This is a genomic window from Arsenicibacter sp. R0_47 (genome assembly GCF_057652235.1).
Window position 1 is genome coordinate 57,672 of the sequence record NZ_JBYFCJ010000007.1, and the last position, 114,878, is coordinate 172,549.

109 protein-coding genes and 2 pseudogenes (1 of these 111 only partly in view) are annotated in these 114,878 nt (G+C 50.7%); 74 read left to right on the forward strand and 37 right to left on the reverse strand.

Features of this window, described 5'->3' with window-relative positions; all coding sequences use genetic code 11:
- Both AC23NW_RS14650 and AC23NW_RS14655 read left to right on the forward strand, forming a co-directional pair.
- Positions 1 to 1,335, forward strand: partial view of an O-antigen ligase family protein gene (locus tag AC23NW_RS14650; protein WP_487450406.1) — the 3' portion only. The gene continues 675 nt to the left of window position 1, outside the view; the window shows 1,335 of its 2,010 coding nt (coding positions 676–2,010); the start codon falls outside the window, past its left edge; it ends in the stop codon at positions 1,333 to 1,335.
- A gap of 75 nt (positions 1,336 to 1,410) precedes the next feature.
- On the forward strand, positions 1,411 to 1,950 hold the full coding sequence (locus AC23NW_RS14655) for a hypothetical protein (protein ID WP_487450407.1): 540 nt from the start codon (positions 1,411 to 1,413) through the stop codon (positions 1,948 to 1,950).
- Positions 1,951 to 2,083: 133 nt separating this feature from the next.
- Here the strand turns inward: AC23NW_RS14655 and AC23NW_RS14660 are convergent, their stop codons facing one another.
- The gene (locus tag AC23NW_RS14660; protein WP_487450408.1) at positions 2,084 to 5,872 is read right to left on the reverse strand and encodes a DEAD/DEAH box helicase; all 3,789 of its coding nucleotides are present in this window, start codon (positions 5,870 to 5,872) and stop codon (positions 2,084 to 2,086) included.
- A gap of 93 nt (positions 5,873 to 5,965) precedes the next feature.
- Here AC23NW_RS14660 and AC23NW_RS14665 point away from each other — a divergent pair, with 93 nt between their 5' ends.
- Together AC23NW_RS14665 and AC23NW_RS14670 are read left to right on the forward strand one after the other, a co-directional pair.
- Complete coding sequence (locus AC23NW_RS14665) at positions 5,966 to 6,787, forward strand: glycoside hydrolase family 16 protein (protein WP_487450409.1); 822 nt, start codon at positions 5,966 to 5,968, stop codon at positions 6,785 to 6,787.
- Positions 6,788 to 6,862: 75 nt separating this feature from the next.
- Positions 6,863 to 8,581: an alpha/beta hydrolase gene (locus tag AC23NW_RS14670; RefSeq protein WP_487450410.1), complete on the forward strand. Its 1,719-nt coding sequence runs from the start codon at positions 6,863 to 6,865 to the stop codon at positions 8,579 to 8,581.
- 37 nt (positions 8,582 to 8,618) lie between these two features.
- Here AC23NW_RS14670 and AC23NW_RS14675 read toward each other — a convergent pair whose 3' ends face one another.
- Positions 8,619 to 9,638, reverse strand: coding sequence for an acyl-CoA reductase (locus AC23NW_RS14675; RefSeq protein WP_293840178.1), 1,020 nt, complete (start codon positions 9,636 to 9,638; stop codon positions 8,619 to 8,621).
- A gap of 122 nt (positions 9,639 to 9,760) precedes the next feature.
- Between AC23NW_RS14675 and AC23NW_RS14680 the strand changes: the two genes are divergently transcribed.
- From AC23NW_RS14680 to AC23NW_RS14690, 3 genes are all read left to right on the forward strand, one after another.
- A complete protein-coding gene (locus AC23NW_RS14680) occupies positions 9,761 to 10,111 on the forward strand; it encodes a 4Fe-4S dicluster domain-containing protein (RefSeq protein WP_293840176.1) in 351 nt (116 codons plus the stop codon).
- A gap of 340 nt (positions 10,112 to 10,451) precedes the next feature.
- Positions 10,452 to 11,606: a porin gene (locus AC23NW_RS14685; RefSeq protein ID WP_487450411.1), complete on the forward strand. Its 1,155-nt coding sequence runs from the start codon at positions 10,452 to 10,454 to the stop codon at positions 11,604 to 11,606.
- Between the two features lie 75 nt (positions 11,607 to 11,681).
- A complete protein-coding gene (locus AC23NW_RS14690; protein ID WP_293840172.1) occupies positions 11,682 to 13,004 on the forward strand; it encodes an ammonium transporter in 1,323 nt (440 codons plus the stop codon).
- A 160-nt stretch (positions 13,005 to 13,164) separates the two neighbouring features.
- Here AC23NW_RS14690 and AC23NW_RS14695 read toward each other — a convergent pair whose 3' ends face one another.
- Positions 13,165 to 14,028 carry a universal stress protein gene (locus AC23NW_RS14695; protein WP_487450412.1) on the reverse strand — a complete coding sequence of 288 codons (864 nt, stop codon included), beginning with the start codon at positions 14,026 to 14,028 and terminating at the stop codon, positions 13,165 to 13,167.
- Positions 14,029 to 14,446: 418 nt separating this feature from the next.
- Here AC23NW_RS14695 and AC23NW_RS14700 point away from each other — a divergent pair, with 418 nt between their 5' ends.
- The 6 genes from AC23NW_RS14700 to AC23NW_RS14725 all read left to right on the forward strand — a co-directional run bounded on the left by AC23NW_RS14700 (position 14,447) and on the right by AC23NW_RS14725 (position 19,592).
- Positions 14,447 to 15,007, forward strand: coding sequence for a hypothetical protein (locus AC23NW_RS14700; protein ID WP_293840167.1), 561 nt, complete (start codon positions 14,447 to 14,449; stop codon positions 15,005 to 15,007).
- Between the two features lie 79 nt (positions 15,008 to 15,086).
- Entirely contained in the window at positions 15,087 to 15,935 is an 849-nt protein-coding gene (locus AC23NW_RS14705) for an AAA family ATPase (RefSeq protein WP_487450413.1), read from the forward strand.
- An 11-nt stretch (positions 15,936 to 15,946) separates the two neighbouring features.
- Complete coding sequence (locus AC23NW_RS14710) at positions 15,947 to 17,161, forward strand: vWA domain-containing protein (protein WP_487450414.1); 1,215 nt, start codon at positions 15,947 to 15,949, stop codon at positions 17,159 to 17,161.
- Positions 17,162 to 17,229: 68 nt separating this feature from the next.
- The gene (locus tag AC23NW_RS14715; protein ID WP_293840161.1) at positions 17,230 to 17,931 is read left to right on the forward strand and encodes a 16S rRNA (uracil(1498)-N(3))-methyltransferase; all 702 of its coding nucleotides are present in this window, start codon (positions 17,230 to 17,232) and stop codon (positions 17,929 to 17,931) included.
- A gap of 90 nt (positions 17,932 to 18,021) precedes the next feature.
- Positions 18,022 to 18,687 (forward strand): DUF4159 domain-containing protein, encoded by a 666-nt coding sequence (locus tag AC23NW_RS14720; protein WP_487450415.1) that lies wholly within the window; start codon positions 18,022 to 18,024, stop codon positions 18,685 to 18,687.
- Between the two features lie 107 nt (positions 18,688 to 18,794).
- A complete protein-coding gene (locus AC23NW_RS14725; RefSeq protein ID WP_487450416.1) occupies positions 18,795 to 19,592 on the forward strand; it encodes an acyl-CoA desaturase in 798 nt (265 codons plus the stop codon).
- A 65-nt stretch (positions 19,593 to 19,657) separates the two neighbouring features.
- On the opposite strand, the gene AC23NW_RS14730 is transcribed toward AC23NW_RS14725, so the two are convergent.
- Genes AC23NW_RS14730 through AC23NW_RS14740 form a run of 3 tightly spaced genes read right to left on the reverse strand, consistent with a single transcriptional unit; the run spans position 19,658 to position 22,857 of the window.
- Positions 19,658 to 20,188: a 5' nucleotidase, NT5C type gene (locus AC23NW_RS14730; RefSeq protein WP_487450417.1), complete on the reverse strand. Its 531-nt coding sequence runs from the start codon at positions 20,186 to 20,188 to the stop codon at positions 19,658 to 19,660.
- Between the two features lie 42 nt (positions 20,189 to 20,230).
- Positions 20,231 to 21,580 (reverse strand): dihydrolipoamide acetyltransferase family protein, encoded by a 1,350-nt coding sequence (locus AC23NW_RS14735; RefSeq protein ID WP_487450418.1) that lies wholly within the window; start codon positions 21,578 to 21,580, stop codon positions 20,231 to 20,233.
- A 23-nt stretch (positions 21,581 to 21,603) separates the two neighbouring features.
- Complete coding sequence (locus AC23NW_RS14740; RefSeq protein WP_487450419.1) at positions 21,604 to 22,857, reverse strand: competence/damage-inducible protein A; 1,254 nt, start codon at positions 22,855 to 22,857, stop codon at positions 21,604 to 21,606.
- Between the two features lie 161 nt (positions 22,858 to 23,018).
- Between AC23NW_RS14740 and AC23NW_RS14745 the strand changes: the two genes are divergently transcribed.
- The 3 genes from AC23NW_RS14745 (at position 23,019) to AC23NW_RS14755 (ending at position 25,415) form a co-directional block, all read left to right on the forward strand.
- Positions 23,019 to 23,777 (forward strand): DUF4197 domain-containing protein, encoded by a 759-nt coding sequence (locus tag AC23NW_RS14745; RefSeq protein ID WP_487450420.1) that lies wholly within the window; start codon positions 23,019 to 23,021, stop codon positions 23,775 to 23,777.
- Positions 23,778 to 23,846: 69 nt separating this feature from the next.
- Positions 23,847 to 24,188 (forward strand): gliding motility protein GldC, encoded by a 342-nt coding sequence (gene gldC / locus AC23NW_RS14750; protein WP_293842844.1) that lies wholly within the window; start codon positions 23,847 to 23,849, stop codon positions 24,186 to 24,188.
- A 36-nt stretch (positions 24,189 to 24,224) separates the two neighbouring features.
- Complete coding sequence (locus AC23NW_RS14755) at positions 24,225 to 25,415, forward strand: thioredoxin family protein (protein WP_487450421.1); 1,191 nt, start codon at positions 24,225 to 24,227, stop codon at positions 25,413 to 25,415.
- 63 nt (positions 25,416 to 25,478) lie between these two features.
- On the opposite strand, the gene AC23NW_RS14760 is transcribed toward AC23NW_RS14755, so the two are convergent.
- From AC23NW_RS14760 to AC23NW_RS14790, 7 genes are all read right to left on the reverse strand, one after another.
- Positions 25,479 to 26,030, reverse strand: coding sequence for a tetratricopeptide repeat protein (locus tag AC23NW_RS14760; RefSeq protein ID WP_293842848.1), 552 nt, complete (start codon positions 26,028 to 26,030; stop codon positions 25,479 to 25,481).
- Between the two features lie 69 nt (positions 26,031 to 26,099).
- Positions 26,100 to 26,465 carry an MmcQ/YjbR family DNA-binding protein gene (locus tag AC23NW_RS14765; RefSeq protein WP_487450422.1) on the reverse strand — a complete coding sequence of 122 codons (366 nt, stop codon included), beginning with the start codon at positions 26,463 to 26,465 and terminating at the stop codon, positions 26,100 to 26,102.
- A complete protein-coding gene (locus tag AC23NW_RS14770) occupies positions 26,462 to 26,650 on the reverse strand; it encodes a DUF6728 family protein (protein WP_487450423.1) in 189 nt (62 codons plus the stop codon). Before AC23NW_RS14770 ends, AC23NW_RS14765 begins: the two co-directional genes overlap by 4 nt.
- A gap of 207 nt (positions 26,651 to 26,857) precedes the next feature.
- Positions 26,858 to 28,861, reverse strand: coding sequence for a (E)-4-hydroxy-3-methylbut-2-enyl-diphosphate synthase (gene ispG / locus AC23NW_RS14775; RefSeq protein WP_487450424.1), 2,004 nt, complete (start codon positions 28,859 to 28,861; stop codon positions 26,858 to 26,860).
- Between the two features lie 170 nt (positions 28,862 to 29,031).
- Positions 29,032 to 30,246 (reverse strand): sugar MFS transporter, encoded by a 1,215-nt coding sequence (locus AC23NW_RS14780; protein WP_293842856.1) that lies wholly within the window; start codon positions 30,244 to 30,246, stop codon positions 29,032 to 29,034.
- An 80-nt stretch (positions 30,247 to 30,326) separates the two neighbouring features.
- A complete protein-coding gene (locus AC23NW_RS14785) occupies positions 30,327 to 31,004 on the reverse strand; it encodes a class I SAM-dependent methyltransferase (RefSeq protein WP_487450425.1) in 678 nt (225 codons plus the stop codon).
- A 15-nt stretch (positions 31,005 to 31,019) separates the two neighbouring features.
- Positions 31,020 to 31,907, reverse strand: coding sequence for a 3-keto-disaccharide hydrolase (locus AC23NW_RS14790; protein ID WP_487450426.1), 888 nt, complete (start codon positions 31,905 to 31,907; stop codon positions 31,020 to 31,022).
- A 135-nt stretch (positions 31,908 to 32,042) separates the two neighbouring features.
- On the opposite strand from AC23NW_RS14790, the gene AC23NW_RS14795 reads away from it, so the two are divergent.
- From AC23NW_RS14795 to AC23NW_RS14825, 7 genes are all read left to right on the forward strand, one after another.
- Positions 32,043 to 32,678 carry a gluconate 2-dehydrogenase subunit 3 family protein gene (locus AC23NW_RS14795; RefSeq protein ID WP_487450427.1) on the forward strand — a complete coding sequence of 212 codons (636 nt, stop codon included), beginning with the start codon at positions 32,043 to 32,045 and terminating at the stop codon, positions 32,676 to 32,678.
- 65 nt (positions 32,679 to 32,743) lie between these two features.
- A complete protein-coding gene (locus tag AC23NW_RS14800) occupies positions 32,744 to 34,462 on the forward strand; it encodes a GMC oxidoreductase (protein WP_487450428.1) in 1,719 nt (572 codons plus the stop codon).
- 439 nt (positions 34,463 to 34,901) lie between these two features.
- On the forward strand, positions 34,902 to 37,982 hold the full coding sequence (locus tag AC23NW_RS14805) for a SusC/RagA family TonB-linked outer membrane protein (RefSeq protein ID WP_487450429.1): 3,081 nt from the start codon (positions 34,902 to 34,904) through the stop codon (positions 37,980 to 37,982).
- A gap of 41 nt (positions 37,983 to 38,023) precedes the next feature.
- Complete coding sequence (locus AC23NW_RS14810; RefSeq protein ID WP_487450430.1) at positions 38,024 to 39,586, forward strand: RagB/SusD family nutrient uptake outer membrane protein; 1,563 nt, start codon at positions 38,024 to 38,026, stop codon at positions 39,584 to 39,586.
- Between the two features lie 309 nt (positions 39,587 to 39,895).
- Positions 39,896 to 40,396 (forward strand): 6-pyruvoyl trahydropterin synthase family protein, encoded by a 501-nt coding sequence (locus AC23NW_RS14815; RefSeq protein ID WP_293844512.1) that lies wholly within the window; start codon positions 39,896 to 39,898, stop codon positions 40,394 to 40,396.
- The gene (gene folE, locus AC23NW_RS14820; protein ID WP_487450431.1) at positions 40,356 to 41,105 is read left to right on the forward strand and encodes a GTP cyclohydrolase I FolE; all 750 of its coding nucleotides are present in this window, start codon (positions 40,356 to 40,358) and stop codon (positions 41,103 to 41,105) included. Before AC23NW_RS14815 ends, folE begins: the two co-directional genes overlap by 41 nt.
- Before the next feature lie 76 nt (positions 41,106 to 41,181).
- Positions 41,182 to 41,880: an SDR family NAD(P)-dependent oxidoreductase gene (locus AC23NW_RS14825; protein ID WP_293844521.1), complete on the forward strand. Its 699-nt coding sequence runs from the start codon at positions 41,182 to 41,184 to the stop codon at positions 41,878 to 41,880.
- 48 nt (positions 41,881 to 41,928) lie between these two features.
- Here AC23NW_RS14825 and AC23NW_RS14830 read toward each other — a convergent pair whose 3' ends face one another.
- On the reverse strand, positions 41,929 to 42,837 hold the full coding sequence (locus tag AC23NW_RS14830; RefSeq protein ID WP_487450432.1) for a sugar phosphate isomerase/epimerase family protein: 909 nt from the start codon (positions 42,835 to 42,837) through the stop codon (positions 41,929 to 41,931).
- A gap of 354 nt (positions 42,838 to 43,191) precedes the next feature.
- A complete protein-coding gene (locus AC23NW_RS14835; RefSeq protein ID WP_487450433.1) occupies positions 43,192 to 44,205 on the reverse strand; it encodes a cation diffusion facilitator family transporter in 1,014 nt (337 codons plus the stop codon).
- A 118-nt stretch (positions 44,206 to 44,323) separates the two neighbouring features.
- Between AC23NW_RS14835 and AC23NW_RS14840 the strand changes: the two genes are divergently transcribed.
- Both AC23NW_RS14840 and AC23NW_RS14845 read left to right on the forward strand, forming a co-directional pair.
- Positions 44,324 to 44,872: an NUDIX domain-containing protein gene (locus AC23NW_RS14840; protein ID WP_293837534.1), complete on the forward strand. Its 549-nt coding sequence runs from the start codon at positions 44,324 to 44,326 to the stop codon at positions 44,870 to 44,872.
- 1 nt (position 44,873) lies between these two features.
- Positions 44,874 to 45,512, forward strand: coding sequence for a LysE family translocator (locus AC23NW_RS14845; RefSeq protein ID WP_487450434.1), 639 nt, complete (start codon positions 44,874 to 44,876; stop codon positions 45,510 to 45,512).
- Between the two features lie 73 nt (positions 45,513 to 45,585).
- Here AC23NW_RS14845 and AC23NW_RS14850 read toward each other — a convergent pair whose 3' ends face one another.
- The 3 genes from AC23NW_RS14850 to trhO form a co-directional block, all read right to left on the reverse strand.
- Complete coding sequence (locus AC23NW_RS14850) at positions 45,586 to 47,136, reverse strand: GH3 auxin-responsive promoter family protein (protein ID WP_293837536.1); 1,551 nt, start codon at positions 47,134 to 47,136, stop codon at positions 45,586 to 45,588.
- Between the two features lie 62 nt (positions 47,137 to 47,198).
- On the reverse strand, positions 47,199 to 47,975 hold the full coding sequence (gene surE / locus AC23NW_RS14855; RefSeq protein ID WP_487450435.1) for a 5'/3'-nucleotidase SurE: 777 nt from the start codon (positions 47,973 to 47,975) through the stop codon (positions 47,199 to 47,201).
- Between the two features lie 178 nt (positions 47,976 to 48,153).
- Positions 48,154 to 49,110, reverse strand: coding sequence for an oxygen-dependent tRNA uridine(34) hydroxylase TrhO (gene trhO, locus AC23NW_RS14860; protein ID WP_293837538.1), 957 nt, complete (start codon positions 49,108 to 49,110; stop codon positions 48,154 to 48,156).
- A gap of 229 nt (positions 49,111 to 49,339) precedes the next feature.
- Between trhO and AC23NW_RS14865 the strand changes: the two genes are divergently transcribed.
- Positions 49,340 to 49,975 (forward strand): deoxynucleoside kinase, encoded by a 636-nt coding sequence (locus AC23NW_RS14865; RefSeq protein WP_293837541.1) that lies wholly within the window; start codon positions 49,340 to 49,342, stop codon positions 49,973 to 49,975.
- On the opposite strand, the gene AC23NW_RS14870 is transcribed toward AC23NW_RS14865, so the two are convergent.
- From AC23NW_RS14870 to uvsE, 3 genes are all read right to left on the reverse strand, one after another.
- The gene (locus AC23NW_RS14870; protein ID WP_487450436.1) at positions 49,972 to 50,259 is read right to left on the reverse strand and encodes a hypothetical protein; all 288 of its coding nucleotides are present in this window, start codon (positions 50,257 to 50,259) and stop codon (positions 49,972 to 49,974) included. The two genes, AC23NW_RS14865 and AC23NW_RS14870, sit on opposite strands and share 4 nt — an antisense overlap.
- 91 nt (positions 50,260 to 50,350) lie before the next feature.
- The gene (locus tag AC23NW_RS14875) at positions 50,351 to 51,430 is read right to left on the reverse strand and encodes a glutaminyl-peptide cyclotransferase (protein WP_487450437.1); all 1,080 of its coding nucleotides are present in this window, start codon (positions 51,428 to 51,430) and stop codon (positions 50,351 to 50,353) included.
- A 79-nt stretch (positions 51,431 to 51,509) separates the two neighbouring features.
- Complete coding sequence (gene uvsE, locus AC23NW_RS14880) at positions 51,510 to 52,439, reverse strand: UV DNA damage repair endonuclease UvsE (RefSeq protein ID WP_487450438.1); 930 nt, start codon at positions 52,437 to 52,439, stop codon at positions 51,510 to 51,512.
- A gap of 107 nt (positions 52,440 to 52,546) precedes the next feature.
- On the opposite strand from uvsE, the gene AC23NW_RS14885 reads away from it, so the two are divergent.
- The 7 genes from AC23NW_RS14885 to AC23NW_RS14915 are packed head-to-tail and all read left to right on the forward strand — an operon-like array spanning position 52,547 to position 59,390.
- Positions 52,547 to 53,167: a TetR/AcrR family transcriptional regulator gene (locus AC23NW_RS14885; protein WP_487450439.1), complete on the forward strand. Its 621-nt coding sequence runs from the start codon at positions 52,547 to 52,549 to the stop codon at positions 53,165 to 53,167.
- A 52-nt stretch (positions 53,168 to 53,219) separates the two neighbouring features.
- Entirely contained in the window at positions 53,220 to 54,476 is a 1,257-nt protein-coding gene (locus AC23NW_RS14890) for a TolC family protein (protein ID WP_487450440.1), read from the forward strand.
- Positions 54,477 to 54,515: 39 nt separating this feature from the next.
- Positions 54,516 to 55,457, forward strand: a complete 942-nt coding sequence (locus tag AC23NW_RS14895; protein WP_487450441.1) for an HlyD family secretion protein — start codon at positions 54,516 to 54,518, stop codon at positions 55,455 to 55,457.
- Positions 55,458 to 55,469: 12 nt separating this feature from the next.
- Entirely contained in the window at positions 55,470 to 56,399 is a 930-nt protein-coding gene (locus AC23NW_RS14900; RefSeq protein ID WP_487450442.1) for an ABC transporter ATP-binding protein, read from the forward strand.
- Positions 56,374 to 57,108, forward strand: coding sequence for an ABC transporter ATP-binding protein (locus AC23NW_RS14905; RefSeq protein ID WP_293844717.1), 735 nt, complete (start codon positions 56,374 to 56,376; stop codon positions 57,106 to 57,108). The genes AC23NW_RS14900 and AC23NW_RS14905 overlap by 26 nt, the downstream gene beginning before the upstream one ends.
- 21 nt (positions 57,109 to 57,129) lie before the next feature.
- Positions 57,130 to 58,239 carry an ABC transporter permease gene (locus AC23NW_RS14910; RefSeq protein ID WP_293844720.1) on the forward strand — a complete coding sequence of 370 codons (1,110 nt, stop codon included), beginning with the start codon at positions 57,130 to 57,132 and terminating at the stop codon, positions 58,237 to 58,239.
- A 35-nt stretch (positions 58,240 to 58,274) separates the two neighbouring features.
- Complete coding sequence (locus AC23NW_RS14915) at positions 58,275 to 59,390, forward strand: ABC transporter permease (RefSeq protein ID WP_487450443.1); 1,116 nt, start codon at positions 58,275 to 58,277, stop codon at positions 59,388 to 59,390.
- 12 nt (positions 59,391 to 59,402) lie between these two features.
- On the opposite strand, the gene AC23NW_RS14920 is transcribed toward AC23NW_RS14915, so the two are convergent.
- Entirely contained in the window at positions 59,403 to 59,747 is a 345-nt protein-coding gene (locus tag AC23NW_RS14920; protein ID WP_487450444.1) for a hypothetical protein, read from the reverse strand.
- Between the two features lie 166 nt (positions 59,748 to 59,913).
- Between AC23NW_RS14920 and AC23NW_RS14925 the strand changes: the two genes are divergently transcribed.
- Positions 59,914 to 61,254, forward strand: coding sequence for a hypothetical protein (locus tag AC23NW_RS14925; protein ID WP_487450445.1), 1,341 nt, complete (start codon positions 59,914 to 59,916; stop codon positions 61,252 to 61,254).
- Between the two features lie 597 nt (positions 61,255 to 61,851).
- On the opposite strand, the pseudogene AC23NW_RS14930 reads toward AC23NW_RS14925, so the two are convergent.
- A pseudogene (locus AC23NW_RS14930) lies at positions 61,852 to 62,061 on the reverse strand (NAD(P)-binding protein); the annotation flags it as partial.
- 72 nt (positions 62,062 to 62,133) lie between these two features.
- Positions 62,134 to 62,421: pseudogene (locus AC23NW_RS14935) on the reverse strand (DUF6597 domain-containing transcriptional factor); the annotation flags it as partial.
- 100 nt (positions 62,422 to 62,521) lie between these two features.
- Here AC23NW_RS14935 and aac(6') point away from each other — a divergent pair.
- Positions 62,522 to 62,965, forward strand: coding sequence for an aminoglycoside 6'-N-acetyltransferase (gene aac(6') / locus AC23NW_RS14940; RefSeq protein ID WP_293843830.1), 444 nt, complete (start codon positions 62,522 to 62,524; stop codon positions 62,963 to 62,965).
- 79 nt (positions 62,966 to 63,044) lie between these two features.
- On the opposite strand, the gene AC23NW_RS14945 is transcribed toward aac(6'), so the two are convergent.
- From AC23NW_RS14945 to AC23NW_RS14955, 3 genes are all read right to left on the reverse strand, one after another.
- Positions 63,045 to 64,787, reverse strand: a complete 1,743-nt coding sequence (locus tag AC23NW_RS14945) for a RagB/SusD family nutrient uptake outer membrane protein (protein ID WP_487450446.1) — start codon at positions 64,785 to 64,787, stop codon at positions 63,045 to 63,047.
- A gap of 20 nt (positions 64,788 to 64,807) precedes the next feature.
- Positions 64,808 to 68,452, reverse strand: a complete 3,645-nt coding sequence (locus tag AC23NW_RS14950; RefSeq protein WP_487450447.1) for a TonB-dependent receptor — start codon at positions 68,450 to 68,452, stop codon at positions 64,808 to 64,810.
- 198 nt (positions 68,453 to 68,650) lie between these two features.
- On the reverse strand, positions 68,651 to 69,775 hold the full coding sequence (locus tag AC23NW_RS14955) for a FecR family protein (RefSeq protein ID WP_487450448.1): 1,125 nt from the start codon (positions 69,773 to 69,775) through the stop codon (positions 68,651 to 68,653).
- A 317-nt stretch (positions 69,776 to 70,092) separates the two neighbouring features.
- Between AC23NW_RS14955 and AC23NW_RS14960 the strand changes: the two genes are divergently transcribed.
- On the forward strand, positions 70,093 to 70,230 hold the full coding sequence (locus AC23NW_RS14960) for a hypothetical protein (protein ID WP_487450449.1): 138 nt from the start codon (positions 70,093 to 70,095) through the stop codon (positions 70,228 to 70,230).
- Positions 70,231 to 70,343: 113 nt separating this feature from the next.
- Here AC23NW_RS14960 and AC23NW_RS14965 read toward each other — a convergent pair whose 3' ends face one another.
- Positions 70,344 to 70,937, reverse strand: coding sequence for an RNA polymerase sigma factor (locus AC23NW_RS14965; protein WP_487450450.1), 594 nt, complete (start codon positions 70,935 to 70,937; stop codon positions 70,344 to 70,346).
- A 404-nt stretch (positions 70,938 to 71,341) separates the two neighbouring features.
- On the opposite strand from AC23NW_RS14965, the gene AC23NW_RS14970 reads away from it, so the two are divergent.
- On the forward strand, positions 71,342 to 72,373 hold the full coding sequence (locus AC23NW_RS14970; protein WP_487450451.1) for a LacI family DNA-binding transcriptional regulator: 1,032 nt from the start codon (positions 71,342 to 71,344) through the stop codon (positions 72,371 to 72,373).
- A 2-nt stretch (positions 72,374 to 72,375) separates the two neighbouring features.
- Here AC23NW_RS14970 and AC23NW_RS14975 read toward each other — a convergent pair whose 3' ends face one another.
- From AC23NW_RS14975 to AC23NW_RS15010, 8 genes are all read right to left on the reverse strand, one after another.
- Positions 72,376 to 73,584, reverse strand: coding sequence for a glycoside hydrolase family 88 protein (locus AC23NW_RS14975; RefSeq protein WP_487450452.1), 1,209 nt, complete (start codon positions 73,582 to 73,584; stop codon positions 72,376 to 72,378).
- Positions 73,585 to 73,588: 4 nt separating this feature from the next.
- The gene (locus tag AC23NW_RS14980; protein WP_487450453.1) at positions 73,589 to 75,526 is read right to left on the reverse strand and encodes a glycoside hydrolase family 97 protein; all 1,938 of its coding nucleotides are present in this window, start codon (positions 75,524 to 75,526) and stop codon (positions 73,589 to 73,591) included.
- Between the two features lie 4 nt (positions 75,527 to 75,530).
- Positions 75,531 to 77,918: a heparinase II/III domain-containing protein gene (locus AC23NW_RS14985; RefSeq protein WP_487450454.1), complete on the reverse strand. Its 2,388-nt coding sequence runs from the start codon at positions 77,916 to 77,918 to the stop codon at positions 75,531 to 75,533.
- 19 nt (positions 77,919 to 77,937) lie between these two features.
- Entirely contained in the window at positions 77,938 to 79,566 is a 1,629-nt protein-coding gene (locus AC23NW_RS14990) for a hypothetical protein (RefSeq protein WP_487450455.1), read from the reverse strand.
- A gap of 508 nt (positions 79,567 to 80,074) precedes the next feature.
- Positions 80,075 to 80,857, reverse strand: a complete 783-nt coding sequence (locus AC23NW_RS14995; RefSeq protein WP_487450456.1) for an acyl-CoA desaturase — start codon at positions 80,855 to 80,857, stop codon at positions 80,075 to 80,077.
- 202 nt (positions 80,858 to 81,059) lie between these two features.
- A complete protein-coding gene (locus tag AC23NW_RS15000; protein WP_293839010.1) occupies positions 81,060 to 81,806 on the reverse strand; it encodes a LytR/AlgR family response regulator transcription factor in 747 nt (248 codons plus the stop codon).
- Positions 81,787 to 82,830: a sensor histidine kinase gene (locus AC23NW_RS15005; RefSeq protein WP_293839007.1), complete on the reverse strand. Its 1,044-nt coding sequence runs from the start codon at positions 82,828 to 82,830 to the stop codon at positions 81,787 to 81,789. Before AC23NW_RS15005 ends, AC23NW_RS15000 begins: the two co-directional genes overlap by 20 nt.
- Positions 82,831 to 83,203: 373 nt before the next feature.
- The gene (locus tag AC23NW_RS15010) at positions 83,204 to 83,590 is read right to left on the reverse strand and encodes a helix-turn-helix domain-containing protein (protein WP_487450457.1); all 387 of its coding nucleotides are present in this window, start codon (positions 83,588 to 83,590) and stop codon (positions 83,204 to 83,206) included.
- Positions 83,591 to 84,014: 424 nt separating this feature from the next.
- Here AC23NW_RS15010 and AC23NW_RS15015 point away from each other — a divergent pair, with 424 nt between their 5' ends.
- The 37 genes from AC23NW_RS15015 (at position 84,015) to AC23NW_RS15195 (ending at position 112,477) form a co-directional block, all read left to right on the forward strand.
- Positions 84,015 to 84,320 carry a hypothetical protein gene (locus AC23NW_RS15015; RefSeq protein WP_487450458.1) on the forward strand — a complete coding sequence of 102 codons (306 nt, stop codon included), beginning with the start codon at positions 84,015 to 84,017 and terminating at the stop codon, positions 84,318 to 84,320.
- A gap of 127 nt (positions 84,321 to 84,447) precedes the next feature.
- Entirely contained in the window at positions 84,448 to 87,369 is a 2,922-nt protein-coding gene (locus AC23NW_RS15020) for a hypothetical protein (protein WP_487450459.1), read from the forward strand.
- A gap of 26 nt (positions 87,370 to 87,395) precedes the next feature.
- The gene (locus AC23NW_RS15025) at positions 87,396 to 87,713 is read left to right on the forward strand and encodes a hypothetical protein (protein WP_487450460.1); all 318 of its coding nucleotides are present in this window, start codon (positions 87,396 to 87,398) and stop codon (positions 87,711 to 87,713) included.
- Positions 87,700 to 87,975, forward strand: coding sequence for a C2H2-type zinc finger protein (locus tag AC23NW_RS15030; RefSeq protein ID WP_083421769.1), 276 nt, complete (start codon positions 87,700 to 87,702; stop codon positions 87,973 to 87,975). Before AC23NW_RS15025 ends, AC23NW_RS15030 begins: the two co-directional genes overlap by 14 nt.
- A 47-nt stretch (positions 87,976 to 88,022) precedes the next feature.
- A complete protein-coding gene (locus AC23NW_RS15035; RefSeq protein WP_487450461.1) occupies positions 88,023 to 88,157 on the forward strand; it encodes a hypothetical protein in 135 nt (44 codons plus the stop codon).
- Positions 88,158 to 88,209: 52 nt separating this feature from the next.
- Positions 88,210 to 88,386: a hypothetical protein gene (locus tag AC23NW_RS15040; RefSeq protein WP_487450462.1), complete on the forward strand. Its 177-nt coding sequence runs from the start codon at positions 88,210 to 88,212 to the stop codon at positions 88,384 to 88,386.
- The gene (locus AC23NW_RS15045) at positions 88,370 to 88,606 is read left to right on the forward strand and encodes a hypothetical protein (protein ID WP_487450463.1); all 237 of its coding nucleotides are present in this window, start codon (positions 88,370 to 88,372) and stop codon (positions 88,604 to 88,606) included. Before AC23NW_RS15040 ends, AC23NW_RS15045 begins: the two co-directional genes overlap by 17 nt.
- Positions 88,607 to 89,170: 564 nt before the next feature.
- A complete protein-coding gene (locus AC23NW_RS15050; protein ID WP_487450464.1) occupies positions 89,171 to 89,389 on the forward strand; it encodes a hypothetical protein in 219 nt (72 codons plus the stop codon).
- 15 nt (positions 89,390 to 89,404) lie between these two features.
- Positions 89,405 to 89,878, forward strand: a complete 474-nt coding sequence (locus AC23NW_RS15055) for a hypothetical protein (RefSeq protein WP_071501694.1) — start codon at positions 89,405 to 89,407, stop codon at positions 89,876 to 89,878.
- A gap of 185 nt (positions 89,879 to 90,063) precedes the next feature.
- Positions 90,064 to 90,909, forward strand: a complete 846-nt coding sequence (locus tag AC23NW_RS15060; RefSeq protein WP_487450465.1) for a hypothetical protein — start codon at positions 90,064 to 90,066, stop codon at positions 90,907 to 90,909.
- Complete coding sequence (locus AC23NW_RS15065) at positions 90,906 to 93,299, forward strand: hypothetical protein (RefSeq protein ID WP_487450466.1); 2,394 nt, start codon at positions 90,906 to 90,908, stop codon at positions 93,297 to 93,299. The genes AC23NW_RS15060 and AC23NW_RS15065 overlap by 4 nt, the downstream gene beginning before the upstream one ends.
- A gap of 3 nt (positions 93,300 to 93,302) precedes the next feature.
- On the forward strand, positions 93,303 to 93,722 hold the full coding sequence (locus tag AC23NW_RS15070) for a hypothetical protein (RefSeq protein ID WP_487450467.1): 420 nt from the start codon (positions 93,303 to 93,305) through the stop codon (positions 93,720 to 93,722).
- A gap of 19 nt (positions 93,723 to 93,741) precedes the next feature.
- Entirely contained in the window at positions 93,742 to 94,197 is a 456-nt protein-coding gene (locus AC23NW_RS15075; RefSeq protein ID WP_487450468.1) for a hypothetical protein, read from the forward strand.
- Positions 94,198 to 94,199: 2 nt separating this feature from the next.
- A complete protein-coding gene (locus AC23NW_RS15080; protein ID WP_487450469.1) occupies positions 94,200 to 94,562 on the forward strand; it encodes a DUF1353 domain-containing protein in 363 nt (120 codons plus the stop codon).
- 53 nt (positions 94,563 to 94,615) lie between these two features.
- On the forward strand, positions 94,616 to 95,473 hold the full coding sequence (locus AC23NW_RS15085) for a S49 family peptidase (protein WP_487450470.1): 858 nt from the start codon (positions 94,616 to 94,618) through the stop codon (positions 95,471 to 95,473).
- 3 nt (positions 95,474 to 95,476) lie between these two features.
- Positions 95,477 to 95,971, forward strand: coding sequence for a hypothetical protein (locus AC23NW_RS15090; protein WP_487450471.1), 495 nt, complete (start codon positions 95,477 to 95,479; stop codon positions 95,969 to 95,971).
- Positions 95,972 to 96,062: 91 nt separating this feature from the next.
- Positions 96,063 to 97,061, forward strand: a complete 999-nt coding sequence (locus AC23NW_RS15095) for a hypothetical protein (protein WP_071501686.1) — start codon at positions 96,063 to 96,065, stop codon at positions 97,059 to 97,061.
- 83 nt (positions 97,062 to 97,144) lie between these two features.
- A complete protein-coding gene (locus AC23NW_RS15100; protein ID WP_487450472.1) occupies positions 97,145 to 97,840 on the forward strand; it encodes a hypothetical protein in 696 nt (231 codons plus the stop codon).
- Positions 97,841 to 97,846: 6 nt separating this feature from the next.
- The gene (locus AC23NW_RS15105; RefSeq protein WP_487450473.1) at positions 97,847 to 98,218 is read left to right on the forward strand and encodes a hypothetical protein; all 372 of its coding nucleotides are present in this window, start codon (positions 97,847 to 97,849) and stop codon (positions 98,216 to 98,218) included.
- A 561-nt stretch (positions 98,219 to 98,779) separates the two neighbouring features.
- Entirely contained in the window at positions 98,780 to 99,415 is a 636-nt protein-coding gene (locus AC23NW_RS15110; protein ID WP_487450474.1) for a hypothetical protein, read from the forward strand.
- A gap of 129 nt (positions 99,416 to 99,544) precedes the next feature.
- Entirely contained in the window at positions 99,545 to 100,165 is a 621-nt protein-coding gene (locus AC23NW_RS15115; RefSeq protein WP_487450475.1) for a ParB N-terminal domain-containing protein, read from the forward strand.
- Positions 100,144 to 100,887, forward strand: coding sequence for a GREB1-related protein (locus AC23NW_RS15120; RefSeq protein ID WP_487450476.1), 744 nt, complete (start codon positions 100,144 to 100,146; stop codon positions 100,885 to 100,887). The genes AC23NW_RS15115 and AC23NW_RS15120 overlap by 22 nt, the downstream gene beginning before the upstream one ends.
- Before the next feature lies 1 nt (position 100,888).
- A complete protein-coding gene (locus tag AC23NW_RS15125) occupies positions 100,889 to 101,602 on the forward strand; it encodes a hypothetical protein (protein ID WP_487450477.1) in 714 nt (237 codons plus the stop codon).
- Positions 101,603 to 101,790: 188 nt separating this feature from the next.
- Entirely contained in the window at positions 101,791 to 102,471 is a 681-nt protein-coding gene (locus AC23NW_RS15130) for a hypothetical protein (RefSeq protein ID WP_487450478.1), read from the forward strand.
- Between the two features lie 44 nt (positions 102,472 to 102,515).
- On the forward strand, positions 102,516 to 103,301 hold the full coding sequence (locus tag AC23NW_RS15135) for an N-6 DNA methylase (RefSeq protein ID WP_487450479.1): 786 nt from the start codon (positions 102,516 to 102,518) through the stop codon (positions 103,299 to 103,301).
- A 167-nt stretch (positions 103,302 to 103,468) separates the two neighbouring features.
- Entirely contained in the window at positions 103,469 to 103,636 is a 168-nt protein-coding gene (locus AC23NW_RS15140) for a hypothetical protein (RefSeq protein WP_487450480.1), read from the forward strand.
- 47 nt (positions 103,637 to 103,683) lie between these two features.
- Positions 103,684 to 104,298 (forward strand): AAA family ATPase, encoded by a 615-nt coding sequence (locus AC23NW_RS15145; RefSeq protein WP_487450481.1) that lies wholly within the window; start codon positions 103,684 to 103,686, stop codon positions 104,296 to 104,298.
- 63 nt (positions 104,299 to 104,361) lie between these two features.
- Positions 104,362 to 104,928, forward strand: a complete 567-nt coding sequence (locus tag AC23NW_RS15150; RefSeq protein WP_487450482.1) for a hypothetical protein — start codon at positions 104,362 to 104,364, stop codon at positions 104,926 to 104,928.
- The gene (locus AC23NW_RS15155) at positions 104,921 to 106,510 is read left to right on the forward strand and encodes a terminase large subunit domain-containing protein (protein ID WP_487450605.1); all 1,590 of its coding nucleotides are present in this window, start codon (positions 104,921 to 104,923) and stop codon (positions 106,508 to 106,510) included. The genes AC23NW_RS15150 and AC23NW_RS15155 overlap by 8 nt, the downstream gene beginning before the upstream one ends.
- A 273-nt stretch (positions 106,511 to 106,783) precedes the next feature.
- Positions 106,784 to 107,068: a hypothetical protein gene (locus AC23NW_RS15160; RefSeq protein WP_487450483.1), complete on the forward strand. Its 285-nt coding sequence runs from the start codon at positions 106,784 to 106,786 to the stop codon at positions 107,066 to 107,068.
- A gap of 2 nt (positions 107,069 to 107,070) precedes the next feature.
- Positions 107,071 to 108,390: a hypothetical protein gene (locus tag AC23NW_RS15165; protein ID WP_487450484.1), complete on the forward strand. Its 1,320-nt coding sequence runs from the start codon at positions 107,071 to 107,073 to the stop codon at positions 108,388 to 108,390.
- Positions 108,380 to 109,381, forward strand: coding sequence for a DUF6712 family protein (locus AC23NW_RS15170; RefSeq protein WP_487450485.1), 1,002 nt, complete (start codon positions 108,380 to 108,382; stop codon positions 109,379 to 109,381). The genes AC23NW_RS15165 and AC23NW_RS15170 overlap by 11 nt, the downstream gene beginning before the upstream one ends.
- A 2-nt stretch (positions 109,382 to 109,383) precedes the next feature.
- On the forward strand, positions 109,384 to 110,154 hold the full coding sequence (locus tag AC23NW_RS15175) for a hypothetical protein (RefSeq protein ID WP_487450486.1): 771 nt from the start codon (positions 109,384 to 109,386) through the stop codon (positions 110,152 to 110,154).
- A gap of 98 nt (positions 110,155 to 110,252) precedes the next feature.
- On the forward strand, positions 110,253 to 110,639 hold the full coding sequence (locus tag AC23NW_RS15180; protein ID WP_487450487.1) for a hypothetical protein: 387 nt from the start codon (positions 110,253 to 110,255) through the stop codon (positions 110,637 to 110,639).
- Between the two features lie 27 nt (positions 110,640 to 110,666).
- A complete protein-coding gene (locus AC23NW_RS15185; protein ID WP_487450488.1) occupies positions 110,667 to 110,951 on the forward strand; it encodes a hypothetical protein in 285 nt (94 codons plus the stop codon).
- 291 nt (positions 110,952 to 111,242) lie between these two features.
- On the forward strand, positions 111,243 to 111,662 hold the full coding sequence (locus AC23NW_RS15190; RefSeq protein WP_487450489.1) for a hypothetical protein: 420 nt from the start codon (positions 111,243 to 111,245) through the stop codon (positions 111,660 to 111,662).
- Positions 111,659 to 112,477, forward strand: coding sequence for a hypothetical protein (locus AC23NW_RS15195; protein WP_487450490.1), 819 nt, complete (start codon positions 111,659 to 111,661; stop codon positions 112,475 to 112,477). The genes AC23NW_RS15190 and AC23NW_RS15195 overlap by 4 nt, the downstream gene beginning before the upstream one ends.
- Before the next feature lie 20 nt (positions 112,478 to 112,497).
- Here the strand turns inward: AC23NW_RS15195 and AC23NW_RS15200 are convergent, their stop codons facing one another.
- Positions 112,498 to 114,792 carry an nSTAND3 domain-containing NTPase gene (locus AC23NW_RS15200; protein WP_071501668.1) on the reverse strand — a complete coding sequence of 765 codons (2,295 nt, stop codon included), beginning with the start codon at positions 114,790 to 114,792 and terminating at the stop codon, positions 112,498 to 112,500.
- Positions 114,793 to 114,878 lie beyond the last annotated feature (86 nt).

Genomic DNA, 114,878 nt, shown 5'->3' on the forward strand with positions numbered 1-114,878 from the left:
AAGAGTTTCCTTGAACATCCGCTAACGGGTTGGGGACAGGAAAATTACAGTTATGCGTTTCCGAAAAATTACGATGCGGCTCTGGTTGCCGGAGATGGCACAGAATGGTACGACCGAATCCATTGCGTGCCGTTAGAGTGGGCTTTTTCTACCGGTATTATCGGGCTGATCACATGGTTTGCAATATGGGTATTGTTCGTACTGAAAATACGTAGGTTTTCTGCACCCGAAGCAGGAATATTGGGTGCATTAGGAGGAGCATATTTTATTTTTGGCTTATTAAACCCGGATAATTTACTGGCAGCTCAATTCTTTTTTCTGCTAACGGGGTATGTAGGGAAAGAAACGGATGAAAAAGCAAGTGCGGTTTTTCATCCGTTGACGGTCTACCGGATGGTTGTTAAGATTGTACTTGCCGTGATCATTACCTGTCTTGGTTATTTCACTATCAATGCTGCCCTGACCCTGAAAAAGCTGAATAGCCAGGTGACGGAGACAAATGGCTTTGAGCGGATGAATAAGCTGAAAGCGACCTATGATCAGAGTCTTACCGGTCGTTATGAGGTGGCGGATCTGATCGTAGATTTTGCAATGAGCGTCTTGCAGGAGCCCAATGCACCAATCGAGGCAAAAAAATATTGCTATAATGAGGCACTTGCTGTCATGGAAAGCCAACGGCTTGACCAACCACATTACGGCCGTTTATTGTTACGTATATCGTCTTTACACAGTGCAGCAGGAGCGTTTGATCAGGCGGTTAAAGCCATTCAGCAAGCCATAGCTATTGATGGCCCGAAACGGCCTGCTACCTGGATGCTGCTGGGAGATACATATCTGTCGCAGGGAAACGTTGACAATGCTTTACGAGCCTACCAAAAAGCAGGCAGCCTGCAACCTGTCTGGCAGCTTCCGTTGATGATGCAGGCGCGGGCAGCAGCGCTGAAAAAAGACAAGGAAGCCGTCTATTCGTTGACAAATCGGTTGACAACCCGTGGTTTAATAGAGAACCTTGGATCAGTGAAGCAAGCTTATCAGCAGATTGGTGATTTGCCCGGATTTGTGTCGCGGATCAGCGCAGTGCCGGAAGGTGAGCGGTTTATGTTTAACCGGCAGATTTATCTGGAATGGGCAATGACGGCCTTTGATCTGCGGTTAATACCACAAACCGTAGCCGCACTGAACGATTTTGACCGGCATTTTATGGCGTATCATACCCGCTTCAGCCGTACTGAGATTGATCAACTGATTGCTGGCAGTAAACAAGGCATACGTCCTGATAAATTGATGGAGATTAGTGCCAGGCTGCCGGTGAGTGACGGTGTGCCGGAATGGTGAACGTATACCACTCACAAAGAATCCGCACGACAATCGGCATAAACCCCGTACTTTGCCCAAAAGTCGGTTGTGCCCATGAAGTTTGTCTCTTGCTTTCTCCTTTTTCTGACGATATACCAAACTGCCACCGCCCAGCGTCGCCGCGACGAAGACCGCCGGGCGGTGGCGCTGTATGGTGAAGCCGGTGGCGGCGGGTTTCTCTATTCTTCAAACCTCGACATCCGGATTCTGAACTGGAACTCAGGGATTGGCCTGCGCATAGGGGCGGAGGTGTTCGATATGTCGCTGGTGAAACAACTGGGCACGGGGCCGCAAAACTACATCTCCGGAACCGGTCAGGTAGTGGCTTTTCCGATCGGGATCAATACCATCATGGATGACCGGCGGGTGGCATTTGAACTTGGCGTGGGCTATGTGCCGGTACGGGGTAAATTCAGTATTCCGTCGGCTGAGTTTGAGGTTGACGGCAACAGCCATTATTCCTACGGCCACATTGGTTTCCGGCTCCGGCCGCTGAAAGGGGGCGGTTTTCTAATGCGGGCCAATTATACCCCGCTCATTATCAACGGCTATCTCAAAAACTGGGCAGGACTCTCAGCAGGGTTTGTTTTTTGATGCTGGCTGGTTCCAGATTCTGGATTCAGGGTGGTTTTGACAGGATTACATGATTAACAAGGTAAATTGATTGTTAAATCCTGTTAATCATGTAATCCTGTCAGAAAAACATTTTGAAATCCTGTCGGAAAAATTAGCTGAACAGACCGACGATATCGTCCTGACTGAGTTTTTTGATAAACCCTGCTTCGGTCGAAATAAGATCAGCCGCGAGGTCACGTTTCCGGTCCTGAAGCTGCATAATTTTTTCCTCTACGGTGTCCTTGCAAATCATCCGGTAAGCGAACACGGCGCGTGTTTGTCCAATCCGGTGCGCCCGGTCGATAGCCTGTTGCTCAACGGCCGGATTCCACCACGGATCCACCAGATACACATAGTCAGCTTCGGTCAGGTTGAGGCCGACACCACCCGCTTTCAGGCTCATCAGAAACACGCGGCAATCCTGATCGGTCTGGAACCGGTTCACGCGCGAGGCACGGTCGGTCGTCTGTCCGTCCAGGTATTCGTACGTGATCTTATGTTTTTCAAGATGATGTTTTACCAGATCAAGCATCTTCAGAAACTGGCTGAAAATGATAATCTTATGGTTTGACGCGTTCTCTTCAATCTCGCGGACCAGCTCATCCAGTTTGGCCGATTCCTGTCCGTAGTCTGCGCCGTCGGAGAGCAGGGCGGGGGAGTCACAGATCTGACGGAGTTTCAGCAAGCCTTCCAGAATCAGAAATGCTGCTTTTTCCCTGCCTACGGCGGCCATTTCCGTGGTAATCCGCTGCCGGTAATGCTCGCGCATGGTTTCGTAGACCTTCCGCTGCTTTTTGCCCATTTCGCAGAACAGGACCGTTTCTGTTTTTTCGGGCAGGTCTTTGGCCACTTCCTCTTTCGTGCGCTTGAGCATAAACGGGCGGATCAGCTGCCGCAAATCAGCCGCCCGGTCTGCATCCTGATGCTTATCAATGGGCGTGGCATATTCGGTGCGGAAAAACTCCTGGGTACCCAGCAAGCCCGGATTCAGAAAGTCCATCTGGCTGTATAAATCAAAGGTATTGTTCTCAACAGGCGTCCCGGTCATCACGAGCCGGTTGCTGGCTTGCAGCAGCTTAACCGCTTTGGTGACCTGAGCCGTCGGATTCTTAATCGCCTGTGATTCATCAAGAATGACGTAGTCGAACCGGAAATTCCGTAGCCACTCAATGTCAGAGCGTACCGTTCCGTAGCTACACAGAATGATGTCATAGGCTGCAAATGTATCAGCAGATGTTGCCCGGCCGAGGCCGCGCTGCACCAAAACCCGCAGCTCTGGACAGAACTTATCAACCTCGGCCTGCCAGTTGAAAATCAGTGAAGTGGGTACTACTACCAGGACGGTAGCATCCGGTGTCCGGTTCTTGATCATCCGGATGAAGGCCAGTATTTGCAGGGTTTTGCCCAGCCCCATGTCGTCGGCCAGAATACCACCCCAGCCAAATTCGTCCAGAAAGTTAAGCCATTTATAGCCTTCTACCTGATAATCGCGGAGGGTGGCGTTCAGGTTCGGAGGCATCTGTACATCCTTGATCTGCTTAAAATTAAGCAGTTTATGCTTTTTTTCGGCGATTTCGGCCAATACAGCGGCATTGTCGATCTGTTCCGACAGGGCATCGATGATCGCAAAATGGAGCTTCGAGAGCCTGATGTCGTCCCCGTTTACCTGCCCGACTTTCAGCACCTGCCCGTATTTATTCAGCCAATCTTCCGGCAGGAGCCCCAGGGTACCATCCGACAGCTGCACATAATTCTGACGGTTGACAATCGCTTTCCGGATGTCGGATAGGGACGCAAACTGATCACCGAACTGCATGGTCATGCTCAGGTCGAACCAGTCGATGCCGGAACCCGCCCGGATTTGTACCACGGCGCGGTTTGGATTGTATCGGAATTTTTTAAGATCATTGACGCCAAGAACCGGAATGTCAGCCTGTTTCATGGCCTCAAAGAAGTTGAGAAAACAGTTGTTTTCCAGGAGTTTACTAAACGGAAGTGCCAGCTGAGACTGGTGTTTCTGTGTGGTAAAATCAGCGTGCTGGTCAATAAAGAGGTTTAACCGGTTGGCTTCTGCGGCAGGATCACGGTGAAGGACCTGTATGTGGTTGTCGTGGTAGGTCAGCCGGGTTTGACGGCCGTCGTTAGAAAAATACAGGTTTTCCGGTTGCTCATTTGCAGTTGTGTGGCCGGCATCAGGCAGCTGATACGTAAATTCGGGGACGAACAGAATGTGCTCCTCATCTTCTTTCAGAAAAATCCGCATGTCCTGAAAGAAAAGCGGGAGATCAGTCATGGGGCGTTCGAGCTTGATCTCTATATCAAACTGTTCGGTAAGCGGCACAATGAAGTCTCTGAAAAAGGCATCTACATATGCTGACCGGACCCGCATACTGCCATTCGCCGCCAGCTGATCGACCAGGATAACATCCGACGCCCGGGCAATCCGGTAAAGCGTCGATTGCCGCCGGATGAACCACGGACCGGCTGGCCGGTTTTGTTTATCGGGTATAATCTTCTGACCATCAAGGATAAAGTGTACCTCCAGAACGGTCATGCCGTCTTTCTCCCGCAAGGTGAGGTGCGGATGAACAGGTTCCGGTGCGAGCTGAACCGGCTCGAGATTGCTGGCACTCAGGTAATGGCTTTCCTTTGCCAGAAACAGGCGGGAAACGGCCAGTAACGGATGCATTACCTGCATAAAACCAGCCTCCCATTGCCGGGCATATTCGGTGGCTTCCGCCGTCATCATGACGTGTCCGGACGTGTAATAATAGCCGGAAAGCAGGTTTTTTTTGCTGAGTTCACTGTTGAGAGTGCTGCTGTTAAATTTACCACTCAGGGTGATCAGCTCCGACTGGGCTTCGGTGATAGCCGGCATCCGGTCAAACCCACCGTACCGCACTTCTTTGACGGAGGTTAATTTCAGTGTTTTCGGCGATTCGTTGGCAAAGGCCGGTGTAATCTCCAGACCAGGGATAGAGCCTGCCGGACTGGGCCTAAGCGCATACAGCAAAATTGGTTGTGTGCGGCTATCCGGCTGGCTTACAGGTAGCTTATGGCCAGTTTCGGGCAGTTTGAACCGCTTGCCCAGCAGCTCCCAGTTCTGATTAACTTTCTGAATCGACGGGTCAAGAATGACCAGACTCAGTTCATCGCTGGTATCAACCTTAAAATCAAACTTCCCTTTCAGGTTATCATTCATCGAAAAGCCGTACTCCGCCAGCAACTTATTTTTATCGCTGGTCCAGTCACGGTTAATGGCTATTAGCGGGCGTTTACCATACGTGTTCCGGAGAAATTGTAAGGCCACCAGTTTATGGGCACAAAGCGGCTGATATTGTTCCACATTACAGGTGCAGGAAGTATGGATGGTATCGGCGTTGACCTGCGACAGCCGTACGGTAAAGCTCTCTTTCTTGTAGCTGACAGTCAATTCAGCCGATTGTCCTTCTGAACCCTTCAGGGTGATGAGTTTGATTGAATTCCGGAGTTTCCAGTCGGCCTCGGTTACCAGTAACTGCAGGTGCATATCGTCAACGACAGGTAGTTTTACCGTTGAATCGAGCATGGAAAGCAGCTTCGGCGGCTCGGTAATCATCGGTGCCAGCGCCAGCCAGGCCGCTACCTGATGTTTACAGGCAGGCCCCCAGTTATAGGGACAGCTACAGGCCCCGGCCGGAATATGACCGGACATAAAGTTCCGCAACATGACAAGGTACTTTGAGGTGCTGTCGTCACTTTGCACGCGGAATTCTGCCAGGCCGGAGTCAGCAGTGTCAAGCCTGATTAACCTGTACCGCCCCTGATTAAAAATGCGTTTCCCCCGCATGATAACAGTAGAGTCTGCACTCAGTGTCAGGTATGCGTTTATGACTTCATTGTCGGTTAGTTGCCTTGCCATGCCGTAAAATTAAGACAAAGACCGTGAAACAAGCCAGAAATCGTATCTTCGCCGGAGATTAACCTATTGATGTATTCTGATACTACCATGGCTATGTTTGGCTTGCTTTTGATGACTATGCTGGCTTGTTCGGGTGATAAAACACCGGTGCAGAGCCCTGCGCCGCAAGCACCGGTCAGTACGACCGGTTTGACAAAACGTACGCTCATCTGGGCGGATGAGTTTGATGTAGCGGGTTTGCCCGATACAGCCAAATGGAATTACGACACAGGTGGTCACGGCTTCGGAAATAACGAACTACAGTATTATCTGGCAAGCCGGCCGGAAAATGCCCGTATCGAAAACGGCGTGCTGATTATTGAGGCGCGGAAGGAGACTTACAAGAACCGTGACTATACCTCGGCGAAACTCTGGACAAAGGGTAAAGTTGAGTGGAAAGGCGGTCATTTCGAAATCCGGGCGAAACTGCCGAAAGGGCGCGGTACGTGGCCGGCCATCTGGATGCTGGCAGCCAAGGAACCCATGAGCTGGCCGCGCGACGGGGAAATCGACATCATGGAGCATGTCGGCTACGACGAAGGGACCGTTCACGGAACCATTCATACCGAAGCCTATAATCACGTCAGAAAAACGCAGAAGTCGAAAACCATTCCGGTACCGGACGCGACAACGACTTTTCATGTGTATGGCATCGACTGGAATAAAGACCGGATCGAGTTTTATGTCGACGAGAAGCTGTATTATACCATCACTAAAGAAGAGACGGGGACGTTGTATGAGCAGTGGCCGTTTGATCAGCCGTTTTACCTGATCCTGAACCTGGCGGTCGGTGGTAACTGGGGCGGACAGAAAGGGGTAGATGAAACCGCGTTTCCGGCCCGGATGGAGGTTGATTACGTACGGGTTTATCAGTAAAAGAATCGTGTAGCGGTATGGCAGGTTTCAGGTTTCGGATGCATATTTACGTCCTGACTTGAAACCTGAACAACTATGCGAAATTACGTTACCTGCCTGTTTGTCTGTCTGTTGCTGATATACTCCGGCGCATCCGGACAAACGTTCTCCGTTACCTTTCCGGATTCTGTCGGCAAAGAGCCTGTCGATGGCCGGCTGCTGCTGATTGTTGCCTCCAATGATAAAAGCGAGCCCCGCTTTCAGGTTAACGATGAGGTGAAAACGGCCCAGATTTTCGGGCGCGATGTTGACGGAATGCGGCCGGGCCAGCAAATGCTGATCGACTCAAGGGCATTGGGCTATCCGGTACACGATGTGGCGAGCCTGCCGCCGGGCGAATATTACGTGCAGGCAGTTCTCCACAAATACGAAACGTTCAAACGGAAATATGGCCCGCCCGTTAAGCTCCCAATGGATCGGGGGGAAGGGCAAAACTGGCGCACGGCTCCCGGTAATCTCTACAGTGTGCCGCAAAAAATCAGGATCACCGCCGGTTCAAAGCAATGGTACCGGCTGTCGCTCAACCGCATTAACCCGTCTATAACGGAACCCAAAGACACGAAATACATTAAGCATATCCGGATTCAGAGTAAGCTGCTCACCGAATTCTGGGGCCGGCCGATGTACATCGGCGCGCACGTGTTGCTGCCCCACGGGTTTGATCAGCATCCGGAAGCCCGTTATCCGCTGTGTGTCTTTCACGGGCATTTTCCGGACGATTTCGGTGGTTTCAGCGAGACGCCGCCACCTGCCAACATGGATACGACCGACTACATCGACCGGTTTAAAATTTACGGTTATAAAAAGCGGGTGGCACAGGAGGCTTATGATTTTTATAAACAATGGACCGGCAAGGACTTTCCGCGCATGCTGATCGTAGAAATCCAGCATGCCAACCCTTTCTATGATGACTCCTACGCCGTTAATTCTGAAAACATCGGTCCATACGGCGATGCCATTACCTATGAACTGATTCCGGAAATCGAACGCCGGTTCCGGGGGATTGGCCAGGGATGGGCCCGTTTTCTGTATGGCGGCTCAACCGGTGGCTGGGAGTCGCTGGCCGCACAGGTGTTTTATCCGGAGGAGTATAACGGCTGTTTTGCTGCCTGTCCGGACCCGATTTCGTTCAATGCCTACACGGTTGTTGATATCTACAAAGACAAAAATGCCTATTACATGGACGGACCTTTCCGCAAAATGCTGCGTCCGGGTCAGCGGAATTACCTCGGCCATGTCAAATGTACCGTGCAGGACATGAATCACCGTGAGCTGGCACTTGGGTCAAACTCCCGATCCGGCGATCAGTGGGACATCTGGCAGGCGGTATACTCGCCAATGGGTCAGGACGGATACCCGAAACCGATCTGGGATAAACTGACCGGCGATATTGACAGCAGCGTAGCCGCTTACTGGCGGGAGCATTACGACCTCTTACATATCCTGAAGCGCGACTGGGCGAAGCTGGGCCCTAAACTGACCGGCAAAATTCATATCTACTGCGGTGATATGGACAATTATTACCTCAATAATGCGGTCTATCTGATGGAGGATTTCCTGAAACAGACAAAAGCGCCGCATTATTACGGAGAAGTCGATTACGGCGACCGGGCCGAACACTGCTGGAACGGCGATCATACCCAGCCAAATTACATCAGTCGGTTGCGGTATAATACACTGTACCTGTCAAAAATCCTGAAGCGGATTGAAACCAGTGCCCCCAAAGGCGCTGACCTGACTAGCTGGCGCTATTAAAAAGAAAAGGAGCACGGTTCAGCGCCGTGCTCCTTTTTTACAGACTTGTTAAAAAGGCCATGGTATCAACCCCGTCAGCATAATCGTTGAGGCCGGGCGACTGCGTTTTCCCGAAGGGCACGCTGCCCGGATACCAACCATCCGCAGCAGCAACCACCTGAATTTTCGCGGCATTCTGCTCCAGAAAAGCGGTAAGTCCGGCCTGTGTCGCGTAGGTTTGGTAATACAAGACAGAAATCGGTGATACCAGCCGGTCATCCTCGGTCATCAGCAGCAGGCAGTTATCCAGATGCGGTACGCCGTTTACCAGATAAATCGATTTATTGTAATCGTAGTTGTTGACGTACTTATGGTTGCTGGTATATTCCGGAATCAGCGCCTCGGTAACACGCAGAAAGCGCTGCAATATCTCCGCGTCCGGAATCAGTACCGTCGACACATTCCGGCACCCTAATCCGAAATAACTGAGTACATCTTCCGACAGCGCCAGCAGTTGCTCATCGGACTCTACGCCGGTCAGCACCCCGACCGATGTACGGTTGCGGCGGATGATGTGCGGCCGCTGCCCGAAGTAATAATCAAAGTAGCGGGCCGTATTATCGCTGCCGGTTGCGATAAAGGCATCGGCGGCATTCAACCGTTCGGCAATGGTAATGTACTCGCCGAATGCCGGATTTATTTCTGTTATTTTTTTTATTAAATAATTGATTAGTACAATATCCTGACTGCTAAGCTTCGCCAGGATACGATGTCCGCTGACCAATACACACAGTAAGTCGTGAAAGCCGACGGCCGGAATATTGCCGGCCATAACAACGCCGATGCTTTTTGGCGTCTGCGGTTCAGACGGGTATTGAGCTGCCCATGCCGTAAGCGCATCAGCCGTCAGCATGTGGTCACTGATTGCATGGAAAGCCCGTTTCACATTGGCAGGCGTAAACCAGTTATTCTGCCCGTTGGCCCGCCAGGCCATATCGTCAATTTCGGTTTGCCCCTGTTCAGACCGTAAAAAGTCTCCGAGAGCGATAAAAGTCTGGATGCGTTCGTTTTGCGTCATTCGTGTCAGGCAATCGCTGATTTTACCACAAAAATAACTAATAGTTTGCCCTAACCCTTTAAATAGTTATATTTGTTGTCCAAAAGTCGAACCTATTTTTCTGCACATAACCTAGTACGCTCATGGCTATCATGATCACTGACGAGTGCATCAACTGCGGTGCCTGCGAACCCGAATGTCCGAATACTGCTATCTACGAAGGTGGCGTTGAGTGGACATGGGGCGGAGGGACAAGCCTTGATGAAGTTGATTTTGGTGACGGAACCATTGTAAGTGGTAAAGCGCCGCAAGCACCCGTTTCCGACGAGTTCTATTACATTGTTTCCGATAAATGCACGGAATGCGTAGGCTTCCACGAAGAGCCGCAGTGTGCTGCCGTTTGCCCGGTTGACTGCTGTGTGCCGGATCCTGAGCATGAAGAAGAAGACGATACGCTGTTAGCCAAGAAAGCCTGGCTGCACGCTGAAGAATAAGCGGAACATACGTTTACCGATTGCCAAACCCGACCAACTACCTGGTCGGGTTTTTTGTTTGGTGAAAATTTGCTTCTGCCAAATCAAATTGGATAATCACGGGGAAACACAGAACTTACCTATAACTATAGCGAGGTATGAATTCTTAGAAAATTTCAAAAAAATGTTAAGTTTTCTTGGATTTTAGGTTTAAAAAGTAAGATGTTTTAAACAAAATTAGTGGAAAATGACCAGAAATAGGTTTAAAGGTTGAATCACCTGTTGCATCAATTAAATTTTGTAATAAACTTTGTGCCGTTCAATAAAAGTTTACAAAACCACTGTTTAGCCAAAGTAAATTATGAAAAAGATCTTTTTACTAGCTGCCTGTTTCATGGGTGCCTTGTCTGGGAAAGCACAGGATTCTACCGGAACCGATTCTGGGAAATTTACCTTTTCCGGATACATGGATACCTACTATTTCGGGAACTTCAATAACCCGAAAAGTCAGTCGAATATGGGGTTGAATGCATTGGGTAGCTCAAATGCCCGGGCGTTTGACCAGAAGTCAGGTCAGTTCGGAATTGGTTTGATTCAGGCAAAAGCGGCCTACAGTTCAGATAAGGTAGATGCTGTAATGGATATGGCATTCGGTCCTTTCGCGGATCTGGGCAACTACGGCAACAATGTTGCTTTCCTGGGTGCAGGCTCAACGTCTTTAGCCATTAAGCAGGCTTACGTAACCCTGAAAGCAACCAGTAAACTGAGCTTTACAGCCGGTCAGTTCGGTACGCACATTGGCTATGAGGTCATTGATGCTCCGGTGAACTTTAACTACTCGCTGTCTAACCTGTTTAACAACGGTCCTTTCTATCACATCGGTCTGAAAGGCCAGTACTCGTTCAGCGACAAGGCATATTTAATGCTCGGTGTTGTGAACAACATTGATAACATTTTTGATAACAACAAGAAAAAAGGCCTGATCGGTCAGTTCTTCTTCTCGCCGGTTTCGGGCTGGAACGTTTATCTGAACGCCATCGCCTCAAACGAAGCATCTCAGGATGTGAACGGTGTGAAAGCGGACGATGCTTCTTACGCGCTGTTTGACCTGACAACAACTTATCAGATTACCTCTAAATTCTACGTAGGCCTGAATGCCGCAACCGGTTCACAGAAAGGTGACTATCAGAATGGCGGCGGTCCGTCTGAGAAAAAGACATGGGGTGGTTTCGCGCTCTATACCAACTACGCATTCTCGGATAAGTTTGCTTTGGGCGCACGCTACGAATCATTCGATAACAAGAGCGGTGTTCGTGCGCTGACAGACGCAGCCGGTAACGGTGCAAGCGTTAACTCAATCACATTCACCGGTAATATCACAACGGGTGGTGGTCACGTACTGCTGAAGCCGGAGCTGCGTATCGACAGCTACTCGGCTAATAAGTTTGAGAAAAATGATGGCTCATTCTCAAAGTCGCAGACGACGCTGGGTATGGCTGCCATCTTCAAGTTCTGATTTTCTTAACATAAACATATGCAGTTAACCCTTACCAATCGCTAATCTATTGTACAACAAAAACCCAGTAAGTCTATGTCACGTTACATCCCTCTCGCTCTGCTGCTGATTGTCAGCGTAATGGGTATTCTGATGCCCTCTGTTCCAACGCAAATCGTTACCGAAGGTATCGATACCGGTGATACCGCGTGGATGTTGGTTTCTTCTGCATTGGTATTGTTGATGACTCCCGGCCTGGCATATTTCTACGGCGGTATGGTTAACAACAAAAACGTTATCTCAACGATGTTGCAAAGCTTCATCGCGATGGGTGTAATCAGCATCATGTGGGTGGTTGTCGGCTTCAGCCTTGCGTTTGGTGATGATATCGGTGGTTTCATCGGTGATCCGACTACGTTCTTTATGTTCAAAGGCGTACTTGACGGCAAGCCTTGGTCACTGGCTGCTACTATTCCACTGGTTGTGTTCGCTTTCTTCCAGCTGAAGTTTGCGGTTATCACGCCGGCGCTGGTAACAGGCTCAATGGCTGAGCGGATCAACTTCCGGTCATACGTCCTGTTCATGATTCTGTTCTGCCTTTTTGTGTACACGCCGCTGGCACACTGGACATGGCACCCGGATGGTTTCCTGTTCAAAATGGGTGTTCTTGACTTCGCTGGTGGTACTGTTGTACACATGTCTGCCGGTTGGGCTGCCTTAGCCGGTGCAATCTACCTGAAGCGCCGTAAATCACACATGGAAGCCAACTACTTCCCGCCTGCCAACATCCCGTTCGTACTGTTAGGTACCGGTCTGCTGTGGTTCGGCTGGTTTGGTTTCAACGCCGGTTCTGCGGTTGGTGCATCTGCCCTGGCAGCTTCAGCGTTCGCAACAACAAACACAGCTGCGGCGGCTGCCGGTCTGTCATGGGTACTGTTCGATGCGGCTAAAGGTAAGAAAGTATCTGCTCTGGGTTTTGCCATCGGTGCGGTTGTAGGTCTGGTTGCCATCACGCCTGCGGCTGGTTTTGTAACGATCCCATCGTCAATCTTCATTGGATCGATTGCCGGTATGATCAGTAACTTCGTTGCTCACCTGCGTACGAAATCAACGCTTGACGATACGCTTGACGTATTCCCTTGCCATGGTGTAGGTGGTATCGTAGGTATGCTGATGACAGGTATCTTCGCCTCAAAAGGGGTTAACTCAGCTGTAACGGTAGAAGGTCTGGCATTCGGCGAAACCGGCCTGTTTATCGAGCACGTTAAGGCGCTGTTCATCGTGTCAGCGTTCGCTTTCGGTGGTTCATTACTGCTGCTGAAAGTTACTGACCTGATCCTGCCGCTGCGTGTATCTGAAGACGACGAAAAAGTTGGTCTGGACGTAAGTCAGCACGACGAATTCCTGATCGAGGCATAATATAAACTGATACAGGTTGTTCACTGACGACTCAGCGGACAACCTGTATCAACAAACCTGAAAACTGACAGATCCACAGGCCGGCCTTGTTGGCACTTAACCCTGTGGTTTTGTTGTACTCCGGGAAGCCGTTCGCCTTTGGCGTGCGGTTTCTTCGTTTTTAAGGGGTTTCAACTTTCGGTGAATGGTAGACCAGCACCGGAATATGGGCCCGCAATACCATACGTTTCGTCAGGCTCGGGTTCAGCAGGCCATCCAGAAAACCCCGTTCTCGGGTGGTCATCACCAGCAGATCCGCCTGGTGTTTATCCAGATAGTCCGAAACGCCGCCGGTAACGGTACGGGCATGGATCAGATTAACCCGCAGCGGATCGTTACCTAATGTACGCTGAAGCTGTGCTTTAAACTGTTCGTCGTCAAAAACATCCGGCTGGTTATCGGCATTGACTTTCAGAAAATGCAGGCGCCCGCCGAAATCAGCGGTAAGCTGAGAGACCTGCTGTAAGACCGACCGCTCGTCGAATTCAAGCTGTGTGGCAAAAATTACTTCGCTCAGAGCCACCGGCTTAGCGGTTTCGTGCTCATCAGGGGCCGGCACAACCAGGACCGGGCAGGAGGCATCGAGGGCAACATCCGTGGCCGCACTTCCCGCCAGCCAGTCAAAAAATGTGCTCATAGTATGACGGCCGGTAATGATGAGGTCAACATTACGGTCACGGGCGGTGCTCAGAATTTCATCCTCAATACCACCCATCCGCCATTCCGTATCAACAGTTAATCCGGCGGCCCGCAGCTGGGCGGCCAGATGATCGAGCTGTTCGTGTCCGATTTTTTCCAGATCATACGCCGCCGCCACACCAACACCTAAATCACCGACAGTCGGTAAGGTAGTATCGGGCAAAGGCGGCTGGTGAACATGCAGCAGAATCAGGGTTGCCTGATACTTTCCGGCTAATGTTTTGGCCCATTGCAGCGCCAGCGACGCAGAGGAGGTGAAGTCGGTAGGAAAGAGAATCGTTTTCATATGAGGAATTTTAATGTACTACGATTAACAAATAAAACTACATACAACAAAGAAAAGTGTGTGAAATCTATGTTAATGGTAACGTAGAGACGCAACATTTTGCGTCTCAGCAACAGCAGGTAGTAATGGTAGAGACGCAAGATGTTGCGTCTCAGCAGCGGCAGGGAATAATGGTATAGCCGCAACATCTTGCGTCTCAGCAGCGGCAGGGAATAATGGTAGAGATGCAACATCTTGCGTCTCAGCAGCAGCAGGTAGTCAAATGAAAGGTAATTGAGACGCAAGATCTTGCGTCTCTACATGGGTGCACAGAATTCCCGGGAATCTGGTAACTTTGACGGGGATTAGTAAAATAGTATAAAACAGAGACCTAACATATTGCGTCTCTACCGTATTTTGCGAACAAACCAGAGAACTGATGGATATTAAAAATAATCCGGGTTTCGACCCACAGGAAATTGCCGAACTCAAGGAAGAGTGTCAGGCTGAAGGCATGTCATTCGTTTACGTAGAAGACGAAGAAGTTGAAATGCTCGAAACAGGTGAGTGTGAGCATGTTCAGTTTGTCGGTACGTACCAGGGTAAGGAAGTTATCTACGATGCCCTGATTTATACACTCCGTCTGCACCATAGCAGCCTGGTGTATGAAATGGCCATTGAAGAACTCAAAAAGTCATATCCGAATTATGTTCCGGTGGAGGAACGGAACGCCAATTACAAAATTACGGCAGAAGAAGAGGAAGATGCCGAAACCGCATTGACCGAAATTATCGAAGAACTCGAAGAAACCGAAGCCGTTAAGGTGCAGGAATACGTCGAGGTAGATACCGATTTCGAGTATGGAATCAGTCTGGATGTTTGTCTGAACGTGGAAGAAATTGATGAAGATGTAATCGGAAACTTCATCAAAAACTTCAACAGCAACACGCTGACACTGGATCAGACCATGTACTCGTTCTCCGATAACGGGCAGGAATAGTCTTTTATACAAAAAGGGAAGTATGAGGTAAGACTGCCGGTACGCAGTCTCCTTTACTTCCCTTTTCTCTTTTCTGGTCATGAAACAACACTTTTCCGGAACGAATCAATACGTTGCCACCCACGAACTGAGCATTGCCGTCAATGCGGCGATCACCCTGCAGAAACCCTTGCTGATTAAGGGGGAACCCGGCACGGGAAAAACGCTTCTGGCCTACGAAATTGCCGGTGCCCTGCAAAAGCCGCTGTTTACCTGGCATGTTAAGTCAACGACCACGGCGCAGCAGGGTTTGTATGAATACGACGCCGTTTCGCGCCTGCGGGATTCTCAGCTCGGCAATGCCCGGATCGGGGACCTTGAGGCCTATATCAAAAAAGGAAAACTGTGGGAGGCGTTTGAATCCGGTGAGCAGGCCGTTTTGCTGATCGACGAAATCGACAAGGCCGATATTGAGTTCCCGAACGACCTCTTGCAGGAACTGGACCGGATGGAGTTTTATTGCTACGAACTCCGGCGGACCATTTCTGCACGCCACCGGCCGATTGTGATCATTACCTCCAACAACGAAAAGGAGCTGCCGGATGCCTTTCTGCGTCGGTGCTTTTTTCACTACATCCGGTTTCCGGAAAAGGAGACAATGGAACAGATCGTACGGGTCCATTTTCCGGTTTTATCACAGGAATTAATGACCAAAGCCCTGTCGGTCTTTTTCAGCATCCGCGATGTGAAGGCGCTGAAGAAAAAGCCCTCCACCAGTGAGCTCATTGACTGGATCCGGCTGTTGCTGGTTTCGGGGGTTACGGAAGACGATCTGACCGATCTGGAAGCCTTGAACGAACTGCCGCCTTATGTCGGATCGCTCCTGAAAAACGAGCAGGATACGGTCTTGTTAACGGCCTTGAAGCAAAAAGGGAAGCGTCCGTATTAAACGCACAGGCTATGTTTCTTGAGTTCTTTTTGCGGCTGCGCCAGCATAATCTGCCCGTGACGTTGCCTGAGTATCTGACACTACTGGCCGTGTTACGATCGGAGGCCGGAATCTCGTCGGTCAGTGATTTCTATGCCCTCAGTAAAACCACGCTGGTCAAACACGAACAACACCTTGATTTGTTCGACCGTGTGTTTGGCAAGTGGTATAACGGGATGCAGCAGACACTGCGTGAAGAACTGCCGGACATACCACCCGACTGGCTGAAAGACGCGCTGCACCAGCAGTTTACGGAAGACGAACAGGCGGCTCTCGCCGGTATGGGCGGTCTTGATCAGCTCTGGCAACGGCTGCGCGACCTGCTGCAGGAGCAGGATGAACGGCATGAAGGCGGCACCAAATGGATCGGGACCGGCGGCACCTCACCCTTTGGTACGCAGGGACAGGCGCCGGAAGGATTCCGGATGGATAAGACGGAAACCGGCAATCGTAATGCGCTGAAAATATGGGAGCAGCGTGCCTATAAAAATTACGCCGACGATGTAGAACTGAATACGCGCAACATGAAGATGGCGCTCCGTCAGTTGCGTATTCTGACGCGCGAAGGCATTGAAAATGAGCTGGATATTGACCGGACGATTTCCGAAACCAGCCGGCAGGGCGGTTTGCTGGACATTCAGCTGCGGCCGTCGCGTAAGAACCAGGTAAAAGTGCTGATGCTGTTTGATGTCGGCGGTTCGATGGATGGCCACGTCGATTTGTGTAACCAGCTATTCTCGGCGGCCCGCTATCAGTTCAAACATCTGGAGTTTCTGTATTTTCATAACTGTGTGTACGAAAGCCTGTGGCGGAGCAACCAGCGTGAGCATGGCGACGGCCGTCGTGACCGCGTGTCGACACAGGAGATCCTGAATACCTATAATAAGGAATACAAGATTATTTTTGTAGGCGATGCCTCCATGGCCAGTTATGAAATTACACACGCCCGGGGCAGTGTTGAGCATTATAATGAGGAGGCGGGCATTGTCTGGCTCGACCGGTTTAAAGCCCGGTATCCGCACATTGTCTGGCTGAATCCGGAAGTGGCGGGCTACTGGAAATACACCCACAGCATTCAGTTGGTGCGGGAATGGTGCGGCAACCGGATGTTTCCGCTGACCCTGAGCGGTATCGGGCAGGCCATGCGCTGCCTGAAAAATCCTAAAATTACATTTGACGGGCATTAACCGGCCAAAATTACCGCTTTGAGCGGTTAAAGGCAGCTGACATTGTAAAACCGCCTATTTTTGCGCTCATGCATCTTTTTTATCAACCTGACGCCCCGGCCATTTCAGCCTTAACGGAAGACGATTCACGCCATGCCGTGAAGACGCTCCGGCTGGGTACGGGCGAGGAAATTCTGGTTACCAACGGGCAGGGAAAGCAGTTTACGTGCGTGATCACGAAAGCCGATCACCGGCAATGTGCATTCCGGATTACCGGTGAAAAAACAACGCCTGCCCGTCCGTTCTCCATCCGTATCTGTGTTGCACCCACCAAAAACCTGGACCGTATCGAGTGGTTTGTCGAAAAGGCCGTTGAACTCGGCATTGAGCAGATCAGCTTTTTTTTCAGCCAGCATTCCGAACGGCGGGTACTGAAAACCGAACGGATTGAAAAAATCGCCGTTTCGGCCATGAAACAATCCCTGCAGAGCTGGATGCCGCAGATTGATGAGGCCATTCCGTTTAGCCAGCTGCTGGCTGCGATACCCGCCGAAGGGCAGCGGTTTATTGCCCATCTGCCTGACGATGAAGTACCGGAACATTTATTCAGAGCCGCCCGAACAAATGAAGTATACACGGTGTTAATCGGGCCGGAAGGGGACTTTTCAGAGCCGGAAATTCAGCAGGCTGTTCAGGCGGGATTCCGGATGGCGGTGCTGGGCCCGAGCCGGCTCCGGACGGAAACCGCCGCACTGGCCGCCTGTCAGATTCTGAATCTGCTGAATCAGTAAAATACCGGTCAGGCAATGTCTGCGAAGCGGCAATCGTTGTATATTTGTTAGTCATCATTATCCTAAAGGTAGTAAAAGCAGCTAAGCCTCATGAAAAGAATAGTGTGTTTGCTCATCGGATTACAGCTCATGGTAATCGGTTCGGTGCTGGCTCAGGCGTCCTATAAAATTGCCAAGCTGAAATACAGCGGGGGCGGCGACTGGTATGCCAATAAAACGTCCATGCCGAACCTGATCCGGTTTGCCAACCAGAACCTGCGCATGAACATTTTCCCCGAAGAGGACATTGTTGAGCCGGGTAGCCCGGATATCTATTCGTACCCCTTTATACACATGACCGGTCACGGCAATGTGGTGTTTTCAGATGCCGAAGCGCAGAACATCCGTCGTTATCTGGTGTCAGGGGGCTTTCTGCATGTTGATGATAATTACGGTCTGGATAAATACATCCGCCGCGAGATGAAAAAGGTATTTCCGGAACTGAATTTTGTGGAACTGCCCTACAATCATCCCGTATATAACCAGAAATTTAAATTCCCGAACGGACTACCGAAAGTACACGAACACGATGGCAAGGCGCCTCAGGGCTTCGGATTAATCTATCAGGGCCGGCTGGTTTGTTTTTACTCCTACGAGTGTGATCTGGGTAATGGCTGGGAGGACCAGAGCGTGTATAATGACCCTGAAAACCTGCGGCAGCTGGCCCTACGGATGGGTGCCAACCTGTTGCAGTATGCTACAACCGTAGTGGAATAGTTGGATTTAACCATCTTTTTTAGCCATAACCAGGCAAAACATTTGGATAATTCCTTATTTTTGTAGAGATTAGTTAGTTGGATTGTTAAACTTAAATATATTTCACTGTGATTGTTGTATTGGTAGTATTAGCCGGGCATTGGTATCTGTCCCTGTTTTGCCAAACATTTTTCTTACATCGCTACGGTGCCCACAAAATGTTCACGATGAACAAATTCTGGGAGCGTTTCTTTTACTGCCTGACGTATCTGTCACAAGGTTCGTCGTACCTGAGCCCACGCGCCTATGCCGTGTTGCACCGCATGCACCACGCCTACAGCGATACTCCTAAAGACCCTCACTCTCCGCATAACTCAACGAACGTGTTTCAGATGATGTGGAAGACCAAAGATATTTATAATGCCGTTTTACACCGCCGTGCTCCCGTTGCCAGACAGTTTGATCGCAATTACCCGCACTGGACCCTGATCGAGAAAATCGGTGATTCATGGGTTTCACGGGTTGCCTGGGGCACGCTGTATTCCCTGTTCTACATTTTTGCGTACCTGTATCTGGATATGCACTGGGCATTCTTCTTCCTGCTGCCGATTCACTTCCTGATGGGCCCTATCCACGGTGCTATCGTTAACTGGAGCGGTCACAAGTACGGTTACCAGAATTTCGATAACCACGACAAGTCACGTAACTCGCTGATTTTTGACTTGCTGATGCTGGGAGAGCTGTTCCAGAACAACCACCACAAGCGTCCGAACGATGCGAACTTCGGTGCCCGGTGGTGGGAGTTTGATCCGACATATCCGGTAATCCGCGTGCTGGACAAACTGCAGATCATCCGCATTGCGCCTGAAAAAGGAAAAGAACATGAGCGCGAAGTTGGTCACGAGCGCGTTGTTGATGCCCAATAAGCTAACGACAGAATATACTAACAAAAAAAGGCGGATCCATGATCCGCCTTTTTTGTTATCAGCCACTAACGTAAGTACGCCTCAATCTCCGGCCACGTATTAAACCGGCGGAAGTCCTGACTGGTCCGGTTGTGGACCGCCGAGAACAGCAGACCTTCTCCCTGGAAAGTAACCAGGTTACGGGGCAGATCATCAATCAGATAGTCCGTGTTCAGGACGCTTTTATCACCCATAAAAATGATATTACGCCAATGAATTGACGGGAAGTGTTCTGCCAGCCAGTCGTATTTATCGCGGAACGAATTCGGAAACTCCATGGCCGCCGTAGCAACAAAAATGTCGTACCGCTCCGATAACTGCTCTATGGCCGCCTGAGCGCCGGGCATCACCCGGATGTCGCGGAAGAAGCCCGGTTCATACACATGCTGTAGCAGGGCATTGAATTCGTGCTCATCCAGCAGTTCGTGGAACGATTGGGTTTTCAGCTCATCCAGTGTGTAGCGGGGCGCGTCTCCTGCCAGATAAATATCGATGAATTTGCCGTTGGTGTCGGCCAATACATCGTCCATGTCAATAGCAATCCGTTTTCTTTTCATAAACAGTGATCAGACGTCTGGGTCTTGTGTGCTGCAAAATGATTAAAACTGCCGGTTAATGTCAAACTGCTCCAGATAATCGGCGACGCGGCGTACAAACCGACCTCCGAGCGAACCGTCTACAACGCGGTGGTCGTAGGAGTGGCTCAGGAACATCATCTGGCGGATACCAATCAGATCGCCCTGCGGGGTTTCGATTACGGCCGGTTTTTTAACGATGGCGCCAAAAGCCATAATCGCTACCTGCGGCTGCATAATGATTGGCGTCCCCATCAGGTTACCAAACGTGCCGATGTTGGATACCGTGTAGGTGCCGTTCGACAGGTCGTCGGCGGTTAATTTGTTTTCGCGCGCGCGGTTCGAAAGTTCATTTACTTTCTTCGCCAGCCCGACGAGGTTGTACTGATCGGCATTGTGAATGACGGGTACAATCAGGTTACCGCTTGGCAAAGCAACCGCCATCCCGACATTTATCGACTTTTTGACGATGATGTTGTCGCCATCGACCGAAATGTTGATCATCGGGAAGTCCTTGATGGCTTTTACGATGGCTTCGATCAGGATCGGGGTGTAAGTGAGGCCTTCACCGGTTTGTTTCCGGAACACGTCTTTCACCTTATTGCGCCACTGCACGACGGGTGTCATATCGGCTTCAACAAAGGACGATACGTGGGGTGAAATCTGCTTCGACTCAACCATCCGCTGCGCAATCATTTTCCGCATCCGGTCCATCTGGATAATATCCGACTGACCGCTCAGTGAGGTTGTGTGTACTTTAGGCGGCTGAACAGGAGCCGGAACAGGCGCGGGGGCCGGTGCTGCAACAGGCGTAGCCGGGGCCTGTACCGGTTGCCGGTTCTGCACATAATCCAGCATGTCCTGTTTTGTTACCCGGCCTTCGGCACCGGTACCCGGCACACGGTCAAGCTCTTCGCGGCTGATGCCTTCCTGCCTGGCAATGTTTTGCACCAGCGGGGAATAAAACCGGTTGGCAAAGACCGGACTATCGGCAAGGGGAGTCGCAGGGGCGGGGCGGGTGCTCATAGCCAGAATGCTCGCTTCAAGGTCCTGCGCGGCCGCTTCTGCCGATGGCTCCGCTTCGGGTTGAGCCGGCGCGGGCTGGTTCGCCGGTACATCGGAGACCTCCTCAGCGCTGGTTTCGATGCGGGCAATGGTAGCCCCGATAGCGATGACATCACCATCGGTAAACAGTACTTCCTTCAGAATGCCGGAAAAGGCGGCGGGCACTTCAGTATCTACTTTATCGGTAGCAACTTCCAGAATTGATTCGTCGGCTTCAACACGGTCGCCTGGTTTTTTAAGCCAGGTAATGACCGTACACTCCATAATGCTTTCGCCCATTTGGGGCATCACCATGTCAACGAGGGCCATAGGTTATTGGTTTGTTCGTTTGTTTATAAGCTTAACAGTTCTTCGCGCAGCAGGTTCAGGACATACATCGTGGTCAGCTGAATATTCTGTTCGCGGTAAGGTCCCAGTTTCAGGAGCCGGGTAACGGTCCGCTGACCGGTGGCGCAGGCGATCCAGATGGTGCCGACCGGTTTTTCGTCGGTGCCACCCCCCGGACCGGCGATACCGCTCGTGGCCAGCCCGACGTCTGTACCCAATGCACGGCGGACGCCTTCGGCCATTTCAATGATAGTCTGCTCGCTGACGGCCCCGAAATTGTCCAGGGTTGCCTGACTGACGCCCAGCTGATTTACCTTGATCAGATTGCTGTAGCTGACGATACTGCCCCAGAAACAGGCAGAAACGCCCGGCACTTTGGTAATTGTCGCCGATACATGGCCGCCGGTGCAGCTTTCGGCAATGCCCAGGCTCAGGTTATGCTCCTGTAGCATCCGGCCGACGACGGCTTCGATTTCGTCGTCACCATAGCCATAGACATGCTTTTCGATCAGCGGTAATACGTTGGCCGTCTGCGCTTCCAGTTGCTGGTCAAGCAGGGCTTCATCGGTGCCGGTTGCCGTCAGACGCAGTTTCACACCACCGAAAGAGGGGAGGTAAGCCAGCCGGATATGGGCAGGAAGCGCATCCTCCCAGGCCTCAATTCGTTCGGCGAGAAACGATTCACCGATCCCGACCGTCCGGATAATTTTGTGTTTGATTACCGGCGGATTAAAGTGTTCCTTTAACCGGGGCAGAATCGCATGCGACATGAGATTTTTCATCTCAAACGGAACGCCCGGTAAGGATACGTAAACCCGCCCTTCGTGCTCGATCCACATACCAGGGGCGGTTCCCCAGTTGTTTTCGATATAGGTAGCATTGGCCGGCAGAAAAGCCTGCGTACGGTTGATGTCGGTCAGGGCACGGCCGCGGCGTTCAAAGAACGCCGTTACGAAGGCAAGTGCCCGCTCGTTCAGGACCAGTTCCGTGTTAAAATACCGGCAAAGGGTTTGTTTGGTAATATCGTCTTTGGTAGGCCCCAGACCACCGGTCAGAATGATGATGTCTGCCCGTTGATGGGCTTCGGCCAGAATGGCCAGAATGGCCTCTGCCTGATCCCCGACCGACGCCTTGCGGGTGACCCGGACGCCAATGTTTGTGAGCTCGGTTCCGATCCATTGGGTGTTTGTATCCGTGATCTGACCGAATAAAATTTCGTCGCCTATCGTTATAACTTCGGCGCGTATGCTAGCCGCCATGTGTAATTAACAGAAAAAGTGATACTGAAAAAGGATGATAGAAGCCCGAAAGGGTGGGTTAAACCATATTTTTTTCAGTATTTCACGGATAAAAGCTAAGTTTTCGTTAAACCTTTACGGGCTTTTGCCCGTCTCAAAGGTAGTAAAAATCATTCGGTGCGATGAAAAAGATTATTTGGTTTGTTGCCTTTGGTAGCCTGATTGGTATCCACGAGGTAAGTGCTCAGGACTCAACGAAAAAAGAAAGTGGTCTGAACAAGTTCGGTAAGTTCCTTGAAAAGGCTTCGCAGGCCGTTTCATCGGGCTCCGGCTCGCTCACCAGCAACGAGATCGGGCAAGGCTTGAAAGAGGCCCTGAAAATCGGGGTAAGCAAAGGCTCTGATCAGGCGTCGGCAGTTGACGGGTTCTTTAAAAATCAGCTGATAAAGCTGGCGTTCCCGCCGGAAGCCCAGAAAGTAGAGGCCCGTCTGCGGCAGATCGGGTTGGGGCCACAGGTCGATCAGTTTATCCTGTCGATGAACCGCGCTGCCGAGGATGCGGCCAAGGAGGCAAAACCGGTCTTTCTGAATGCCGTTACCAAAATGACCATTCCGGATGCGGTGCAGATTCTGAAAGGGCAGGACGATGCCGCTACGCAATACCTGCGTAAGACCAGCGGCAGCGAACTGGTGACCCGTTTTACCCCCATTATCGACGGGGCACTCAAAAAAAATAATGCCACAAAATATTACGCAGATTTGGTAAACGCCTACAACAAGTTGCCGTTAGTGAAAAAGGAAAACCCGAATCTGACGGAATATGCAACGAATAAGGCGGTTGACGGTCTTTTCCTGCTGGTTGCGCAGGAGGAAAAACAGATCCGGGAAAATCCGCAGGCGCGGATTACGGACCTCCTGAAAAAGGTATTCGGCGCGCAATAAGTCCGGAAACCGGATGAGTAATGGCAAACGCGGGCAGGAATGTCCGCGTTCCTTTTTACTTTTGTGTTTATGAAAAAGTCAGAAATCAATTTTACAATCGAGTTAGATAATGAAAGCGTCCCTGAAAAAATCTACTGGGATGCTACCGAGAACCCAAATGACGGTCTGAGCGACTCGCGCGCCGTGGCCATCGGTGTATGGGATCATTATCACAACAGTACGCTACAGATCGCACTCTGGACAAAAGATATGGAAGTGTTTGATATGAAGCGGTTTGCCATCGAAATGATGGACGGACTGGCCACCAATATCGCCAATGCAACCGGTGATCAGGCAATGGCCGATGACATCTTAAGCCTGTGTAAGGTATTGAGCCGTCGGGTACAGGACGAGATCCGTCGTCAGAAATAAAATCCTAAGCCGTAGACCCGTCTGAGAACGCTTTTCATGAATAGATTAAACTGGTTTTTTGTCGTACTGCTTTCTGTCACGACGGTATTTGCCCAGAAAGGAATTGATTTCCGGTCCGAATCAATTGATCAGGTTTTCCAGAATGCCCGCCGCACGGGGAAACCGGTTTTTGTCGAGATTTATTCGCCCGACTGCCACGTTTGCCAAAGCTTTATGCCGACGCTGGCAGACCCGCGGGTGGGTAAGTTTTACAACGAAAAGTTTGTCAGTAAAAAGCTCGAACTGATGAATCAGTCGACACAGGACTGGCTGAAAGCACACCGGTTGTATGTGCCGTCGCTGCCGCTCTTCCTGTATTTCGACGGACAGCAGACCCTGATTCATTACGCGATGAGCAATAACTCGGCCGACGAAGTAATTCGGCACGGCACCGTTGCTACTGATCCGAAAAAGCGGGCGCAGACTTTCCGTCAGCGTTTTGAGAAAGGGGAGCGCGAAGCTAACTTCCTGATCGATTACGGAATGTATGCCAAAGTGACGACGGATACTGTTGGTAATCTGAAAGCAATGGAGGCCTATGCTAAACAGCAGCCGGCCAGTACCTACGCGAACCAGACGAACTGGCTGGTGCTGCAAAAACTGATTATGGATTCCGATAACCCGCTCGCGGTGTATTTTATCAATAATCAGGGAGCCTATAAGCAGTACGGTCCGCAACCGGTGCATGATGTGGCCGAAAACATCATTATGTCGTCGCTGTATTGCAGCCGTGCCGGCCGCTATGAGCCGTCGCGCATTCTGCGGATCAGGGATCAGCTGGTGAAAATTGGTGTTCCGCCGCAAGTTGCCGCTAACCGGACTCTGCTGCCGGAGGTAGGTGCCTACTTCCGCGCAAAACAAACGGAAAAGGCCACTGCCCGGATGGATAAGCAGGCCAACACGGCTCCGCTGACCGTACCGGAATTTATTTATATCTGCCGGTATTTTAACAAGAACAGTCCTGATCCGGCCGATGTGCCAACGGTTATCAAATGGAGCAATAAGGCGCTGGGTATGAAGCCAACGACGAACGATCAGGCTGATCTGTATTATGAACAGGCAGAAGCGTACCGCCGGGCCGGTAAAAAAGCAGACGGGCTGAAGGCGGCTCAGAAGTCTCTGGAAATGGCAAAAGCTGCTAAAATGGATACGAAGCGGAATACTACGCAGCTGAGTAAGCTGAAGTAAAGGGAAAAGTGTATACATGACAGAGGGCCGGTCTGCTTTTCAGCGAACCGGCCCTCTGTTTGTTTACTGATTAACCACACCGCGCACAAACGGCGGTTGTTGAAGCATATAGGCTGAGTTTTCGTCGCCGAGCATAACGGCGCGGTTCAGGTCGCTTTCTGCCTGGGTATGCTGGCTGAGCTGGAGCCGGGCAATGGCACGCCACCGGTAGGCGTCCGGTTGTTCGCCGCGGAAGTGCCAGACCGCTTTGTCGAACTCCCGGAAGGCATCCTGATATTGTTCGACGGAATAATACGCAATTCCGCGATCCAGATAGCTGTCGGCCAGTGTATTATCACGGTTCAGAGCCTGTGTCAGGTCGTAAATCGCTGAATAGTAGTTCTGATTAGCCAGCTGACATTTTCCCCGGAACGCGTAGGCCAGAGCCGATTTCGGGTTTTGTTTGACAGCCTGATTAAAATATTCGTATCCCTGTTCAAACTCACGTTGTTGAAGCAATAAAATGCCTTTTTCGAAACGGATCCGGTCCTTGTCGGCAGGGGTATCGTGATCCATTGTGAAATACCGTATGACCAGGTAAAAGAAATAAAGCAAAAAAATAAGCGAGATTTCCATAAGCTCGGTTGTCCAGGCGCGTCTACGAAAATACAATTTCCGGAGCAATTATCCGTCAGATGTCAGGCTTTATGCTGCGGGGCCGGTATCCAGACTGTCGCGAACCGCTTTGGGTAAGCTTTTCCGGACAAGCTCATACGAGTGGTCAATCCATTCCCGTACATGGCTGTCGCGGATACCGCCGTCAACGATGACTGTGTTCCAGTGTTTTTTGTTCATGTGATACCCCGGCTTTACCGCATCAAACTCCTCCCGAAGCTGCACGGCCAGTTCCGGATCACACTTCAGGTTAACCTGTACGGGCCGGGATTCGATATCGGTCAGGGCAAAAATTTTGCCGCCCACTTTAAAGACCAGTGTCGTCTCACCAAACGGGAACGATTCCGTGGCAGCCGGCCGGCTCAGGCAATAATCACGCAGCGATTCAATGTTCATCGGGTGCAGGCTCTGACAATCATCACCACCAGACAAAACAGGAACATGACAATCGAAATCCGGTTGATGCCGTGCATCATGCGCAGGTTCTGACTTGTCGGCGCGTTCGGATCCGGTTTCCGGAATACCCGGATAAAATAGCTGAATACCGGCCCTATTTTAAAGTAATCAACAAACTTGTTCATGGTCAACAAATTGAATTACGCAGGTTAATAAAACCTTGATTTAACCACTGACTTTTTTCTTCACCACATAGCCACATAAAGCACATAAGATTTAATAAGCTATGTTTTCTATGTGGCTATGTGGTAAACGGGAATATAGTTTTACGACAGCAGTATAGATTATACAGTTCTGTCGTGAAGACTAGCGATCGGTTCCTGTATTATGAACTAGATTTCGGCGGCAACGGGTTCCAGCCAGCGGCCATCTTCCCGGATCAGCTCAATCAGATCATCAACAGCGCGGTCGGCTGGTACGGATTTTTTGATTACCTGCTGCCCGCGGTACAACGCAATTTTATCGCGGCCAATGCCCACATAGCCGTAATCGGCATCGGCCATTTCGCCCGGACCGTTCACGATGCACCCCATGATCCCGATTTTGACGCCTTTCAGGTGGTCGGTCCGCTGCCGGATTTTTGCCGTGGTTTCCTGAAGATCGAACAGCGTACGGCCACACGACGGGCAGGAAATGTATTCGGTTTTGGTAATCCGTGTCCGGGCAGCCTGTAAAATACCGAAATCAACGCTGTTGTATCGTTTCCGGTCGTCGGCCGTTGCGTCGGCGGTGCTTGTCAGCATGACGCCATCGCCGAAGCCATCGACCAACAAACCACCAAAGTCGGTGGCCGCATAGAGCGTCAGGTCATCATCAGAAGCATGCGCAAAACCACGAACCAGCACTACCGGTACTGTGATTCCCTGATTGACCAGTTCAATAAACAACCGGCGCAGGGCAGGCATGGCGTGTGTGTTCGCTGTTTGCGCCATTAAGACCACCTGTTGATCCTGCTTTAACGCATCCAGTAACGGCTGCAAAACCGTTTCCGGTGAAATGCGGACAAACGTAAGCCGTGGATGCAGGGCCTCTTTTCCGGCGTTCAGGTATTCCTCTTCCGTTAATAACGGAAAGCAGTTCTGCTGATCGGCAGATTGCTGCCAGACGGCGTAATCCTGAATTTCTTTCAGACCGTTGGGGAGCATAAAGGCCGCCGGCGTTGCACCGGTATAGATGTAATCGGCGCCCAGGTCGTTCATCCGCCACTTGTCGGGAACCGGCAGGTAAAAATGCCCGATTGATTTGAGATCGTCGTGTTCCGTTACCGGATGATGACTGAAATCGGCTATCACACGAGGCACATTACTGCCCCCGAAATTTGCTACCTCCTGCGTGGTGCGGCGGCTGTACTGAAACGGATTGTGTGGCAGCGCCGATGTCAGCGGCTCGATCGGCTGAGCGGTTGCAGACCGGTGTGTGTAGCGGTCAATGAGCGTTTTGCAGACCGGCACCTCAAACTCGGGTTCTTCCGTCAGCGAAACGCGGACCGTGTCGCCCAGCCCGTCTTCGAGCAGCGTTCCGATGCCGACTGCCGACTTAATGCGGCCGTCTTCAGCTTCACCTGCTTCAGTGACACCGAGGTGCAGCGGATACGGCTTCATGCCCTCTTCGGCAAGCCGTTGCACCAGCAACCGATAGGCCTGAACCATCACCTGCGGATTCGACGACTTCATCGACAGTACGATATTGTAGTAGTTCTCGTCTTCGCAGATGCGCAGGAATTCGAGCGCGGATTCAACCATACCAACCGGCGTATCACCGTAGCGGCTCAGAATGCGGTCAGACAGCGAACCGTGGTTGGTCCCGATCCGCATGGCAGTACCGTATTCTTTACAGATCCGGACCAGTGGCAGGAATTTTTCACGGATACGCCCCAGCTCGGCGGCATAGGACGCATCGGTATAGTCGATGTGCTCAAACCGCTTCCGGTCGGCATAGTTTCCGGGGTTGATCCGTACTTTTTCGACAATGCGGGCGGCCAGTTCGGCGGCATTAGGCGTAAAGTGAATATCGGCTACGAGCGGGGTATTGTACCCGCGCAGACGCAGTTCTTTCCGGATATTTTCAAGGTTTTGAGCTTCCTTTACGCTGGGCGCCGTAATCCGGACGTACTCGCAACCGGCGTCGATCATCCGGATACACTGCTCAACAGAGCCAAGGGTATCCATGGTATCAACAGTAGTCATCGACTGTACCCGGATCGGGTAATCGGAACCAAGCGGTACGTCGCCAACGGAAACCGTGACCGTTTTCCGGCGACTATATTCGGTAAGTGAGGGGGCGTAAAGAGCGGGAATGAGTGCCTCGGCGGGCGATGTCAACAATGTGTCGGGCATACCTAACAGAACCAGGTTCGTTATCCGGCAAAGGTACGGAAAAAGCCGAAGCTAAGCGGTATTCTGGTCTAGATGTAAAACCCAGATCGGTTGAGAATTGTTCGGGAGCGGGGGGGAGAACTTCGCGGAAATGACGGACTGAAGCCCGCCGTTTCCGCGAAGGAGACAAATTACCAGCGGGTCTTTTTATAACCGGCCAGCGAGTAATATAGAATGATGCCGAACAGCGGCAGCAGCAAGGCGTAGGCGTTTTTAAATGCTGTAACATCGGTCAGGTAGCCATGTACCAGCGGCAGAATAGCGCCCCCCGAAATACCCATAATCAGCAGGGCTGAACCAATTTTGGTAAAGGGCCCGAGGCGGTTCAGGGCTAACGGCCACACGGCCGGCCAGATCGGAGCGATGGCAAAACCCATCAGGGCAATGCACAGAATGGAATAAAAGCCGGATGTCAGCAGCGCGCCGACCGTGAGGATAATGGCCAGCACCGAACCAAAGCGCAGCGCCGTTGTTTGCGAGATGTATTTCGGAATCAGGACAATACCCAGGAGGTAACCGGCCAGCAAGCCCGCCAGCGTGTACGAGGTAAAGTGTTTGGCTTCATCGTTGGAGAAGCCGATGGCTGTACCGTAGTTGATAATGGTATCACCGGCAATTACTTCGGCGCCCACGTAGCAGAACAGGGCCAGTACGCCTAAAACCAGATTCGGGAACTGCCATACGCTGGTATAGGTCGTTTTTTCGCTCGCGGTATCGTCGTCCTCCTGTTCTTCGGAAACTTCCGGCAGGGTCGAGAAGCGGATTAACAGCGCCAGTACAACCAGTACGCCGGTCAGGATCAGGTAAGGAGTTACTACCTTGTCAAGGTTGGCCGAGCCGCTGCTTAACAGGATACCGCCGAATACCAGCTGGCTACAGATACCGGCCAGTTTATTGGCAACCCCCATGAAACTGATCCGTTGGGCAGCACTTTCGCGTGGACCCAGAATGGTGACGTAAGGGTTCGAAGCCGTCTGGAGCACTGTCAGGCCGATGCCAATCAGGAACAGACCTACGAGGAACAGCGGGTAGGAAACCACTTTGGCCGCCGGTACGAAAATCAGTGTACCAATGGCCATTGTCAGCAAACCGATTGACATCCCGTTTTTGAAACCGGTCTTTTTCAGAACCGCCGACGACGGAATGGCCATCAGCGTGTAGGAAATAAAGAAGGCAAACGCCACCAGATTAGACTGCAGGTTGTTCAGACTGAACGCCTGTTTAAAGAACGTGATCAGTACACTGTTTACCCACGTGACAAAGCCGAAGATAAAAAACAGGGCACCGATAATCAGCAACGGCCCGATGTAGCTGTTGCTGGTTTGAGGTTTTGGAGATGAAACCATTTCAGATTAAGTAATTGAGTACGTCGATTTAAAAATACGTCGAAATGAAACCATGAAAATAGAGGATTTCGACGGTATTATCACTGCAACGCCCCGATAATCGTTGGCCGCCGGGCTTTTAACAGAATAGTTACCATGTTAAATACCTCGCCCGCAATACCATGTGCCGGTTCTTCTTCCTTGATAACGGACTCAATGACAAAACCCTGCGCACTAAGCAGGTCAGTCAGCTCGGCCGAATCGTACAAATGAAAGCCGTACTGCGTAAAGGGGAGCAGCTGCATGCTGGATTTAGTACGGATGCCGATAAAAAAAAGGCCATCGGGTTTCAATACCCGCAGGATTTCGCGCAGCTCATCAGCCGGGTTTTCCCAGAAATAGATGGTGTTGATGGTAATAATTTTGTCGAACGATTCACCGGCAAAGGGCAGCCGGTCGGCCGTAGCTTGGTGAAACCGTACCCGACCGGCATCGACGAGGGGCTGATTCAGCGCTGTTGCTTCGGTGATCATGGTTTCCGAGAAATCGCAGCCGTCGTAGGTCGCCGTCGGTTGGCTGGCTAATAGGTCGCCGGTAAAGTACCCGTTTCCCATACCGATTTCCAGTAAGTGCTCACCGGGTTGCAGGTCGAGGTGATTCATCGTCAGCGCATACATAAATGCGTTGCTCCGGTTCATTTTCTGGCCGACATCGCGGCCCATCTCACCTTCGGGTTGCCGTAACTGCTGAGCAACTTGCTGGAAATCAATATGACTCATGGTATTTGTGGTTGTTTACCTCCGGAATTTACAGGCCGAAGGATCGTGTTTGACATAATATGATTTATAATTGACCGCCTTCGGGTTCATACAGCCTTTCAGGTTCAGGAGCTCAATGCCACGGAAATCAATGGCATGGCTTTCGGCCTGAAGAGCGATATAGCCTTCTTTCAGCTGGCTATTCAGCTTCGGCGCCCAGGCATCGGCATTGGTGATATTCATCATCTTCCGGAAATCGCCGTCGAGCGTACCGCCAATGCGGATATTCTGATAGGCCAGTACCGTATCGCCATCAATGAGGTGATAGACCACTGAGTCGCCCAGAACGATCGCTTCTGCTTTAACCCATTGATCCCCGTCATAGGTTTTAGAATCTGAGTCGATGCAATGCGCATTGGCGAATTTACCGTTCATATCCACGATGGTACCTGGTGAGCAGAGGTTGCCGGTATGGCGGGTGCCTTTACCAAGCCCGCCCAGTAACTGCATTTCGAGCGATACCGGAAAGTGCTGTTCAAAGGTCAGGCTCGCCGCTGACTGCGAATGAAACATAATCCCGCTGTTGCGTACGTTCCAGGTAGCCCCGCCCGGCACCTGATCACCCTGAAAGCGGTATTCGAACCGGATGCGGTAGTGGGAATAAGGGGTTTTGTAGTAGATGTGGCCGTATTTATCGTTGAACTTGTCGTATTCTTTATAACTGACGCGCAGCATACCGTCTTCGACCAGAAACGTATTTTTATAATTGTCGTTGAGGGGTTGGTTGGCGATTTTAATGTCCCAGCCGCTCAGGTCTTTGCCGTTGAAGAGTGACTGCCAGTCTTCTTTTTTTGCACCGGACTGAGCAAAAAGTGCAGACAGGCTAAGGCAGGACAGAATAAGTGACAAAAATGATTTTTTCATAGAATAAAATGGAGTAATTTGGTAGGTCAAACGAACTCAGGTTTGCCCGAAGGTGAGACAATAAAGTAAGTAAAACGCTGAAAAAATTGTCTTATAAGCGTATAAGAGTCGATCACAATTTAAATCTACTTTACCTTGAACAGAAGAGATGCCTTACAACGGGTCGCGTTGTTGATGGGCAGTACCCTGTCGGCCCCAACCATGGCGGCTATCCTGCGCGAGCCGGGTAAAGCCGCCCCCTCTACCTTTTCGCTGACGGCAGATCAGCAGACAATGCTGGCTGATATTGCGGAAACCATTATTCCGACGACCACAACCCCCGGAGCGAAAGCCGCCGGTGTCGGGCCGTTTATCGAACTGATGGTGAAAGACTGTTACAGTCCTGAACAGCAGGATCATTTCCGGAAAGGACTGGTCGCGGTAGATGAAGCCAGTCAGAAAACCTACAGCAAGCCGTTTGTGGCCTTGTCGAACGAGCAGAAACATGCTGTTCTGACGCAGTTTGAAACCGCTGCCGAAGAAGAGGCGAAAGCAGGCCGTCAGGCGGCGAAAGCAAAGGATGTTGATGCCGAAACCGGTCAGATCAAAGAAGAGAAAAAGAAAAAGTCTGATCCGCCGGTGCCGTTCTTTTCGCTGACTAAAGAGCTGACCCTGCTCGGGTACTTCTCGTCGGAGATCGGGGCGACCAAAGCCCTGCGGTATATCGCGATTCCGGGCCGGTATGAAGGTTGCGTGAAATACGAAAAAGGCCAGAAAGCCTGGGCCACCTAGCCTGACCGGGGTTTGGATTACCCCGTTAACCGTATGTTCAGACAACCCCCTTTAACTACAGAAACATGTACCTTAATATAGATGCCAAAAAAGCTGCGACCTACGATGCCATTGTGGTAGGGTCGGGCATTTCCGGCGGCTGGGCTGCCAAAGAATTAACCGAAAAAGGCCTGCGGGTGCTGATGCTGGAGCGCGGCCGTGACCTGAAACACGTATCGGGCTACGAAACGGCCATGAAAGATCCGTGGGAGTTTCTGCACCGCAGCCGCGTCGATAATATCGCACGGGAAGAGTACTGGGCCAGCGTCCGGACGGGCTATACCGCCAACGAACCAACCCGCTACCTGTTCGAAAACGATAAGGAAAACCCATACCTCGAAAAACGTCCGTTCGACTGGATCCGGGGGTATCACCTCGGTGGCCGCTCCCTGATGTGGGGACGTCAGAGTTACCGGCTCAATGAACGCGACTTTACCGCAAACCTCGAAGACGGGCACGGTGCCGACTGGCCGATCCGGTATAAGGATATTGCGCCCTGGTATTCATACGTAGAGCGGTTTGTGGGTGTGTCCGGCCAGAAAGAGGGTCTGGACGTGTTGCCGGACGGTGAGTTCCTGAAGCCGATGGAGATGAACTGCGCTGAGAAGAAAGTAAAATCAGCGATTGAAACCCATTTCCCCGGCCGCCACATGACCATCGGTCGTCCGGCGATCCTGACGTCACCGACTAAAATTCATACGGATCTGGGCCGCGCCCAATGCCAGTCGCGGAACCTGTGTAGCCGGGGTTGTCCGTTCGGGGCTTACTTCAGTACCCAGTCAGCCACCTTGCCGGCGGCGGCCAAAACCGGTCGTCTGACCATCGTTACAGATAAGATTGCGTACGAGGTTATTTTCGACGATAAGCTGAATAAGGCAGTTGGCGTCCGTGTGATCGATCAGAACACGAAACAACACCACGAATATTACGCAAAGATTCTGTTCCTGAATGCATCGGCGATCAATACAGCCTGGATCATGATGCAGTCGACGTCGAAGCGCTTCCCGAACGGGTTGGGCAACGACTCCGATCAGCTGGGCCGCAACATCATGGACCACCACCTGAACGCCGGTGCGTCGGGTGAGTTCGAGGGCATGGAAGACAGCTACTATTATGGCCGTCGCGGAAACGGTATCTATATTCCGCGGTTTGCCAACTGGGGGAGCGATAACAAACGTGATTTTGTACGCGGCTTCGGGTATCAGGGCGGCGGCAGCCGTCAGGGCTGGGAACGTGGAGCCGGTATGAAAGGATTCGGCGCCGACTTTAAAGAAGCGCTGACCGAGCCGGGCAAGTGGACCTTCAACATCGGTGGTTTCGGGGAAACACTTCCTGATTCGAATAACCGGATGCGGTTGTCGGGCCAGAAAGATAAGTGGGGCCTGCCGGTCATTGAGTTCGACTCAGGCTGGGGCGAAAACGCGCAGCGTATGCGGATTGCGATGATGAACGAAGCGGCGAATATGCTGGAGGCTGCCGGCGCCAAAAACATTAAAACCCGTAATGACCTGACGAAAAACCCTGGCATTGGTATCCACGAAATGGGAACGGCCCGTATGGGTCGCGATCCGAAAACCTCGGTACTGAACGGAAATAATCAGGTTTGGGGAGCCAAAAACGTGTTTGTAACAGATGGTGCAGCGATGGCTTCATCGTCTTGTGTAAACCCGTCACTTACCTATATGGCACTAACGGCGAGAGCCGCAGATTTTGCAGTGAGAGAACTGAAAAAACAGAATTTGTAATATTATTTAATCATTTTTTAAAAAAGGGATGCAATTTTTGCATCCCTTTTTTAATGTCTTACTGTATAGTTTAGTTTACTGTTTTTCAGTTATTTATGTTGTTTTTTGTGTATTATGACACTGTTAAGCATATGTGCAGTCTTTACAGAATATGCAGATTTTTTGACAAACATTAAAAAGTGATGAGTAGGTAAAGCAGGGCGGTTGGTTTATTAATAAATAATCTTCTTATCGCTCAATTGTTAACAAACCTAAACTGCCGGTTAGCCGGCAACCCAAGCTTATGGTAAAACCATTACGATCACGTTCTCTGCCACGCAGGATTGTGAGCTTGTCCACAACCCCACTGTTACTCGCACTATGCTGTACGGGTTTCTCCTACGCAGAAGGAACAGAATTCAAAGAATTAGCCATTAAAGCCACTACAGTTTCTGTCAACATGGTCGACAGAACAGTTACCGGTAAAGTGACAGACGAAAGTAATGCGCCGTTGCCGGGTGTAAGTGTTGTCATTAAAGGTACTACCAGAGGAGCTGTGACGGATCCGAACGGTCAGTACCGGTTAGATGTTCCGGACGGTAACGTAACACTCGTATTCTCCTTTGTAGGCTACAAGGCGCAGGAAGTACCGGTCGGTAATCAATCGGCCATTAACCTGTCGCTGCAGGCCGATAACAAAATGCTCGACGAGATCGTCGTAATTGGTTACGGTACGCAGAAGAAGTCCGATCTGACGGGTGCGGTAGCGGGTGTAAAACAGGCACAGCTTCAGGAACGCCCTGCTGCTTCGCTGAACCAGGCGCTGGCAGGCCGTATGCCGGGTGTACAGGTGAACAATAACTCGGGTCGTCCCGGCGGCCGTACTACAGTACGTATCCGTGGTTTCAGCTCGATTAACTCCTCGAACAACCCATTGTATGTGGTCGACGGTGTGATGTTGCCGCAAGGTAACCAGGCGCAGTTCAGCTCGGCGATTGACTACATTAACCCGAATGACATCGTATCCATTGAGGTACTGAAAGATGCGTCGTCGACAGCGATCTACGGTGCCCGCGGTGCCAACGGTGTTATCCTGGTAACTACGAAGAAAGGGAAAGCCGGCGAAGGTACGGTTACCTACAACGCCGATTTCAGCGTAAATACAATCGGACCAAACCGGCCGCGCGTATTGAATGCGAAAGAGTATCTGGCTACGGAAGATCTGGCTTACGCAAACATTAAGAAATATGACCCGGCTGGCTGGGCTGCGGGTAAGTATACAAGCTTAGATCCGATTGCTCGGAGAAAAGCGTACAGCGCTGCTTACCCTGGTGTATTCGATGCGAACCTGAACCCGCTGTACGATACAGACTGGTTTAAGGAAACAACACAGAACAAGCTGTCTCAGAACCATCAGTTAGGTTTCAGCGGTGGTAACGAACGGACACAATACTCGTTATCCTTGGGCTTCCGCGACGATCAGGGTCTGATCAAAACATCGTATATGAAACGCTATTCAGGCCGTTTTACAATCGATGATCAGATCAAGAAATGGCTGAAAGTCGGTGGTACACTGAGCTACAACAATCAGACTGAGAACTTAGTCGACATCAATGACGCCGTTGCCCGTCAGATTGTGGAAGACTTCCCGTTCCTGCCGGTTAAATATGCAGATGGCCGCTATGCCAGCAACCGTGATTATCCAAGTGCAGAAGGAACATTCAGTTCTATGCACCGCCTGATGGATCGCCGGTATATCCTGAATACGCAGACAACGTTAGGTAGCCTGTATAGCAACATCAATATTGCGAAAGGGCTTGAAATGCGTACAGTGCTGGGTGTTAACATTTTAACGCAGGAAAACAACGAATCACAAACCCGTACACTGAACCCCGGGCAGTTAGGTAACGCCGCAACGCGGAACCGTAAGGAAAGCTTCTGGTCACTGGAAAATTACCTGACCTATAACAAGCAGATTCGTGATAACCAGCACTTAACAGCTTTATTAGGTTTGTCGTGGCAGGAAACCAACTTCTTCAGTATGGGGGCTACTGTGCAGAACTTTGCGACGGACTACTTCGGGTTCAATAACCTGGGTGCAGGGGCTACGAACCCGCAGGTTTCGTCAAACGCATCGCGTTTTGCCTTTAACTCATACTTTGGCCGGGTTAACTACAGCCTGATGGAGAAGTATTTGTTTACGGTAACCGGTCGTATGGACGGATCGTCGAAATTCGGTGCTAACCACAAGTATGCCTTCTTCCCGTCGGCAGCGTTTGCATGGCGTGTATCTGAAGAGAGCTTCCTGAAAAACAACAGCCTCATTTCGAACCTGAAATTACGGACAAGCTATGGTCTGACGGGTAACTCGGAAATTCCGCCGTATTCGTCACTGGCCCTGTTAAGCTCTAACTATTCAACAATTTATAACGATACCCGCGTAGGTGGTACTGGTATTGACCGTCTGGCCAACCCGGATCTGCGGTGGGAAAAAACAGCTCAGGCTGACATCGGTGTTGAAGTTGGTATCCTGAAAGGCCGTGTAACACTGGAAGCTGACTATTACTATCGTAAGACAACGGACATGCTTCTTGATGCACCGGTTCCTCGTACGAGCGGTTACGGTACAATCCGCCGGAACGTAGGCTCAATGCAGAACCAGGGCTTTGAATTTGGTCTGAACACAGTGAACATTGACCGTGGCGGTTTCAGCTGGAACACATCGTTCAACCTGTCGCTGAACCGGAACAAAGTGCTTTCACTGGCAACGCCGTCTGATATCTTCAACGTAGGTGGTCCTAACTTTACCAACCCGACAAACGTGATCCGCGTGGGTGAGCCGGTAGGTTCATTCTGGGGTCTGACCCGTCTGGGCGTATGGAGCGAAGCCGAGCGTGAAGAAGCCGCTAAGTTTGCCAGCTACCGGAACAACCTGACTATGCTGCCGGGCGATATCAAATATCTTGATGTTAACGGCGATAAGGCAATCACTGACGCTGACCGCAGCATCATCGGTAACGGTAGCCCTAAAGGCTGGGGTGCTATGACAAACTCATTCCGGTACAAGGGCTTTGATGCTACACTGGAATTGCAGTTCATGTATGGTAACGACGTTATGCTGATGAACCTGCACCCAAGTGAAGACCGTCAGGCGCTGGCTAACAGCTACTCATCGGTACTGAACGCATGGACACCGCAGAATCAGAATACGATGATTGCTGAAATCCGTGAAACACGTGCCGGTTATGTAACAAACGTGGACAGCCACTGGATTAAAAATGGTTCGTTCCTGCGTGGCCGTAACCTGCTGGTTGGCTACACATTCCCAAGCGAGCTGACAAGCCGCCTGAAAATGAGTAAACTGCGGGTGTATGCCAGCGCACAGAACTTCTTCCTGTTAGTGGAAGATCCGATTGTTGGTGATCCGGAAGTAACACCGACCAACCAGGGTGACGGCAACAGCGCGTTCTCTCAGGGTATGATCTGGCACAACTATCCGAAGCCTACAACCTACATGTTAGGTTTACAGGTTGCTTTCTAATCGATCACGAAACTCATTAACGTTCAAAAGAGATTCTCAACATGAAGTTAAATATCATTAAACGAGCAGGTACTGCTGCCCTTTTCGGCGCTGTTTTGCTTGGACCTGTTGGCTGTACGGACTTTTTAGATGAACGCGCTCCATCTAACCTGACAACCTCAAGTTTCTATACCATCCCTGACCACGCAGAAGCCGGACTGGCCTCAGTTTATGCAAGCATGCGTTTTATCGGCGATGGTGCCAATATCTTCTCGTCGAACTGGCAGCTTCTCGAAGCGATGACCGGAACGTCGACAACAGAGACAGCCCAGAACTCTGACCTTAACAACCTGTACAGTATGTCGCACGATGGCAATACGATCCACGTGGTAAACTACTGGAACGGTCTGTACCGGGTAATTGCACAGGCTAACCTGGTGCTGGACAGAGTACCGCCAATTACGCCGATGCCGGAAGCGCAGAAAACGAAAATTCTGGGAGAGGCACGCTTCCTGCGCGCATGGGCTTACTTTACGGCCGTTCGTCTGTGGGGAGATGTCCCGCTGGTGACTAAGCCACAAACAGCAACGTCGGAAGATTTCCGCCCGGCCCGGGCTTCACAGGAAGAGATTTACAAACTGATTGTAGAAGACCTGTTGGCTGCTGAAAGTGCAGGCTTGTCATGGATGGATTTAAGCGGTCGTGCGAACCTGGCTGCGGTAAAAACACAATTGTCAAAAGTATACCTGACAATGGCTGGCTTCCCGCTGAGTAAAGGAGCGTCACACTACAAACTGGCTGCTGATAAAGCACTGGAAGTAATTACGTACGCCAATGCTAACCCGGGCACTATCAACCTGTTCACAACCTATGAAGATGTACATAGCGAGCGGACAGAAAACCGGATTGAGCATTTGTTCCAGTTGCAGTATAACGCTACCGTGGCAAGTAATCCGATGGATAACTTCTACGGTAACTTTAAGCCGATTAACTACAACGGTCCAACAGGAACAGGTAGCTCGGTGCCTACGTCGTCATTCTACAACTCGTATGAGAAAGGTGACCTCCGGACAAAAGATCAGGATGGCTACTTCTATACCACGTACTTTACGAATGGTACCGGTGCACGGTTTGAGCTGGGCGCTCCGTATGTGTTCAAACACTTCAACCGGATTGCGAACGGTACCTCTGGCGTTGCCGGTACACGTCTGAATAACCTGAACGTGCCGATGATTCGTTACGCAGAAACACTGTTGCTGTATGCTGAAGCACAAAACGAAGTAGGTGGCCCTAACCAGGCAGCATACGACGCGTTGAAAAAAATCCGTGACCGTGCCCAGCTGGCAACACCTGCCTTAGGTACATTCAATCAGGCGAGCTTCCGTGAAGCTGTATGGCGCGAGCGGTGGTATGAGCTTTGCTACGAGCAGCTTACCTGGTTTGATATGGTTCGTTTACGCAAAGTATTCAATGAGAAGACAAAAGGCTTTGACAACTTTGTGGGTCACATTAACCTGAGCACCAACAAAGCACTGGAAGAGAAACACTTATTGCTTCCACTGCCTCGTCAGGAAATGCTGAATAACCCGAATCTGAAACCTCAGAACCCTGGTTATCCAAACTAATTTCTAATCTGATAAGAAGGTTATTTACCCGGCAGCTGATTCAGTTGCCGGGTTTTTTATTGATATTATGTCTCCGCGCGTTACGTAAATCAGGGAACGAAACCGGGTGATTTCATCGTTATGAGATAGATACGGATGTGTTTGTTTAATCTTTTTGAAAAATGATTAAACAAAAAAGCCGACCCTTATGTTAGTAGGGTAGCAATCGCATTCCCTGGGGCGGAAATGGCCACCCGCCCGGCGGCTTGCATGTGTTGTACACAACCTTTGTAACGACATGCGAACTGAAAGTCAGTTCTGAACGAAAACATGAGTGAATCAAATCAGGTGGATACCAGCGGTAACCCACAACCTCTGGCACATGCCCCGGAAAAAGCAGTTTCTGTACCGGATACGCGCCATAGGGTTGCTGTCTACCGGAAAGAACATTTTAATGCGGCACATCGGCTGAACAACCCGAACTGGTCAGACGAAAAAAACGAACGCGTCTACGGTAAATGCAATAACTACAATTACCATGGGCATAACTATGACCTGATACTTCAGGTTACAGGGCCGGTTGATCCGGAAACGGGCTATGTCATTGATATGAAAGTACTTAGTGATATAACGAAAACGTTTGTACTCGACCGGTTTGATCACAAAAATCTTAATCTGGATACCGAAGAGTTTAAAGACTTAAACCCGTCGGCCGAAAACATTGCCATCGTTATCTATCAAATTTTACGTGAGCAGCTGGATCCCTCGCTGGATCTCAAAATCAGACTTTATGAAACCGAACGGAATTTTGTTGAATACCCGGCCGCTTAACGGTAATGGCAAGAATGGCAAACATGCCGGTACTGACTTTGCCGATGACCTGCATGCCGAGGAAATTGGCGAGTCACATGCTGCTACGTCGATTGAAACGCCCATGCGTCCGGATGCATTTGCGATGGACGATGATCATAAAATTGAACTCATTACTGAACACTTCAGGGAGATTATGAACATTCTGGGCCTTGACCTGACCGACGACAGCCTGAACGGGTCGCCGCGGCGTGTCGCCAAGATGTATGTAAAAGAAGCGTTCAGCGGGCTGAATCCGGCTAATAAGCCAAAACCAACCCTGTTTGATAACAAGTTCAAATACAACGAAATGCTGGTTGAGAAGGACATTCTGGTGCAATCGTACTGCGAACACCACTTTGTTCCGATAATCGGTAAGGCACACGTTGCCTATATATCGAGCGGCAAGGTAATCGGCCTCTCAAAACTAAACCGGATTGTACAGTATTATGCCAAACGTCCGCAGGTGCAGGAGCGTCTGACCGTTCAGATCGCCAATGAGCTGAAAGACGTGCTGGAAACGGAAAACGTGGCCGTTATCATTGATGCCAAACACCTGTGTGTATCAACAAGGGGCGTTCGTGACGTACATAGTTCAACCGTTACGGCAGCTTACCACGGTAAGTTTGAAGAGGAAGCGACCCGGCAGGAATTTCTGCGGTATATTTCGGGTATGAACGCAACCTTGTAGGGAGATATTAGTTATTGTGATGAAGAAGGCTGCTCAATCTGGCAGCCTTCTTTTTTTCATGAAAACCATCTCCGTAATGCAAGGAAAAACCATTTTTATTATCGGAGCCAGCTCCGGCATCGGGCATGCCCTGGCCGTTACACTACAGGCACAGGGAGCAACCCTGATTACGGCCGGTCGCCGCCAGCCGGAAGGCATTCAGTCTACGCACCTGAACTGGGACGTTACCCAGCCGCCAGGTGATTTAGCAAAGCAACTGCCGGACACCCTGCACGGACTGGTTTACTGTCCGGGAACCATAAATTTAAAACCCTTTCAGCGCTTGTCAGTGACTGACTTTCAGAACGATTTGCAGGTGAATGTACTGGGTGCTATTGCGGCGGTTCAGGCTGCGTTTCCGGCGTTGAAAAAGGCTAAGGGAGCCAGTATTGTTCTGTTCAGTACGGTAGCGGCGAAAGTAGGTATGAGCCTGCACTCATCGGTAGGGGTAGCCAAATCGGCGGTTGAGGGGCTGGCAAAATCACTGGCAGCCGAGTTTGCACCCTCGCAGATCCGGGTCAACGCCGTGGCGCCGTCTCTGACTGATACGCCGCTGGCGCAGTTTCTGTTAGGGGATGATACGAAACGGGAGGCAGCCAATAAGCGCCATCCGCTGGGCCGGTACGGCGCGTCGGCTGATATTGCCAACATGGCGGCCTTTCTGCTCTCGGATCAGGCGGCCTGGATAACCGGCCAGATTGTCGGGGTCGACGGTGGTATGGGTAGTGTGAAATAACCGGAAAAGAAACGTGGAAGCCGGCCAGCCGGCTTCCACACAGCAGGATCACTTAAAGCGCTCAAGCAGCGCTTTTGTCTTTTTAATGCCGTCGTATTCGTCCAGCTTGTCGCCTTCGTATTCAATCCCGACATAGCCTTTAAAGCCGCTGTCTTTTACGATTTTCATCATGCGGCTATAATCGGTTTCGATGCAGTTGCCGCTTTCGTCGAAGTTGTACGTTTTCGCCGAAACGCCCTTGGCAAATGCCATCAGCTCTTCAACCCCCTGATAGCGGTCGTACTCGCTTTCGCAGCCGTCTTTTCCGCGACGCAGACAGAAGTTACCGAAATCCGGCAGTGTACCGACATTTGGTTTATTTACATCTTTCATGACATCGGTTAGCCACGCCCCGTTTGACGAGTAGCCACCGTGGTTTTCAACAATCACATTGATACCCAGCGGCTGCGCAAATTCGCCCAGTTTACCGAGTCCTTCAACGGCTGCACGGGCAACCTCTGTTCCGGAGCTGGTGCCATAGGCATTTACGCGGATGGTCTGACAGCCAAGGTATTTCGCGCACTCAACCCATTTTTTGTGGTTATCGACAGCCTGATTTCGTTTGGCTGCATCGGTTTCGCCCAGACCACCCTCGCCGTCAATCATGATCAGGTGGTTCTTAATGCCGTTGTCTTTGCAGCGCTTCAGTAACTCGTTGAGGTACGCTGTATCGTTAGCTTTGTCCTTAAAGAACTGGTTAACATATTCAACCGTCCGGATACCAAATTCCTTACGGGCAATAACGGGAAAGTCGAGGTTCGTAATTTTTTTGGCAAACAATGCTTTATGCAGCGACCATTCGGCCAGTGAGATCTCAAAAAAGCGTTTTTTTGCCGGTTCGGCAAAAGCCGTCAGGGATGGCGCAGCCGCCAGTATCAGCCCCGCCTGCTTAATAAAGGAGCGACGATCGGTAGTCATGTTGCTAAGGGAGTTAAAGGGCGAAATCTACGAAATTCAGGGAATATTCAAACGTATTTCCTGCGCCCGGCTGTATAGAGGCTTAATATTTGCGGAAAACGGTTTTATGCGGGCGAGTTGCCGGAAAAGGACAATTATCAGGACTAGCAGGTGTTTTAGTAATGTTCTAGTATAAAAGAAAAAAGCCCTCAAATTCGCTGGGAATGAGGGCTTTTTTGCCAGTATTGAATACAACCTGAATTATCCGAATATTTAAAAAATTATAAGTATATAAGATTTTTTTTAAATATTTCGATAAATGTACTGTGCGTAAATGAAAAAGGCAAGAAAAGAGTAAAATTTTAATGAAAAATGTTACGATTCCCGCACCGGTAACTCAAGAGAGACAAAATGCTTCTGGTTCAGCGGCAGGTTGTCTGCACTCCAGATCATATCGTGCAGAAACGGAAATGACCGTACCGGACAATCGGCTACGCGACAGTAATGGCAGCAATCGGGCAGGCAGGGATCGGCATGGACGAAAATCTCAACCTCACTCGTAAAACCTCCTTTCAACGTATTTTCAAAGTGGTTGACGGTTTGATGTACACCTGTAAGCTCCCAGTAGCGGGGCAGTGTCAGGTGGCAGTCGATGTGCAGGTCCGCGCCGTATTTCTGTACCCGCAGGTTATGGACATCAATCCAGCTGGTATTCCGGTTTTCCCGCAGCAGCGTAACGACACGGTCGAGGGTAGGGGTGTCGGTTTCGTCGAGGAGACGCGCCGTAGCATGCCGGACCAGATGAAATCCGTTGTAGAAAATCACAAAGGACAGAATAAGCGATAAAACGCTGTCAAGCCATACCCGCCCGGTCAACAAAACCAGACCGATCCCGGCCAGAACAATGACACTGCTCAGGCTATCGGTCAGCAGATGCCGGCCGTCTGCAATCAGTGCCATTGAGTCGGTACGCTGGCCGGTCCGGACCAGCATCCAGCCTGTAGCAGCATTGGCAATTGTCGATAACGCAACCAGCAACAGGCCCCAGTCCAGATTTTCGAGCGTGTGCGGCCGCAGAAAACTCATGACTGCCGCATAAACGGTAAAGAAACCGGCTGAGATAATCAGAGCACCTTCAAAGCCGGAAGAGAGAAATTCAACTTTACCGTGACCGTAAGGATGGTTAAAATCGCGGGGCTGACCGGCGAGGTAAATACTGTACAATGCAAAGGCACTGGCCAGTACGTTGACAATCGATTCAAGGGCATCGGTAAGGATTGCTGCTGAACCGGTTAAGTACCAGGCGGTCATTTTCAGTAATAGCAGTGTGATGCTCAGTCCGAGAGAGACGGTCATCCACCGGAATTTAGTCTGTTGAAGTGTACTCATGGGTAACCTGCGCAAGGAGGAAGGGGGTACAGGGACTGCTTCTAACCCTTACGCAGCGGGCATTTGTTCTGATGCAAAGTTACGCGGTAAGACGGGAAAAGTTTGTACATTCGTGGATATGAATAAAACGGATAATCCCTGGCAGACCCTTTCTTCCACGACTGCCTATGATAATAATTGGTTGACAATCAGACATGAAGAGGTTGTTACCCCTGCCGGAACACCTGGTATTTATGGCGTAGTAAGTTTTAAAAACAAAGCTGTCGGCGTACTCCCGATTGATGAGGAGGGCTATACATATCTGGTCGGGCAGTATCGCTATCCGCTAAATGAATATTCGTGGGAAATTCCGGAAGGAGGCAGTCCGGTCGGCACCGATATTCTGGAGTCGGCAAAACGGGAGCTGAAAGAAGAAACCGGCCTCATGGCAGAACGCTGGACAAAAATGGCCCGGATACATACCTCGAATTCTGCTACCGATGAAGAAGGGTTTATCTACATTGCCGAAGGGTTGAGCCAGGGCGAGCATGCGCCTGAGGAAACAGAAGAACTGATGGTACGAAAGGTGCACCTGTCAGAGGCAGTACGAATGGTTATGGCCAGTGAAATTACAGACTCTATAAGTATGTGCGCCATTCTGATGGTTGCCCGTCTAAAAGGTATTTAATATGATTGAAGCGCTGTTTTACGGCCTGATTGCCGGTATTCTACTGTGCTGGACCTTCGGCACGGTTTTTTTTTCGCTCTTACAGAATAGTGTTGATAATGGCTACAAGGCAGGGATGAAAATCGCCTTCGGGGTGGTTGTCTGCGACTCCCTGTTTATCGCCTCGGCTTTATTCGGAACCTCCTTCTTACCGAAAATCGACGGGTTCGAACTGGGCATTTCGATAATTGGCGTGGTCTTTTTGAGTGTTATGGGAATTGCTAACCTGGTAAAAGGAGCGCCCCGGCTGGCCTATCCGACCACCCGCTTCGGCAATTTTCTGTATTACTTCTGGATTGGTTTTCTGCTCAACGGTCTGAATCCGGTCAATTTCCTGACTTGGGTGGGGCTGACAGCCTATTTACGGAAATCGCTGCACTACGATTTTGACGAGCAGGTCGGCTTTCTGTCCATGAGCGTGCTGGCGATCTTTCTGACGCAGACCGCTATTGCTGTTTCTGCCCACAAACTGAAGCGGTTATTCACGCCGCGGGTAATCCTGATTTTCAACCGCGTAACCGGGGTGATTTTTCTGGCGGTGGCTATCCAGCTGGCTTACCTGCGTGTATACGTACCGTTAATGGCGATGATGGATAAGTAGAGATACTTGATAACTGGAAAAATTAACTTCCAGGAAGTTTTAAACTTCCTGGAAGTTAGAAGTTAATAGACGGCTAAACCTTCTGTTTTTCAAGGAAATTCTGCCAGTCGGCAATGAGGTCTTTTTTCAGCACCCGCGGGAATTTATGCTGCCCGCCCAGTTTTCCCTTCGACTCCATCCATTTGTAGAATGTCGACGCGGGTACTACCGTTACCGTAATATCCTTCAGGGCATGACGCCGTTCGACAGCATAATCGTCATTCAGCTCTTTTAGTTTAGCATCAATACGGTCGCGGAGGTCGTTGGCATCAGCTTTGTCGTCCGTACCAATGTACCAGTTGTGGGCAAAGAGGGTATCTTTCGTAACACCGGCCACGGTAAATTCGCGGATATCGATGTTCAGGTCGCTGGATACGAGCTCGATGGCCTTGTTCATGTTATCGACCGACAGGTGCTCCCCGCAGAGGCTGAGGAAATGTTTGGTCCGGCCGGTAATGACAATTTCTGCCCGTTTTTTGGAAATGAACTTGATGGTATCGCCGATCAGATAGCGCCACGCTCCGGAACAGGTCGACATCAGCAAGGCATATTCCTTCCCTTCTTCCACCTCATCGATCATCAGGGTCTCGGCATTCGGAAGTACCTGTCCGTCGGCCGTAAAGTTGCGTTCGTTGAACGGAATAAACTCAAAGAATATGCCGTTGTTGAGCACCAGCTGCATGCCCGCAGCGTTCGGGTGCGTCTGGTAGGCGATAAACCCTTCCGACGCCAGATAGGTCTCAATATAGGTAATCGGCCGGCCAAGGAGCTTTTCAAAGCCTTTCTTGTACGGTTCGAACGATACACCGCCGTGGCAGAAAACGCTCAGGTTCGGCCAGATGTCATGGATGGTATTGACCTTGTAATAGGCAATGATCTTTTCCATGAGAAGTTGTAGCCAGGCCGGTACCCCCACGATAAAGCCGATGTCCCACTGCGAGGCCTGAGCCGTGATTTCATCCAGCTTCAGGGCCCAGTCGCGTTCACTGGCAATGTCACGGCCCGGCTTATAGAACTGCTGGAACCAGAACGGAATCTGACTGGCGGTAATACCACTCAGATCGCCTTCGAAATGGTTATCGCGGTAGCTGAGCGTCGTACTGCCGCCAAGCATCAGAAACCCTTTTTCGTAAATCGCTGCCGGAAGCTGCTGATAGCGTCCGAGGGTCAGAATCTGCCGGATACTGGTTTTCTGAATCGCCTTCGACATTGTCTTCGTCACCGGAATATACTTCGACGCGGCCTCTGACGTCCCCGAACTCAGGGCAAAGTATTTCACACGGCCCGGCCAGCAGACATTCTTTTCGCCGGCCAGCGTGCGGTGCCACCATTCCTGATAAATGGTGTTGTAATCGTAAATCGGTACATGCTGTTTGTACAACTCGTAAAATTCACGCTCGTAACCGAACAGCGATGCACTTTGTATGACTTCGAAGTGGTATTTTTCGCCGAACTTGGTGTAGCGGGCTTTCGAAACCAGTTTCGAAAATGTTTTCTTCTGTAACTTAAATGGGTTAATCTTCTTGCGCTGAACGACATTTGTTAACTTAATGCCGCTCTTGAGCACGTTTCCTAGCAGAGACATAATCTTTTTCTGTTAAGCGTGTTATCAAAAAGAGCGCGCTTCGCGCCCGCTTCAAACCACGGTTAAAGGTTCCAATCCTGCATTTCCTGTATGGTGTCGTATGCCGTCAGGTCGTACTTGCAGGGTACTACCGACGTATAGTTGTGAGCCAGTGCATACTCATCGGTATCTTCGGCCTGCGGGTCGAAGTTAACGAATTCGCCGGCCAGCCAGAAATACCGGCGTCCGTGCGGGTCCCGCCGTTCATCAAAAACTTCCTGCCATTTGGCATCAGCCTGGCGGCAGATTTTTATGCCCTTCAGCGGTTCGGGCTGTTTCGCCGGAAAGTTTACATTCAGGGCAACGCCCTTTGCCATTCCGTGCGTCAGCACATTGCGGGCAATGGCCAGTATGTGTTCTTCCGTATGCGAAAAATCGGCCTGGCGGCTGAAATCATTCAGGGAAAAGCCAATGGCCGGAATGCCTTCAATCGCTGCTTCGATCGCCGCCGACATGGTCCCTGAATACAGTACGCTGATCGAGGTATTGCTGCCGTGGTTTATACCACTAACGACCAGATCGGGTTTACGGTCTTTCAGAATATGATTTTTGGCCAGCTTTACACAGTCTGCGGGCGTACCCGAGCACTCATAAGCCGGAAAATCGGGAAAAATATCCGTTGGATACAGCCGCAGCGGGTGCGCAATAGTGATCGCATGACCCATACCGGACTGAGGACTGTTCGGGGCAACGACCACAACATTGCCCAGCTGCTTCATCAGATTGGCAAGCGTTCTGATGCCGTGGGAAGTAATGCCATCGTCGTTTGTTACTAGTATTAGCGGTTTATGTTCTGACATAACTCATATTGACATTTTCGACCCTTCCGGTTGTTCCTGTGGAGCAGGGAACGTCATACATTCGGGGCCAGAGCCGTCAAAGTTACAAAAAAGGGCCTACTTTTCAGGGAAACGCCATAACAAAGCCCCGCTATCAAACGATGGCGGGGCCCGGTAATTAAATATCGTTCGCCGCAGGCTACTTAACCAGACTGCCTGCCAGACTCTTATAGCCTTGTAACGGGGTGTATCCGTCTGAATTTTTGGCATAATAACCGGTACCGTCGTATGTCCGGAGCAGCGGATCCTGCTTACAGGCATCCGAGCAGGTTCCCTGGTGATCCCAACCGCAGGCCTCGCACAAGGTTACATGGTTGTTGCAGACCGGACTCGCACAGTTGATCATGCGGTCAGTCGTTGTACCGCAACGGAAACAGGTTGAAATTACTTCAGGGTTAACCTGATTGACATCAACAGCGACGCGGTTATCAAACACATAACATTTACCGTCGAAATCTTCACCACCAGCCTCAAGGCCATATTTAATGATACCGCCATGTAGCTGGTACACATTCTCAAAACCGCGGGACAGCAGGTAAGCACTGGCTTTTTCGCACTTGATGCCACCGGTGCAGTACGTAATTATTTTTTTGTCTTTCAGATGCTCAATTTCGTGTACATGATCCGGCAGTTCGCGCAGGTTCTCCATGTCAAACGTGATCGCGCCCTTGAACTTACCGACCGAGTGCTCGTAGTTCGACCGCATATCGACTAGGACAACATCCGGATCGTCTTTCAGTTTCAGAAACTCGTCCGGTTCGAGGTGTTTTCCGGTCTGTTCCAGCGGATTAACGGGTAGGTCGGAGTTGACAATTTCTTCTTTCAGCCGGACGTGCAGTTTTTTGAACGCGTGGTCTTCGTGTTCTTCCACTTTAAACTCCAAAGCCTCAAACCGCGGATCAGCCTTTACCGTCTGCATGTACGTTTCACAATCTTCCGGAAGCCCCGAAACAGTGCCGTTCAGCCCTTCGGGGGCCACAATGATCCGGCCCAGCAGGTTCAGATCGAGGCAAAGCCGGTGATGCTCGTCCCGGAACTCTTCCGGGTTTTCGATAGGGGTGTAGCAGTAATATAGTAAGACGCGATACGGTTTCATAAACTCTAAATCTCAGATGCTGTCACTTCAGCCGGCAAAGTTACAAAATTTGCCCGCAAGAGGCTTTAATTCGCTTACCGGCTTTTGGTGTTTTGCCAAATGCGTGCTTTCTTGTGTATTCGTTTGCAGAATGTAACACGTTGAGCCGCAAAAGAATTCGCTTTTAGGCCACGGGAAAGAGAATATATACGTAACTTTTACAGATTTTACGCCGTTGATACAGAGTGATATGCACGTGGCCATTACCGGAAATATTGGCGCAGGGAAAACAACGCTGGCCCAGATGCTGGCGAATCATTACGGATGGGACGTTTTGTTTGAAGCCGTAGAGGGGAATCCCTATCTGGCCGATTTTTACGGCGATATGGAACGCTGGGCCTTCAACCTGCAGATTTACTTTCTGAACAGCCGCTTCGAGCAGGTAAAAACCATCCGCGATTCGGGCCGGAGCGTCATTCAGGACCGGACGATTTATGAGGATGCCTTTATTTTTGCCAAAAACCTCTACGAAACCGGCCAGATGACTCCGCGTGATTACGAAACCTATCGGGGTTTGTTTGAAAACATGCTGAGTCTGGTGCGCCCGCCCGACCTGATGATCTACCTGCGCGCCGACTTGCCGAAACTGGTTCGTCAGATTCAGAAACGCGGCCGCTCGTATGAGCTGTCGATCAGTGAAGACTATCTGGCAAGCCTGAATGCCCTATATGAACAATTTGCGGTTGATTATAAAGTTGGTGAGCTGCTGATTATTGATGTGAACGAATTGAATTATGCCGACCGGCCGGACGATTTCCGGTTTGTAACGCAACAGATCGATGAGCATCTGGCGGCCCGGGTAAACGCCGGTACAACACTGGTTTAAAGGCGTTCGCCGGTCAGGCAGGTATAGATTTCTGCTGTATAAGTCCTCGATGCCGAGGGCTTATTTTTTTGAATAGCCTGCCAGTCGTCCCGGATTTTTTTTTCGTCGTCCGGACCGGTAAATCCTTTCATCAGATAACAATAGGCCCGACCGATGGCTATGGCTTCATCCAGATCATTACCGTTCAGCGCAATCCGGTAGTCTCTCCGCAACTGATCGAGCCGGCGGAGTTTACTTTTTCGCCTGATGAGTATTATAATGAATCCAATAGCAACAAAAGTCAAAAACGTGTAAACAAGAAACATAAAGCGACTAAGTTCTTAGCCCGAATATGATAAAAAGTCGCCGGAATATCAAATAGTTGTACGGTATACGTTACAAACCGGCCACAGTTGACGACTTAGCAGAAGGGGATACCCGCACCTTAAACAGGGTCGGCCAGTTTTTACCGGTAATGTAAAAGAGCCGTTCCTGCGGCTGGTAGGCTATTCCGTTCAACACATCTTCAGTAGCGTTAATAGTTGGCGGTATGATTTTGGTAATATCCAGATAACCAGTGACTTTTCCGGTAGCCGGGTCGATCTGCGCGATGCGGTTGGTCTGCCAGATATTGGCATATACGTAGCCGTTTGCGTACTCCAGCTCATTCAGATTAACAACCGGCCCTTTGTCATCATAAACTGCGATTTCGGCGGTCTTCTGAAAGGTTGGTGTCAGGAAATAAAGTTTGTTTGAGCCATCGCTCATGATCAGCGTCGTGTCCCGGTGCGTAAGTCCCCAGCCCTGGGTATGGTAGTTAAAGGTGGTTACCGGCGTAAAGTCCATAGTATACTGAAAGCAGACACCTGATGTCCAGGTCAGCTGGTAGATTTTGTCGTTGACAATGGTGATGCCTTCGCCGAAATATTGCGCATCAATTGGCCGGCTTTGAATCGGCTTGCCCGTTTTCAGGTCTACTTTCATCAGCTTTGACTGGCCGTTTTGCCCGGTACCTTCATACAGGTCGCCTTTGTAGAATTCCAGCCCCTGGGTAAAGCTGCTTTTTTCGTGCGGGTAGGTCTGGAGCACGGTAAAACCGACGCTGGCCGGGGTAATGTCTGAATATAACTCAAAGGCAAGCGTGTCGGCAAAGGCGGTTTTCTGCGCGTTAAGACCGCTGACGATCAGCTGGTGCCAGCCTGTTTTGGGTGCATTTGCCTTAATCCGGAGCGTATCTTTCTGCTGCCGGAAACCCGTACTTGCCGTACCGTCGATACTGATTTTCAGGTCACTGACGGCTTCTGAGAGGTGTACCGCAAGGCTATCGCCGATCTTGCCGGCTAATTTTGTCAGACTGGCAATGGGGAGCTTTTCCGGGGTTTCCGTAGCAGTATTGGTTGTTGATTCTTTTTTATCCTGCTTGCAGGCTGACAAGAAGAAAACCAAAAGAACAGTCAGAAGTGCGTAACGTATCATGAAAAAGGATTAGCAAAATGTCGGCGCAAAACTAGGAAGAATTAGGCATATAAAGTCCTGTAATTACGACGGCACATCATCAACCGGCTGCCTGGCCGGAAAAGGATGCCGGTAAGCCGGTCAGTCCGCCACGGATTTTGAGTATAGCCAGCTCTTTCATTTTTGACTCAAACATTATGTCAACCGCTTTGCCGTAGGTATTAACCGGCGAATAAATCCAGTCGGCGTGGGCTTCGCGGCGGGCACCCGGATCTTCGCGGTCTTTGCGGGAATCCGAAAAATGGAACACCGGCCGCACATCCCACGTGGAATAGGCCGTCAGAAACGCTTCTTCCTCTGTCTGTTGCCCCGGATTGAGCGAGTGATGGAAGTAATCGAACACAATCGGAACGCCCGATAATTCATAGATCGTCATCAGATCTGCAACGGTATACAGGCCGGGACGGTCATCGTTCTCGACGGTCAGCCGGGCGCGCAGATTTTCGGACAACCTGCCTACGTTTTCGGCAAACCGGACCAGTGAGGCTTGTTTGTCGCCATAGGTACCACCAACGTGGATATTGATTTTGTTCCAGTGCGAAGGCGTCAACCCCATGAGGTCAAAGATTTCGGACTGGTATTCGAGGTCCTTAATGGTATTGTCGAGAACGGTACCTTCGCCGGCCAGTTTGTTGAACGGTCCCGGGTGGGTCGTCAGCCGGATCGGGCGGGCACCGATTTCTTCGAGCGTTGCCCGGATATCGGTAAAATCGGGCAGCTGGTTCAGTGAGTATTCAGAAGCCCAGGGAAAAATATCCGAGGAAATGCGGAAAATCCGGAACCCGTTGGCCAGATTCCAGTCGACAATCGTCAATAAATCCTGTACGTTTTTCAGCGCCAGTTCCGAGGCATAGGTGATACCCCGCTGCATAAAGGTTTTTTTTATCATGCCACGGTTCGTAAAAACCTTGTCGGCCTGTAATGTCAGATTGATGCAGGCATAGCCTGCATTGACCGGTGAATTTTCCATAACAACGTAAAACCGGTGGCCTGACACAAAGTTTTAACCGGACATGAAAAATAAATTTAATTAAACAGTTGTTTAAAATTGGACTTGCTCCTTACCTTTGCTGCGAGATGAACAGTATGGGAGAGGCAGAACTGGATACCGAGCAGAAAATTAAGGAAGCCGCCAAGCGTGTGTTTCTGGAGTATGGTTTTGAAGGCGCAAAAATCCGGCAGATTGCGGAAGCCGCTGATGTTAACATTGCCCTGGTGAATTATTATTTCCGGAGTAAGGAGCAGCTTTTCAACAGCATTTACCGCGAAACGTTTGCTGAGTTTGTGGGAAAGATGATGGTATTGCTGAACGAGAAGACACCGCTGGAAGTAAAAATATGGAAAATTGTTGACCGGTATACCGATTTTATCCTTGATAATCAGATGATGCCGGCGTTTATCCTGACACAGCAACGGAAAGAAGGAGCCGCGTTTTTTAAGGATCTGGATGTCCGGAGCGTTATTCAGGGGTCGTATTTCTGGAAGCAATTGCAGGAGGCATCGGCCAAAGGTGAGATCCGGGCTATTGACCCGCTGCAGGTTGTCATTTCGGTGATGGGCAGCATCATTTTCCCGATTATGGCGGGCGGTGTTTTATCGTACGTGGGAACGTTCGACGAGAAGGCATTCCGTGAGTTTATTGAGGCACGGAAAAAGATCATTCCGGAAATGATCATGACCTATTTACGGGCTGGGTGATTTTTTTTGCCCGTCAATTAAACAAGTGTTTAAAACAACTTTTTATGTTATCATGAAAGCGCTTTTTACCGGACTTGGGTTACTCTTGTGGGGGCAGCTACAGGCCCAGCCCGTCACGTTGGCTATGTGTTACGAAGCCGCCCGGACGAATTACCCCCTGTTGAAACAGAAGGGGATTATTCAGCAGACCGCCGATCTGGCCGTTGCCAGTTTGCAGACAAACCGGCAGCTTCCGCAACTGGCGGTTAATGGTCAGGCAACCTGGCAGTCGGAGGTAACGAAACTACCGATAGAGCTTCCCAATTTTCAGGTGCCCAGCATCAGCAAGGACCAGTATAAACTAACGCTGGATGCCAGTTATACGCTGTACGACGGGAATCTGACCCAACGGCAGGTGGCGGTGCAGCAGGCTGCATCGGCCTCGGCGCAGCAACAGGTTGAGGTTGAGCTGAATCGCCTCAAAGATCAGGTCAACGGCTTGTTTATGAATGCGTTGCTGACAGAAGAGAACATCCGGATCAATCAGGCAGCGATGACCGACCTCCGGAACCGGATCGGGAAACTGACGGCAAATGTGACTTTCGGGACGGCGGCACAAATGAACGTCGATGCGCTACAGGCGGAGTACCTGCGTGCTGATCAGCGGATGGCCGACCTGACAGTCTCACGACGTGGTATCCGGGAGACCCTGGGCCTGCTGACGAGTCTGGCGATTACTGACAGCACACGGCTGACCGTCAGCCCCGTACCGCAGGCCGGAGCCTTACCCGTTGCCCGTCCGGAATTACAACTCTTTAAAAACCAGCGGCTGGTATACGATGCGCAGGAGAGTCTGCTGGAGAACCGGCTGAAGCCACGACTGAGTCTGTTTGCCCAGGGTGGTGCCGGCCGGCCCGCGCTGAATTTCCTGAACAACGACTTCCGCGGCTTTTTCATCGGCGGGCTGCGGCTGAACTGGACCATCTCACAAGCGTATACCTTGCGCAATGACCGGCAGACGCTGGCCCTGAACCGGCAGACAGTTGATGTTCAGCAGGCGGTGTTTGAAAAAAATCTGTCGGTACAATTAAGACAGCAACAAACCGAAATTGACCGGCTGGAAGCACAGATCGCTAGAGATGCCGAACTGGTGGCCTTGCGGGCAAAGGTCCGGCAGGCCGCATCCGTGCAGCTGGACAACGGGGTGATTGCGGCCCGCGACTACACCACCGAACTGAATAACGAACTACAGGCGCAGCTGAACCAGAAACTTCATGAGCTTCAGTTGCTGATGGCACGGATCACATACCGAACGCTGACCGGAAATTAAGGGAATCGAGTTGACAGATATTCAAACGTAACGATAGTCATGAAATTATGCTATAACCTATTGATTTGTAGTGTTCTGATAGTGCCGGTGGCCTGTCAGCAAACGGAAGAAAAGGCGGACGCCTACGGAAATTTTGAGGCGGTCGAAACCATTGTATCGGCCGAGGCAACGGGTGCGTTGCAGCAGTTTACGGTGGAAGAAGGGCAGAGCCTGACCGCCGGACAAGGGGTGGGGCGCATCGACACCGAGCAGCTGATGTTGCGTAAGGCCCAGCTACTGGCCTCGGAGCAGGCCGTTCGCAGTCGTACACCGGACGTTGCCGCGCAGTTATCGGCCTATGATCAGCAGATTGCCGTGCAGCAGCAACAGCTGAAAACCCTGCAACGGGAAAAGGAACGCGCACAGAATCTGCTGGATGCGGGCGCTGCACCGGCCAAACAACTGGACGATATTGTGGCGCAGATGGACTTGGTTCAGCGGCAGATTGCCCTGATCAGACAGCAGCGTGTGGCCCAGGCGTCGGCTCTCGGTACGCAGCGCAGCGGTACGTCGGCGGAGCAGGCTCCATTAGCCGAACAGGTCAAACAAATCGACGATCAGATCAGTAAGGCAGCGGTCATCAATCCGGCGGCCGGTGTGGTGACGGTCAAATACGTTGAACCGGGCGAAGTCGTTTCGTTTGGCAAGGCGCTGTATAAAATCGCTGCTCTGGATAACATTACGCTGCGGGCATACGTGAGCGGCGACCAGTTGATTAATGTCAAAACCGGTCAGCAGGTGAAGGTCTTTGTCGATGCGCCTGATGATCAGCTGAAGCCATACGACGGTACCGTGACCTGGATCTCTGCCAAAGCCGAGTTTACGCCCAAGATCATTCAGACAAAAGACGAACGGGTGAATCTGGTGTATGCCCTGAAAATCCGGGTGAAAAACGACGGCAGTCTGAAAATCGGAATGCCGGGTGAAGTGAAATTCCGGTAAACGAACGCATCTATGGACGCCATACAGATTGACCGGGTGTCGAAAGCTTTTGCCGGTGCGCAGGCCGTTAATGACGTGTCGCTGACGGTAAAAAAAGGAGAGCTCTTCGGACTGATCGGGCCGGACGGAGCCGGCAAAACAACCTTGTTTAAAATACTGGTCACATTACTGCGCCCCGATCAGGGAAAGGCGCAGGTTAACGGCATGGATGTCGTGGGCGACTTCCGGAAACTGCGGCCGCTGATCGGCTATATGCCGGGCCGATTTTCGCTCTATCCCGACCTGAGTGTTGAAGAAAACCTGTCGTTTTTTGCCACCGTTTTCGGAACAACAATTGCCGCCAACTATGAACTGATCCGTGACATTTATGTGCAGCTGGAACCGTTTAAAAACCGGCGGGCGGGGGCTTTGTCGGGTGGTATGAAGCAAAAGCTGGCCCTGTGCTGTGCGCTGATTCACAAACCGGATGTGCTCTTTCTGGATGAACCGACAACGGGCGTAGATGCGGTGTCGCGCAAGGAATTCTGGGATATGCTGCACCGGCTCAACGAACGTGGTCTGACGATTCTGGTATCGACGCCGTACATGGACGAAGCCGGTCAGTGCGACCGGATTGCGCTCATGCAGACCGGACAGATTCTGGCGGTGGATACACCTGCCGGTGTGGAGAACCTGTTTCAGAAACCGCTGTTTGCCGTTAAGGCGCGGGAGACCTACCGGCTTATTCAGGATTTGCGGGCGGCACCGTTTACCGAAACCTGCTATGCATTCGGGGAGTACCTGCACCTGACCACCCTGCCATCAGTCACAGAAGAAATTATCCGTGACTATCTGATTCAAAAACATCACGAAGCTGTTGAGATCAAGCCCATCAAGGCCGGTATTGAAGACAGTTTCATGGCCCTTATGCAACATCATGGAGAAGGCAGTCAGCACGGATAAACTCACCAAACGCTTCGGCGATTTTGTGGCGACCAACGAAATTACGTTCGACGTTGCGCAGGGCGAAATCTTTGGTTTCCTGGGCGCTAACGGAGCCGGTAAGACAACCGCCATCCGGATGCTGTGCGGGCTGCTGAGGCCCTCGTCGGGTTCGGCAACCATTGCCGGTTTTGATGTCTACCGGCAGACCGAGCAAATCAAACAAGTGATTGGCTACATGAGCCAGCGGTTTTCGCTCTACGAGGACCTGACGGTGCGGGAGAACATCCGGTTTTACGGTGGTATTTACGGCCTGCCCAAGGCTGAACTGCGCCGGAAATCCGATGAAATTATTCAGCAGCTCGATCTGGGCGGGGTGGCCGATAAACTGGTGGCTTCGTTGCCGCTGGGCTGGAAACAACGGCTGGCCTTTTCGGTCGCGCTGGTGCATGACCCGCGGATTGTTTTTCTCGACGAGCCCACCGGCGGGGTTGATCCGATCACGCGGCGGCAGTTCTGGGACATGATTTATGAAGCCGCCAGCCGGGGCACGACCATTTTCGTGACGACCCACTACATGGACGAAGCCGAATACTGTAACCGTGTGTCGATCATGGTCGACGGGCGGATTAAGGCACTGGATACACCGGCGGCCATGAAACAGTCGTTCGGGGTCGATTCGATGGACGGCGTATTTCAGATTCTGGCGCGGGGCACCTCAACGAAGTAGGTACATTGACCATCAGCGAACATGAAACGTTTTTTCGCATTTGTTAAAAAGGAGTTTTTCCATATTCTGCGCGACCGGCGAACCCTGCTGATCCTGTTCGGCCTGCCGTTTGTACAGGTACTGCTGTTCGGCTTTGCCCTCACGAACGAGATCAAAAACGCGCGGATTGCGATCCTGGACCTCGATCACAGCCAGCACAGCCGCCAGATAACCAGCCGGTTATTGTCTTCGGGCTATTTTAAACTGGAACAGCAACTGGATAGCTACAAAGGAATCGAACCGGCGTTCCGTAAGGGTAAGGTAAAGATGGTCATCGTGTTTCCGGCGCGGTTTACGGCTGAACTGGCGCATGATCAGGCGGCGCAGATTCAGGTTCTGGCCGATGCTTCGGAGCAGAATACGGCCATCAGCCTGACCAACTATGCAACCAACATAATCCAGAGTTATAGTGCCGAACTGAATCCGGTCGGGATGAATCCGCCGATGCAACTCGACGTGCAGTCGCGGATGGTCTTCAATCCGGAGCTGAAAGGCGCTTTTGTCTTTGTGCCCGGGGTAATGGCCATGGTACTGCTGCTCGTGTCGGCGCTGATGACGTCCGTGACGATTGCCCGCGAAAAGGAAACCGGTACGATGGAGGTGCTGATGGTGTCGCCGCTGACCCAGATGCAGATTCTGTTCGGTAAGGTGCTGCCGTACCTCTTGTTATCGTTTCTGAACGGCTGCATGATCATTGTGCTGGGCATTAATCTGCTGGGCATTCCGCTGAACGGCAGCCTGGGCCTGTTGCTGGCCGAAACACTGCTGTTTATCTTTCTGGCGCTGTCGATCGGCATTCTGATTTCGACCATTGCCGAAACGCAGCTGGTCGCCATGTTTGCGTCGCTGCTCATTATGCTGATGCCGACGATTTTCCTGTCGGGGTTCATTTTTCCAATCGAAAGTATGCCGAAGCCCCTGCAAATCCTGTCGAACATTATACCGGCCAAATACTTTATCAGCATCGTTAAAGGCATCATGATCAAGGGAGTAGGGCTGCAATACCTGTGGAAGGAGACGCTGGTGCTTTTCGGGATGGCAACCGTCATTAATGCCGTTAGTCTGCGGAATTTGAAAACGCGACTGGGGTAATCTGAGTATCCGGAAATGAGTTAGACATACAAGCCATGTATCGCATACGGTTTATCATAGAAAAAGAATTTAAGCAAATTTTCCGGAACAAAGTGCTGTTACGGATGATGCTGGCGGCGCCGATGATGCAGCTGATTCTGTTATCCCTGGCCGCTAATTTTGAGGTAAAAAGCCTGAACATTGCCGTGGTCGATCAGGACCATACGACCTATGCTCAGCGCATGACCGGTAAGTTCCGGTTTATCGACAACTTCCGGTTTGTCGGGTACCTGCCCGCCTATAAGGAAGCGTATCGCGAACTACAGGCCGGAACAGTTGACCTGGTCATGGTGGTGCCGGCGCATTTTGAACGGGACCTGACCCGCGACAACAAAGCGCAGGTGCAGCTGATGGTCAACGCTATCGACGGGTCGAAGGCCGGCATTGCGCTGGGATATGCCCAGACCATTCTGCGGGATTTCAACGAGGCGATCCGTGCCGAAACCATGGGCATCACCCCGGCCGGCCGTGTGCAGATCGACGTGGAGAATCAGTATTGGTACAACCCGCAGCTTGACTATAAAACCTTTATGGTGCCGGGCATTCTGTTCGAGTTGCTGCTGATTGTCGGAGGCATGATTTCGGCCCTGAACATTGTCCGGGAAAAAGAAATCGGTACGCAGGAGCAGCTGAACGTGACCCCTATCCGCAAGCATGAGTTCATTCTGGGAAAACTAACCCCGTTTGTGGTAATCGGGCTGGTGCAGTTTACGATGGGCCTGATCCTGGGCAAACTCGCCTTTAACATACCGGTAGTGGGCAGTCCGCTGCTGATTTACGGCTTTGCCTTGCTGTTTCTGATTCTGTGTGTCGGCATCGGCCTGCTGATTTCGACTATATCCGAAACGCAGCAACAGGCCATGTTTGCCGTTTTTTTCATGATGGTCCTGTTCATCCTGCTGAGCGGCCTCTTTTCATCGACCGAAAATATGCCGCAGTGGGCGCAGTACCTCAACATCATAAACCCGCTCCGGTATATCATTGAAGCGGGCCGGAATGTGATGCTGAAAGGCAGTACGCTGCAAGACATGCAGGCCCAGTTTCTGACCTTATCAGGAATGGTTATCGGCGTACTGGCACTGGCCTCCTTCCGGTACCGGAAAACGGTGTAGCGGACTTCGGGTCTATTTCCAGAGAACCGAAACGGCAATGATTGCCAGGGCCAGCAGCAATTGCACCATTACTTTGAGCGTAAATGGCTGGCCATAGTGGATGGGGTAGAGGATACTGCCCGCAATCACACCCGTGACAAAAAACAGAAAGCGGTTCGACCACATGGACCCGTTGAAACCCGCTACGCCATAGTCAGAGGCCTTGATCCAAAGCCAGGTGCAGCCCAGTGCCAGCAGGTAGGGTATCGGTGATTTTATCCAGTTCGGAGCCTTAAACTGCCAGTACATGATGTACCAGTGACCGAAGGAGCCTACTAAAAACAAGAGTGTCGATGTGAGAATTTTGGTAATGTTCATTTGGCAGCGGCATTGATCGGAATCGCTGCAAGATAGCAGGATCCTTACAATTAGTCGGTTGATATGGAGCGTTAAGGTATCGTTTGGCGCAATTCAGTAAGGTGTTGATGGGAGGAGTTGAAGCAGACCCCCAATTTTGGGCTACTGAACAGACACAACGACGATCATGAACCTTATCCCTGAATGGAAACAGCTGGGCACGCTGTCGGCTTTTTTACTGCTGATTGCCTGCCAGCCAACGCTTTCGCCCGAAACACCGCCGTCAACCGGCAATGAACCGGCCCAGGTAACCGAAGCTGGCAAACCCGTTGGTACGCCGGTGCAACAGACCATCGGTACCGGTGGCGGCAGCATCACAACCCCCCTTTCGGCAACCTCAACCGAAACGTTAACCGTCAACTTCCCTGCCGGAGCGTTGTCAGCGCCGGCGACTATTAAGATTCAGCTGGTAGAAAACAAAGCACCGGGTGCCATCGGTCCGGCCATTGAGATTTCGCCGAAAGATGTAACGCTGCAAAAACCGGTAACCATTACCTGGCAATACGGCGAGACGGGGCTGAACGGAACGGGACCGGCAGCAGTGGGTATCGCCTATCAGAAAGAAAACGGAACCTGGGCGGGTACCGGTAACCTGACACCCAATGACGCTGTTAAAACACTGACCGCCACCCGCCCGACATTCGATCTGAAATATCCCGTCGCGTTTTATCAGAACTTTTACCTGAAGTACCATAAGGACAATCTGGTGCCGAATGAGTCGGTGGAATTGTACGTTGCTTTCCAGCCCAACCACAGTGATGCTGACGAGTCGAAGTACCGGGAAGAATTACTGGCTCCGCTGAATGCCTGGAAACCGGTCGGAGCCGAAAACCTGGACAACTGGCGGCTGAACGGTGAAAAACCAACATCGGCAAATGCATCATGGGGGACGTTAAATGTCCATAACAGTGGTGAAAAAGCACTGTTTGTTGCCCCGAATCGTGTTCCGCAATGGAATCCGGCAGCCATCAGTGTAGACCTGAAAACCGGTGGCCGCAGCCGTGTGATGCTGGTGGCCAACCTGACGATGCATTCCCCGAATAAATTTACGGCCGCTGGCAAAACCTACGAGAATGCGGAAGTGGCGGTATCGGTCGCTGAGCCGGACTATGTGTTTCTGTCGTTGACGGAGCCAAATCCGAAAGACCCGACCTATCCGGCAACGGCTCATTTCCAGATCCGGAATTTTAAAGGCCCCGGAACGTATACAATTGATCCGACCTGGACAAGCCCTAAGGTGTCCATTGGGGGTAAGGAAAGCGGGAAGGACGGGCTGAATTACTCATATGGTTACCAAACCGGTGTTGAAAATAAATTTTCTGACGGGTCGGTAACTATTAAGGAGTATACCGGTAAAAATGGCAAAATCACCGGAAACTTTACGGCTACACTGTACAACTATAATAAATCGAAGAGTGTGCTTAAAACCAGCTCATTCAGCGGAAGTTTTCAGGCAAGCATCAACTAACCACTACCCAGCGTAAACCAATGAAAACGATACTTAATAGCTTAGTAAGCGTAACCGGTAACGGCACTGTTTGAAGACAGCGACTTTGCGGGCTCAATGCTGTTTGAGATGATTCTGGTTATAGCACCGCTGAAGTAAGCCGGCAAACATCTGACAGAGGAGAATGTAAAAGAGGCTCAACGGTTTACGGTTGAGCCTCTCGATTTATAGGAAACGGACAAGTAAAAAAATGATTGCCCAAAACACAGCCGTACCAATGATCAGCGTTAACAAGCCAATCAGCGGGCCGTAATTCCTTTTCATTTGTGATTCATTAACTACCATGGTGTAAATATAAATCAAAAAAAAAATAAAAATGTACAAACCAATTTGTCAACTGCAAAAAAAGTAGCAGATACAATTTTTCGCAGATATATTTTTTGTCCGGTGTAGATTGCTGATTATCAGATTACTGTTGTCAGAAAGTCACTTCTGGTTTAGAGCTGGTTAAACAAATTGAGTAAATGGTCTAATGAGGCCTCCTGATGTAACTTAAATGTTTGCTCTAGTGTCATTTGGGTCGTGTCTGCTGCGTATTTCCGCATAGCTTGTTCATAGGCCGTAATAGCTGTTAAGGTATCCGGGAAAGCGCCGGTCAGGCACCTTGCGAGTTGGAGCGCGTTCGTACACAGAAACGCTGATTCCTTTTTGTTGCAGTAGCCGGGCCAGGGTTAGTCCGCCGGGGCCGCCGCCGATAATGGCTATGTGAAGGCGGCAATCCTTATAGAACCGCCTGACTAACTGTTCCGTAAACCGCTCAACAAACATGTCGAAACCGGAGATGCTGTCTGTCCGGAAATCGAAATCGGCTAGTGGGATCTGATAGAACGTGTTCGTCAGGAGCGTTGTGTGCTTACCAAACATGTACTCAATCGCCAGCGGCCGGAAGCTGACGGCCATCATGCATTCATGCCCCCGGATAAGGCCTTTGCCGGGCTGACTTTCCAGGCCGAGCAGGGAGAAGTGGGTTGGCTGGCGGGAGGAGAAGGATAAATCAATCCGGCCGTCGGGCAAAATGATAACCGGCTTGTCATCGGCGGACCGGTTGGTCAGCATCCAGAAGCTTTCGACAACGTCAGCCAGAGCCGGTGTCGGTGTACGGGTCAGAAAGTCGGGGTCCTGCGTCATGGGCCGGTTGCAGCATGATTTCAGGAGAAACCGGTTTTTTGCCTTTTTTTGTTCATTTGGAAGAATTTCTCAAACAGGTTTCTGGAAATATACGCTTTATATGACAATTAACCGGACAACTGAAGCTGATTTGCCCGACTGGACCCGGCTGGCGCTGGAACTCTGGCCGGACGATGACGAACAACATGAGATGGAGGCTATTCTGCGGGAAATACTGGCCTCGCCGACGCAGGACGGCTTTATCGTGCGGGATGCAGAGGGAGAAGCCATCGGATTTATGGACCTGTCGCTGCGGACTGATTATGTACCCGGCGCGACGGCCAGCCCGGTAGCGTTTCTGGAAGGCATTTATGTCCGGCCGGCCTGTCAGCATCAGGGGATCGGCCATGCGCTCATCCGGCAGGCTGAGGCATGGGCCCGTGCGCATGGCTGTTCCGAACTGGCTTCCGACGTGACATTCGGCAACGTTGCCGGTGAGACCTTTCACCGGAAGGCAGGTTTTGAGGAGGTCGAACGGGTAATTCAGTACATCAAACCGATCTGAAACCTCCAGCACTAAAAACGCCGTACCAGGCTTCCGGTACGGCGTTCGAATGTTTCCTCTGTGCGTAGCTGTAGCTGTATTACCAGCCCGGATTCTGTTCCAGCTTCGGATTTAGCTGGATCTGCTGGGTTGAAAGCGGTAACAGGTAATTACGCTGATCCCATTTGCGGCCGGAAGCCGACTGGAGCAAGAGGTTTCCTTCGCTGTCTAACGGATAGGGAGAATTACCGTTCGACTGTTTCCAGCGGGTTTCCCATGCAGTTCCTTTCCACTTGATTCCCTGAAGATTGGTAACCATTTCTGTTTCTGCGGTTTTCCACCGGATCAGGTCATCGCGCCGGAAGCCTTCGAAATACAGTTCCACGGTACGCTCACGCCGTATTTCCGTGCGCAGATCCAGTCCGTTAGCCTGTGCAAATGTATTCGAAAGTTTAGGCATGGTCTTGTTGATCCGGGTCCGGGTCAGATTCAGTGATTTATCCAGATCCGCATCGGAAATAGAACCGTTTCGTTCGTAAACCGCTTCCGCATAATTCAGTAAAACTTCGGCATATCGGATTACCGGATAGTCATAGCCTTCTTCATTATCATTGACCTTACGCTCGGCAACCCACTTGATATTTGCATAGCCAGAGTTTTTGGCATTATTATTTAATGAAGCTGAGGTTGAATCGGCGGCATCACCCGTCCACAAGGTCCGGGAGCCGCGCCAATACCGTTGTCCGTCCATGACCAGATCATTCGTCATCCGGTTGTCCCGGCCGGCATATTCGGAGCGCAGGGTGGCGTAGCCCTGAAAGCCGGAGGCCGTATTGTCAATTGGTAATCCCTTCTGCGTCAGGAAAAGGTTGGCAAACTTACGGGTAGGCCAATAAACGTTGTCGTAGGTGCCCTGGGTAATATTGAGCCGTATTTGCCGTTGAGCGGCATCATACCGGTTGGCCAATACGTATTCCTTGTTTGCTGATTTCACAATGCCGGCAGGATTCGATTTGTCATTCTCCAGAATGAAGAGGTATCGGTAGGCCGTGGTACCTAAGGCCGCCGGTGCAAAAAGCTCATACTGAGCACTGCTGATAACCGCGCCGCTGTTGCTGACCGACTTGTCGAGTAGGGTATTTGCTCTCGCGGTATTGCTGCGGAACTTTTGCCAGGTTCCTTCATACAACGTAACACGTCCCAGAAAGGCCTGAGCAGCCCCTTTGCTGACTCGTCCTTTATCACCCGCTGCAATGTTATTTTCGGTAGGTAGCGTTGCAATGGCCGCTTCCAGATCAGCAATAATAAAATCGACGACCTCGTCCCGTGAATTGCGGGGGGCGGTCAGCTCCGGCGAAGTCGTAGTCAGCGGCTTATCAATGATGGGTACACCACCGAATTGCTGGAGTAGCGTAAAATAAACATAGGCTCTGAAAAACCGTGCTTCAGCCACAAACAAGGCTATGTCAGACGGGTTAGGATAAGCTGCCGCCTTTGCCAGAAGATAGTTGGTCGACCTGATGCGGGTGTAGGCAGTAGTCCAGTTCCCGTCGGCATTCGGGACAGCATTGGTGCCGCTGCTGTAAGGGTTCACCCCGGCAGTTGAATAAAACAGGTCTTCGCGCAGGACATGATAGGGACCATCATTGAGGATATCAGTAAATGTCCTGAGATACGTATAAAACTCATTGGCTGCAAGCCGGAACTGATCCGGGTTCTTCCAGAAGCTGGCATCTGAAATCTCGCTGATTGGCTGTAGATCAATTAGTTTATTGCAACTGTTGAGCGACAGCAGCAGCGTCCCCGATACGATCGTTATGTATTTACGAATATTGATTTTCATGAATGCTAAAGATTTTCGGACTAAAAGGTAAGATTAACACCATAGGTCAGGAAACGGTAGAACGGATAACGCTGGCTGAATGTACTGACGTTATTGTTATTGCTATCACCGTTATTAGACACTGTCCGGGTTGATTCCGGATCCCAGCCGTCGCGGATTTTTGTAGTTTCCCACAGATCGTTTCCGGAGAAATAAACCCGTAGCCGTTGAATTCTGGCTTTCTGTGTAATTCGCTGAGGAATAGTATAACCGATAACCAGATTTTTCAACCGTAAATACGCCCCGTTTTCAGCAACCCAGTTTGACGGGTAATAATTGTAATTGTTAATGGTTCCGGTACTTGATAACCGTGGCAGAAAGGCATCTGTACGTTCAGAAGTCCACCATTGATTCAGAAACGCTGCATTCTGTGACTGGAACAGGACTGCCGCCGGGATGCGCCAGTTGCCGTCACGAATGATTGTCCGTTGGCCGACGCCCTGGAATATGAAATTAAAATCGAAACCATTCCATTCGAAACCACCGTTGAACGAGTACGAGTAACGGGGATCATCGCGCCCGATGGCTACGGCATCTTCAGGGAAAGTCAGCTTGCCGTCTCCGTTTACGTCGCGGAACATGTTATCGCCAAGCTGAAGCTGTGATTGTGGTGACGTACTGGTCTGATTAAAACCGGTATTTATGTTCGTTCCTGTTGCATAGAAAAGCTTCTTGTAGGCGTCAAGCTGTTCGGTTGTCTGAATACGTCCGGCATAATCAAGTCCGAAATACGTGCCGATCGGGAAACCTTCGACAGCTGTGTTGTAACCACGGTTGCTATTGGAAATAATGGTCTGACCGCCAAAGCCAACCAGTTTGTTCTGGTTATCAGAAATATTTCCTCCGATATGATAATTGAATTTACCGATGCGATCCCGCCAGTTGAGCGACAGTTCCCATCCCCATGTTCTTAATTCACCATTATTGCCGGCCGGTGCGGATGCGCCTAATACGCCCGGATAAGTCCGTGCAATCAGCATATTCTTATTCTCCTTGATGAAATAATCGAATGTGCCGGACAGCCGGTTTCTCAGGAAGGCATAGTCGAGGCCAAAATCAGTCGTTGCAATAGTTTCCCATGTACGATCAAAGGCTACGATGCCGCCCGGCGATACCCGAATGACCGGTGCCGTGCCGATAATCGGAAAGCCTGAGCTGGTTTGTCCCGTTGAATAATTCAGGTTCAGCTGGGTAATATAATCGTAGAGACCAATACCGCTCTGGTTACCGACTGTCCCGTAAGAAGCACGTAATTTAAGGTCACTAATGAAGGTAACAGGTTTCAGGAACTCTTCCTGTCCCAGACGCCATGCGCCGAGGACCCCATAAAACAGTTTCCAGCGACTATCGGCAGTAAACTTTGATGACCCGTCATAGCGTGCATTCGCCTCAAGCAGGTATTTATTTCTGAAACTATAGTTCAAGCGGCTGAAATAACCGGCAAGGGCGTAGTGGTTAGCCGTTTCCGCAATTGTTTTGGAGCTGGCATCAACAGAAGTATTATTGCTGAGTGTTGGCGGCACGCCGGGAACCGGGTCCAGTGTCCGGGCAGAAAAGCGGTTTACTTCATCTCGTTCGTACTGAGCACCGGCAATGGCTTTGATTTCGTGGTCTTCTCCCAGCGTTTTGTTGTATTCAAGGTAGCCGGTGACATTGTAATACGATTCTTTGCGGGCAGATCGCTGGAAGAAACCGCGCGATGTACCGGATGCCGTAAGCTGTTGCAGGAGCTCTTTGCCGGAATAATCATACCAGTCAATGAGATTCTCCGTTGTGTTATAGTCGGTATTGTGGAAGTAATAACCGGTACTGGCAATCGCTTTAAGATCTTTTGTGATCGTATAGGTCAGATTGAAGTTAGTATTAATCCGCGTATTGAATTCTTTATTGTCGCCTCCGAGTTCGGCAATTGAATACGGATTAATGTTGTTAAGGCTAACCCCCGGACCGCCCCAACCGTATGCTTTACCGTCAATTGTATGCAACGGCTGACCCGGTTGAATACCGTTGTTCAAGGCCGTGCCTATACCTGTCGGCTGAATGATATCATTCTTTTCAAGTGAAATATTGCTTTGTACAAACAGCTTGGGAGATATCTGATAGTCATGCCCCAGGCGCAGGTTATAGCGCTTGTTGGAGTTATTGCCGACCTGCAGGATACTTCCGTCATTCAGATAACCAAGAGAAATGCGGTAGCCTGCCTTTTCAGTACGCCCTGAAACAGTCAACTGATGCTGATTGGTCGTAGCAGTTCCCCACATCTGGTCGTAAATGGTTCCGTCAAAGAACATGTAATCACGGATTTCACCAAAAATACCACCACCGGCAAATTGTCCGCCCGGCGCAATCAAGGCTTGCCATTCGGACCTTGTCAGGTAATTTTTGCCGTTCTGTTTAGCGTATATAGACATATCTGCCAGTGTAAGCCATACATCAGAGCGTCCGAAACCATCGTTCAGCCGTGCTTCACGGATCAGCGGACCCCAGCCGTTTACATCAACCAGATCAGGTTTTAAGCCTACGATTTTCTGTGAGACAGAGCCGCTGTATTCAACGGTTGCTTTTCCGTTTTTTGCGCGTTTGGTCGTGATCAGTACCACGCCGCCTGCGGCGCGGGCACCATAAATAGCCGCCGCCGCATCTTTCAGAAACGAAATATTGTCGATATCGCTGGGGTTGAACGAGTTGAGAGCTCCCTGATTAGGTACGGCAATCCCGTCGACGATCACAAGCGGTTCTGTACCATTTACTGAAGTAGCGCCACGGATCTGAAAGTTCCAGCCTTCCCGTCCGGGCTGAGAGGAGGTCCGTGTCACAGTTACTCCGGGCGCCTGGCCTTGTAAAGCTGCCAGGGGACTTGCGATAGGGCCACGGTCGTTGAACGTTTTCGAGTCAAGGGTGGCCACAGATCCCGTCAGGGTTGCTTTCTTCTGTGTACCATACCCGACCACCACAACTTCACTCAGGTTTTTCGTATCAGCCGATAACGTAACGTTAAGCTGGGTCTGGTTACCGACCGTAACCTCTTTTGTGACATATCCGACGAACGAAAACAGAAGGACTGCACCTTGATCCGGCAGGGTCAGGGTGTATTTCCCGCCGGCATCGGTGGTGGTGCCGCGGGTGGTGCCTTTGATGCTGACCGAAACACCGGGCAATGCCACATTCTGGTCATCATAAACCGTACCGGTCAGCGTCCGGTCAGCCGGAGCGGGGACAGCCATCGCTTCTTTATGATCATTGGCACGCGGGGCAGGCTGAGCCGGTGCATTGCGGAGAATGATCTGGGATCCAACGACCTCATAGGTCAGGTCGAGCGGGGCAAGCAGGGAGTTGAGTACCGACGACAACGGCTGGCCCTGCACCGACAGGTTGACTTTCCGATCAGCACGGATCAGCTGCGGGCTGTAAATAAACCGCACCGAAGCGAGCCGGCCAATCTGTTTGATAGCCTGTTCAACGCGCTGGTTTTCAATGGTAACCGAAATCTGCCGGTTTAATACCTCCTGCCCGTTGCCATCGTAGGCAAGGACAAAGGTTGAGCACCAGGCTAAAATCAAAATCTGGTAAAATGTTGTGCGCATGATTTTCCGGAAAATCACCCTTGGTTCAGTATACGTACTCATAAAAGTATAGAACAGATCAGAAGTTTTAGCAAAAAGATCCCCTTACCCGGCAAGGCGGGTCCTGAAATCGTCTGGAAACAATAGAAAGATTAATCAATGAAAGGACTTATGCCGCACGGGACTGCCTGCCTGAAGACACAAAACGCCTGTTTTAACGGGTTTAACACATATTGGCAACGGGGTTAGAAGAATGCATACCTACCTGGTTTGTCGACAACCTTTACTATAAATAACAACCTGTGCATCAATGACCTCGAACCGGGAGTCGGTAGCACGGCAGATCAGGTCGAGGCGGTCAAAGAAGCTTTCGTCGGTAAAATCGGCCGAAAGCTCGCAGCCGGTCAGCAGGTCAGCATCGTAGTTGATGACAATGCCGTACGTTGATTCAAGCTTTTTAAACACACTCACAACCGGAGTCCGCTCAAAAACCATTGTTTTCAGGGCACTTCCCCCGGTAGCTTCTGCCGGTTTCAGGACGGGTTCCGGGTTATTGACCAGTGTTCGTTTGAGTTGTTTATCCTCAAGCGTTACCTGCTGGTTCGGGGTCAGAATGACCGCCGGATTCTTTGTATCCAGTGTCGCCGGATTACCGTCGGGCGGGGTCGTAAAAACCGATACCTTTCCCGTACGGACAATTACGTTTGCTTCTTTATCACCTTCATAGGCACGCACCGTAAAACTGGTGCCCAGCACCTTCGTTGTCAGCTGATTCGTATACACCAGAAACGGATGTTTCGGGCGGCGGACGATGTCAAAAAAGGCTTCTCCTGCCAGAAAAACGCTGCGTTCCTGCGGGCCGAATGTGGCCGGAAAGCTGATCCGGCTGCCTTTTTTCAGCGTTACCAGACTACCGTCCGGCAGTTGAACAAGCCTCGGGGCATCTTCATCATTTGTTACCTCTTTCACCCCGCCAGCCTGTTGCGCGGCCATTTGTTTAAAGCCGGTAATTGGTGAACGGTTACCTGTTTCGTGCCAGTAAAACCAGCCTCCCAGACCGGCAATCAGGGTAACGGTAGCGGCTACACGTAACCACATGCCGAAGCGTTTCGGCCGGACCGGTACCTCTTCAACCGGCGACTGCTCCCTGGCAATCCGCAACCGGCTTAGTTCCGTATCAAGTTCGTCCTCCGTTAACTCATCGTGTGCGTGATGCATGTTGATCACAAACTGCCTTGCCGCCAGCACGAGGTCGAGCTTATCGGGATTCGCCTGCAACCAGCTGCTCCAGAATTCGCGGTCGGCCGGCGGGTCTGTCAGGGCCCAGTTCCGGAACCGTTCGTCCTGAACGAAGTCGTCAAACGTATAATGGATATAATCAGGCATCTTATGGTCTGCAACGGCCTCTTTATATGGAAATAGCGTGCAGCGAGCTGTTGATACTCTCCAGACTGAATTTTTTTGTGATTTTTTTAGAAACACATAGGCCGGCAGGACAAAATTGCGCAGGGAATGGCCGTGATCAAAACCTTTCCGGCCAAAATAAGTGTCGTAAACAAAAGAAACCCCGGTCTGAGAACAGACCGGGGTTTTATATGAAAAAGGATTAATTTGCGGTGCTGATCAACTGTTAGCGCAGCCGATCAGCCCGAAGCCTCCCCGGAGGTGGAGGCATTTGTTTCACACTCAACTCATACACAACTATGAAGAGAGCGAAACAGAACCAGTCAGGAGGACAATTCCTGAAATGGCTCAAAACGTATCAGCCATTGATACAAACAATCTTTGGCGCAATACGTACTGGTTTTGCGATGTTGATCGACTGGTATCGACATTCGTAAACCTACCGTTAAAGGTGCTCCACTCCTGCGAAGAGTGGGGCATACTTTGACGGGATTACTACAAATATAAAGTCCTTCTCAGGTTTGTCCAAACGTTTGGATATGAAGTTTTCTTAATTGAAGATCCGGGCAGGCAGGCAGGTGCGGAGCTGCATCATAGCACGGTACAGAAAGTTGGCAACCGTTTGTTTTTCCACGTTCATAACCTGGGCAATGTCGTCGTTTGACAGGCCCTGATAGAATTTAAGGAACACAACTTCCTGCTGCCGCTTCGGTAGCTGATCTACTGCTTTCCGCAGGCTTTGCTCGGTTTCGGCCGTTTCCTCGCTCATGATCCAGTCCAGTTCGGCTGTGTATTCGTCCGTAACCGGCGTTTCGGGTTCGATACCGTGTTCGAGAGACGACCGCCAGTCCTGTTCTTTTTTCAGCTTACGGAACAGGTTGTTCCGCAGGGCTTTGATCAGGTAAATGGTCACGTACGGCGTCTCAACCACCGCTTTGCGGCGATTCCAGAGTTCAAGGAAAAGATCCTGTAAGCAGTCTTTGATCAGGTCACGGTCTTTCGTGAACCGGCTGGCGTAATTAAACAGCAACCTGTACCGTGCCTGCGCAAGCTGATCAAATGCTTTTTCGTCTCCTTGCTTAAAGCGCGACCATAACTGCGCCATCAGCACTTCATCCGCGGGAATGGACGTTGAGGATTCCATACTCGATAAAGTAAATAGTTAGTTCTTACAGGTATCTGTAAAACAAGGAGGAGTTGACCTCCTTGTCTGTGTGTGTTATATAGGTATAATGCAATTTCAGAGACTAGCTGGTCGGGTAGGGATACCGGACAGATAAACCTGCCTGACGTTGAATCCTGAATATGTTATACTAAGATACAAGTCAAGTCCAATTTGTCAACGGGTACGTAGGCTGAATGTCCGGTATTAAGGAAGAATATTTATTGCAAACGTTTGCGGTAACGTTTGCAAAGCGCTAAATTGAAAAAAAATCATTAAATTTTTTCCAGTACAAGTTTCACTTCACGGTGAAGAGGGCACTAGCCGATAGTTGATAATCAGCCTCATGTTCTTAGATAAGTGATAATTGAGCTATTGCAGCACCTATGAAAAACGCACCCGTTACCATCAAAGATATTGCACGGACGCTGAACATTTCCATCTCAACGGTTTCCAGAGCGTTACGGGGATTGCCGGAGATTCATCCGGACACGCGGAATGCCGTTAAAAAGCTGGCAGAAGAGCTTGATTACCAGCCTAATCAGCTGGCAAAGAATCTGGTAAAAAGCCGGACGAAAACAATCGGGGTGGTATTTCCGAATCTGAGCTATCACTACTTTTCGGCCATGCTCAACAGCCTTGAAGAAACAGCCATGCAGGCGGGATACAGCGTGCTGGTCACCCAAACGAATGAGTCGTATGTACGGGAAACGGTCTGTATCGAAAATCTGCTGCGGAGTCGTGTCGAAGGACTGATCATTTCACTATCCCGCGATACGGTGCATCTGGACCATGTCGAAAAACTGATCAAACGAGGCATTCCCGTAATACTGGTCGACCGGACGGCGGAGAGTCTCGCTGCTACGCGGGTAATTGTTGATAATCAGGCCGCCGCCTTTAAGGCGACCGAGCACCTGATCAGACAGGGTTGCCGCCGGATCGGGTTTCTGGCCGGACCGGCACAGCTTGCCCTGAGCCGTCAGCGAGTAGACGGGTACCTGAAGGCAGCGGCCGAATACGGTGTGATGGCCGGCGAACAATATATCCGCCACTGCGATTACACGAGTGAAAACACCATCGTCCAGACACTGTCACTGATGAGTCTGCCCCAGCCGCCCGACGGTGTTGTTGCCATCAGCGACCGCATTGCCTATCCGGCGCTCTATGCGATGCAGCAAAAAGGCCTCTCCGTACCGGCCGACGTGGCCATGGTGAGTTTTAATAATGAACCGGTTTCGGCCTTTTTTTCGCCGACGCTGAGCAGTGTCAGCCAGCCGATTGCGGAGATGGCTCAGGAAACGGTCCGGCTGCTGGTGCACCAGATAGAAAACCCGGATGACGCTGTCCGTGCCGGGACCATTGTCTTCGACACTCAGCTGATCATCCGGGAGTCTTCCTTGCGGAGCGGTGTGGTATAGCCCTACAGTTTTGCCAGAACCGGTTTGCCGGCGCGCAGCTTTTTCAGGCGCAGCAAGGCTTCAATGTAGTAGTAGTCAGCGTAGTTAATCGACGCATCGACTTCGCTGTTGTTGGGCTTGTGGCCGGTACTGTGTAACAAAAACGCAGGATTGACCGAACGGCTCTGGTACTGCGCCGACGACAGGCTTTCCAGCATCTGTTCCGCTTTGTTCCGGTAATGGCTGGCTTTGGCTTTATCCTTAACCAGTGTCGAGAGTTCGAGCAGGGCCGAGGCCGTTACCGCCGCCGCCGACGCATCTTTGGGCGCATCCGGAATATCCGGTGCCTGAAAATCCCAGTACGGAATCAGGTCGGCGGGGAGGCGTTCGAGGTACACATCCGTAACTTTTTGGGCAAAGTCCAGAAAAACAGGGTCTTTGGTCTCGCGGTAGGTCATGGTATACCCATAAATGGCCCAGCTCTGGCCACGTGCCCACATGGTATGATCGGCATAGCCCTGATGCGTGACACCCTTAATTTTTTTGCCTGTTTCACGGTCGTAGACTACGACGTGATACGAAGTGTAATCCGGCCGGAAATGGTTTTTCATCGTGGTGGCTGCGTGCGAAACGGCCATGGTATACAGCCGTTTGCCACCCCCGTTTTTAGCCGCCCAGAACAGTAGTTCAAGGTTAATCATGTTGTCCATGATGGTGTTGTGCTGCGGCCATTCCATGTTCGGCACGGAGCGTGGCCACGATAAAATGGTACCCACCTTCGGGTTGAACAGCGTGGCCAGTGTATCCGCTGAGGCCAGTAATAACTGCTTATATTCGGGATTACCGGTGAGCCGCAACCCGTTGCCGAAACTACAGTACATCTGAAACCCAATGTCATGGTCAATGGCTTTCCGGAGGGCAAGCGGTGCCAGCTCGCGGGAGAATGAATCGGCTTTGGCTTTCCATTTCGGGTCTTTCGTGAATTCGTAGAGATACCAAAGCGTCCCCGGCCAGAACCCGCTTGTCCAGTCGGTATACCGGATATAGTTCCAGCTGGTTTTGCCCGCAAGGATGTTGCGGGGCAGATTCGGGGCTGATTTTGGCAGCATGGCCGCGGTTTTCGTCGCCTGCCCGACACAGTAATTGAGCTGGGCGTCGACATTGAGGGACGGTGCTGCGGTAAACGCTGTCAGCACAAAGGCAAGGCTGCCGGTTAGCAGTAATTGTTTCATGGTATTAGTTCTTGTCGGGTGTCAGCCAGATCGCCTGACCGCCTTTGGGTAAGAGTGTGAGGTCAAGGGTTTGCCCCGCCTTTACCGATCGGGTTGACACGCGCACCTGTGTCTTTGTCTGCACCGTCGGGTCGTCGGCATAGATATGGGCGGTATAGGAACGGCCTTCCGTCAGAAACCGAAGCGGCAGTTTCAGCGTACGGGCGTCGTTGTTGGTGATAGTCCCCACAAACCAGTCGTCGCCGCTGCGGCGGGCAATGGTGACGTATTCACCGATAGCGTCGTGAATGACCCTGGTGTCGTCCCAAACGGTGGGAACTTTGGCGAAAAACTCGATCTCCGGTTCACCGCCATACTGTGCCGGTTTGTCGTACCAGAACACCGATTGCAACGGACTGTAGGAGATCACGTTCATGGCCAGCTGATGGGCATGGGTGTTTTTCAGCCGTTTATCGTAATAACAGATCGTATAATCACCGGCGCCGGCAATGTAGCGGGTAAACGGCAGAACGGTATTGTGGGTAGCGTCCGGAAACTCTTCATTGCCACGGATCCCTTCCTGGGTCATGACGTTGGGGAAGGTGCGGCTGGTGCCCGTTGGCCGGTATTCGTCGTGAATATTCACCATGAGGTTATTTTCCAGCGCCTTCCGTTTGGCTTCCGTCAGCCACGTCATCCAGCGGTGGGAACCTACCTCCACAAACCCGAACTTAACGCCCTTAACGCCCCATTTTTTGTAGAGCGGGAAAATCTCATCCATCTGTTTGTACAGCGCCTGCAGGTTAACGTACAGAATCACACCCACGTTTTTCGCGTTGCCATAGGCAATGATGCCGGGCATATCGATGGGCGCTACTACCTGCCGCGCGTCTGAGTTGAAGGTAAAGGCCGGCCCATACCATTTCCAGTCGAACAGGATATACTGCAGGTTATGCGCCGCCGCAAAATCAATGCAGGCTTTAGCACCTTCGGTTGTCAGCGTTACTTCGCGGATCAGTTTGCCGGGCTTAATCCAGTCGATATTCGCGGCAGTGGCGGGAGGGTTGAGATTTAGCAGGATGTCGTTGTTTTCCAGCAATTGTCCCGGCCGTTCGGCTACCATGATGACGCGCCACGGTGTGCCAACGTCTGACATCAGATCCACGCTTTCATACAGCGAGGTGACCACCGTGTTTGGCTTCTCCCCGGACAGTTTAAATTTGGTGAGGGCATAGTCAGTCAGTCCGGCTTCGGCCAGACTGGCATACAGGCCGTTGGGCAGCGACAGCGTCAGCGGGCGTTCGGCTGTTTCAGGCCAGTTTGCGAGCGGGAGCGCCTGGTAGGGGCCCTGGGCCCAGGCAGTATACCAGGCTTTGGTCTGGTCGGGAAGGGTAAATTCGCTGTTTTCGGCCATTACGCGGTAATACAGCCCCTTGGTTTGCTCCGGAAAGAAGTAGCGGAATGCTACCCCGGCATTGTAAGCGCGGAAAATGAGCGTTAGTTCATAATCCGGACTGTCGGGCTTTGTAAACTGAACGGCCACCTGATTGTACTGGTCGCGGATCAGGCTTCGTTCGCCGTAGACCGGCTTCCAGGTTGTGTCTTTCGAGGTCCGGATGATATTTTTCAGGACCAGATTATCGCACCAGCCTGCTCCCTGTGAGCCGGGCGCCGAGGTGACCGTGTGGGCCATCGCATGTTCGAACACGTGGTTATCAATCTGAACGCCTAAGGCCGATTCCAGCATAACCGGTTTGGAACCATAGTTAACATGGTAGGAAAGACTACGTTTACCGGGGCTGACTTCCCGCTGGGTAAACGTAAGTTCCAGTTTCCCGTCCGGCGATTGCAGCCTGACAACCGAGAGCGAAGGTTGTTGGGCTGAAACGGCAAACGCACTGAGCAGCCAGCTGAAAAACAGGGTATAGGCAAGGCGATGTTGAGGGCTTGTGTTTTGTCGCATAGTTTCAGGGTTGTTCATCGGGTTCAATGAGTAACAGGTTGCCGGTATCGTAGCGGGGCGTGGCGGGCTTCCGGTTAACGGTAAGGGTTTTGATTTTCTCAACGCCAAGCGATGCGCTCATGTACGGCTGCCCCTCAATCTGAACATCCAGCGTGTTGCCGGTCCGTGCCGCATAAAGGAATGTCTTGGCGAGTGAACTCAGCAGCGGTTTGCCGTTGTGCCGCAGATAGCTGCCGTTGCCGACGAAAAAGGATGTAATCTGCGACGGATCGTTGCGGTCGGCACCGGCCGGATACGTGAGCGCACACAGGTACGCATCGGTCTCCCAGCCGGCGGTTGATCCGTTCAGCAGCAAGTGGGCGTTGCGGTGCATAAGCCGGCCATCGGCTAAGAGGTTGATATAGACGTCGGTCACCTGCCGGTTTTGGGTAATCCGGATGCCCTGGTAATTCGTCCCGTCAAATTTTTCGATGACCGGCAGGTTAGTGCGGCCCGCCGCCCCGTTAGCGCCTGAGGAGCCGGTAAATGTCTGCACCGGCTTGTTCTTTGCATCGAGCAGCAGGATGGCATTCACGAGCTTGGTCCGGTCCGTTTTTTCGGGCGGGGATACCACCAGATACGGAATCTGCACATCCGTCGTCCGGTCCTTAAGGCCGTATTCGGTCCGGTATTTCATTTTTTCGGGAAAGTCATGCGGGTAGCCGAGCGGGAGCGTTTCGGGGTATAACGGCCGGAACAGGATGGCTGCACTGTCTTTGGTTATTTCAAAATCGGGCCCTTTTTTAACGGCCTTACCGGCATAATGCAACAGAAAATCGAGCTTACCGCTTTCGTAGGTTTTTACGTCGTCAATAATCAGAATGACATTACCGATCCACAGGAAATTCCGGTAGTTGCGCAGGAAATTCCGGGAAGTTGGGCCCGCAGCATCGGCAAGGATATATTTCAGCTGTCCCCCGTCAATCAGGTTATACAGGTGACCGGGGTGCTTAACGGCATTGTACTGATCCGTTGGTGTCTGCGCCTCGCCGTTGAATGTCAGGATATTGTGGGCACGGCTGGTGACGAAATAACTGCTGTATTCGGGGTTGCCATAGCCCACATCGCCCCCGTCAATCAGCAGGTATTCGCCGTTGTGGTAAAGTACAAACGAATTGGCGTCGGCGTGGGCGTGGTTCCAGGTGTAGCCGCTTTTGATTCCCAGAAAGGTGGCATCGGGTTGCCACGAACTGCGGAGCATGCCCCAGCCCATGGCCGCGTAGAGCGCCGAGGAGGGGAGCGACGGCAGGGGCGGTACCGGTTTGTTTTCCGGCTGATAAAGCAGGCCCATGGGCGTTTGCACGCTCAGGTCTTCCCGGAACGGGTTGCGGGCCGTATGTTTCAGGTACCAGTAATAGTCATCTTTGCCTAACCCCAACGCCATCAGTAGCTTCGCCGGACGGTCACCGTTGGCAAAATCATTGCTGTCGCCGAAATTGAGCGACAGAACCGGTTTATTGCCTGAGCGCGGATAGGCCGCCTGTATAAACCAGTCGGCTGTTTTTTGCAGCAGCGGATCATAAGGCATCTTTACCGGGCCAAGTGCATTTGTATAGGCAAGCCGGAAAAGCAGGTACTCCGAAACGCCGTAATTGGCGTAACTGATGCTCTCGTAAAACCCACCGGCGGCGTCGAAGTTGGCGGGTTTGTTTTCGAGTACACTACCCGTAAAAGCAAACCACTGCCGGCTGTCCCGCATGACGCTTTCGGCCAGCTGCCGCGTTTCCGGCCGTTCATTCATCACGGCAAGTGCGGCAATGCCGGCTTCAAATACAATGGCGGCCCACCAGTTATGGCCCATGTTATCAAGCGACTGAATCCGCTTGTCGTTCGACAGCCAGTCGGCCACAGACGGCCCGATGCCCAGTTTATAGATGTTGCCGGCGATGGTTTTGCGTTCGCCGGCCGACAAGGTCTGATAGATGGCATCAAACGTGACGGAGGCAGTCCAGTTGTTGTGGCTGGTAGCCAGACCGGCATTCCAGCGGGGCGTACGGTCGTCCATACCGTCCCAGAACGGCCGGTTGGTCAGGTCGTTCAGCAAGGTTTTTGCCCGTTCCGCGTAGCGGGTATCGCCGGTCATGGTGTACGCAAAGGCCAGTTGCTCCATATTGCCGCCTTTGGGAGTTGCGATCCATTGGTCACAGCGCTGCCGGATGGCCTGCCAGCGGTTCGCCAGCAACGTATCGGTTTTGATCCGGACCTTTAGCCGTTCGGTACGCTGCGGCGTATAGAACAGATAGGGGTGTGCTTTCTGCGCCGTTGCCGGGAAAACCGGTAAGAGCAGCAGGATCAGCAAACAGCGGAACAGGGGGGAGTTTGTAGTAATTTTATGTTGTTTATTTTCAGGCATATGCGTTGAAAGGCAAAGGTTAATTCAGATAAAAAGAGTGTTCGACGGGGACGGCGGATTGTATTTTTTCGCCGGTACTGATGCCGTATTGCCAGGCGACTACGGTAACCTTGACCGGTTTTTTGCTCCGCGGCGGCACGGGCGTAAATACAAGCCGGTTTCCGTGGATGACAGCAGGGCCTTCTTTTACGTAGTAAGACACCGGCAGACCGGCGTCTGATGTCGCCTGCAAGGTCAGGGTTGTGGTGCCGGGTTCGACACTGGCAGGCGCCGGAAACGTGATCACCTGAGGGCATCCTTCTTGCTGGCGGACCGGAAAATGGAGGTTGGCCTGCTGCACCACGCTTTTGTAGGTGCCGTCGCCCCCGTTATGCGCCAATAGCCAGATGTCGCCGGAGCGTTTCGGGTTAGTCAGTCCCATGCGGTAAAAGCTGATTTGAAACGTGGTATCGTTAAGCTTCCGGACCGGCCCGCAAATGCGGTCGATGCGGACCGGTGTTTGGGGGGAGTCTGTAGCAGGGCGGATGCGGGACGTATCAGTAAAGGCGCTGCTCACCTGAAACGTAATGCCGTCGGCAAGGGGGTGAAAGGCCAGCTGGTAATTGCCATGCGTTTTTACCGGTTTTACAAATTTTCCGTCTTGCCGGTAACCCAGGTATTGGGAACGTTTACTGCGTGCCTGGCGGTAAACCGCTTCGGTTGCGACGGCCATTTCCTTGTCAAAACACCAGGTAGCGGTGCGCCGGTCACCGGTGTAGCGTTTGTACGGGGCTGGCGCTGCCGTTGGCAGACTGTCCTTCCGCCAGCGGTCGATCAGCCAGCCTGCATGCGGGTCAACGGGTTTCAGGATCACTGTATCCTGCTGCCCGGCGTGTTCCGGCAGGCGGTACGCTGCTGCTTTTTCGATATAGCGGGCCAGAAAGCGGACCAGTGCATCGAGGCTGTCGAAATGGCCGTGTCCGGCGTCGGCCAGCAGGCTGAACGGTGTGGCCGGGTGGGCCGCTACGTAGGCAAAAGCAGGAGCCAGCCGGTCTTCCCGCCACTCGTATTCGCCCATCACCATCAGTCCCGGCACACCGTCGATCGTATGCGTTCCCCAGTCGGGAGCCGGTTTTCCGTTACCGGTCAGGTTGGTTAGCGGCGCGTCACCCTTTACAGAGATGGCGGCGAGGGTGCGCCCGGGCTGCCAGGCAGCAAAATTCCACGGATAACTGGCCGCCGCAGAATGGCCGATCGGTACGACAGGGGCAATGGCTAGTTCAGCGTAGCCCGAAACGTCGGCCAGCCGGTTTAGCATCCCGGAAAAATGGACACCGGCCCCGGGGTTTCCGGGCGTCGGGTGCCAGTCGAACGTGAAGTCGATGGCCGGCGTAACCCACACGATGGCAAATCCCAGCTTTGCCAGGGTTTTCCGGAACGCAGCATGCTCAAAAATACCTTCTTCGAGCATGTTGTGCTGGCCCACCACCACGCCGCGCACATACCGGCAATTGTCCGGAATCCATAGAAAAGCCTGCGGCGGGGCATTGGTCTCGGGCGAAAGCAGGGTGCTGACCGGTACCGACCATTGCCAGACCTGCGCCCGTACAGGACTTAGTAAACCAAGCCAGAGCGAGAGAAAGAGGGCCGTAATTGTTAATGGAGGCATACCTGCACGTATCTTATTGCTGCTTTTGCTGAATGCGGAGACTGACCGGACTGGTTATGTACTGGCTTTCAAGGCCAGTGTTTCAGCCAAGTGTTGTCAGTACATCTGTATCGTGTCATAATCAGAAATAGTCAGCAACCCACCCGACATACCCTTGCGGAAGAGTGAAGGGGCCTAGTAACCTTACATGGCTATGAACAGGGTTTTAACTGAGCAGGATGACCGGTTAGTGTCTTTTGGTGTAGTCCGGAGCGTATAAATGGTAATGTGCAAGTACGTAGATAAAAAAAACTTACGCCTTCGGGAATTTTTTTTGTATCAAAATGATTAAATTAGCAAGTCAGTGATCCTATCACTGATTTAAATGGTGTGGATATAGCGGAAAGACTACTACTTTTTAAGGGTAGTCTTTTTTGTTTTTACAGGGCTTAGTCAGCCAAAGACTATATAAAAAAAGGGGAACAGAACTAACCGTCCTGTTCCCCTTTTTTTATGAACTACGCAGCGGTTACTCCGCAGTTGCCAGTTCCTTCCGTTTCATGAACGATTGAGCCTGTTTTTTCTTCTCCGGCAGCCGGATGATGTGCAGTACGTTCAACAGCTTCATGATCTGGTACGACGGATCAAGTTCAAACCAGCGGTAGGCAAAATTGGCACGGTTACCATACGTGTGGTGATTGTTGTGGAAACCTTCGCCCATCATGAAAATGTCGACCGGCATCAGGTTTTTGGACGTATCATTGACCTTGAACGTAGTGTAGCCGATTTTATGGGCAAACCAGTTAATGATCGCCCCGTGAATAGGCGACATCAGGTAATGGAATGGCAACAGCAGAAACCAGATCCACGAGGGGGCAAAATAAATGTAAAACAAGGTGTAAAGCGTTCCCCAGGCTAAGCGGGTCAGCCGGTTCGACGCAAAGTCGTCGAAGGCGCGCCAGTCAGGAACATTGGTCGTGAATTTGGGGTCAACGGCCATAGTACGGTTACGGATTGCTGAGTAAAAACGGGCTGTTTTCAGCATCATATCAAAAATGCCGGAGCTGAACATCGGCGAGTGCGGGTCTTTGTCGGTGTCAGCAAAAGCGTGGTGCATGCGGTGCATAACCCCGTAGGCATAGGCGCTCAGGTAGTTTGAGCCCTGAAAGATAAACGTCAGGACAAAGAAGGTTTTTTCCCAGCCTTTCGACATGGTAAAGGCCTGGTGGGAGGCATATCGGTGTAAAAAGACAGTCTGAAAAAACAGAGAGCCGTACCAGTGAAGAAGGAAGAAGATCAGAATAGTGGTCATACTTTGTTCTTTTTTTGACAAAGATTTGACCCGGTGGCGCCCAAACCGCCGGATAAACGACCATTGGTTGTTTCCGGCCGACGACCGGTCGATTTTTCAGACCGAATCGCAGTCGTGTTTCCGGACAGGATTAATATGATTTCAGGATGGACATGATGTATTGCCAACTCCGGTTCCTGCTGCATGCCTGTCCGGAGACAGTTCAGGAGTCGACCCAGTCTTTGAATGCCTGCACACGGTCGCGGCTGACAAATACTTCTTCCTCGTCGGCCGGAAGCAGATCGAGTTTGAGGCGGCCGTTGAAATGCGGGTGTATCTTCTGAACACTGTCGATTGAAATCAGGCGGCTGCGGCTGATGCGGGCAAACCGGTGCGGATCCAGCTGATCCTGCAAGTCGTCGAGCGAGGTATCAATGATGTACTTCTGACCGTCGGACGAAACGAGGAAGGTCAGCTTCTGGTCGCTCCGGAAATACGCCACATCCTGCATTTTGACGAATGTCATGGCGTTTCCTTTTTTCACCAGGAAACGTTCTTTGGGCTTATTCTGTGGCGCGGGCGGAGCGCTCTCCAGCGTTTTTTTCAGTAACCGTAGTTCCTGCTGTTCGAATTTTTTCAGGGCAGCCCTTAATTCGGCACTGTCGATTGGTTTGAGCAGGTAATCAACGCTGTTTTGTTTGAATGCCTGAATGGCGTACTGATCATAGGCCGTCGTATAAATGACCGGAGCATCGATGGTAAGCTCATTAAACAAGGCAAAGCTTTCCTTGTCTTCCAGCCGGATGTCTGAAAAAATGAGGTCCGGCTCCGGGTTCGACCGGAACCACGCTAATGCCTTAGCCACCGACGGCAGGATGGCCAGTACCTCAATGGCCGGATTAATCTGCTGAAGCAGGTGCCGGAGCTTCTCGGCCGAAAAAAACTCATCCTCAATGATCAGCACTTTCATGGTATTCGTGTAAAAGGGGAAGCCCGACCCGGAACATCGCCGGCTGCTCATCAATGACAATCGGCCGGTCGGTAACGAACGCATACCGTGCCTGAAGGTTTTTCAGACCGATTTGCGGGGAGCGTTCAGTGGCTTCTTTTTTGTTCAGACTGTTTTCCACCCACAGCATTCCCTCTTCGGTATAAACCGACAGAACCAGCGGGTGTTCATCGGAAATAAAGTTGTGCTTCACCGCATTTTCGACCAGCAATTGCAGCGAGAGCGGCAGCACAAACACGTCCGGCAAAGGCTCGCGGATCGACATGGTGATTTTGTTGTAAAAACGGACGTTCAGCAAAAAGCAATAGGCCTGTACCACGCTGATCTCTTCCCGAAGCCGTACCTGCCGTTCTTCGTTGTGGTCGAGCAGATACCGGTAAACCTGCGCCAGTTTCGTAATGTACAAATCAGCCAGCGCCGGATCCTTGTAGACGACTCCGCTCAGTACACTCAGAGAGTTAAACAGGAAATGAGGGTCCAGCTGCTTTTTAAGACCTTCCAGTTTAGCCACCAGATTTTCCTGCCGGAGCCGTTCCTGCTCAATGAGCGACAACTTCCATTGATTAAACAGAAAAGCGCCTTCGTTGAACGCAATGAACAGCAGCGCCAGCAGAAACGACACAAAGTTATTCTGTAGGACAATGCCGGTCGTTATCACAACGGACGAAACCAGCTTACTGTGCATGACAATCCCGGTAATCAGAGCCAGGGACGAAAAAAGAAAGATGCCGAGGATTTCAAAGACCAGGTGTTTGGCAATGCTTTTTTCCCACGGAAAGTAGTAGAGTGTCAGGGCCTGAATAAACTTGCTGCCTTCCCAGATAACATAGCTGGTGATGGTAGCGACAAGAATAGACAGGTAATGGGCCGTTGTGCCGAAGCCGGTGGGGATAAAAAACGTAGGAACCACGATTCCAAACGACAATGAACCCAGCAAAGCGGTCCATTTGACCCGGAAGCGATATGTAAACGGGGAGGCTGCCATTGGCATCGGAGATCTTAAGCCGGAAATTATAGAAAAAGCCGCTTAGAGATTACTCTAAGCGGCTTTTTGTGTGACCACGGGGAGACTCGAACTCCGATAGTAAATCAATAAGAATACGCTTAGGGCTATCTCAGGGGCAAATTTAGTGCAAAATTGAATGCCATTTTGGATGTGTCTGTTTGCCATTTTCTTGCCATTTTTTTGGGTCAAATGACATCTATAACAATGTTTGAAGAGGTCAAAGTAGCCATTTGCCATTACGGATTGTCAGTTTTACCTTCAGGTATGGATTGATTATAAATTTTATGATAATGTGTAGATAAGATAAGAAAGGGTCAGTTGTCGTGGATAAAGAAACGTATGAATGCCCTGATCAGGGCAATGCCTCTTTCTCAGCGTTGTTTTTTTGTTGCTGCTTAATTTCTAACTCTTGATATTTCAAGAGCTTTCTTTGCATCTCCAGAAGCTCGTCTTTTTGTTGTAGGATTTCTTCTGCTGACCTTAAAACATACCCGACTGGCGGTGTGGCAATGCCTTTATCGGTTGTACCTTCTATAATATAGCCAACTGAAGTGCCAAGGACTTCAGCTATTTTCCTGGTATCACTGAATGATGGTTCAGTTTTATCGTTCTCCCAACTTGATATTGTCGCCTTACGGTTTTTGCTCTCCAAACCTAGTTGTTCGGCAAAATAATCTTGAGACCAACCTTTGGCTTTTCTCAACTCCATAATCCGTTTTCCTGGCGATGACTCTTGCATAGAAAAATTGTTGTCAATAAAATATTGACAAGTCGATGTTTTGTTTACTTTTGTGGTGTGTAATTTTTACTGTGTAATCATTGGTGTGTAAATATATGTTGACAAAAGGTTCAAGTCAACGCCATAATGACGGAACGGTTACTAATCTGGATGTAACCTGGTGGCGTAATGAGTTTAGTCGTGTATATCCCCGCTTTAAAAACTTAACTGAGATATGGGAAATGATAAGCCCACTAGACTCACAGTTTGATGGGGCAAAGGGATTCCTGCGGTTAAGAAATGTACAGGCAGGAAGAGCGTCGTTAAAGCGTACTGCTTTAGCTGTAAATCTGATGAAACAGCTAAGGCCGGATGAAGAGCCTCCAAAACCGTTGAAACGTCAGAAACTTTCGAAGTAAGCACACCCTTTAAATCTACAAATCAGATGCAGCCAAAAGCAGCAACCAAATGGATTGAGCTGTCAGGTATTCACTACCTCGTACAGCCGGTTGAAGAACCCCGTTTAGATGGTATTTCTAAAGTCAATACCCTTTATCTGGGTCGGGTGGCTAAGGATGAAAACGGTTTGTTTTTAGCCTCAGTGTATATCGTCTACAGCAGTACCCCGTTCGATCTGCGCAGACGCTTTGGTCTGGAGGCAGCAAAAAGTGACGTTGAATCTTATCTGGCTGAAACAGGCCGTTTGCCCCGGCCCGCTGAATCTCACGAGAGCTTAGTTGTGAGTGGTTAAATCAGATACATACACTAAGTCTTGTGCCTGATTTTATCGGGCATGAGCTTCAGCGGGTTGGTTTCAGTCCTTTCTCACTACCCGGCCGGGGGCTTACTTTCCGGCCAATATCTAACACATTGACCCCATGAAGGTTACACCCCAACATGTTTATGAGCAGACCGACGGTGGTAAAACAATTATTTTGTTCTACTATCCGCAGGCTGAAAAATCGTTTGAACACAGGAATTTTAAGTTTGCGATACGGAATGAAAAGACGCCATCTGCCATTGTCCGTGAGTATGGCGGTGTATGGTGGGTAAAGGATTACGGCTCTTCGGATAAGGCCATGTCGCCCATCGACGTCGTGATGAAGGAAGAATCCCTCGATTTTTCCGGCGCCATGAAGCTGATTGCTGATAAGTTCGCCATTATTGGCGAAGACGGGCAGGAGACAAAGCCACGGTATGAGTTCCGGAAAGGCCCGGCCGATCCGGAGCAGGAAGACGGAAAAGCCTACCCGAGTACGAAGGACTTTACCGTACCGGAGCTCAAGACCATCTTCAGTAAAAACATCTGGCAGTATCTGTCTAAAAAGACAAAGGACGGGGAAATGCCGTCTGACGAAGCAGCATTCCGGGCGGCGGTGGCCATTTGCAAAACCTACCGGCTGCATTCACTGGAGAAGTACAGCTGGATCAAAGACCGGACCGCCTTTACTTACATCAGCACGGAGAGCTTTCCGCAGTTTATGTTTGACGAAGGCAGCTGGCAGAAGTATTACAAGCCCCGCGAGCGGGAAAAGTCAAAGCGCTTTTTCAGCTCCGGCCGTAAACCGGAAAACTACATGTTCGGTCTGGCTCAGGCAGAAAAAAGACTGGAGGAAATGGCTTATCCGAACGGTCGCGAAACGTTTGATCCTGAGACGAATGAAGGTAAGCCCAATAAGCCACTGTTTAATAAGCTCCCGGAAATTATTATCTGCACCGGTGGATCGGACGCGCTGAATATTGCAGCACTTGGTTTTTCTGTGGTGTGGCTGAACTCAGAGACGGCGATGCTTGACAGCTCTCAGTTTGCCAAACTGCGTGGTCTGGCGGAACGGGTGTATTATCTGGGCGATATTGACGAGACCGGAAAGAAAGAAGCATTGCGCCTGGGTATGGAATATCTGGACCTGCATACGATCTATCTGCCTGATCTGCTACGGCAACGCTATGATCTGCGCGGCAACTATTGTAAGGATGTGCGGGATTATTTCAACTATTATTCGAACAAGGATTTTGACAACCTGCTCAAACAGGCATATCCGCTCCGGTTCTGGGACGAAGAGCCGAAGCTCGACCGTGAAGGGATGCCGGTCAGGAAGTTCGGCCGGATTCTGTATGAGTACAAGCCGAACAATGAGCTGATCTACAACTTTCTGTATCGTAACGGTTTTGGGTTGATGGATATGCCGAATGCCAAAGAAGGGGAAGTGCTGGTACAGGTCGGGGGTAATGTGGTCCGCCAGATTGAGTTCAGCAACATCAACCGGTACGTCAAGGATTTTCTGAAGGATCGTTATTCGCCGATTGACCTGCTGAATGCCTTCCACCGGTCGAAATACTTTTCGAAGGACTCGATGTCGAACCTGAATCGTATAGAGGTGCCGTTCGAAGATTTCGGCCGCGATTTTCAGTATCTGTTTTTTCAGAATCAGAGCTGGCGGGTATCCGGAGATGCTATTGAAGTATTCGATAACGAAAAGTGTCAGGTGTATGTCTGGCAGGAAGAAGTGATTCCGCATGATGTGAAGGTGCTTCCCGCCCCCTTTACGATTAAGCGTGATGCGATGGGTGATCCGGATATCGAAATCCATAACTTGGATTGTATGTTCCTTCGGTTTCTGATCAATGCCAGTCGTGTGCACTGGAAAAAGGAGCTGGAAGAAGAACTGGATAAACTGACGTTGAAAGAACAAGCCGAATACCGCGAGAAGTACCGCTGGAGCATTGACGGGCCTTTACTCTCAGCAGACGAGATCCGGGAGCAAAAGCAGCATCTGATTAATAAACTGGTATCGTTTGGCTACCTGTTGCACCGGTTCAAAGACCCTGCAAATGCTTACTGTCTGTGGGTTATGGATTACGCCATGCAGAGCACGGATGATAGTAACGGTGGTACCGGTAAGTCGATGGCGTACATGAGCCTGTCGCAGCTGATGAAACATAAGCTGCTCAGCGGTCGCCAGCAGCGGCTAACGGATGATCCGCACTTTATGGAGGGTACCACCGAACACACGGATATTGTACTGATTGATGATGCCAACAAATACCTTGATTTTGACACGTTTTTCTCCATGATCAACGCGTTTATGCCGGTTAACCCGAAGGGGATGACGGCCTATACCATTCCCTTCAGCCTGTCGCCTAAGCTTTGTATTACGAGTAATTACCCGCCGAATAAGACCGATAAATCAACGATGCGCCGGCTTTGGTTCACGGCTTTTTCGGACTACTACCACAAAAATCCAAATGGTGAATACCGTGAAGAACGGTTACCGATTCATGAGTTCGGCAAGTCATTGTTTACGGAGTTTACCGCGGCAGAATGGAACAGCTATCTGAACCTGATGGCGCGTTGTGTGCAGGCCTGGCTGACGACCGGCGTAGTGGAGCCGCCGATGGGTAACGTGATGCAGAACACGTATAAGGCGCAGATGGGGCCGACGTTTCACGCCTGGGCCGATGCCTATTTCAATTCGGAAGATCAGCGTCTGGACCGTTTGGTACCCCGCTATATGGCGCAGGAAACCTATATCAAAACTCTCCAGCCGCAATTATCGGCTCAGGGCTTTATGGATAAGCTGAAGGCATTCTGCCGGTATAACGGCTATGTGCTGAACCCTGTCGAGCTACAGGGTAAAGACGGCCGGATCATGGCCCGCCACGAAAAGTACATCAATCAGCGGGGGGAGTGGGTCAAAAGCGATAAGTCAGCCTCAGACGAGTACCTGTACATCCAGACGTCGGCCGAGATCACTCCGGAACGGCGCTTCTGGGATGAACCTGCCGGCATGCCATTTTAAAATGTTCACCTTAATTCTTATAGCTTATGTCTACCGTTATGGCCGTTCCTCAATTTGTTATTGAGGTCAGGGAGCGTTTTCAACTTCGTATTGAATCGCATTTAATTGAGGTCGCCCAAGCATGGTGTCAACGAAAAAACTACGTCAGGATCACGACACTGGAGGACTTCTATTTAGAGCTCCAAAGGGAAATTGAGCTGTACCGTCTATACAATCAAAGTAGCTGTGACAATGTAGGCTTACGCTTTGTGGACAACCGGCAGATTGAAATTTCGAGCCGGATCGCATTAAAAGACCGCCCTGCCGACAGCGTATCGGCCGTGATTACCTATGCGGCTGGATGATGAACGCCGGAACCGGCTTGAACGCAATACAAAAGCGTTAGCCGTTGAAACGGATGCCCGCCGGCAATACGATATCGCCTTTCAGATTTTATCGGATTGCCGTGCGCTGCACCTGCCCGTCACACAGGTGCTTACTGTGGCCACCGCCGTTCAGCCGGTGGTTCCTCCCGTACCCTCCGGTAGTTTTATCTGCCCCGAATGTAACCGATCCTTTAACAGTCATCATGCGCTATGTGGCCACATGTCAGCTCACCGAAAATAGTCCGGATGCTCCTCTGGGCACCCGCCGGGCTACTGCTTACTGTTTTCATGCTTCTGGTATTACTGCTGCTTATGCTGTTTTGCCCGAAGCTCCTTGACCGGCTGACGGTTAACCGGCTCCAGCAGATGATTTACGCCAAACGGGCTAAGCAGAACGATGCTTCGGTCCAGAAACCTAACTAAAAAAGCCCGGACATTGCTACCAACAATTATCCGGGCCAGAACCAAATTTGACATGGCAAACCTAACACAAAAGACAGACAATGCCAACCGAATGGCATTAATCGACGCTTATCTGAATATGTCGAAAATCCGCCTGAGCTCCCGAATGCTGGGCCACCAGAAATACCATGACCTTGCAGATCAGTCGATGCTCCGTATAAACCGGCAGTTACATGGAAAAGGCAGTTGAGTTAGAAGAAGGGATTACGGCCGACGGGCGTACGGTGATCCTGTTCCAGTACTCCAAATGGAAGGATAAAAACGGCCGTATTTTCGTGGTACTCGACGCGTGGCATGGTCTCAAGGCATATGTCGATCTGCTGAACCTGAGTACAGAAGAGAAGATACGCCGGCCACGTACCGAGGTCGAGCGTCTGATCAAAGACGGCACACTAACACGTTTCTATTAATAGTACAAAATCCGCTTAAACCGCATGCCCCGGAAACGGGGCATTTTTTTTTGGGCGTTGGGGGCTTTGCTGCTTCCTTTGGATTCTTACCTTAAAATTGACAAAACGTTTGTAATTCTGTAACAGTCATAAAGCGAGACGGGGTAACAGAGGTAGTAATCAGATATTTATACTGTTACAAAGTTTATTTATGATTTGTAACAAAAAGATAACTGTTACAAATAATTGTAATAAATAAGCCGCTGAAAATCTTTGATTTAGCCCTGTTACAGCCTGATACAAACCGGTTTGGCCCCTGTTTCAGTAAAGACAACTTTTTTGTAACAGCTAACTGACTTAATGTCAGCTGTTTTCCGGCTGTCATTACATTGTTACAGCATTACAAAAAATTACACGGGTTTGCCGGTTGACTGTTTTAATTGTAAAACTCACTGCACTGAATAGCTAAATTGAGCAACAACCAGGGACAAGGTAATAAGTACAGAAAAGTACAAAAAGAAGCTAGAGAAATCAGGTCAAACTATTGTACGAAAGGCTTCGGAGTTGTAACTTAAAGGCATGAATATGTTCTACATCACAGTACTTATTGTTGCCGGGTTTGCCCTGTTTTTATTGATTATTTACCTGGCCGGTAGCTGGCGCGGCTACCAGCGATACCGGCGGGAGCAGGCCCGCCGTGATCCGCTGGCCGATGCCATGACAACGGCTTATCTGAAAGGGCGGACCAACCGCTTAGCCCCCCGTAACGCTGTTATTGATTTTGTTCTCACGCTTTTCAAGTAACCCCTTCCCATTCACATGAAGCTTACGATTTTAGTGAAACCGTATGTCCGCCGGTGGCTGTTGCATGACTTTGGTCCGGAGCCGATCCGCGTGCGGGCTAATTCTGATCTGGGTGCCAAACTCCTGCTTGGCTTCGGCCGTGGCGAACGTATCCCGCTCGACGTGCTGGAGGTGACCGATCAGGAGCTACCCGACCATAAAGGCATGGTTGAAATTAGTTTTCAGCTGGGGGAGAAGTTCCAGCGGTCGGCGCTGTCGGCCGAGACGCGGCTGATGTTATCGAACGCCCTGCTGGCCGAGTTCCGGACGGCGCTGCATTATTACTGCATCGGCCGTCGCACCCTGTTCAACTCCGAGCTGTCGGCCGTTAAAATCTTTCTGAAACAATACCGGATTCCGGAGGACGAACTAACCGAAGAGTCTGCCATCAAGATGGCCCAGCGGGAACGCCGGGAGCGTTCGGATTTCCGGACAAGAGTCGCGGCCTGATTTTTTTTGTCCAGCAGTGGCGGGAAGCCGTCCAGTTTTTCGGGGAAGCTGTCCCGCATTCTGGACGGCTTCCCCGTTTTGCTGGACAGCATACCCCGAATGCCCTCATGGTGAGCGCTTTTTGCCACTGTGCGGGCTTTTTTTATGTCCTGTTCCGGCCTATATATATACTGTAGGTTCGGGTTATGGAACAGGAACTTGGAGCATGGGACGGCGAACATAATGCCGGCGGAATCCGCCGCCTGAAGCTGATTCCGACAACCGATATCATTTCGTTGCTCGATCCGGAGCTGCATCCGGATGTGTTGCCTTATCCCTTCATTGCTATTACGAATCTGGAGCTGGCCGATAATGCCACGATACTGGATTTAACCTTTCAACGTGATACGGCTGTGTATAGCTGGGTAGTCGATGAAACGCCTAACGGCGAGATATACACAGTATCGGTTACGCTGGAGATCCCACGGTTGCATCAGACGCTTCTGGGGTGGTTTTCCCTGAACAGGGCCCGGCGCTGGGTGGTGCTGGCCGAAGACCTGAACGGGACCTGCTACCTGTTCGGTGATCCGGATAACGGTGCAATGCTGACCGGTTCAGCGACAACGGGCGTGAGAGCCGGCCGTAATGTGCAGCGTCTGGAATTGCAGGTTAAGCAGAAGCATACACCCTGGCTACTCGAAAATTTAAATCACTTGATTATGCTGATTAACAAATCTGTTCCGCTCGTCAGGATAACCGCCTTCCGGAAAGAGCGGTATGATGAAGAATTTGCCTTTAAGGATACGGCCGGCAATCCGCAGGACATAAGTGCGCACACCTTCTATCTGGATGTGTTCGACCGCTTCAATTACATCAAACTCCAGCTACAGGAGGGCAGCGGACTGCTCAAGCAGAATAGCAACGTTTTACAGGCGGCGATCACCACTGCTCAGATGAGCAGTCTGCTACCGGGAGCCTATCGTATGGAGCTCTATAGTTTGCGCGAAGGAGAACGGGATGATTTTCTACACATAGCTTTTACCGTTTTATGATCAATATAATCCTGAACAAAGGTGTGAAGGGAGATCGCGGCTTTCAGGGCTGGTCTCCTGTCTGTATGCCGGTAGAGTCCGGCGAAGATGTTGTCTTTCAGTTATTTGATTTTGTTGGTGGTGAAGGGGAAATGCCTGCCATAACTGATGAAGAGGGAAATGCACTCTATCTGAGTGAGGATGGGTTTGTTGCAGACATTGCTGACGCCAAAAACTTCAGAGGAAAGCAGGGTTATCAGGGCTGGTCGGCCGTTTATGCCGCTGTTATCAGCGGTACAAATGTTTTCCGGCAACTGGTTGACTGGATTGGCGGAGCGGGTGCCAAACCGGCTGTTACGGCTCCCAATGGTGATCCGTATTATGAATCGTTAACCGGCCTGACAACCAATCAGGCAAACGCCACCAATATCCGCGGCCTTCAGGGTTATCAGGGCTGGTCAGCCGTTTATGCCGCTGTTATCAGCGGTACAAATGTTTTCCGGCAATTGGTTGACTGGATTGGCGGAGCGGGTTCCAAACCGGCTGTTACGGCCCCAAATGGTGATCCGTATTACGAATCAGCAACCGGGTTAACAACCAATCAGGCAAACGCTACGAACATACGCGGTCTTCAGGGATACGCCGGCTGGACAGTGGTTTGCACGAATATGAACGATGGTGCCCGCGTTGTTCAGAAGGTAATTGATATGATAGGGGGGACGGGAGCGAAGCCATCTACCACCGGAGCCGGCGGAGCGGCCTTGTATTTGAGTGCGACTGGATTCACGACCGATATCAGCCAGGCAACTGATTTAAGAGGCCCGATTGGCTTTAACTGGCGGGGGGATTATACTGCCGGTATAACCTATGCATCCGGCGATGCGTTTGTGTTCAGAGGCTCTACCTACCGTGTAAATGCCGCATTTACAGCCGCTTTACCATTTACCAGGACAAATGTGACACGGATACTAAGAGGGACATGGCCGGTCGGTGACTGGGTAGCCAATACACAATATTATGAAGATGACATTGTGTATAATTCAGGCAGTACCTACCGCCGTCTGACGGATGGGTTATCCGGAGCTACCTTCACCGGTATCGGTACCAACTGGGGTAACTGGTCACCGAAGGGCGATCCCGGCACACTGACCGCCACTGCCTTTGCTGATGCTGCTACGTTCGATACGGCTACTCCTCATAAAATAGTTCTACAAAAAGGAACGACGCTGGAGCGTATTACGCGGGATACACTGCTGGACTATGCCTCGGTGGGCACACCTGCCCTGCGGCCTTCACTGATTATCGACCCTGCCAATGCCGGTATGCTCTCGCCTCGTTGTACAGTATACCGGCCTACTCAGGGAGCTCGGCAAAACCGGTTGAACGGGGTGGATCTGGTCGGCAATAACGTGGCAGCGGTTGATTATGATCCGACGACCGGCGCTCCGCTGGGCGTGCCAATTCTGGCCGGATTCGTGAACCTGTTTCCGGTCCCGATTTTTACGGGTGCAGTAGGGGCGCAGCTCCCGACGGGATGGGGCACAACGGGGACAGGAGGTGCAACAACGGTTGCGGCTGGTGGGTTCCTAGGAAGCCGTATTGTTCAGATTCGTATGGCCGGCGGGGGGTTACAGGGCCTACAGCAGGCGCTAAGTATTGGAACAGGTACACAGGTAACTGTAAGTGTACTTACCAGAGTAACAACGGGCGTGACTCCAGCCGATCTTCGGATTTACACCGGCCCTGACTCAATTCTTTTGGCTTCCGCCGCAGCGCTGGCTGCGCAGCCAAAAGACGTTTGGGTGCGTAGAAGTGTAACATTCACGCTCACGGGCGCCGCCACAATGGTATCGTACAGCTGTACCGGAACTATAGGTTTTGGTGTTGATATTCAGTTGCCGCAGGTAGAAATCAACAGCATTGCATCGCCGTTCCAGGACTACAACCGATATCCTGATCTGATCACAATCCCTGTTGGAGACTGGTACAATCAGCAGGAAGGGACGCTGCTGATAAAAGTAATTCCTTATTCGGTGACCGGACCCAACAAGGGTTTTTTCTCACTGAATGCGGGGACGGCTGCTGATAAGATGGATGTTCGGCTGGACGGAAAGTTTTTTTATGCCGTTGGCGGCGTTGGCGGCAACCCCGTTAATGCAACTGCATATACACAGGGCCTACTGAATACCTACTGTTTCCGCTACAGCAAGGCGCTGGGTCAGGTGTCTGTTGTGAAAAAGGGCGGCACGATTGCAACGGTAAGCGGGCTAACACTTCCTACAGTCACACAACTACAGCTCGGTGGTCTGGATGGCGGAAGTGGCAGCAATATGCACGGACACCTTGTATCTGCGCTATACTATCCGCGCTATGCATCAGATTCAGAATTCACCGCACTTTCTAACCTGTAAATTATGTCACTTTTAGCGACTGGGAACAACCCGAATCAGATGCCTACCGCCGGCCACCTGGGTGGTTCGGCATTCCGCCAAACCGATGACGATCTGGTGCAGTTTGCGCCGGTAATGTCCCTTGATCAGGTGCGGGGGACGCCGGGTATGCTGTCGAAATACATCATCGTGGATGATGCCAACGTGATCGGCCTGTACCGCTACGATAGCAGTGACACGACGACAGCCGACAACAATGCAACCATACTGGTAACAATTGACGGGCGGCGGTATAAGCCTGTGGTTGCCCGTTCAGGTAACACGGCAAGTCGGCCGGGCACAGTGGGTCTGCCGGCAGGCTATCAGTACTATGATACGCAGATAGGTAAACCCATCTGGTGGAATGGCACGGCCTGGAAAGATGCGTCAGGTACAACAGTTTAACTTTTTGCTCAACAGGTTTATGCAGCCAATTATCATTACACTCTCCCCCCATCCGGATTTTGAGAAAATCCGTCGTCAGGTACGTTGCAGTGAATTTACCGTTAAATTTTCCGACAATCCGGATCATCAGTCCATCACCCTGCCGTTAGTGATCGAGCTCACCAGCCGCAGCGAAACACAGGTTCCGGTAATCGAGGATGGTCAGGAAACCGGTGAGTACGAGACCGTTTACGGTCCCTGGGAGCCTTATCGGAAACTGTCACTTTCTAATCAGGTCTCGGCTGTTACGGAAAGTAATAACAGTAAGTTCATCGATCCGGCAACGTTCAATCTGGTTCCGGCCGGTACTGAAGGGGCTGTCCCTGAACTGACGGCTATCTGGAGCCAGCTGGGACCACCGATTGTGCAGCTGATTACGACGGTCCTGAGCCGGATGGATCAGCGGGGTAATTTCAACGATTTAAGCCAGCTGTAGCCATGCCGGTTCACGTTCTCCACGCCAGTGTTAAAAAAGTATACGGTAAAAAGCCGGACTGGTGGGCATTCACCGAACCGGCGCTGGTCCCGTGTAACAGCAGGGGGGTAGTGATCCCTGCGGGGTACGAGACGGATTATGCGTCGCGGCCCTCGTGGGTACCCGACTGGCTGATCCCTAAATCCGGTCTGAGTGCGATGCCCAGCGCCGCCCATGATTATCTGTGCGAAACCGGTATTGTATCCCGAAAAGAGGCTGATCAGGTATTCAATCAGCTGCTGTGGGAGGCAGGCGTACCGGTCTGGCAACGCCTGCTGATGTATTACTACGTCCGTGCTCTGGGCTGGGTGCGGTACAGGAAGTAATCAGTCCTGTTTTATCCGGCCTGCGCCGTTCATACTTGCTGAAAATTAGCAGTATGAACGGCGTTATTTTTTCGGGGCTCTATGCCGTCGACAGGCAACTGGAGAACAATTTAAAGGCTGCGATCCTGGGGGGCGGTATTTCGGCAAAGCTCGCCGGGCATCCGCTGATGGCATCGGCCGAGCAGCAGGCCGCCAGCGGTTTCACTTGGGAGGGTTACTATGCCAATGCCTTCAGCATCGGTAAAGCCAAAGATGTGGTGGTGATTCCGGTACAGGGTACCATGTCGCGCGGCTGGACGTGGGACAACTACTTTTCCAACGAGTTCATGATGAGCATGCTGGCCCACATTGCCGAAGACGAAAGCAAAAAAGGGGTCATTATGCGCTACAATACCGGCGGTGGTTCGGTGGACTCGACCGATGAGTTTGCGGCTGCGGTCCGTGCCTTCAACCAGGTAAAGCCATCTGTCGGCCTGATCAACTACTGCGCGTCGGCGGGCTTCTGGGTGGGCTCTCAGAATAAGGAGCTGGTTATGATGCCCAACAGCGTTTCACGGGTTGGGTCAATCGGTACAATTTATATCCACACCAATATCAGGAAGGCGCTTGATCAGCAGGGGTATGATGTGCAGATTTTCCGCTCGACCGGAAGCAGTGACAAAGCGCGGATCAATCCCATTGAGGAGCTTGATCCGGAACTGGAGCAGGAAATTCAGCGTGATCTTGATTCGTCGAATAAGGCGTTTAAGTCTGACGTCCGCCGTGGCCGTGGGGCCAAAGTCACCAGCGATGAGATTTACACCGGAAAGATGTACGGTGTAGACGGAGCCATTCAGCTGGGACTGGCCGATGCAAAAGGCGATCTGCCGTATGCCTACAACCGGGTTCTTCAATTATCAAAACAAAAATAGGTTATGAACAAGCCAATGCAGTCGGGCAGTGTAATTGCCCGGCTTTTTCCGTCTTTATTCAAGGTAGCGTCCGAGCACGCAACCACGGAAGAATTCAACGCGGCCGAACAGGAAGCCGCTAATCTGGAAACACGCCTTGCCGCCGAATTCCCGCAGGAGATACCCAAACCGGCGGCAACAGGCGGGGCAGTTGTACAGGCAGCCGTCACCACACCGGCGGCTCCGGATGCAGCTGCTGAGCTGGTTACCGAAAAAGCTGCCCGGCAGGCGGCCGAACAGCGTGCGACGGCCCTGGAGACGGAGCTGAAGACATTCGGAGCGAGCCAGGAAGCCCGCACAGCCTGGAAAGCACAGGCCGATCTGGCCCTGCAGCAGGCCGATGCCATGCGCAGCGCATCGGTAACGCCGCCTAAGGCTGATGCCACCACAACCGGGCAGGCTCCGGAGCTGAAAAGCTACGAGAAAGCGCCCTGGAACCAGCATCAGGCCAAAAAATAGGACGTAACCCGTCCTTAGTGAAAAGCCCTGGAACGGAGAGGTTTGTACTGATTCGTTGTAGGGCTTTTTTTATCACTGCACCACAAGTAACATGGATTCACTCGATTTGAGTCTGTTGGCGACAACCGCGACCGACTATGCACGTGACAATCAGGATCACGTATTCAATCAACTGCTTAACCCGGGCTTCAGCGGCATTCCGGGCTCACCGATCCGGCCGCTGACCGACTACGTAACCCCGATCCCCGGCAAGGACGAGGTGGTACTGACCGAAATCGTGATTGGTTCGGTGTTGCAGCCAGACAAGCGCGAAGGCTTTACGCCGAAAAACAACGTGGTAAAAATCAAGCCGCGTAAAGCGAAGGTAAAGCCGTGTAAGATCAACCTGAAGTTCACCGAAAAGCAGCTTGTTACCCTGAACAAGAGCTATTACGGAATGATTAAGGGTCCTGAGTCAAAGCTGATCCTTGACCGGCTGCCGGTGTTTGAGGCCTACATTAACAAGCGGATAATTGATACGGCCCGCGCTGAACTGCGGAATATTTCGCTGTACAACGGTGTGGAGAACATCAACAACCCGTCGCCTGAAGGTGTGTTTGACGGTATCCGGATCAAGATTGACGAAGCACTGGCCGACGGCGAAATTCCGGTGGCCAACATTGCAACGATCAATGCCATTACGGAAGCCAATGCGGTAGCCGAGTTTAAGAAAATCGCCAAAAAGGTACCGGCCAAGTACAAGTTTTCGGACAGACTGATCATGGTGCTTTCACCGGAGCATCTGGAGATGTACGAAGCCAATTATCAGTCAACGCGCGGGGCACTGATCTACAACAATGCCTACAATAAACGGACGCTGGAAGGGACAATGATTGAGTTCTTTGTCGAGCCGGGCATGACCGGAGCCGACTCGCCGTTCATTACCACCCTGGGTAATATCTGCTGGCTGTACGACGACGATCTGACAACCATGTCGCTGACGTTTGATTACAACAAGCGTTCGGAAGATCTGGCCTATATCCTGAAGTTCCAGGCGGCGACGGATTTCGCGCTGGCCGAAGAAATCTGGATGGGTGAAATTGATGACTAACTGATTGCCCTGCTGACCGGCAGGGCAATCACAGCTTTCTGCTATATCTGCACAAGTTTTCTATACCATAATTCTTACAGACAATGAAGTTTTCAATTGACAAAATGGGGGAGTTTGCGCTGGCACTCCTGGTGTTTTTGATTGGTATCGTACTGCCCAATGAGGTGCTGGGCCATGCAGATTTGCTGGGTTCGGTAGGGGCTCCCGTTGTGACGGGGTTAGCGCTGGTGAACTTTGCGAGTATCGATGCGCAGTCGTATCAGGAAGCCAATCCGGGCGGTATCCGCCGGGTACTGATCATGTTGTCCCGCAAGTTCGCCAATCCGTGGCCGACGCTGGAAGGCATCAATGCCGACAATGAAATCACGGTTGCCCCGGTGCTGAAGAATGCCCAGGACAAGTGGGCGGAATACCTTTTTCCGGACGGTACGGCATCCCTGGATTCGGACGGTGGCGGTGATCCGGGTTACCAGAGCTTTAAGCACGTGGCGGAGCTGGCTCTTGCCGGTCTTTCGAAAGACGTACGGGCGGAGATCAAGAAGCACAAGAATGCCGGTTGCGTGATTGTGATGGAAATGAAGGATGGCCAGTTTCTGGTTGCCGGTTCTTCGGATGATCCGATCTTCTTGAAATCGTCATTTAAAGGCGGCAAGAAAGGCAATGACAAGCGTGGCTTCACGCTGAAAGGCGATGTGGATGGCATGATGTGGGATCTGGCTGTTCTGCCGGCGGCTCTGGTCGAAGACCTGGCCATTGATCCGGTCCCGGAACCGGCCTAACCGCTGATGAAGCTGCAGCGCTATGACGTGGCTGGCATTCCCGACGGGGGTGTCAGCCATATCATTCCGGGCAAAGGGAAGTTTGATATTATCCCGTCGCAACTGACCGATGAACGGATTGACCAACTAATTGAAGCAGGTATTACCAAATACTTTACGCGTAAAAAAAATGGCAACAAGAAATCAAAAGCCGGTTCCGGAAGCGGAACAAACACCGGTAGTTCAGCAAACCGCACAGATTCCCGCCGGCGAACCGGCGACACCACCGGCTCCGGATCAGCCGGAACCGATACCGCCAGTGACGACCGACGCCCCGACGCCGGCCATACCACCGGTTCCGGAGCCGGATCAGCCGGAACCGGTACTATCAGCGGCTGATGTGTTGAAACAACGCGCAAAAAAAAGACTGACGGCGCGCCGGTTGGTAAGTCTGATCGATGGGGTAAAGAATCAGGAGCTTATGGCAGAAAAGGAGGAGCGGATTATTGAGTAAATCGCTCAGTTGGGTTAATACCTGAAAGGTTGCTTACGTTGTAGGCAACCTTTTTTGTTATATTTGAGCGCTCACACATGATTATCACAACCCTACCGGCCGGAGATATTCCGGCTGGCAATGGGTTGTGAGTACCCAACAGGTAGGGTTGCCTATGTGTGAGCAGTGACCAGCCGGCTTTTTTATGTCTCCTACACCTCCTTCTACCTTCCCGCCATTTGCGGCCTATCTGGCCACGGCCGGTTATGATATCAAGCTACTACAGGACGTTACCGACTACTATATTGGCTTGCTCCGGGAGCATGTGTTTAAGGAAATTGATGATATGAATGAGCCGCTTGTCTACGTGGAAGCACGCGATTACCTGAATGGAATGAATGACCTGCGCATAATGCTGGAGGTGAATCGTCCAGTGAACAGGCAATTGCCGGTAGTAGCTTCGTGGTATGAACGAGCAGGAACGACAGGAACAGATAATCCGGCAAAAAGCAAAGATCAGGAGTCTGGAGCGCCAGAACGCAAAGCTCTCGGAGCTGGAGCAGGCGCGGGCGTTTCTGACGGCGCTGACCACCCGCAAGGCAGAACTGGAAGCACCCGTGCAAAACGTAGTCCACGAAAAAAAGCAGGTACAGACACCTCTGGAGCAGCTCCCAAAGCAGGTGCAGGAGCACATTGAGCAGCTTACAAGCGCCAGAAACCAGATTCATGCCGAAAAGGCAAAGCTTTGCAATAGCCTGCATACCTATCCCGATTCGGTCAACTGTAAGCAGGTTGTCAAGGAAATATTGGCTTACCGGCAAAAGTGGAAGCTGCTTCAGGACGATATCCGCTTAACGATGCAGCTGGGAGTAATTCCGGTCGCCGGGCCGGAAAAAGCGGAACCGGGTACGGATATCACCAAACTGACTGCGGATCCGGAAAAATTGCGTTACAAAATTCAGTGTCTTCAGTCTAACATCCGAAAGGCTGAAAAACGCAGGGCTCAGGCGAAAGAGGAATTAACCAAACGACGTAATGAGCTGGCCATTGCCAAATGGACTGCGGAAATTAGTCAGTTGAAGACCAGATTAGCTACTCTCTGAATCTGGTTCTGCGTGTTTTTACAAGTTCAAGTAAGTATTAAAAGGCTGGCTGTATTAGTCAGCCTTTTTTGTCCTGTGACGGTTCCTGATGGGCGAATAGGTTTGCTGCTGTGAGCAAATCTGTTAATCATGAATGAATTATTCCGGACCGAACAACGCCGGCTTGGCGATCTGGTCCCGCATGCAAAAAATCCCCGTAAAATTTCGGCTGCCAATCAGCGTGAGCTAGAGCAGCGCCTGGGCAAATATGGCCTGATCGGTATTGCAGTCGTCGATGCCGACAATACAATTATTTCCGGTAAGCAGCGCTGTGAGCGGCTGGTGCAGATGGGTTTTGCCGATAAGGTGGTTGATGTGCGCGTTGCCGTCCGGAAGCTGACCGACGACGAGCTGAAGGAGGTGATGCTGATCGAGAACAACCACTGGGGCGAATGGGATGCCCATTTGCTGAAAGAGGAGTTCTCGGGTTTTCTGAACGACTTTGATTTCGGGATCGACTTCGCCAAAATGGACGCTGACGTGGCTGAACTGACGGCTCCTGCACCGGTGGCCGAAATGCCGATAGTGCCGAAGTTTTCGGAGAAGTACAGCTCCTTTATCATTGTCTGTACGAATGAGATCGACGAGAACAATGTGGCTGAGCTGCTGCGTGTCGACAGGGCGCAGTGTTATAAGTCATCGAAGGTGGGTAGTACGCATGTTGTAACGGCTAAACAGTTTCAGGAGCTATGGAAATCTGCAAAATTGTAATTCCTTCGCACAAGCGCCATACGCGCGTAACGACGACCTCGGTGGTGGATGGCTGTATTATCTGTGTGCCGGAAAGCCAGGAGAAGGTATACCGGATGTGTAACCCGATTGACGAGATTGTGACGCATCCGGATAGCGTTGTTGGTCTGGCCAGAAAGCGTGACTGGATCATTAACCATTTCGGTTCGGTGTTCATGCTCGATGACGATATTGACGGCTTCCGGCGGTTATACACCGGAAAGGGCGAGTCGGCCGACGTGGATGCAAAAGACGCTTATGAGGTCATTCAGGCGACGGCCGATGCGGCGCGGCAGGCAGGGGCCTATCTGTTTGGGTTCAGCTCCAGTCCGGCACCGGTGTCGTATAACAGCCTGAATCCGGTTCAGCTCAGTGGCTATGTGACCGGCTGCGCGCATGGTTTGTTGAAGGGCTCAAAGCTCTGGTACTCGCCGGAGATTCGCTGTAATGAAGATTACTGGATTAGTTGCCTGAATGCCTATGAACATCGCCTGATCTGGAAGGATACGCGGTTTTACTTCGATCAGCGGAATACGTTCGTAAACGCCGGGGGCTTAGCTGAGTTCAGGAACTTTGGCGCTGAAGAGCAGGATTTTAACTACTTGCAGAAAATATTTGGATCAGATGTTGTTACTTTGAAAAAGGCTGGCGGGAAAAGCCAGTTAAAGCATCCTTTTCAAAAAACTCTTAAACTCCCTTTTTAAAATGACGACAGTTCCACCAATCAATCTTAAAGTTAGAGAATTTATTGCCTTCTATATCAAGGTAGTAATTGAAGGCGATCTGGAAAAACTCAAAGCTATTGCTGCAAATAGTGAGGAGGATGAAAAAAAAGAAGAAAAGTCTGAATCTGTAATCATTAAAATACCAGACCCAACTCCTGCTGTCGCGAATACAACTGGTTCTGCGGAAACTACGGTAGATTACTATAATCAATTTGATGTAAGATTTGCGAGATGTACCGTTCCGATGGCAATGACATTACTGAGTTTAGTAGATATTATGGGGGGGCTTGTTTTGAGAACTGAATACAATAGTAGCTTTCGCGACCATGTTAAAGCCTTTTTTATTTATGGAGGTAAGACTATAACGGATGCAGAGTCTGGTATTATTAATCAATTATTCAGAAATAGTATGATGCATGGTTTTTTTCCAAAGGGAGGAGATCTGGGGATATTATATGACTCATCATTAAATGGTGTAGAAAAACTAATAGTTCAGAATGGAACGAAATGGAGTTTAAATGTCAATTATTTGGAAACAGTAGTGCGCACTACTGTTAATAGAATGTTCTCGGATTCTCCTAACCACGGAGCAATGGAAGCATTATTGAATAAATGGAATCAATCGACAGAGCAGAAAGAACTGAAAATGATAAAGGAATATTTAGCTGAGATAGCAGCAAGCTCAGGTAAATAATTCCTTAGATGTCACTTTAAGTTTGAAAGACAAGCTTTACTGTTTACAATTTGCGAGGCATTTTAAAACAGTCAGACGAAATAAAATTCGTCGTATGAAAGGACCCTAAACTTTTAGGGTCCTTGCTTTTTATATCCGTTCTGTCGGGAGAAATTACTGGGGATGTTCAATTAATCATTCTCAGATAAATGCAAGCAAATCAGACTACTACCGCGCGGCTCCGTAATCAGGAGCGCTTTGTTCAGAACACGGGTAAGAGTGAAGCCGAGTATCAGGCCTGGGCTACAGACGTTGGCCGGCGTATGCACATTAACAACCTCGATAAGCTGGTATGTGCAAAGCTGAATATCTACACAGTGTCGCATCTGGCTTACCTGCCAACACCAACCCCGATTGATCTGCCCGCCGATGAGTACGATAAGTATCTGGCAGAACGCACTGAAAACCCGCTGGAACTGGCCCAGCTCTGGCTTAAAACCAAACCGGATTCCCAAAGCTGGGTAAGTGTTCAGTCTATCCTAGCCGATAACCTGCGGCCATTTCCTAAAAGCGATTTTGAACTACATGGCGATCCGAACTGGTTACCCGACGTCGCCAAATCGTGGTTCAAAAAAGACGGCTTGAATCTGGATGTGCAGATCGAAGAAATGTCAGCCATGAGTGGCCGGCAGATTACGCTTCAGGATGCCATTGATTTTGTCCGGGCCCACAAACCAGGCATGTACAAAAATCCTGCTCAGCTTCAGCTGGAATACATTGAAGAACGCTTCAAAAATATCACGACGTTCCGCATAAAGGACTACTACGCGGAGCACCTGCTTAAGAGCTGTTATTACGTGGTACCAACCTTCGACGAAGTTCCTTTCTAACCACCAGAGCCGCCCGACCGGGCGGCTTTTTTCATTTTACAGACATGGCAAAGACAACCGACGTGCCGCACGAGCTGCGGGCGCTCAATAAGATATTTTCGGAAAAGGATTACAGCTGGGACTACGCGGACTCGTTCCGCGACTGGATTGATTTTCTGGTCGAGTCCTTTATGCCCGTCCGGCAGGGAGAGTACGAGCGATTAAAGAAGAAGCACAAGGATCTTGACTGGTTTGTCCGGATGACCAACGAATGGGTAATGGTGCAGCACCGGATGATTAACGACCGCGAAAATGGCTGGTATGATTCCTTAGGGACCTTGTATGAGATTTTATCAAGCCGTGGTAAGCGGGACGCACTCGGGCAATTCTTTACCCCGGAGTGTATCTGTGACTTTATGACCACCCTACAGCTCACCGACCCGAAGCCGGTCGGGAAGACAATCAATGATCCGGCCTGCGGCTCTGGCAGGCTCCTGCTCTCGTACCATGCCCATGCTTCGGGCAATTTCCAGTACGGCGCTGATCTGGATGCCATCTGCGCGAAAATGACGGCTGTTAACATGTGCCTGCATGGGTGCGTTGGTCAGGCCGTTTGTATGGATTCACTAAACCCTGATGACTGGCGGTTTGGCTACGAAATCAACAAATACCTGAATCGTGGCGGGTGGCTGAGCATTGTGCCCATTCAGAAAGAACAGTGCTATACATGGCGGTTGTGGCAGCAGGAAAAAGCTGAGTGGGAAAAGAAAAAGGCAGTAAATCCGGCCACACCTGCACCGGAACCACCGGCTGTAAAGATGTCGAAACACGGCCAGCTAAGACTGTTTTAACTGCTTGGAAATTAGCGTTTTGCCGGTGAATTTTTTCGGGAAAACGCTTTTTTTATCCGTTCTGTCGGGAGATTTTTATATGTAATCAGTCACAAACAAACCCCTGATTACAAGGATGTTCAATGGGAATTTACACAAGAAAACCCCGCAGGTTTGAGAACCCGAAAATGACGAAGAAGAAGTCATTTCTGAAACACGTAATGCGCGAAGCATGGCGCATTTTTAAGACCGGCCGCTGGCTGTTTTTTGGTGAAGCACTCCGGGATGCGTGGATGCATATCAAAACGGGTGTCCGCAAAAAGCTGATTAATGTCGCTCAGGTAACCCTGTTCTAAATGGAAATGCCCGGCGCTGTCACGCCGGGCATTAATCTGAATACAGGATGTTCAATTCTATCATCAGACAAGGCAAAGAAACAATAAAAATGGGTAAATACGAACAAAAAACAGATAAAGGGTATGACCTCTTTGAGGTATCCAGCGCCATGATTAAATGCATCCGCAGGGGGCAGGAAGATGAAGCCCTGTATTGGGCCGTCGAGCTCTATAATTCAGGGTTTGTAGAATATGCCTGGAAGCGGCTCCGGATTCTGTGTAGTGAAGATGTTGGTCTGGCTGAACCCGGTTTGCCGGCCGAAATCTGGGCGTTATACGAAATGCACCGGGAGCAGGCCAAAAAGAAAGAGGACAAAAACGAGCCACAGCGTCTGTTTCTGACCCACGCCATTCTGCGACTCAGCCGCGCGCGCAAAAGCCGGATGATCGACTGGACGCTGATCTGGGCGTGGTTGACTCATAAATTCCGGTTTTTTTCCATACCGGATTACGCCCTGGATAAGCATAATGAACGTGGCCGCCGGCTAGGGCGGTCGTGGTACCATTTTTTCACCGAGGGAACGCTGCTGCACCCGCATTGGGAAGTAGAACGGGAAAATGAGATGCGGAGCCGGGCGCAGGATGCCATCAGTAATCCGGCCGGAAACGGGTTGTTTGACTGATAACGTCCTGTTTTGAGCATGAAGCCTGCTGCAACTTGCAGCAGGCTTTTATGTAGAGAGACCATGCCAAAATCAAGAAAGAACGGGACATCCATTCGCCGTATGAGCCGTCAGCTGGGCGTCAACACGGATAAATTGTCGGTTTACTTACAGTACCTCAATGATGAAGTTGCCTGGGAACCTGATCCGGAGCAGCCCCGGAAACCATCCCTGACCGCTACCCAGCAGGATATGTTTCTGAAGTATTCGTTTGCCTGGGGCATGGTATCCATTGGCCGCACGGATGAAATGGTACGCTCATCGCTGGAGAAACAGTTCGGTATCAAGGAAGGCATGGCCCGCGTGATTATCGACGAATCCTACCACATTTACGGTAATGCCCGTGAAGTTCATAAAAAAGGCAAAACCCGCGCGGCCGTGCTCTATCTGGAGATGCTCAGTAACCTGGCCCGTGCGGATAAGGATTACAAAACCGCCAAGGAAGCGTGGGTAGAAGCCAAACGTCTGGAAGGCCTGTACCGTGAAGATGCGGCCGGTTTTGATCCGGAAGACTTCATGGTGAAACCGAATATTGTCTTCGTCAACAACGTCAATATCCTTAAGCAGCAGCAGCGTGACGACGATGAGTAAGCGGATGGCTCAGCGGGATGATACCCGGTACATCTACGCCAATGACAAGCAAACCAAGTTCCTGCGCTCCCGGTCAAAGCGGAAAACGTTTATGGGCGGCCGTGGTTCGGGCAAAACCCGTACCCTGGCCATTGATACCTACGAAAACTTCTTTGAGCTGCCCAAAGGCAAAGTAGTATTAGCCGGTAACAGCTATGTTCAGCTTGATTCGGTTGTGCTGCCCGGACTCAAGGCAGGGCTCAAGGCCTGCGGATTCGACGAGTATACCAAACATACGCCCTGGGGTGTGTACGTTGTCGGTATTCAGCCGCCGGATCACTGGGAACGCCCATGGGAACCTGTCGGCAAGCGGGCCATACCGTACACCATGAGTTTTATCAATGGCTTATCCTATCAGTTTGTGTCGGAAGATAACGCCCAGACGCACCGGGGGATTAACTCGGATGCCGTTCGGGCCGATGAATCGGCGCAGATCAAGGAAAGCTTTATTGGTGAAGTGCTCCTGCCGACCATGCGGGCCAACCGATACCGGGCGATTTCCAAAAGCCGGAAATGGAAATCTTTCTACGATTTTACGTCTGCTCCCTGGACCGATCAGGGGAAGTGGATTCTCAAAACCGAAGAAGCGTATCTGAAAATGATGGCGCTCCGGGCGGAAATGACCCCTGCCGAAAAGGAAAAGATTCCGCCAACACACCTCTGGCTGGAGAGTACCTATCTGGATAACGCCGACGTGTTACCCGATGACTATGCCGAAACGCTCAGGGATGTGCTGACTGATTTACAGTTTGACGTCGAAGTGCTCAACAAGCGGATCGACAAATTACCCAACTGTTTTTACTTCGCTCTGTCAGAAAATATCCACTACTATACGCAGTGTTACGATTATCAGTGGGATGATAAGCTGAAGCTGCACGTTTACCGCTCGAACGATTATCTGTCGGACAAAGACCTGGAAATAAGTCTGGACTTTAACGCCGATATCTGCTGGTGCGTGACCGGTCAGGAGGTGGGCAGTGAATTCAGGGTGATCCGGTCGATGTTTGAAAAATCGACGCTGACCGATACGGACAAAAACCTGATCAAGGCATTGGCCGAAAAATGGTGTGACACCTATGCTTCCCATGAGCGTAAAGTGGTGCACGTATGGGGTGATTTATCGGGCAAAAACCGCAGTGCCGGTAACGATCAGGAAAACCGGCCTTTCTTTGAGACCTACTGTAAAGTACTGGAGAGTAAGGGGTGGCGTATCGTACGCCGTTATCAGGAGCCAGGCAGTAGAAAGAACCCAGGTCATAAAGACAAGTACACACTCATCAGTCTGCTTATGGAGCAGAGCAACCCGCGGACACCACGAGTACGCTTCAACCGCCACTACAACAAAGAACTGCTGATCGCTATGAAGTCAACGCCGGTTAAGACCGACGGCAGCTTTAAGAAAGACAAGAGCAGTGAAAAGCAGGCCCGCAACCGTGAGTATGCAACCGATGGCACTGATGCACTGGATTATCTGCTCTGGGGAAAGTACAGAAATCTGATCGGCAACCGTGGTCCGCTTCAGAATCATATTGCCAGCATGTAAGTGGCATGGTCTGCAAAAATCAATCCGATTTTTTCGAAAGTGACAATGTTATATTCCGAAAAACTGAACCGGCAAGGGCCGCATCCGGTAAAGTGCGGGCCAGTTCGTGGCGGGAAAAACACTGTTTTGCCCGCCGTTTTTCATTTAACCGCCTGAATCGCTGACAATTGCCGGAAAAAGCATTGAAAACCACCCCCGTTTGGCCGCTAAACAAACCCGTCCTGTAGCCTTGACCGGTTAAAAACTAAGATTGTACCGGATTTCAGCACGCAAATGACAGGCAAAAAGAAGATTAATCTGGTCGGAGAAGGCGGAGTAATGGCCCTGGTTAACAAACCCGGCGCCGTCTTTTCGGTGAAGTTCCGGAAGACTGACGGTAACATTTCGGTAAAGGTGGGCTGTACCCGTCTGCCGACTACCAACGGGCTGGGTGATCAGAAACAATCAAACCGCTCCGGACTGCTTCGCCTGTATCAGCCTGCCATTGACCACACATTCGATGTGTACATTGACTGCCTGGTCGAGTTCAATGAAATGACCGTCGTTCACCCGTATTAATTATGTCAGGAGTTGTTCAGATAAGCAATAACATCTTTCTGCTCAGGGATGAGCCATCGAAACTGGGTGCATTTGTGGAAGTATATCCGGGGGCAAGTGATACCGGTTACGGCCCGCGCACGTCCCCGCTTCGCACCCCCGGTTTAAGCGATCATATTCCCTGGGGCCTGAAAGATAACCAGCCGAATCTCATGCACCGGCTGGCGACCGACAACGACGTCAAGTGGGAGCTGATCAATACCCGCCGTGATTTTCTGGTTGGGCTGGGTCTCCGGTTCGGTACAGTACGCAAGGAAGGCAAGCAGCGCATTTATGAAGAGCTGGACACGACCCATGCGGATTATACCGCCATCAGTGACTTCACGGCGGCGCTCGACGAGTCGGGGTACTGGATCGATACGGCAGGGCAGGTCAGTTACGCCGGCCAGCATTTTACCCGGATCACGCTCGACCGTGACGGCAAAGTACTGCCCTTTGAGGTGAATGACTGTTTTGAAACCCGTTACCGGGCCTTGCAGCCGAATGAGCGCAGGCCCACCGCTTTCCTGTTGAATGCCGGATATGGTACCCGACATTTCAGGGTGGATGATTCGGTTACGGTACCGGCTTATGATCCAGCGCGGCCGCTGGCGTTTCCGTCGTCCATTTACCACGCCAAACACCGCCTGCCCGGTCAGCCGTTTTACTCGTTTGCGGCGTGGTGGGGTACCCGTTCGTGGACAGAAGTGGCCAACAAGATTCCGGCCTATCACATGTCGGGGCTGACCAACGGCTATAACATCAAGTATCTGATCAAGATACCGGATGATTATTTCGAAAAGGAAGGTCTTGAGACGCAGGAAGAAAAGGATGCCTTCCGGGATGCGGTGCTCAAGCAGATGAAAAATAGTCTGGCCGGCGAGTCTGACCGGGCCGTGGTGACTTTCTACAAACAGGATTTAGTGGGCATGAAAGCCCTGCCAGGCGTGGAAATTATCCCGCTGAAAAACACCATGACCGACGATGCCTACGTGCAGCTGTACAACACGGCCAAAGCCGCTCAGGCCAGTGGCCATGGTATCCTGCCGGCACTGGCGGGCGTGGATACCGGTGGGCGGCTGGGTGGTTCCGGAAAGGAACTGGAAGTGGCGGCTAATTTCCAGCAGAAGTTCCGCACGTTTGCCGACCGTCAGTTACTGCTCCGGCCGCTCTGGATTGCCCGTCGCCTCAATGGCTGGGCGGCTGATATTCAGTTCTGGTTTGAGGATATCGAAGTCTATAACCCGGATGTAACGCCAACGGATGCCGGTACAAATCCCAACAACACTGACAATGCTAATTAACACGCTGCCCGTTCTGAAAAGCCTGTTAGGCGGTATCCAGAAGAAAACGACCTGGGATACCTGGGCACCGTTCGTGCGTCAGGCAGAGCTGGATCATATTGTGCCTGCCATCGGGGAAGAGCTGTATGCGCATCTGCTGACGAAGATTAATGCAGCCACAGATGTGGTTACGGCAACCCCTTCGGAAGAAGTGCTGATTGAGCGCATCCGGATTGTCCTGTGCCACTTTGTGGAAATGGACAGTGAGCTGGCCATTATGCTCCAGAAAGGGGATTTAGGCGTTGCCGTTGCCAGTCCGCCCAATATGCAGGCACCCGGCAAGTGGGCTATTGTCGCCCGGATCAAGGAAGCCCGCGATAAGGCTGATCGGTCGCTGGAACGGGTGCTGCAATTCCTTGAAAAACATGCCGGTGGTTTTCCGGTCTGGGTCGGTTCAGATGCATATACCGTCAGCCATTCGCTGTTTCTGGCAACGGCCACCGAGTATACAGATTACTTCGGAGCGGTCCAGAACAGCCGCCGGTTATATGTGGCGCTAAGGCCCTACATTGTGAAGGCGGAAAACGACCTGATCCGGCCGCTGATCGGGGAGAGCTTCTATACCTATCTGAAAAGTAAACTGCCTGACCGGACCTACAGCTGGACGGCTCAGGAGTCAGAAGCGCTTAAAATGATTCGGTCGGCTGTGGCCAATGATGCTTTCAGCCGCGCGGTGACCTTTATCAATATCAATGCCGATCTGCGCTACCTGTCCGAAACGGACGGGATTGTCAATGAGGATGTGCTGCCTGAAAACCGCCGTGCCGAGATAAAGGCTGAGTGCAACAGGGAGGCCCGCAACGAGACCATGAAGCTGAAGAAGTACCTCGATCAGAAGGCTTCACCAACGGTTTTTCCTGCCTACTATCAGTCAGATGCCTATACGGTGTCCGAAAAGAAACCATACCGGCTACCGGCCAATAACGATCCACAACAACCATTCGTGCTATGATTATGAGCGCAAAAAACAACCACAAAGACCAGCCATTCCGCCGGATCCACAGTAATGGAGGGCAGGCTACCAAACCGGAAGCCGATGAATTTTCGAAAGTACTGTCTGATCTGGATCAGCAGGAAGAATCCCTGAGCACCAAGCTGCAGGAGCTGACCCAGAAGCGCCAGCAGGCCAATGAAGCGATCCGTCAGGAAAAGCTGGAGAAGCTGAACGGTCTGCGTTCGGATGCCGTCGACTGGCGGGAAATGGCCGACAAGTTCCGGAGTGAGCCCGAGGTGGCCAGAGACTACCTGAATCTGGCCAAATCCGCTGAAGCCGAAGCGGCTGAGCTGGCGGCCGATCTGGGTATTGCAGAAAAAGCCCCTGAGGTAGCCGGTCAGACGGCCCGCAAACCGGCACTCTCGACTACCCGGGCGATCTGGTACACCATAGGTATGTTTCTGCTGAGTGCGCTGGCGACGTATTACTTCGGCAGCAAGGTAGCCGCTGATCCCAACAATGCGATGGGACACAGCATGTTCCAGAATGCACCGGTACGGGCGCTGCTTTCCTTTACGCTGACGTTTCTGACGGTACTGGTCGGGGTGCTGTTTATCCGCTTATTCTTTCCACAACTATACCGCATATGGCACAACCGCGTCGAATCAGAACGTACGTTCGAGAGTGTATTATCCGAAGCGCCCGCGTGGGCGGTTTTGGGCTCTATCTTATTGCTTGTCTGGCTGTTCACCCAGCTTTTTGCCAGCTTCTATCAGGCCCTGTACGCCTAGACAGCATCCAGCAGAAACGGGCATGCATCATCAGCACGGCTGAGTCACAGACCTATGTCCGGGAAGCGACCAACAACAACGATCACAAACAGATCAATGTGTATTTCCGGGCAATCGGCTGGAAAAGTCCGGAAAAGCTTCCGGGCAGGGCAAAGCCTTACTGCGGGGCCTTTGTGGGCTGGGTGCTGATTCAGTGTGATCTGGTCAGCGGAGCGGTCAGAAAGATCAATATGGCGTCGGTAGCAGGCTGGAACACGCTCAAACCTTTTTTTCTGAAGGCTGGCCAAATGCCCTTACCGGGTGATATCGTCACCTACCGCACGTGGTCGCATGTAGAATTTAACAAGTACTGGCCGCTTGATCCGCGCATACGCATTTTCAGAGCGGTGGGCGGTAATACCGGCAGTCCCAATCAGGGGGTGCATACTGATCTGGTGCGGCCCAAAAACATTGTCCGGAACCAGATCCGGCTTTTCAAGGAGTAGTTTTTCACTTTTCACTACACATGTTTCATGAACAATCAACTCACGCTGACGGAGCGGCTCAAGCTGCCGACCAGCAAGTTCTTCAAACCGCTGGTCACCGGCGGTATCTGGGTGGCGGCCCTGGCTGCGGCATTGGTGGCTTTTCAGACACAGCTCGCTGCCGCCGGAATCCCTGTACCGGCGGTTGTGGAACTGATAGCCGAAGGGCTGACCATCCTGTCAACAACCGTGGCCGGCATCGCTAAACTAACGGTAGACTTCGACCATCCGGAGACAAAGCAGTACCTGAAACTGAGAGGGCTGGTACTATGACAACGCCACCAGTACCACCGCCGCCGCCCTCACCTGACCGCCCGCAGTATACAGAAAGTCTGTCAGAGATGCTGGGTCAGACGATACGGATAAAGGTCTGGGTAATACTGATCGTGGCGCTGGCAGTCCTGCTGGTAGTGTTGATCAACGGTCACCGCCGGTCAGTTGTACAGACACTGCCGTATGATTCGACGGCCTACTACAAAAACCTGCACCGGCAGGATTCCATCAATCAGGAACTGTTCTGGCGTCAGGCCGCAACGGATAAGCAACTTTTACTTCTTTTCGGATATGCAGATAGTCTTAAGCGTGATATTGATCAGCTGCACGGTGATGACCTGCAGCGGGAAATCGACCGGTACTATAATGATTCTGGCCGACAGTATCCGGCCGTTACCCGGCCGTCCCATCGTACTAACCGAAGCCGGCGCGCGGCTGATCCTGAAACAGCGGATCGATCTGGAAACCTGCCGGCAGGCAACGGTTTTGAAAGACTCAACTATCGCTTACCTGAATCATACGATCCGGCAGAAAGATGCCGAGTTCGGACGGATCAACCGCCAGCAGCAGGCTACCGGCAATTTGCAGCAGCAGGCCGAAGGGGATGGCCGGCAAACTCGGCAGCAATTGCGTATGTCACGGCTGGAGAACTGGAGCTGGCGGATCGGGGTAGTGGTTTTTGTTGCAGCTAAGTTTGGTTTATTACGATGAAAAAGTTCTGGATCAGTGAGCGGGAATATCATGTGGCAGGCAGCTGGCAGGAATGCAGCCCTGAGCAGCTCAAGAACGGACTGGTGCTCCAGTTGTCTGCCAGCGTTGAGAAGAACGAACTCCGGAAGGCGCATTATACGGTAATGATGCTCCGGATTCTGTCAGATTGCCCGGTAAAGCAGCTTTCGCAGCTGAACGGCGAGCAGCTTTACCGGCTGAAAAAGCTGGTAAAGTGGGCGTTTGAAACGCCGGTTACCAGCCAGCCATTTGGGCATTTTACGCTCAACGGCAAAGACTACCTGCTGCCTGCCGAAGGCTTTGCCAATACGTCGGCCATTGAGCTGGCGATGGCCAACATATACTACCTGCAATTTGCCAAAGGCCACAAGGAAGCGGCGCTGAAGCTGGTAGCCACGTTATGCCGCCCGCAGCGGACGGATATCAAAAGTTTTCGCCAGTCAGTGAAATGGAACGGTGATGCCCGCGAAGAATACAACTCGGTACTGGCTGACGAACGAGCCGTTGAATTTTCACGACTGCATTTCGGGGTAGTTATTGCGGTAGTTCAATACTTTGAAAGCCTGAACCGCTCGTTTCTGGAGCGGTACGGGGAAGTATTCGGCGGTGATCCGGAAGAAAAAGCGCCACCCCTGTACAAGAACGGGGAGGGATGGCTGACATGTCTGGAGCAGGTGGCTGAGCTGGGGACACATGGACAGTTTCAGCAGGTATGTGCTGAAAACTGCCATACGATCTGGCTGTATTTGAAGCACAGGACCTTAAAGCGAAACAGTGCGAATCAAGTTAATGTGTAATAGAATATACGTTATTTTAGTTATTGATTAAGTAAACCATTAAACAAGTCTTCGATTTGTTTTTCTTCGTCAAGTTCTTGATACTCACTATGAGCATAAGTTTCATGAGATCTTTCTTCATCATAATACTCATTATATGAATCTCTTTTTTCGCTGAGTTTATAGTTTAATGTTGAAAACTCTTGCTCAAAATCAAAATCGAATTCTTTCGATAATATTATCATATTCTCTGCTAATTCTTCAAGGGCATATGGTGTTGCTGATTTTAATTCTTCGTTGACTATAATGCGTAAATTTTCTTCAAAAGACCTTGAGCTTGTATATGTTTTATAAGTGTCAGGTAAAATATTTCTTAGTGAAATAAAATTGATAAAATTGTTGAGATTAATGAGATTTTTAAAAAAGCTATCAATTACCATTAGTCCATCAAACTCTAGAGAATAATGTTTTAACATCTCGAAAATTTTAATATATTTATCTTGTTCATTGAAATCATAAGTTTGTATATATATTATCTTGTTAAATTCGATTCTGACAAATTCTTCGACCTCTTTTTTGATTGATTGCAACTCAATTAATAATGTGTATAAGAAACTGTATTCATTTTCAATAGAAAAACTCCAGAATTCATTTTCGTCAAAAGGGGAATGTTGTACATTGAAATTTAAGTTTTTTAAATTATGATAATTGCTTTTTATTTTCTCGAATGCTTGCTTCGCTAATTCCGGAGAAAGTTTTATTTTGGAGTAATAATTTTCTGATTCCTCGTCTAAAGAAGTGAATATTGTAAAGAATTGTGCTTTAAATATTGCTCCATTAATTAGGTTTTTTATTAAATATTTTTTATCTCTAATGTAGTTTAATAGAAAGTCTTGAATAGATGGATTTTGATATTCGATAATTATAGACTTATCTTCATCTATTTGGGTTTTAATAAATGTATTCTCCAATTCTTTTATTGATTTATTGAACTTTAAAGGGTCGAAAAATAAATTCAATTCACTTTGATTGTTTTTTAAAAATGATGTCAATGCTTCCTCTAAATCTTCTAGTAGCAAAGGAGTTCCAAGTGTTAGTAAGACAAGCAAGGTGTATTTTGAGATAGGATCAAGAGCCTTTTGAAATGTATGCAACCAGACGCTTTCTGGGTTGTCAAAGTAAGATTTAATCTGATTGGAAAAATCAGTGCTGTTGCATAAAGTCCAAATTTTTTTATTAATTATTGCTTCAATTATCCGCGGGTTATAGTTTTTATGGTTTACTATTTTTGATAAATTATTATGTTTCATTAGGTCACTTAAATGACTTTTAGGTATTTCAGCAAAAAACATGTGATTGTATAGTATTTTTGCTTTGATTATACTTGTGTAAGATGTTAAATCAATTGTACACTTTGCTATATCAATATGGTTTAATGTAAATTCCTCGAATGAAAACATAGCTTGGTTTAAGATGTATTCCCGAGTAGTGAAAATGATTAATTTATTATTGCTGCTCCTGATTTTATTAATTAGTTTAATGATTTTTGCGTCTTCATTTTTATTGTTATCATATTGAAAGAAATTCTTTCCAAGGAAGTCATCAAATAGAAAAATTTGACTAGTATTAATATTGAAATATTGATAAGCTTCATCAATTGAGCTGTTTAAATAAATAAACTCATTATATTCTTGGGATAGAAAACGTAATGTTAGCATTCTAGCTAAGGTTGTTTTTCCAATTCCGGGGATCCCTGAAATAATTACATATTTGTACTTACTTAGTATACTTAGTGCTTTATGAAAGCTTCTATTTTGAACAAATAGTTTTACCTGATTACGTATTTCCTCGATTTCAAATTCTGATTGATTGTAAATTTTACTGTGTAAGGTTTTCTCAAGTACCCTTGTACTGGTAATCCATAACTTGAAATATTTTAATTCAATTTTCTTGTGTAAACTTAGAAGATTTTGTAAGTCATCATTTCCGATAATATCTTCTGTTGATTTTATGTGAGGGGAGAATAGTTTTAGGATATCTTCTTTGTTTTTAGGTGTTAACCCAACTGTTGTTGATATTATATATCTCTCTGGATTTAATTTTATTGGATTTTTGATTTCTTTTTTTAGGTTATTTATCAGTGAATTGTAGTCTTTGTATCTTTTGGCTTGAATAATTATTTTTTTATTTTTATCTGTGGCATATCTTAAGTCAATACCACCATCTGGGCCACTTGTAAAACTCTCAATGAATACATTCAGCTTGGCTTGTAAAAGATCTCTAGTGAAGTTTTCAAATTCATCAGCAGATAAAATTAGTAAGTCGTAATTATTCATTTGTCTAAAAGTGGGTAAAGAATGTTAATAATGCTAATTGTAAAAGAGTTTGCCTCTGTGAAGCGCTATACAAAGCGCTATAAATT

What these genes read in the sequence shown, in the direction of transcription:
- AC23NW_RS14805 (WP_487450429.1), top strand. Translation starts at nt 34,902, where the DNA reads ATGGTCGACAGAACAGTTACCGGTAAAGTGACAGACGAAAGTAATGCG.
- AC23NW_RS15020 (WP_487450459.1), top strand. Translation starts at nt 84,448, where the DNA reads ATGAAGGTTACACCCCAACATGTTTATGAGCAGACCGACGGTGGTAAA.
- AC23NW_RS15025 (WP_487450460.1), top strand. Translation starts at nt 87,396, where the DNA reads ATGTCTACCGTTATGGCCGTTCCTCAATTTGTTATTGAGGTCAGGGAG.
- AC23NW_RS15135 (WP_487450479.1), top strand. Translation starts at nt 102,516, where the DNA reads ATGGCAAAGACAACCGACGTGCCGCACGAGCTGCGGGCGCTCAATAAG.
- AC23NW_RS14715 (WP_293840161.1), top strand. Translation starts at nt 17,230, where the DNA reads ATGCATCTTTTTTATCAACCTGACGCCCCGGCCATTTCAGCCTTAACG.
- gldC (WP_293842844.1), top strand. Translation starts at nt 23,847, where the DNA reads ATGAAAAAGTCAGAAATCAATTTTACAATCGAGTTAGATAATGAAAGC.
- AC23NW_RS14755 (WP_487450421.1), top strand. Translation starts at nt 24,225, where the DNA reads ATGAATAGATTAAACTGGTTTTTTGTCGTACTGCTTTCTGTCACGACG.
- AC23NW_RS14730 (WP_487450417.1), bottom strand. Translation starts at nt 20,188, where the DNA reads ATGAAAAGAAAACGGATTGCTATTGACATGGACGATGTATTGGCCGAC.
- surE (WP_487450435.1), bottom strand. Translation starts at nt 47,975, where the DNA reads ATGTCAGAACATAAACCGCTAATACTAGTAACAAACGACGATGGCATT.
- AC23NW_RS15165 (WP_487450484.1), top strand. Translation starts at nt 107,071, where the DNA reads ATGTCAGGAGTTGTTCAGATAAGCAATAACATCTTTCTGCTCAGGGAT.
- AC23NW_RS14955 (WP_487450448.1), bottom strand. Translation starts at nt 69,775, where the DNA reads ATGCCTGATTATATCCATTATACGTTTGACGACTTCGTTCAGGACGAA.
- AC23NW_RS15010 (WP_487450457.1), bottom strand. Translation starts at nt 83,590, where the DNA reads ATGCAAGAGTCATCGCCAGGAAAACGGATTATGGAGTTGAGAAAAGCC.
- AC23NW_RS14850 (WP_293837536.1), bottom strand. Translation starts at nt 47,136, where the DNA reads ATGTCTCTGCTAGGAAACGTGCTCAAGAGCGGCATTAAGTTAACAAAT.
- AC23NW_RS14800 (WP_487450428.1), top strand. Translation starts at nt 32,744, where the DNA reads ATGTACCTTAATATAGATGCCAAAAAAGCTGCGACCTACGATGCCATT.
- AC23NW_RS14915 (WP_487450443.1), top strand. Translation starts at nt 58,275, where the DNA reads ATGTATCGCATACGGTTTATCATAGAAAAAGAATTTAAGCAAATTTTC.
- AC23NW_RS14830 (WP_487450432.1), bottom strand. Translation starts at nt 42,837, where the DNA reads ATGACTACCGATCGTCGCTCCTTTATTAAGCAGGCGGGGCTGATACTG.
- AC23NW_RS14655 (WP_487450407.1), top strand. Translation starts at nt 1,411, where the DNA reads ATGAAGTTTGTCTCTTGCTTTCTCCTTTTTCTGACGATATACCAAACT.
- AC23NW_RS14745 (WP_487450420.1), top strand. Translation starts at nt 23,019, where the DNA reads ATGAAAAAGATTATTTGGTTTGTTGCCTTTGGTAGCCTGATTGGTATC.
- AC23NW_RS15150 (WP_487450482.1), top strand. Translation starts at nt 104,362, where the DNA reads ATGCCAAAATCAAGAAAGAACGGGACATCCATTCGCCGTATGAGCCGT.
- AC23NW_RS14695 (WP_487450412.1), bottom strand. Translation starts at nt 14,028, where the DNA reads ATGAAAACGATTCTCTTTCCTACCGACTTCACCTCCTCTGCGTCGCTG.
- AC23NW_RS15095 (WP_071501686.1), top strand. Translation starts at nt 96,063, where the DNA reads ATGGATTCACTCGATTTGAGTCTGTTGGCGACAACCGCGACCGACTAT.
- AC23NW_RS14895 (WP_487450441.1), top strand. Translation starts at nt 54,516, where the DNA reads ATGAAATTATGCTATAACCTATTGATTTGTAGTGTTCTGATAGTGCCG.
- AC23NW_RS15040 (WP_487450462.1), top strand. Translation starts at nt 88,210, where the DNA reads ATGGCAAACCTAACACAAAAGACAGACAATGCCAACCGAATGGCATTA.
- AC23NW_RS14735 (WP_487450418.1), bottom strand. Translation starts at nt 21,580, where the DNA reads ATGGCCCTCGTTGACATGGTGATGCCCCAAATGGGCGAAAGCATTATG.
- AC23NW_RS15190 (WP_487450489.1), top strand. Translation starts at nt 111,243, where the DNA reads ATGCAGATAGTCTTAAGCGTGATATTGATCAGCTGCACGGTGATGACC.
- AC23NW_RS14710 (WP_487450414.1), top strand. Translation starts at nt 15,947, where the DNA reads ATGTTTCTTGAGTTCTTTTTGCGGCTGCGCCAGCATAATCTGCCCGTG.
- AC23NW_RS14840 (WP_293837534.1), top strand. Translation starts at nt 44,324, where the DNA reads ATGAATAAAACGGATAATCCCTGGCAGACCCTTTCTTCCACGACTGCC.
- AC23NW_RS15030 (WP_083421769.1), top strand. Translation starts at nt 87,700, where the DNA reads ATGCGGCTGGATGATGAACGCCGGAACCGGCTTGAACGCAATACAAAA.
- AC23NW_RS15145 (WP_487450481.1), top strand. Translation starts at nt 103,684, where the DNA reads ATGTTCAATTCTATCATCAGACAAGGCAAAGAAACAATAAAAATGGGT.
- AC23NW_RS15075 (WP_487450468.1), top strand. Translation starts at nt 93,742, where the DNA reads ATGCAGCCAATTATCATTACACTCTCCCCCCATCCGGATTTTGAGAAA.
- AC23NW_RS14690 (WP_293840172.1), top strand. Translation starts at nt 11,682, where the DNA reads ATGTCACGTTACATCCCTCTCGCTCTGCTGCTGATTGTCAGCGTAATG.
- AC23NW_RS15110 (WP_487450474.1), top strand. Translation starts at nt 98,780, where the DNA reads ATGAACGAGCAGGAACGACAGGAACAGATAATCCGGCAAAAAGCAAAG.
- AC23NW_RS15080 (WP_487450469.1), top strand. Translation starts at nt 94,200, where the DNA reads ATGCCGGTTCACGTTCTCCACGCCAGTGTTAAAAAAGTATACGGTAAA.
- ispG (WP_487450424.1), bottom strand. Translation starts at nt 28,861, where the DNA reads ATGCCCGACACATTGTTGACATCGCCCGCCGAGGCACTCATTCCCGCT.
- AC23NW_RS14890 (WP_487450440.1), top strand. Translation starts at nt 53,220, where the DNA reads ATGAAAGCGCTTTTTACCGGACTTGGGTTACTCTTGTGGGGGCAGCTA.
- trhO (WP_293837538.1), bottom strand. Translation starts at nt 49,110, where the DNA reads ATGAAACCGTATCGCGTCTTACTATATTACTGCTACACCCCTATCGAA.
- AC23NW_RS14875 (WP_487450437.1), bottom strand. Translation starts at nt 51,430, where the DNA reads ATGATACGTTACGCACTTCTGACTGTTCTTTTGGTTTTCTTCTTGTCA.
- AC23NW_RS14990 (WP_487450455.1), bottom strand. Translation starts at nt 79,566, where the DNA reads ATGCCTCCATTAACAATTACGGCCCTCTTTCTCTCGCTCTGGCTTGGT.
- AC23NW_RS15090 (WP_487450471.1), top strand. Translation starts at nt 95,477, where the DNA reads ATGAACAAGCCAATGCAGTCGGGCAGTGTAATTGCCCGGCTTTTTCCG.
- AC23NW_RS14985 (WP_487450454.1), bottom strand. Translation starts at nt 77,918, where the DNA reads ATGCCTGAAAATAAACAACATAAAATTACTACAAACTCCCCCCTGTTC.
- AC23NW_RS15175 (WP_487450486.1), top strand. Translation starts at nt 109,384, where the DNA reads ATGAGCGCAAAAAACAACCACAAAGACCAGCCATTCCGCCGGATCCAC.
- AC23NW_RS14680 (WP_293840176.1), top strand. Translation starts at nt 9,761, where the DNA reads ATGGCTATCATGATCACTGACGAGTGCATCAACTGCGGTGCCTGCGAA.
- AC23NW_RS15015 (WP_487450458.1), top strand. Translation starts at nt 84,015, where the DNA reads ATGCAGCCAAAAGCAGCAACCAAATGGATTGAGCTGTCAGGTATTCAC.
- AC23NW_RS15045 (WP_487450463.1), top strand. Translation starts at nt 88,370, where the DNA reads ATGGAAAAGGCAGTTGAGTTAGAAGAAGGGATTACGGCCGACGGGCGT.
- AC23NW_RS14995 (WP_487450456.1), bottom strand. Translation starts at nt 80,857, where the DNA reads ATGACCACTATTCTGATCTTCTTCCTTCTTCACTGGTACGGCTCTCTG.
- AC23NW_RS15125 (WP_487450477.1), top strand. Translation starts at nt 100,889, where the DNA reads ATGACGACAGTTCCACCAATCAATCTTAAAGTTAGAGAATTTATTGCC.
- AC23NW_RS15085 (WP_487450470.1), top strand. Translation starts at nt 94,616, where the DNA reads ATGAACGGCGTTATTTTTTCGGGGCTCTATGCCGTCGACAGGCAACTG.
- AC23NW_RS14700 (WP_293840167.1), top strand. Translation starts at nt 14,447, where the DNA reads ATGGATATTAAAAATAATCCGGGTTTCGACCCACAGGAAATTGCCGAA.
- AC23NW_RS15000 (WP_293839010.1), bottom strand. Translation starts at nt 81,806, where the DNA reads ATGAAAGTGCTGATCATTGAGGATGAGTTTTTTTCGGCCGAGAAGCTC.
- AC23NW_RS14780 (WP_293842856.1), bottom strand. Translation starts at nt 30,246, where the DNA reads ATGGTTTCATCTCCAAAACCTCAAACCAGCAACAGCTACATCGGGCCG.
- AC23NW_RS14900 (WP_487450442.1), top strand. Translation starts at nt 55,470, where the DNA reads ATGGACGCCATACAGATTGACCGGGTGTCGAAAGCTTTTGCCGGTGCG.
- AC23NW_RS14825 (WP_293844521.1), top strand. Translation starts at nt 41,182, where the DNA reads ATGCAAGGAAAAACCATTTTTATTATCGGAGCCAGCTCCGGCATCGGG.
- AC23NW_RS15140 (WP_487450480.1), top strand. Translation starts at nt 103,469, where the DNA reads ATGACGAAGAAGAAGTCATTTCTGAAACACGTAATGCGCGAAGCATGG.
- AC23NW_RS15055 (WP_071501694.1), top strand. Translation starts at nt 89,405, where the DNA reads ATGAAGCTTACGATTTTAGTGAAACCGTATGTCCGCCGGTGGCTGTTG.
- AC23NW_RS14705 (WP_487450413.1), top strand. Translation starts at nt 15,087, where the DNA reads ATGAAACAACACTTTTCCGGAACGAATCAATACGTTGCCACCCACGAA.
- folE (WP_487450431.1), top strand. Translation starts at nt 40,356, where the DNA reads ATGAAACCGAACGGAATTTTGTTGAATACCCGGCCGCTTAACGGTAAT.
- AC23NW_RS14770 (WP_487450423.1), bottom strand. Translation starts at nt 26,650, where the DNA reads ATGAACAAGTTTGTTGATTACTTTAAAATAGGGCCGGTATTCAGCTAT.
- AC23NW_RS15100 (WP_487450472.1), top strand. Translation starts at nt 97,145, where the DNA reads ATGAAGTTTTCAATTGACAAAATGGGGGAGTTTGCGCTGGCACTCCTG.
- AC23NW_RS14790 (WP_487450426.1), bottom strand. Translation starts at nt 31,907, where the DNA reads ATGAAAAAATCATTTTTGTCACTTATTCTGTCCTGCCTTAGCCTGTCT.
- AC23NW_RS14760 (WP_293842848.1), bottom strand. Translation starts at nt 26,030, where the DNA reads ATGGAAATCTCGCTTATTTTTTTGCTTTATTTCTTTTACCTGGTCATA.
- AC23NW_RS14865 (WP_293837541.1), top strand. Translation starts at nt 49,340, where the DNA reads ATGCACGTGGCCATTACCGGAAATATTGGCGCAGGGAAAACAACGCTG.
- AC23NW_RS15155 (WP_487450605.1), top strand. Translation starts at nt 104,921, where the DNA reads ATGAGTAAGCGGATGGCTCAGCGGGATGATACCCGGTACATCTACGCC.
- AC23NW_RS15195 (WP_487450490.1), top strand. Translation starts at nt 111,659, where the DNA reads ATGAAAAAGTTCTGGATCAGTGAGCGGGAATATCATGTGGCAGGCAGC.
- AC23NW_RS14845 (WP_487450434.1), top strand. Translation starts at nt 44,874, where the DNA reads ATGATTGAAGCGCTGTTTTACGGCCTGATTGCCGGTATTCTACTGTGC.
- AC23NW_RS14920 (WP_487450444.1), bottom strand. Translation starts at nt 59,747, where the DNA reads ATGAACATTACCAAAATTCTCACATCGACACTCTTGTTTTTAGTAGGC.
- AC23NW_RS14765 (WP_487450422.1), bottom strand. Translation starts at nt 26,465, where the DNA reads ATGAACATTGAATCGCTGCGTGATTATTGCCTGAGCCGGCCGGCTGCC.
- AC23NW_RS14720 (WP_487450415.1), top strand. Translation starts at nt 18,022, where the DNA reads ATGAAAAGAATAGTGTGTTTGCTCATCGGATTACAGCTCATGGTAATC.
- AC23NW_RS15160 (WP_487450483.1), top strand. Translation starts at nt 106,784, where the DNA reads ATGACAGGCAAAAAGAAGATTAATCTGGTCGGAGAAGGCGGAGTAATG.
- AC23NW_RS14810 (WP_487450430.1), top strand. Translation starts at nt 38,024, where the DNA reads ATGAAGTTAAATATCATTAAACGAGCAGGTACTGCTGCCCTTTTCGGC.
- AC23NW_RS15105 (WP_487450473.1), top strand. Translation starts at nt 97,847, where the DNA reads ATGAAGCTGCAGCGCTATGACGTGGCTGGCATTCCCGACGGGGGTGTC.
- AC23NW_RS14665 (WP_487450409.1), top strand. Translation starts at nt 5,966, where the DNA reads ATGTTTGGCTTGCTTTTGATGACTATGCTGGCTTGTTCGGGTGATAAA.
- AC23NW_RS14925 (WP_487450445.1), top strand. Translation starts at nt 59,914, where the DNA reads ATGAACCTTATCCCTGAATGGAAACAGCTGGGCACGCTGTCGGCTTTT.
- AC23NW_RS15170 (WP_487450485.1), top strand. Translation starts at nt 108,380, where the DNA reads ATGCTAATTAACACGCTGCCCGTTCTGAAAAGCCTGTTAGGCGGTATC.
- AC23NW_RS14675 (WP_293840178.1), bottom strand. Translation starts at nt 9,638, where the DNA reads ATGACGCAAAACGAACGCATCCAGACTTTTATCGCTCTCGGAGACTTT.
- AC23NW_RS14815 (WP_293844512.1), top strand. Translation starts at nt 39,896, where the DNA reads ATGAGTGAATCAAATCAGGTGGATACCAGCGGTAACCCACAACCTCTG.
- AC23NW_RS14685 (WP_487450411.1), top strand. Translation starts at nt 10,452, where the DNA reads ATGAAAAAGATCTTTTTACTAGCTGCCTGTTTCATGGGTGCCTTGTCT.
- AC23NW_RS15050 (WP_487450464.1), top strand. Translation starts at nt 89,171, where the DNA reads ATGTTCTACATCACAGTACTTATTGTTGCCGGGTTTGCCCTGTTTTTA.
- AC23NW_RS15200 (WP_071501668.1), bottom strand. Translation starts at nt 114,792, where the DNA reads ATGAATAATTACGACTTACTAATTTTATCTGCTGATGAATTTGAAAAC.
- AC23NW_RS14970 (WP_487450451.1), top strand. Translation starts at nt 71,342, where the DNA reads ATGAAAAACGCACCCGTTACCATCAAAGATATTGCACGGACGCTGAAC.
- AC23NW_RS15070 (WP_487450467.1), top strand. Translation starts at nt 93,303, where the DNA reads ATGTCACTTTTAGCGACTGGGAACAACCCGAATCAGATGCCTACCGCC.
- AC23NW_RS14950 (WP_487450447.1), bottom strand. Translation starts at nt 68,452, where the DNA reads ATGAGTACGTATACTGAACCAAGGGTGATTTTCCGGAAAATCATGCGC.
- AC23NW_RS14885 (WP_487450439.1), top strand. Translation starts at nt 52,547, where the DNA reads ATGAACAGTATGGGAGAGGCAGAACTGGATACCGAGCAGAAAATTAAG.
- AC23NW_RS14980 (WP_487450453.1), bottom strand. Translation starts at nt 75,526, where the DNA reads ATGCGACAAAACACAAGCCCTCAACATCGCCTTGCCTATACCCTGTTT.
- AC23NW_RS15130 (WP_487450478.1), top strand. Translation starts at nt 101,791, where the DNA reads ATGCAAGCAAATCAGACTACTACCGCGCGGCTCCGTAATCAGGAGCGC.
- AC23NW_RS14965 (WP_487450450.1), bottom strand. Translation starts at nt 70,937, where the DNA reads ATGGAATCCTCAACGTCCATTCCCGCGGATGAAGTGCTGATGGCGCAG.
- AC23NW_RS15185 (WP_487450488.1), top strand. Translation starts at nt 110,667, where the DNA reads ATGAACAATCAACTCACGCTGACGGAGCGGCTCAAGCTGCCGACCAGC.
- AC23NW_RS14975 (WP_487450452.1), bottom strand. Translation starts at nt 73,584, where the DNA reads ATGAAACAATTACTGCTAACCGGCAGCCTTGCCTTTGTGCTGACAGCG.
- AC23NW_RS15060 (WP_487450465.1), top strand. Translation starts at nt 90,064, where the DNA reads ATGGAACAGGAACTTGGAGCATGGGACGGCGAACATAATGCCGGCGGA.
- AC23NW_RS14905 (WP_293844717.1), top strand. Translation starts at nt 56,374, where the DNA reads ATGGAGAAGGCAGTCAGCACGGATAAACTCACCAAACGCTTCGGCGAT.
- AC23NW_RS15065 (WP_487450466.1), top strand. Translation starts at nt 90,906, where the DNA reads ATGATCAATATAATCCTGAACAAAGGTGTGAAGGGAGATCGCGGCTTT.
- AC23NW_RS15115 (WP_487450475.1), top strand. Translation starts at nt 99,545, where the DNA reads ATGAATGAATTATTCCGGACCGAACAACGCCGGCTTGGCGATCTGGTC.
- AC23NW_RS14835 (WP_487450433.1), bottom strand. Translation starts at nt 44,205, where the DNA reads ATGAGTACACTTCAACAGACTAAATTCCGGTGGATGACCGTCTCTCTC.
- AC23NW_RS14660 (WP_487450408.1), bottom strand. Translation starts at nt 5,872, where the DNA reads ATGGCAAGGCAACTAACCGACAATGAAGTCATAAACGCATACCTGACA.
- AC23NW_RS14670 (WP_487450410.1), top strand. Translation starts at nt 6,863, where the DNA reads ATGCGAAATTACGTTACCTGCCTGTTTGTCTGTCTGTTGCTGATATAC.
- AC23NW_RS14960 (WP_487450449.1), top strand. Translation starts at nt 70,093, where the DNA reads ATGAAGAGAGCGAAACAGAACCAGTCAGGAGGACAATTCCTGAAATGG.
- AC23NW_RS14910 (WP_293844720.1), top strand. Translation starts at nt 57,130, where the DNA reads ATGAAACGTTTTTTCGCATTTGTTAAAAAGGAGTTTTTCCATATTCTG.
- AC23NW_RS14740 (WP_487450419.1), bottom strand. Translation starts at nt 22,857, where the DNA reads ATGGCGGCTAGCATACGCGCCGAAGTTATAACGATAGGCGACGAAATT.
- AC23NW_RS15035 (WP_487450461.1), top strand. Translation starts at nt 88,023, where the DNA reads ATGCTTCTGGTATTACTGCTGCTTATGCTGTTTTGCCCGAAGCTCCTT.
- AC23NW_RS15120 (WP_487450476.1), top strand. Translation starts at nt 100,144, where the DNA reads ATGGAAATCTGCAAAATTGTAATTCCTTCGCACAAGCGCCATACGCGC.
- AC23NW_RS15005 (WP_293839007.1), bottom strand. Translation starts at nt 82,830, where the DNA reads ATGGCAGCCTCCCCGTTTACATATCGCTTCCGGGTCAAATGGACCGCT.
- AC23NW_RS14945 (WP_487450446.1), bottom strand. Translation starts at nt 64,787, where the DNA reads ATGAAAATCAATATTCGTAAATACATAACGATCGTATCGGGGACGCTG.
- AC23NW_RS14785 (WP_487450425.1), bottom strand. Translation starts at nt 31,004, where the DNA reads ATGAGTCATATTGATTTCCAGCAAGTTGCTCAGCAGTTACGGCAACCC.
- uvsE (WP_487450438.1), bottom strand. Translation starts at nt 52,439, where the DNA reads ATGGAAAATTCACCGGTCAATGCAGGCTATGCCTGCATCAATCTGACA.